Here is a 113,607-nt window from a genome sequence, read left to right on the forward strand (position 1 = left end):
ATGCGTGTCATGTTAGTTTCATTCGTCCGACTGCTGCTAATCGCCGGATTATGTCTCAGCCTGCCCACTCCCACCTTCGCGCTTCCAGAAGTTGTGTTCAGAGCTGTTGGCAAGATTGACAACCCCGAATCAGTCAAACGAGCCAACGGCTTTTACGCGCGAGGCATAGACGGTTCGAGACCTCGACAACCTCCGCCTAATATCAGCTTGTACAACCACGCGCGCGGCACCGCAACGGGAACTTCCACCGTGGATTCAGGTTATATATCCACAACCGAAGTACGGAGTTTCACGCTTCAGTTTATTAGGCTTTATCTGGGAAATAACGGTTACATCTACCATATTCGCCCCAGCGCAAACTTCTACGACGTCAATGGCACGCTGGGCAGACATTCACCCCATTCTCCAGAACACGAGTTTGCCGCTATGGGCCGTATTCATTTCAGCCAGATAATTGGCTGGGAAGCGGTAAACAACGGCGTCTCAGCCGGCTTTGTTCGTAACCCGGACTATCGCCACTCACTCTTTACCCCGGTACCCACAACGTCCGGTATCGAATACAGCCTGGCCGGCTTCCCACCCCATCATGCGGCTTGGAGCCAAGAGCCATGGAGGTCGGCCATGGAGTGCTCACACCAAAGCCCCTCTAAACGAAGCATCGGCGCTTGTTCCAATAATTTTGATCAAGACATTGGCGAAAAGGCGTTCTACCAACACTATAAAAAAGAGATATCCCGGCGATTGCCGCAGTACCAAACATTAGGTTTGAACTGAACTCACAGGCGCATTCCACTGCTTGAAATGCGCCCCCATCATCACCCCCACCTCTGCCCCGCCATTCGCCCCAGCCAGCAAGCTTTCGCTTCATGCTGGCCGGCACCTAAGCTCTACGCCCTGAACGAATGCCAATAAAAACCAGGGAGCATCCATGCCCATTCGTAACCTGCTGATCGCCAACCGTGGCGAGATCGCCATTCGCATTGCCCGCGCCGCCGCCGAGTTGGATATCCGCAGCGTGGCGATTTATGCCGAGGACGAAGCGGCGGCGCTGCATACGCGCAAGGCCGATGTGGCGGTGAGTCTTAGCGGCCGGGGCGTGAGCGCTTATCTGGACATTCAGCAGATCATCGCCATCGCTCAGGCTCAAGGCTGCGATGCGGTGCACCCCGGTTATGGCTTTCTCGCTGAGAACCCTGAGTTCGCGCGGCTGTGCAAAGCGGCCGGGCTTATTTTCGTCGGCCCGGAGGCTGCGGTACTGGAGCAATTCGGCGACAAAACCCAAGCCCGTACCTTGGCCATTCGCTGCGGCGTGCCATTGGCCAGCGGCACCAATCAGCCCACCAGTCTGGCGCGCGCCCAGTCGTTTATGGCCGAGCTGAACGGCGGCGCGATGATGATCAAAGCCCTGGCCGGTGGCGGCGGACGGGGCATGCGCGCGGTGCACAGCGCCGATGAGGTAGCCGAGGCCTATGCTCGCTGCCAGTCCGAAGCAAAGGCAGCGTTTGGCAATGGCGACTTGTATGTAGAGCGGCTGATTCGCAATGCGCGGCATATCGAAGTGCAAGTGCTGGGCGACGGCGAAGAGGTGGTGCATCTGTGGGAGCGCGACTGCACGTTGCAGCGGCGCAATCAGAAGCTGGTGGAAATCGCCCCCAGCCCAACCCTTGACTCCGCCGTGCGCGAGGCGATGCTCGAAGCCGCGCTTAAACTCGCCCGCGCCGTGAATTACAAAACCCTCGGCACCTTTGAATTTCTGCTCGACGCCGACAACGGCGACTTCGTGTTCATGGAAGCCAACCCGCGCTTGCAGGTGGAGCACACCGTCACCGAAGCAGTCACCGGCATCGACCTGGTGCAAGCGCAACTGCGCGTGGCCGGCGGCGCGAGCCTGGCTGAGCTGGGCTTGCAACAAGCGCACATTCCCGCGCCGCGCGGGTTCGCCGTGCAGGTGCGGATCAATCTGGAAAGCATGAACGCCGATGGCAGCGTGCAACCCGCCGCCGGGCTGTTGAGCGCCTACGAGCCGCCAAGCGGCGCCGGGGTTCGTGTCGACGGTTGCGGTTACAGCGGTTACGCCACCAGCAGTAGCTACGACTCGCTGCTGGCCAAGCTCATCGTGCACGCCAACGACTCTTATCCCGCCGTGCTGCGCCGCGCCTACCGGGCGTTGTGCGAATTCCGCCTGGAAGGCGTGGCGAGCAATATCCACTTCCTGCAAAACCTGCTGCGCCACCCGCACGTGCAGCGCAACGAGGTGACCACCCGTTTTGTGGAAACGCAGATCAGCGACTTGCTGGCGCCGCAGGAACAGGCGCACCGCCACCTGTTTTTCCCCCAAGCCTCTGGCACCGCTCAGCACCTGCAAGCGGCGGATACGCCCATTGGCTGCATCGCCCTCGACGCGCCAAGCGCTGGTGTGGTGGTCAGCCTGGATGTGCAGGTCGGCGATGAAGTCGCCGTGGGCCAGAGCATCGCCGTGCTGGAGGCGATGAAGATGGAGTTTGTGGTGAAGGCGGCCCACAGCGGCATCGTCCACAGCCTGGCCGTCGCGCCGGGCGACAACCTGTTCGCCAATCAGCCGTTGCTGTTCATTCAGCCGGCCGACGTCGCGCAACAGCAGCACCACACCGAGCAAAGCATCGACCTCGACCACATCCGCGCCGACCTTGCCGAAGTGCTCGAACGCAACGCCCTGACCCGCGACGAGCGCCGCCCGCAGGCCGTGGCCAAGCGCCGCAAAACCGGGCAACGCACCACTCGCGAGAACCTTGATGACCTGCTCGATGCCGACAGCTTTATCGAATACGGCGCCCTCGCTTTGGCCGCACGGCGCCGCCGCAACTCGGTGGACGACCTGATCGCACAAAGTCCGGCTGACGGCTTGGTCAGCGGCATCGGCACCGTCAACGCCGCGCAGTTCGGCGCCGAGCACAGCCGCTGCATGGCCATCGCCTACGACTACACCGTGTTCGCCGGCACCCAGGGCGTGATGAACCACAAGAAAACCGACCGCATGTTGCAGCTCGCCGAGCAGTGGCGCCTGCCCGTGGTGCTGTTTGCCGAAGGCGGCGGCGGACGGCCCGGCGATACCGATTTCGTCGGCGTGGCGGGCCTGGACTGCCACACCTTTATCGGCATGGCCAAACTGTCCGGCCTGGTGCCGCTGGTGGGCGTGGTGTCGGGCCGTTGCTTCGCCGGCAACGCGGCACTGCTCGGCTGCTGCGACGTCATCATCGCCACCGCCAACGCCAGCATCGGCATGGCCGGGCCGGCGATGATCGAGGGCGGCGGGCTGGGCAGGTTTACGCCGGAGCAGGTCGGGCCGGTCAGCGTGCAAGGGCCGAACGGCGTGGTCGACATTGAGGTGACCGACGAAGCTGACGCGGTGCGCGCCGCCAAGCAATACCTGTCGTATTTCCAGGGCCCGCTCAGTGACTGGCAGTGCGCTGACCAGCGCGAGCTGCGCCAGGTGATTCCCGAAAATCGCCTGCGGATTTATGACATTCGCCAGGTGATTTCCACCCTCGCCGACCACGACTCGGTACTGGAACTGCGCCGCCAATTCGCGCCCGGTTTGATCACCGCGTTTATTCGCATCGAGGGCCAGCCGTTCGGCCTGATCGCCAACAACCCCGCGCACCTGGGCGGCGCCATCGACGCGGTGGCGGGCGACAAGGCCGCGCGCTTTATGCAGCTGTGCGATGCGTTTGATATTCCGCTGGTGTCGCTGTGCGACACGCCCGGTTTTATGGTCGGCCCGGACGCCGAGAAGCAGGCAACCGTGCGCCATGTGTCGCGCATGTTCGTCACCGCCGCCAGCCTCAGCGTGCCGTTCTTCACCGTGGTATTGCGCAAAGGCTACGGCCTTGGCGCGCAGGCGATGGCCGCCGGCAGTTTCCATTCGCCGCTGTTCACCATCGCCTGGCCCAGCGCTGAATTTGGCGCCATGGGGCTTGAGGGCGCCGTGCGGCTTGGCTTCTCCAAAGAGCTGGCGGCGCTGGAAGATCCGGCGCAACGGCAAAAACTCTTCGACAAATTAGTGGCCAAGGCCTACCAGGCCGGCAAAGGCATCAACATGGCCAGCTACCTGGAAATCGACGCCGTGATCGACCCTGTCGAAACCCGCAGCTGGCTAGTACGTGGCCTCAACGCCGCGCCGCGCTCGGCCAAACGTGACGGCAAAAAACGCTCCTTCGTGGACACCTGGTGACCGCTATGAATCAGTTCGAACAGCAACGCCTCGACGTAAACGGCATCACCCTTAGCGTGTACAGCGCCGGTCCGGAAAATGGGCGCCCGGTGTGGCTGCTGCACGGTTTCCCCGAATGCTGGTACTCGTGGCGCAGCCAGATGACGGCACTGGCCGAAGCCGGTTACCGCGTATATGCCCCGGAAATGCGCGGCTACGGCGACAGCAGCGCCCCTGAGGAAATCGAGGCGTATCAGATTCTGACCCTATGCGCCGACATCCAGGGCGCCATGGACCTGCTCGGCCACACCGACGCCTGCGTCATCGGCCACGACTGGGGCGCACCGGTGGCCTGGCACCTAGGCCTGCTGGAACCGCAGCGCGTCAGTGTGCTGGGCGCCATGTCCGTGCCCTTCGGCGGCCGCCCCAAACGCCCCGCCATCGACATCATGCGCGAGGCCAACGCCGGGCGATTCAACTACATCGTCTACTTTCAGGAACCGGGCGTGGCCGAAGCCGAACTGAACGCCGACATCGAACGCAGCATGCGCCTGCTGATCGGCGGCACCGGCGAGGTGTTCCTGCAACCCAAACCCGCCGACGCCCGATTACTGGAAGGCGTACCCACGCCGACCACCTTTCCCGACTGGTGCAACGAAACCGACTTCGCCGTGTACCGCGACACCCTGAGCAAACACGGCTTCCATGGCCCGCTGAACTGGTACCGCAACTTCCGCACCAACTGGGAAAGCACCGAATTCCTCGCCGGGCGGCAGGTGCTGCAACCGACCGTGTTTCTGCTGGGCGAAGACGACCCGGTCGGCAAGCTGGAGGCGTACACCATCAAGAAAATGGGCGAGCTGGTGCCGCGTCTGGAACAGCACGTGCTCAAAGACTGCGGGCACTGGATACAGAACGAACAGGCAGAGCGGGTGAACGGGATTTTGCTGGAGTTTTTGCGGCGGCATTACGCGGCGTGATGGGGCGCTGGCGAAGGAAAAAAAATCAAAAACTCGCGGCTGAAGCCGCTCCCACAGATTCAGAGATGCGTCGAAAATGAGCTTTCTGTGGGAGCGGCTTTAGCCGCGAGTTTTTGATCCACCGCTTGTGATCTGGCTTGTGATCTACCCCGCCCCGTTCATCGCAGGCCGAGTGGAGTCGACGTGGAGGGGGTTGAGCGGCCGGGAGCCGCGAAAGGCGTGTCGGGCCATGGATGGCCTTTATCGCGGGGACGCCTAGTCCGGCCCCCGGAGTGGCGACGGAGGGAGGGGACCTGGAGCGCAGCGGAAGGCCAAGGTAGGGGCAAGCGTTTTTGCTTACTTTTTCCGCGACTGGAAAAAGTGAGTCGCGCGTAAGGCGCGAAACAAAACGTTCGGCACTCGCGGTAATGAATACCTCCACGCCATCTACCGCGCTCGACCCGAGACTCTGGATCCCGAATTGTCGGACCACCGCCTGCGCGAGGATGACGGTGGGTTGCCAACGGCCAGGGACATCCCCGGAACTCCCCGGACATCGGTATTTCCTTCCCCCCTTCACACCCACCCTACGAAAAGCCCTACCGCATCAGGTAAACTGCGCCATCTTTTATACCTATAACGATTTGCCTGATGCCGACGACGTTTCACGAGTTCCCCCGCGAACGCCCCGCTACGCCGCTGCTTGACCGTGCAGAGACGCCTGTTGGTCTGCGTCGCCTGGGCGAAGCCGAGCTGGAAATCCTCGCTGATGAGCTGCGCCAGGAGCTGCTGTATACCGTTGGCAAAACCGGCGGACACTTCGGTGCCGGCCTGGGTGTCATCGAGCTCACCATCGCGCTGCACTATGTGTTCGACACCCCGGACGACCGGCTGGTGTGGGACGTAGGCCATCAGGCGTATCCGCATAAAATCCTCACCGGGCGCCGCGAGCTGATGCACACGCTGCGGCAGAAAGACGGCATCGCCGCCTTCCCGCGTCGCAGCGAGAGCGAGTACGACACCTTTGGCGTCGGCCATTCCAGCACCTCCATCAGCGCCGCGCTGGGCATGGCCATTGCCGCTCAGTTGCAGGGCAGCAAGCGTAAGTCGGTGGCGGTAATCGGTGATGGCGCGCTGACGGCGGGCATGGCGTTCGAGGCGTTGAACCACGCCTCCGACGTGAAGGCCAATATGCTCGTGGTGCTTAACGACAACGACATGTCGATTTCGAAAAACGTCGGCGGTCTGTCCAATCACCTGGCAAAAATTCTCTCAAGCCGCACCTACGCCAACATGCGCGAGGGCAGCAAAAAGGTGCTGTCGCGCCTGCCTGGCGCCTGGGAAATTGCGCGCAAAACCGAAGAGCACGCCAAGGGCATGTTGGTGTCCGGCACCTTGTTCGAAGAGCTGGGCTGGAACTATATCGGCCCTATCGACGGCCATGACCTGCCGACACTGATCACCACCCTGCGCAATATGCGCGAGCTGGAAGGCCCGCAGTTCTTGCATGTGATCACCAAAAAAGGCAAAGGCTTCGCCCCGGCCGAGCTGGACCCGATTGGTTACCACGCCATCACCAAGCTGGAGCCGGTTAACGCGCCAGCCGTGCCGAAAAAGCCCAGCGGGCCGAAGTACTCGGCGGTGTTTGGGCAATGGCTGTGTGACATGGCTGAAGCCGATGCGCGCCTAACGGGCATTACCCCGGCCATGAAGGAAGGTTCGGATCTGGTCGCCTTTAGCGAGCGTTTTCCGCAGCGCTATTTCGACGTGGCGATTGCCGAACAACACGCCGTGACCCTTGCCGCCGGTATGGCCTGCGAAGGCGCCAAGCCGGTGGTGGCGATTTATTCGACGTTTTTGCAGCGTGGTTACGACCAGCTGATTCACGACGTGGCGGTGCAGCATCTGGATGTGCTGTTCGCCATTGACCGCGCGGGCCTGGTGGGCGAAGACGGCCCAACTCACGCCGGCAGTTTCGATTTGTCTTACCTGCGCTGCATCCCCGGCATTCTGGTGATGACGCCGAGCGACGAGAACGAGCTGCGCCGTATGCTGACCACCGGCTACCTGTTCAACGGCCCGGCGGCTGTGCGGTATCCGCGCGGCTCGGGCCCCAATGCGGCGATCGACCCCGCGTTAGTGCCATTGGAAATCGGCAAAGGCGTGGTCCGCCGCAAGGGCCAGGGCGTCGCGCTGTTGGTGTTCGGCGTGCAACTGGCCGATGCGCTGCTGGTGGGCGATAAGCTGGATGCCACGGTGGTGGACATGCGCTTCGTCAAACCCTTGGACGAAGCCCTGGTTCGCCAATTGGCAGCTGAGCACAGCTTGCTGGTGACGGTGGAGGAAAACGCCATCATGGGTGGCGCGGGCGCTGCGGTCAGTGAGTTCCTGGCGCGCGAGAATCTGCTCAAGCCCGTGCTGCATTTGGGCTTGCCAGACATCTACGTGGAACATGCCAAGCCGCAAACCATGCTGGCTGAATGTGGGCTGGACGCTGCCGGCATCGAGGCGGCGGTTCGCGAGCGCCTGGCGCTGCTCGAACCGGCGGGCTTGCCGCCCACCCTCACCGCGTAAACGCTTCGCCATGAAAAAGGCCGGTCCATTGACCGGCCTTTTTGTTTAGATCACCCGCGAGAATCGCTGGCTGTTCTGCTCGCTTAAATAGTGGTCAAACAACATGCACACCGAGCGCACCAGCAAGCGCCCGGCGGGCAGCACCTGAATGGCGTTGTCGCTCAAGGCGATCAGACCGTCTCGCGCGAACTGCTGAAGCTGCGGCCACACCTCGTTGAAGTAACCGCGAAACTCGATGTTGAACGCACTTTCGATCAGGCTGAAATCGAGTTTAAAAGCGCAGATCAGTTGCTGGATGACGGCACGGCGAATGCGGTCGTCATCGTTGCACAACAGCCCACGCACCACGGCCGAATGGCCTTCGTCGATGGCGGCCATATAACGCGGCAGGTCGCTGCTGTTCTGGCAGTACAAATCGCCCAACTGGCTGATGGCCGACACGCCCAGCCCCACCAGGTCGCAATGCCCATGGGTGGTGTAGCCCTGGAAGTTGCGCCGCAACATGCCATCTTCCTGCGCCACCGCCAGTTCGTCGTCCGGCAGGGCGAAGTGATCCATGCCGATGTACACATAGCCCGCCGCTGTCAGTTGTTCGATGCTGCGCTGAAGCATTTCCAGCTTGGCCGCCGGACTTGGCAGGTCATCCGCGCTGATGCGCCGTTGCGGCATAAAACGCTCAGGCAAGTGGGCGTAGTTGAACAGCGACAAACGATCGGGTTGCAGCTCGATCACCTTGTCCACCGTGCAGGCAAAACGATCGGGCGTTTGCTTGGGCAGGCCGTAGATCAGGTCGATATTCACCGAGCGAAATTGTAAGGTCCACGCCGCTTCAACAATGGCGCGGGTCTGCTCGAAGCTTTGCAGGCGGTTGACGGCTTGCTGTACCTGAGGATCGAGGTCTTGAACGCCCAGGCTCACGCGGTTGAAGCCCAGCTCGCGGAGCAGGCCCATGGTCGACCAGTCGGCTTCGCGCGGGTCGATCTCGATGCCGTAGTCGCCGCTGTCGCCGTCGAGCAGGGTGAAGTTTTCGCGCAGGTGCTGCATCAATTCGCGCAGCTCGGTGTGGCCAAGAAAGGTTGGCGTGCCGCCGCCAAAATGCAGTTGCTCAACCACCTGGCGGCGGTCGAGTTGACTGGCGACGCGGCTGATTTCTTCATGCAGGCGCTGCAAATACGGCACCGCGCGGCCACGGTCTTTGGTGATCACCTTGTTACAGCCGCAGTAGTAGCAAATGTTGGCGCAGAACGGCACGTGCACATACACCGACAACGGCCGCAACGCCGCGCGGCTTTCGCTCAGGGCATGCACCAAGGCGTTGCCGGCGACGTTCTCGTTGAATTGCAGGGCGGTGGGGTATGAGGTGTAGCGAGGACCGGGGCGGTCGTAACGGCGAATCAGGTCAGCATCCCAATGAATGGCGTCGAGCATGGCGGCGGTCCGGTGCAGTGCGTGGGCGGCCAGTCTAGGAAGCTGCGACAAAGCGGATCTTGACTTGACGCAACCCGACGGAAAATCCCTACAGGAGAGCCGACGTCTGACATGCACCAATACGGCGCATCCTCAGCGCTGCGGCCGGCTCGACGCAGCACCTTTCGGAGGAAAGTACGTACGTCCCATCTAGAAAAGCGACATTCATCTGGCGGAATGCGTCATTGCGCCATCAATCGGCCAGTAGCGGCGCCTTTCGGTCCTGTTATTGCAATAAGCGCACGCTAGACAAAGCACTGCCCTTTGTCATTTGCGAGCACCGACATGCACCTTAAAAGTCACGAGATGGCCCTCAGCGGCCGCGAAAAGCGTTGGCTGCCCTGGTGGGGCACGCACAACAAATGGGCCTTGCGCTGGGCCAGCCTGATCAACCGCAACCAGGCGGCGCGACTGGAAAAAACCTTCACGGGCATGGCCAACACGCGCGCGCAATTGTTGCTCGGCTGGACGCAGCAACATTGGCAGCAACTGCATCAGGTAGCAGCAACGTTGGGCGAGCAATGGCCACGCGTGGATGCCGCCCAGTTGCAGCGAATTGCCGAGCCGATGCGTGAAGTGTCGGAGTTGTTTGTGGTGGGCGCCGACGGCACGGTGCTCGCCTCCACCCATGCGCCGCGAATGGGGCAACGCCACGACGCCAAGGCGCTGGCCGCCGGTCTTCGCGCGCCGTTTCTGCTCGGGCCTTACAAAGATCAAGTCACCGCCACGCTCGGCGCCACCACGTCGCGCTTCCATGACTCCGTGACGCTGATGTTTCACCAGCCGCTGATCGTCGCCGGCAAAACCGTCGCCTGCCTGTGCGCGCGCATTCCCAACGATGTGATGAGCGACCTGATCCAACGCGAAGCCGGCCACGTGTACCGCGACTCCGGCGACAACTACCTATTTATGATCAAGTCGGTGTATGACCCGGCCATCGCGCCCGGCACCGCGCTGTCCCGCTCACGCTTTGAAGACAGCACGTTCAGCGCCGGCGAGAACCTCAAGGATGGCGTGCACACGCCCTTCGGCACCGTGCGCGTTACCCAACACACCGAATTCGAATTGCGCTTTACCGACCCCGCCACCCAGGAGTTGCACCCCGGCGTACGCGAAACCATGCGCTGCGGCAGCAACCTGTTCGTCCTCTATCCCGGCTACCCGGACTACCGCCGCGTGCCGGTAGTCGGCGCCGGTCTGACCCTCAACCTGCCGGGCTCGCCCGATACGTGGGGGATGATGTGCGAGGGCGACTTGGAAGAGGTGTATCGCCCGCGCAGCCTGAGTTACACCTTGCTCAAAGCGCTGCTGCTGAATGTCGGGGTCGCCGCCGCGTTGCTGTACGGCGCCCACGCCGGCCTGGGCTGGCAAGGTGAACATTTGCCTTGGGCGCTGTTTGGCGTGAGCGCGCTGGTGTTGTTCAATTTCTGGTACTTCAGCCTGCGTCCGCGCAGCCAGAAATTGCAGGCGCTGTGCGACTTCTTTCTGGACACCGCCGAGTGTGGCGCGCCGCTGAGCAACCGCTTCAGCGCAAACCAGTTGCAAGCCGATGAAACCGGCTCGCTGGCGGGCTGGGTCAATAGCTTCGTCGACAAAATGGACGACACCATGCAGAGCATCGTTTCTGCCGGTAGCGCGTTGCACCACACCAGCGCCGCGCTCAACCAGACCTCCAGCACCGTCAGCCTGTGCGCGAACCAGCAGAACAGCGCCGCCCAAGCGACCGCCGAAGCTACCCAAGGGGTTAGTCACAGCATCAGCGCCATGACTGAGCACATCCTGGGCAGCGAACATGCTTCGCAACAAGCGCTGCAACTGGCCAAGGAAGGCGCCAGCGTGGTGCAGCAAACCACCGAACAAATCAGCCGCCTGGCCAGCCTGGTCAGCGATGCCACCCGCACCATCGAAGGCCTGAGCCAACACACGGTGGCGGTGCAGAGCATCAGCGAAACCATTCGCGGCATCGCCGAGCAGACCAACCTGCTGGCGCTCAACGCCGCCATTGAAGCCGCGCGGGCCGGCGAGTCGGGACGTGGCTTTGCCGTGGTCGCCGAGGAAGTGCGCAACCTCGCCCAGCGCACCGCCGAGGCCACGCACGCCATCGCCCAGAGCCTGCACAGCATGCGTCAGCAAGCCGTGCAGGCCGTCGGCTCGATGCAGCAATGCCAAACCAGCGTTGGCACCAGCGTTGACCAAGCCACGCAGGCGAACCATGCGTTGCAGCGCATTCACCAGGAAGTAGCCGGCATGCAGACGCAGATCGGCGAAATCAGCCGCGCCATGCAATCGCAGCGCGACCAGGCGCAAGCCGCCAATCTGCAAGCGCAAACCATCAGCTCGGGCGCCGGCCAAAGCGCCGAGGCCGCGAACCAAACCCAGCTCGCCGCCCGTGCTCTGGAGCGGTTGGTGCTCGACCTGCACAAAGCCGCCAGCCGGCTTGGCCAGGCAGAGCCGAGCGCATAACCGGTACGTCGCAAGCAAGACTGAAGCCTCTCCCACCGATCCCCCGCCGCTTGACCCACCCCGCCGCCACCGCTACGGTGCGCGGCGTTTGTCCACGCAGGTGCGTCCGGCTCACACGAGCCCGGCGTTAAACGGGAAGCCGGTGCGCTCCATAGGAGCCATCCCGGCGCTGCCCCCGCAACGGTAATCGACCGCAGCCACGCTGCATGCCCGATCGACACACCACTGGGTTTGTACCTGGGAAGGTGATCGCGGCAGGAAAGGATGCCCTTTCAGTCGAGAGCCCGGAGACCGGCCTGCATGGAATCGACTGGTGTTGCGGAGGGCAGCACCATCAAGCGCAGGCGCCTTCACGCGCCACGCTTGCCATGCCCTCCTCAAAAATCTTTTGAGGAATACTCCATGAAGTACCGACATCTCGCCCTGCCCGCGTTGCTGCTGCCCGTTGTAGTGCAGGCGCAAAGCAACGACCAGGCGCTGAAGCTGCAAGATACCGTCATCACCTCCGGCCGCAGCGCCGAGCCGTTAGACCAGGCCACCGCGGCGGCCACGGTGTTCACCCGCACCGATATCGAACGCTTGCAGCCCCGCTCCATTACCGACCTGCTCACCCGCGTGCCCGGCATGCAGCTGGTGCAAAACGGCGGGCGCGGCAGCAACACCTCACTGTTTATTCGCGGCAGCAGCAACACTCAAAGCCTGATTCTGGTGGACGGCCAACGCATCGGTTCGGCCTCCGATGGCGGCGCCAGTTTGCAGTTTCTAAGCCTTGAACAAATCGAACGCATCGAGGTGGTGCGCGGCTCGCGCTCGGCCTTGTATGGCAGCGATGCCATTGGCGGCGTGGTGCAGATTTTTACCCGTCGTGGCGACAGCGGCCTGCAACCGCGCCTGGCCGTCAGCGCTGGAAGTCAGCAAAGCTGGCAGCGCAGCCTGGGCCTCAGTGGCGGCGATGAACAGACGCGTTTCAGCCTCAACGGCAGCCTCGACGAAACGGTCGGCAGCGACCGCACCGGCCAGTCGTACGATGCCGACAGCGACCACGACGCCTACCGCAACAAAGCCCTGAGCTTCAACCTTAGTCACCAATTCAACGAGCGCGTCGAAGGCGGCGTCAGCCTGCTCGACCAGCGCGGCCGCAACGAGTACGACAACCCCTTCGGCCGCTTCGACATGAGCACCTTTCTCAGCTATCCACAGCAGCCCTACACCGACTTCACCCTCAGCAGCGGCAGCGGTTTTGTCGACGCGCAGTTCAATGACCTCTGGAGCAGCCGCTGGGAAGCCGGCCACAGCGAAAGCCGGCAGAAAAGCCAGGACAAACTCAGCGACGAAGTCAGCGTGTTCAACACCTACCGCGATTCGGTTTCGTGGCTGAACACCCTGCAACTGGGCGATCAAAACACTGTGCTCGCCGGGGTGGATTTTTATCAGGACGAGTTGCACAGCAGCACCGAATACAACCAGCAAACCCGCTGGAACCAGGCGGCGTTCGTACAGCATCGCTTTCAAGGCAACGGGTTCGCCACCGAGCTGGGCGTGCGCCACGACAAGAATGAACAGTTCGGCAGCGAGAACACCTGGAACGGCGCGCTGACCGTGCCGGTGGGCGACAGCACCTCGGTGATCGCCTCGTACAGCGAAGGCTTTCGCGCGCCGACTTACAACGAGCTGTACTGGCCGGATGACGGCAACGGCTATGTCGGCAATCCGGGCCTGTCACCCGAGCACTCGAAAACCTACGAACTGCAACTGCGCGGCGAGCACCTGGCCACGCGCTGGAGCCTGGCCGCTTACCGTAACGACGTGCGTGACCTGATCAGCACCGAGCTCTGCGACCCGGCGACGTTTTTGTACTGCGCGGTGAACCTCAACACCGCGCGCTTACAAGGCGTGGAGTTGACGCTGGAGCGAGACGTGGTCGGCTGGCAAGCCTCCGCCAACGCCACCTGGCTCGACGCCCGCGACCGCGAAACCGGCCACGCCCTGCCGCGCCGGGCCAAACGCACGCTGAACCTGGACCTCGACCGCCGCTTCGGCGCGCTGAGCGTGGGCGCCAATTGGCAAGCCGTGAGCGGCAGCTACGACGATGTGGGTAATACGCGGGAATTGCCCGGATACGGGCTGCTGGGACTGCGCAGCAGTTGGCAGGCGACCGGCGAGCTGGCGCTGAATTTCAGTGTCGATAACGTGCTGGATAACGACTACAGCCGGGCGCTGTACAACCATGACGGCGAATACCACGGGTATCGCGAGGATGGGCGTACGGCGACAGTTGGGTTTGTGTGGACGCCGGCGATTTAGGTGGTTGCAGGAATCGCGGCTGAAGCCGCTCCCACAGTTTTATAAACCGCGCGCGCGTCCCCTGTGGGAGCGGCTTTAGCCGCGATGCTTTTTTGCATAAGCGGCCAAAGAGTTGCGTAAAGACCACAATTCTGGATCCCCGCATGCGCGAGGATGACGGGGGAAATGACATAAACCTTCGTCATCCTCGCGCAGGCGGCGGTCCGACGATTCGGGATCCAGAATTTCGAGCCGAGCGCGTTATAAAATCGGTTGCTGTAAGAGCGGCTGGGCAGCATTTCCGCTCAGCCACAACGCTCAACGCATCCCCGCCAACGCCTCACAAAGCCGCTCAGTCGCCACAAGCATCTGCAAACTCGGCCGTTCAATGCCTTTATCGGGCAGCACCAGCAACTGCTGACGCTGCACCGCCTTGAGCTGTGGCCAGCGCGCCCAGCTTTCTAATTGCGCCTGATCGCCGCCGACAATCACATGGGGATCACGCTGCAGCACCGCTTCGACGCTCACCTGCGGCGCTGGCAGCGCCACGTCGGCAAATACGTTTTTCGCCCCGCATACGCCCAGCGCATCACTGATGATCTGCGCCCCCACCGTGTACAGCGGCGAATTCCACACCTGATAGAACACCGGCAGCGGCTCACCACGCCGGTAGCGCTGTTGCAGCGATGCCAGGCGCTGGCGAAATGCATCGGCGCGCTCGCGGCCGTTTTCAGCGAGCCCTACCCGCTCGCCAATCGCCTGAAACTGCTCGGCCAGTTGCGACAAGGTGTGGGGCTGGGCCTCGAACAGCGGAATGCCGAAGCCGATCAGTTGTTGGCGTTGCGCGGCGCTGATGCTGTCGGGCCAGAGCAGTAGCAAGTCAGGCTTCAGCGTCAGCAGCCTTTCCATTTCCAGTTGGCCGTAGCGGCCCACCGAGGGCAGCGCGGCCAGAGCCGCCGGGCGTTCACCACCGTCGAGTACGCCAACCAGCAAATCGGCGGCATCCAGTTCGAGCATGATTTCGCTAAGCGATGGCGCCAGGCTCACCACCCGCGGTTGCGCCGCTGCCGACCAGGTCAGCGCGCACAGCAGGCAGGCGAGCAGGAGGCGCATCAGCTGAGTTGGCGAGGGATACGGTAGAGCGCCAGCAGTACCACGCTGGCCAGCGCGAGAAGGATCAGCGGAATGGCTTCCAGGCCGGTAAACACGGCGATGGCGGCAATCCAGGCGGGCAGGCCTGCGCCGAGAAAGGCCAGACGACGGCGAGCGGCGAGGTCCAGCCAGGCGGCGGGTTCTTGCGGGGTGTCGAGGGCTTGTTCGGTGGCGATCAGGCCGCGTTTGTAGGCGCTGAATAACGGCAGGCTGACGAACAGGGAAGCCAGGCCACCGATAAACAGCGGCATGGCCAGCACCGACACGGTTTTATCGGCGCCGAACAGCAGGTTGACGATAAACACCGGCGCCAAGGTGAGCGCCAGTTGCCGCCACCACAGCAGGTCGAGCCGCTTGCGCACCTCGTTGCGGGTCACAGGCTTTCCTCGGCCTCGCCTTGGTGTTGGTTGCCCAACAGGTGCCCCAGTTTGCCGGCCTTGGTCGCGAGGTAGTACTTGTTGTGCGGGTTGTGTTCGATTTGCAGCGGTTTGCGCTCAGCCACCGGGATGCCCATGTCGGCCAGCGCTTTGAGTTTGCGCGGGTTGTTGGTCATCAGTTTCAGCGAGGTGATGCCTAAGTGATTGAGCATCGGCAGGCAAATCGAATAGTCGCGCTGGTCAGCGCCAAAACCCAGACGCTCGTTGGCTTCGACGGTATCTGCGCCGCCATCTTGCAATTCGTAGGCGCGGATTTTGTTCATCAGGCCAATGCCACGGCCTTCCTGGCGTAGGTACAGGAGCACGCCACGGCCTTCTTTGGCGATGGCGGCCAATGCCGCTTCCAGTTGAAAACCGCAGTCGCAGCGCAGGCTGAACAGGGCATCACCGGTCAAGCATTCGGAGTGCAGACGGCCCAGCACGGGCGCGCCGTCAGCGACATCGCCGAGGGTCAGCGCGACGTGTTCACGGCCGGTGCCTTCTTCAAGAAAGCCATGCATGGTGAAGACAGCAAATGGCGTGGGCAGTTGGGAGGCGGCGACGAAGACGACAGACACCGTATGCTCCTAATAAGGAAATGGCGGAAATTTCGCACGGGGGCGGCATTGTAGCAGCAGGCTTTGCGCGTCGGTCAGCCTGAATTGCTGGCTATAAAGATCAAAGTGGTTGATCGATATAGCCTCATTGCAACCAATCGACCACCACGCGCGTGGCCGCCGCCAGCGTTTCGTTACGCGGGCTTGCGTCCTTGGTGTTTTGCGTCAGGTACAGCGTCAGCACAACCGGTGCTTTGCCGGGTGGCCACAGCACAGCCACATCGTTGGTGGTGCCGTAGTCGCCGGTGCCGGTTTTATCGCCAACCTGCCAATTCGCCGGTACGCCAGCGCGGATACGCGTGGCCCCCGTGGTGTTGCCCCGCAGCCAGGTTTGCAGTTGCTGGCGCTGCGAATCCGGCAAGGCGTCACCGACCACCAGACGTTGCAGGCTGTGGGCCATGGCCAGCGGCGTAGTGGTGTCGCGCAGATCGCCGGGAATGGCGCTGTTCAATTCGGTTTCCCAGCGTTCCAGGCGGAAGTGGTGATCGCCAATGGAGCGAGCAAAGGTGGTCAGCCCTTCCGGGCCGTCGAGCAATTTCATCAGCAGGTTGGCGGCGCTGTTGTCGCTGTACTGCACGGTAGCGGCGCACAGTTCGGCGACGGTCATGCCGTCTTGCACGTGCTTTTCGCTGACCGGCGAGTACGAGACCAAGTCGCTTTTGCGGTAGGTGATTCGCTGGTCCAACAGCCCTGGCGTTAACACGCTGCGCTGCAAAATGGCGCCCGCGAGCATGGCCTTGAAGGTGCTGCACAAGGGGAATAGTTCGTCGCCCCGGTAACTGAGCACCTCGCCGTTGCCGGTGTTCAGCGCCACCACACCCAGGCGGCCAGCGAAGGTGGTTTCCAGCTGTTTGAGGCGTTGCACCGCATCGCTCGACTCAGCGGCCCAGGCGGGCAATAGCGGCAATGCAGCGGCGGCGAGGAGAAAAGTGCGGCGTTTCAAGAGAAGCGTCATAGGCCTAGTTTTTCGATTCCAGAATCAACACGCCCTGCTCTTCGCGCCAGCGCACGCGGTTGAGAAAGCTCATACCGAGCAGCGCTTCGGTGGGGGCTGGGCCGTCCAGTACGGTGGCTTCGACGCCGAGCAATTCCAGGGCGCCGACTTTCACTCGGTCCAGCGAAACGCGCCAGGCGTTGGCGGTGCCGCTGGCGGTGCTGACAACTGTGGGCTTGCCTACGGCGCGGTAGTCGATGCCCAACTGCCGCGCTTGCGAGTCGTTCATGGCAACGGTAGTAGCGCCGGTGTCGACCAGAAACTGCACGGGCTGGCCGTTGGCCGAACCGGCGATCCAGTAATGCCCGCCGAGCCCTTTGGCGATGCTCACCTGGGTTTTGATGGGAATGGCAAAGCCCTGGCTGTATTCGCGTTCCAGCGGATACAGGCGTTCCACGCCATCCACGCGCAGGACCGCGCCTTTGCCGTCCGCGCTGACCACCACCACGCCGCCGGGGCCGGTTTTGCCGACCTTCACCAGCTTGCGCTCGCCATCGACGTTAATCACCGCCGCGCCCGGAAACAGGCCGACCACCATGACCTGTTCGGCCGCCATGGCCACGCCGAATGAAAGCAGGCTCATCAGCCCGGCAGCCAGCGCGTACTTCCTGTGCTTTGTCATAGCGTCGATGCCTGTTGCGTGGTGGTTATTCAAAAGGGATAGGGTTGCTGCCAGCGCTCGAAAATCGGCCGCAGGCTGCCGTCTCTCACCAGCAACTCCATGCGCGCGTCGTATACCTGGGCCAGCGCGTGACCATCGGCGGTGTCGGCAAAGCCCAGGTACAGCGGCAATTGCGTCAGCTCGGTTGCGCGAAAGCGTGTGGCGTCGTCGGCCTCGTTGAGCACTTCTTGCACTTCGGTGCGGGCGTCGAGGTAGAAGTCGATGTGCTTGAGTTCCAGCATCGAGAGGATACCGTCGCGCCGATAAACTTCTTGGTAGTGGTTCAAATGCGGCAGATATTTTTCGTAGGCATAACCGCGCACCCAGGCCAGGCGAAAGGTGCCGACGTTTTGCAGGTTGATGGCAGGCGCATCGGCCAGGCCCAGGGCGCTGATGCGGTCGGCATCGTAGTGCCAGCGGGGGTAAAACACGCCGTCCTGGATCTCGCTCATGTACGAGCCCACGAACGCGTCGGCGCCGCCGCGCTGCACCAGGCCGACCGAGCGGGTATAGGGAACGCTGTGAATGTTCAGGCGAATGCCGGCGGGCTCGAATACGGCGCGAAGAATGTCCCAGGCCATGCCGCTGCCATCGGCGTTGGTGTGGTCAACCCACACCTCACTGGCCAGGCGGATTTGCGTGGGCGTGGCGGCTTGCGCCATCGGTCCGCCAGCCGCCACAAGCAGCGCCACCGCCAGCAGCCGAGCGAACCACTTGCCTGATAACCACTTGCCACGCATAGCTCGTTCCCTTAAACGCCGCCGTGCCACTTAGCTTGCCACTGAGTGCACCCAGTATTGGGCCCAACCCCACACCACCAGCTGCATGGCCAGCCAGGCGAATACGCCGGCCAGCAGGTCGTCGAGCATGATGCCGACGCCGCCGTGCACATGCCGGTCGATCCAGCGGATCGGCCACGGCTTGAGGATGTCGAAAATACGGAACATGACAAAGCCTAGCAGCAACCAGCCCCAGCCTTCCGGCACCAGCCAGAGGGTGATCCACATGCCGACCATTTCGTCCCAGACGATGCCTTCGTGGTCATGCACACGCAAATCATCGGCCACTTTGCCGCACAGCCAGAAGCCGAACAGCATGGTCACGCCGAGCATCAGCCAATAGCCCCAGTCGGGCAGCATTTGCCACAGTGGAATAAAGGGCAGCGCCACCAACGAACCCCAGGTACCGGGCGCTTTAGGCAATGTGCCCGAGCCAAACCCGAAGGCCAGGAAGTGCCACGGATTGCGCCACACCGAAGGCGGAGCGTCAGGAACCGTTTTCTTGCTAGGTTGAGTCACCCGAGCCCCCAAAATGTAAAAAGCCGCGCGAAGAAGGCGCAAGGCTATGACCGGATGAATCCAGGAAGTGCACCCCTTTTCCGCTTTCCACTCGACCGATGACCGTCACCGGCCAGCCGTCTTGCTGAAGCTGTGCAAGGTGCTCGGGCGGCAGGGTAAAGGCCAATACGTAGTCATCGCCACCGCTGGCAGCACATTGCGAGGCGGCGTCGCGATCCAGCCAGGCCGATACGGCCGGCGACAACGGTAAGCGATCCCGCTCGATGTGCAAGGCCACGCCCGAGGCCAAGGCGATATGGCCGCAATCGGCAAGCAAGCCATCGGAAATATCCAGGGCTGCCGTGGCCTTGCCGCGCAGCGCCTGACCCAGCGCCAATTGCGGCTGCGGTGACCAATAGCGCGCCAGCAGCGGCTCGGCAATCTGCGCGGCGGCCGTGCACTGCCCAAGCACCAGCGGCAGCGCCGCCGCCGCATCGCCCAATGCACCGCCAACACAGAGCAAATCGCCCACCTGGGCGCCCGCGCGGGTCAGCGCCTGGCCGGCCGGCAGGCGGCCAAATACGGTGAGGGTCAGGGTCAGCGGCCCGCGCGTGGTGTCGCCGCCAATCAGGCGCATCGAACAGGCTTGCGCCATTTCGTTGAGGCCGGCGGCGAAGGCTTGCAGCCAATCGGCATCGGCCTGCGGCAGCGTGAGTGCGAGGGTAAAACCAATGGGCGCAGCACCCATGGCAGCGAGGTCGCTGGTGGACACCGCCAGCGCGCGCTGCCCGAGCAGGAATGCATCGCAGGATTCAGGAAAATGCACTCCGACCACGAGCGTGTCGGTGGAAATCGCCAGCTGTTCGCCAGCGTTCAGGGCCAGCAGCGCGCAATCGTCGCCAATGCCCTGCACCACGGCCTCGCCAGGCTGCGCACAGGGCGCAGCGGCGAAGTAGCGGCGGATCAGTTCGAACTCACCCACGGCTCCGGTCAACGCTTGTTGGCGTTGACTTCAGCAGCGCGTAAACGCGGTGCCAATTTGTCCAACACACCGTTGACGAACTTGTGTCCGTCGGTGGCGCCGAACACTTTGGCCAGCTCGATACCTTCGTTGATCACCACGCGGTATGGCACGTCGATACGCTTGAGCATTTCGAACGTGGACAAGCGCAGGATGGCCAGCTCAACCGGGTCGAGCTCGTCCTGAGCGCGGTCCAGGCAAGGCGCGAACGCCTCATCGATTTCAGTTTTGTGCGCCGGTACGCCGTGCAGAATTTCACGGAAGTAGGCGCCGTCGACGCTGCTGAAATCGTTGTCTACGCGAAACTGCGCTTCGATTTCATTCACCGACTGGCCTGCCAGGTGCCACTGATACAACGCCTGCATGGCCAGGCTGCGAGCCTGACGGCGGGCCGCGATCTTGCCGGTGGGCGCGTTCGGGCCTTTCTCTGCCGGGGGGTTGAAGCTGTCGTCTTCGTCGTTAATCACTTGGCCTCCAACTGCGCCAGCAGGCTGACCATTTCCAGGGCAGAAAGGGCCGCTTCAGCGCCTTTGTTACCGGCCTTGGTGCCGGAACGTTCGATGGCTTGTTCGATGGAATCAACGGTCAGCACGCCGAAAGCAACCGGTACGCCGAACTCCATGGACACCTGGGCCAGGCCTTTGGTGCATTCGCCGGCGACGTATTCGAAGTGCGGGGTGCCGCCACGAATCACTGCGCCCAGGGCGATGATGGCCGAGTACTCGCTGCGCTGAGCAACTTTCTGGGCAACCAACGGAATTTCAAACGCACCCGGCGCGCGGATGATGGTGATGTCGCTTTCGCTCACGCCGTGACGCACCAGGGCGTCTACGGCACCGCTCACCAGGCTTTCGACCACGAAGCTGTTGAAGCGGCCTACCACCAGCGCATAGCTGCCTTTGGGGGCGATGAAAGTACCTTCGATGGTCTTCAGGGTCATGGCGTTCTCGTCTTGAAAGAGCAATTTAGAGTTAAGAGCCTGGGCGGGCGTTTGCCCAATCCCCCGGCTATTTAAAAATTCGGGACCGTCGCGAGCGAAGGTCAGGCATGGCAAAAACGGCTGTCGAACACGTTTTTAACGCCGCATGACCCAGCGCAGCAGGTACCTCGGGTTATTCGGAGGGCAGGTATTCTACAACTTCCAGGTCAAAGCCCGATATCGCGTTGAACTTCACCGGTGAACTCAGCAAGCGCATTTTGCGCACGCCCAAGTCACGCAGAATCTGCGAGCCGGCGCCCACGGTGCTGTAGGTGGTGGCGCTGGCTTTTTGTTCGCCGCCCAACTGTTGCTCCAGGTGCGCGAGCAAGTCGGAACCGGTCAGTTGGTTGCCCAACAGCAGCACCACGCCGCTGCCGGCCTCGGCCACTTTGGTCATGGCGGCGCGCAGGCTCCAGCGGCCGGGTTGTTTCACCATCAGCAAGTCGCGCAGCGGTTCCATGCTGTGCACGCGCACCAGCGTGGGTTCTTCGGGGCAGATTTTGCCGAGGGTCAGCGCCATGTGAATGTCGCCTTCGACCGAGTCGCGGTAGGTCACCAGGTTGAAGTGGCCCAGCTCGCTGTCCAGCGATTGCTCGGAAATACGCTCCACGGTGTGTTCGTGAATCAGGCGGTAGTGGATCAAGTCGGCGATGGTGCCGATCTTGATGTCATGCAGCTCAGCAAACGCTTCCAGCTCGGCGCGGCGCGACATGGTGCCGTCGTCGTTCATGATTTCGCAGATCACCCCGCTCGGCTCGAAACCGCCCAGGCGGGCCAGGTCGCAGGCCGCTTCGGTGTGGCCAGCGCGGGCCAGCACGCCGCCCGGTTGGGCCATCAGCGGAAAAATGTGGCCGGGGCTGACGATGTCGTCCGCCTTGGCGTCTTTCGCGGCAGCGGCTTGCACGGTGCGGGCGCGGTCGGCAGCGGATATGCCGGTGGTCACGCCGGTGGCCGCCTCAATGGAGACGGTGAACTTGGTGCCAAAGCCCGAACCATTGCGCGGCGCCATCAACGGCAGCTTGAGGGTTTCGCAGCGCTCACGGCTCATGGGCATGCAGATCAGCCCGCGGGCGTGCTTGGCCATGAAGTTGATGTGTTCAGCGGTGACGCATTCGGAGGCGATGATGAGGTCGCCTTCGTTCTCGCGGTCTTCGTCATCCATGAGGATGACCATTTTGCCGGCGCGAATATCGGCAACCAATTCTTCGATGCTGTTAAGAGCCATGGGGCGTGCCTTACGTCGTAATTAGCGGTAGCCGTGTTCGGCCAGGAAAGTTTCGGTCAGGCCGGACGAACCGTGCGCTGCCGCAGTGGCCTCGGCGGCTTTGTCACCGAGCAGCAAACGCTCCAGGTAACGCGCCAGCAGGTCGACCTCAAGGTTCACGCGGCGACCCGGCCGGTAGTCGGCCATGATGGTTTCGCCCAGGGTGTGCGGCACGATGGTCAGCTCGAACTCGGCGCCATTGACGCCGTTTACCGTCAGGCTGGTGCCGTCGACGGTGATCGAGCCTTTCAGGGCGATGTACTTGGCCAACTCACGCGGGGCGCGGATGCGAAATTGCACAGCGCGGGCGTTGTCTTCGCGGGCGATCACCTCGCCGACGCCATCCACATGGCCACTGACCAAGTGGCCACCGAGGCGGCTGCTGGGTGTCAGGGCTTTTTCCAGGTTGACCTTGCTGCCCGCTTTCAAGTCGTTGAAGGCGCTGCAGGCCAGGGTTTCGCGGCTGACGTCAGCCCAGAAACCATCACCCGGCAACTGCACGGCAGTCAGGCATACGCCGTTTACCGCAATGCTGTCGCCGAGCTTGACGTCGGCCAGGTCGAGCTTGCCGGTTTCCACGTACACGCGTACGTCGCCGCCTTTGGGGGTCAGGGCGCGAATGGTGCCGAGGGCTTCGATTATTCCGGTAAACATGCGGCCTCCTCAGTAAGAGGTGCCGACAAAACAGCACGATTAAGCATGGATCGAACTCCTGTTTAATAAAAAACAGGGCGTGTTGGATCGAAAGGGATGTCTCAAACGGGCGCACGCACGCGTGGGCCCTGGCAGGCAATCCCGTTCTCTCTTTATCCGGACTATGACCGTCGGCCTCGGAATCACACCGAGTCTGCTGACCTTGCCGCTGCCGTTGTCGGCTGCCGCAAGCGCTCGCGGGCTAAGCGCATTGCGCGCCATTACCGCCGGTGGGGAATCGCACCCCGCCCTGAGAACGTTCAGCCATCTGCATGGCTGGGCTGCGTTTTTACCACAACTCGCCGTTTGATTGCATCTATGTAGGGGTATTCAGAAGGTTGCGTGGTCGCTAGCTGGGCTTATCCGGCACGGCGATGATTCGCCAATCGTCGCCCACCGCGCGCATGTCGGTGATCTTCAGCGGCGCGGCCTCGGCCATGCGCGCCAGCGGCATGTCCAACAACGGGCGAGCGCTGGACCCGAGGAACTTGGCGGCCACGAACAACTGGTATTCATCCACCAAGCCCAAGCGCGCAAACGCCCCGGCCAGTCGCGGACCGGCTTCCACCAGCACTTCATTAACGCCGCGGCCAGCCAGCTCGGCGAGCAGCTTACGCAAGTCGACATGGCCGTTGCTGCCGGGAATGGCCAGCAGTGTGTGGCCGTCATCCAGGAAACGGTCGCGGGCAGACGCTGCCGCGCAGGTGGCGACCAACGCGGCGCCCGCCTGGTAGAACGGCGAGCTCAGCGGCACGCGCAAACGGCCGTCAACCAGCACACGCAGTGGCGGGCGGGTCATGGCCAGCGCGGTGAGTTCTGCGTTCAGGCCCAGTTCATCGGGGCGCACGGTCAGCCGCGCGCCGTCGGCCAACACCGTGTCGGCGCCGGTTAGCACCACGCTGGCCTGGGCGCGCAAGCGCTGCACGGCGGCACGCGCTGCCGGGCCGGTAATCCATTGGCTTTCGCCGCTGGCCATGGCGGTGCGACCGTCCAGGCTCATGGCCAACTTCACCCGCACAAACGGCAGGCCTTTTTCCATGCGTTTGATAAAGCCGGCGTTCAAGGCGCGGGCTTCGGCTTCCATCACGCCGCTGTGCACGGTGATGCCGGCTTGCATCAACCGCAGCAAACCGCGCCCGGACACCTCGGGATTGGGGTCTTGCATGGCCGCCACCACGCGGCCCACGCCGGCATTGACCAACGCATCGGCACACGGCGGCGTGCGCCCATGGTGGCTGCACGGTTCAAGGGTGACGTAGGCCGTGGCGCCCTGGGCTTTGGCGCCGGCTTGGCGCAGGGCGTGCACTTCGGCGTGGGGCTCACCGGCGCGGGCATGCCAGCCTTCGCCGACAATTTTGCCGTTGGCGACGATGACGCAGCCGACACGCGGATTGGGATGGGTGGAGTAGATGCCTTTGCGCGCCAGTTCCAGCGCGCGGGCCATGAATTGCGGGTCGGCCACGGCCTGTTCGGGAATCGGCATTCAGTCTTGCGCCGGTTCGCGAGAGAGGCGGTCGATTTCCTCGCGGAATTCGTTGAGATCCTGGAAGCGGCGGTACACAGAAGCGAAGCGGATATAAGCGACTTCGTCGAGCTTTTGCAGCTCGGTCATCACCAACTCCCCCAGCACCCGCGACTTGATTTCGCGCTCACCCGTGGCGCGCATCTTGTGCTTGATGTGGGCGATGGCGGCTTCGAGTCGTTCGATGCTGACGGGGCGTTTTTCCAACGCGCGTTGCATGCCGGCGCGCAGCTTTTCTTCATCGAACGGTTGGCGGCTGCCGTCTTGCTTGATCAGGCGCGGCATCACCAGTTCGGCGGTTTCAAAAGTGGTGAAACGCTCTTCGCAGGCCAGGCATTCCCGGCGGCGGCGAACCTGCTCGCCCTCGGCGACCAATCGCGAATCGATAACCTTGGTGTCGTTGGCGCCGCAGAAGGGACAGTGCATAAAATAAATGGCAACAAAATGAAGGAGGGGCCATGGTAGCGCATCCCACTGGCAAGACAACCCAGCTACTTTGCGGTATACAAGCGCCCGCCTCACACTCGCGCCACGGCTGATGGAATTCTCTATGTTTCGCCCATTCGTTCTGCTTTGTGCCTTCTCGCTGCTCGCCGCCTGCGCCAGCGAAACCCCGACGCCCGTCGTTGCGCCCGTCGCTAGCAAACCCGCCGCCGCGCCGGCGCCGGAGCCTGCGCCGCTGCCCGCTAACCTGCGCGAGCTGACCGGCAATCTGGTGGACGTTCCCGCCGGCGCCAACGTTGAACTGGCCTTGCTGGTAATCGACGAACGCGACCGCCCGCAGCAACTGCTGGGCAACATCAGCGTTCAGGGTACCGGGCGTTTGTTGCCGTTTCACCTGCCCTTCAACCCCGACTCTTTCCCCGCCGATGCCCGCGTTGAACTGCATGGCCGCGTGACCCAGTCGGCGCAGTTGATCCTGCGTCTGAACCCGCTGCGCATCACTTCGCCCAGCACACAACAGGTCGGCAATCTGCGCTTCGAAACCGCGCCATGACGCCACCGCTTGACCTGCAAGCAACGCTGAACGAACTGCTTGGCGATGCGCAGTTGGTGGCCGAAACCTTGCCCGGCACGGACCTGCGTTTATGGCTGATCGACGCCAACAACATGGACCGCGCCTTCAGCCCCGAAGAAACCCGGCGCATTCTCGAAGACCCACCCTATTGGTGTTTTTGCTGGGCCAGCGGCTTGGTGCTGGCGCGCTATTTCGCCGAGCACCCCGAGTGGGTGGCCGGTAAACGTGTGTTGGATTTCGGTGCCGGGTCTGGCGTTGCCGCCATCGCGGCAGCCAAGGCCGGCGCGATGGAAGTGGTGGCGTGCGATCTTGATCCTCTGGCCCTGGCCGCGTGCCGCGCCAACGCCGAACTCAATGGCGTATCGCTCAGCTATTCGACTGATTTCTTCGCCGAAGCGGACCGCTTCGATTTGATCATCGTCGCCGACGTGCTGTACGACCGCGCCAACCTGCCCTTGCTTGATCACTTTCTCAGTCGCGGCCGCCAGGCGTTGGTCGCCGACTCACGCGTGCGCGACTTCAATCACCCGTTGTACCAGCGCCTGGATATGCTCGAAGCCTGCACCTGGCCTGACCTGGCCGAGCCCGAAGAGTTTCGCTACGTAAGCCTTTACCACGCGGCCCGTTAGCGGGCGTGGCTGGCAAACTGCGGCGCCAGGCTGTCGGCCCCGTGCGCCGGCAGCCACAACCAACCGCTCACACCCAGCACCAGCAGCACCAACAGCGCCGCGAGAAACGGTGTGCTGTTGAGCGCGGCGCGGTAACGGGTTGGCACCACGGTGGACATGTGCCGTTGTCGCAGCGTGAGCCAAATAGCCGGAGCGATACACAAGGTAGAAACCGTGGCGGTGAGCAAGCCCGCAACCAAGGCGCCGGCTTCGGCAGGACTCAGCGACCCCGCCCCCAAAGTGCCGGCGACCAACAACGCCGCTAGCGCGCCGTAGCGCCCGCGCTGCAGCAGTTCGACAGCGCTGCAATTAGCCAAGCGTGACAACGACAGCGGGCTGTCGGCCTGGCGGCGGTTGACCGCCGCTACGACCAGCGTGAACAGGCGCTGCTTGGCGAACCAGGAACTGCCCATGACAGCGAGCGCCACGGCAAACGCCGGCGCGCCCGCATTCACTTCAAACAGTGCGAAGAAACTCAGCAGCGCCAGTGCATCCAGCGCCAACGAAAAGCCCACCGCCATGGCCTGCGCCGCCGACGCTCGCCGCGCCAGCAGGACGGCGACGCCCAGCAACCCAGCCAGTAAACAGGCCAGCCAGCCATCAGCGATGGCGTAGTTGCGCCAGAAGAGCCCGGCGGCATAGGCGTAGAGCGCGCCCGCGACGACCACACCGGTCGCCAGCAGCACCGCTGCCTTTCCCAGCCCAACAAAATTGAAAACGCGTGGTGTAGTGGCAAGCATGCCCGGAAGTCCAAAACAAGGCGCCTGGATGCCGGAAAAACCGAGCGTCTGCGCAGATGACGCGCAGTCTAAGAAGCGGAATGTGAAGAACGTGTTAAGGCGTCATCAAGGCGTGCGGCGTATCGACGTCACGCAGGATGCCGGCATCCTCCACGGCAACCCGACGCAGCGCTTGCACATTGGCCTGCACCACGACTTTCGCACCGTTGTCGCCCGTTAGCTGCAAGAGCTGTGGCCAGAAGTTGCGACCGAAAATAACCGGGTGGCCGGGCTCCCCGTTAAACGTCGGCACGATGATCCGTTGCGGATCGGCCTGCGCCAGCAGGTGACGGAACGTGCCGGGCTGAATCCATGGCATGTCGCCCAGCAGAATGGCGACAGCATCGGCATCGCTCGTTTGCATCAAGGCCGCAATGCCATCGGCCAAGCTGTGGCCCATGCCGTTGGCCGCCGACGCGCTGAATACGGTCTTGATAGCCGGCGGCAGTTGAAGCCGCGACACGTCGTCATCGCCGCGCAGCACCAGCCACAGCTCGCTTAGGTGCTTAGCGGCGGCATTGATGCTGGCGGTTAATAGCGGCTGCCCCGAGGGCAACACGGCCTGGCGCTTGTCGGCACCGAAGCGTTTCGACTGGCCGGCAGCGAGCATCAGCCCGACAACGTTCGACGGTTTCATGCGAGTGACACCACGATTGCGATGGCGCCGAGCATATAGCAGCTCGCGGCGATTGGCCGCTGGCGGCGAGCGTTTAGATCGAACGGATCCGGCCCACACCGCTCATAACTTCGAGAGCACTTTCAAGGGCGCGAGCATGCAATCGCTGGACATTCAGGTATGCCGCCAGGCGCGCGAGTGGTTGGCCCAAGGGCGCGGTGTGTGGCTATGCACGGTGTTAAATACCTTCGGCTCGGCGCCACGTGGGCCCGGCGCGATGTTGGTCGCGCTGAGTTCCGGCGAGCTGAAAGGCTCGCTCTCCGGCGGCTGTGTAGAGGAAGACTTTCTCGCCCGATTGTGCGCGGGCGGCTTCGATGCCCTGAACCAAGTGGTGCGCTATGGCGACGGCGGCCTGGCGCCGACACGCGCCCTGCCCTGCGGCGGCGTGCTGGATATTCTGCTCGAACACCTGCCCGCCGATGCCCAGTCCGATGAGCACCTGGCGGCGCTGGAAGGCGCGTTGGAGGGCGGCGAACTGCTCACCCGAGTGGTCACGCTGGGCGGCCAGCAGCGCTATTTGGCCTCGGGCAACATGGGCCAGCCACGGGTGCAACAACTCGGGGTTCAGGTGCATATCCGAGTGGGTGCGGTGCAGCGTTTGCTGCTTGCGGGTTGGTCGCCGGTGGCGGAGTACTGCGCCAGTTTTGCCCTGGCCTTGGGCTTTGAAGTAGTGCTGTGCGAGCCGCGCGCCGAGGTGTTGGAAGGTGTGTCGCTGCCGGGCGTTGAGGTGGTAGAGATGCTGCCCGCGCTGTATATCGCCAACGGCGGCTGCCACCGCGCGACGGCGGTGGTGGCCCTTACGCACGACCCGCGCCTGGACGACCTCAGCCTAATGGAAGCGGTGCGCACCGAGGCGTTTTATATTGGCGCCATGGGCTCACAGCGCACCAGCGGCAAGCGTCGCGAGCGGCTGGCGCGCGTCGGCGGATTGACCGACCCGGCGCTGGAGCGGGTGCATGCGCCTATTGGCCTGCATCTGGGCAGCAAGACGCCTGCGGAAATCGCCCTCGCCGTCATGGCCGACATTCTGCGCGTAGCCAACGGCGTGACGGCCGCTCAACTGGCGGCCAGCCTGACGCCGCGCGGGATTGGGTGTGAGGCGGTGAACGCCTGACGCGCTGACTGCCACGAATCGACCTGACTGCCCCTGGTTTTCAGCGAGGGGCGTCCCCACCTATAGTTGACGCCCAGTGCTGAAAGCGATTCCAGCACTCCCCACTTTCGCGTTTCGAGACTAAGCATGAGCCAGGACACGCCCTATATTTTCGACGTCAGCACGGCCAACTTCGACCAGCTGGTGATCCAGAATTCGTTCCACAAGCCAGTGTTGGTGGACTTCTGGGCCGAGTGGTGCGCGCCGTGCAAAGCCTTGATGCCAATGCTGGCGCAGATTGCCGAAGGCTATCGCGGCGAGCTGCTGCTGGCCAAGGTGAACTGCGACCTGGAGCCCGACGTGGTCGCCCGCTTCGGCATCCGCAGCCTGCCGACCGTGGTGCTGTTCAAGAATGGTCAGCCGGTCGATGGCTTTCAGGGTGCACAGCCGGAATCGGCGATTCGCGCCATTCTCCAGCCCCACGTGGCGGAGCCGGCGCCATTGGCGGCTGACCCGTTTGAAAGCGCACAGGCGCTGTTCGCCGAAGGGCGCATTGGCGATGCGGAAAATCTGCTGCGCGAAATTCTTGCCGCTGACAGCGAAAAGCCAGCCGCGCTGATTCTGTATGCCCGCTGCCTGGCGGAGCGCGGTGAATTGGACGAAGCGCAAACCGTGCTGGATGCGGTCAAGGGCGACAGCCACAAGCAAGACCTGGCCAGCGCCCGTGCGCAGCTGACTTTCTTGCGACAGGCTGCCGACCTGCCCGACGCCGCCGCGCTGAAAGCACGGTTGGCGCAGAACGCCGAAGACGATGAAGCGATTTATCAGCTGGCGATTCAGCAACTGGCGCGCCAGCAATACGAGCCGGCACTCGAGGCGCTGATGAAGCTGTTCGTGCGTAATCGCAACTATGGCGATGGCGTGCCGCACAAGACGTTGTTGCAAGTGTTCGACTTGCTCGGCAACGACAACGCGTTGGTTACGCTGTTTCGCCGCAAGCTGTATCAGGCGCTGTATTAACCGTCGCGCCTTATTAGCCCACCCAGCGATACACCGGCGCGTCTGCGCCGGCTTCCACCGCTACCAGCGCCGAATGCCGCAAGCGCACCAGCAAACGCTTGGCGGCGCTGGCATTGCCGGTTAACGCCTGCAGCTCGCCCAGCAATGTGGGGCCATCGATGCTGCCGGCGCTGCGCACCAACTCCTGCACCACAATCCATTGTTTGTCGTCTGGCGAGTGGCCCGCTGCCGTGGCGGCTGGCTTCACTTGCTCGGCCGCCGGCTGAACGGGCAAATGGGCGGCCAGTTGCGCCCAGTCCTGCGGATCCAACTCCAGGGTCAGATCGACCGGCCACGCGCCGATGGTTCCTTTGATACGCACCATTGCGCGCCCTCCGATAAAAGTACGGCCATGCTCCCACGGCTGAGATTGTTCTCCAAGCAGGCTAGGCAACGCCGAATTTGAGTTATAACATAACATCTCAAATCAGCCGTTTTGCCGGAGTTTCCCTTCATGCGCCGTTTGCTGCTCGCTCTGCCGTTTGCCCTGTTGCCGCTGGCCATCGCTCAGGCCGCTGACAGTCATGATGACCATGTTGAAGAGCACGCCAGCCTCGGCACCCACGAACACGGCGTGGGTCGTTTGAACGCGGCATTGGATGGCAACACGCTGGAGCTGGAGCTGGAAAATCCGTCGATGAATCTCGTGGGGTTTGAGCACGTCGCCAAAGTGGCGGTGGACCAAGCCACCGTCGCTGGCGCCCGGGCGGATCTGGAAAAACCGCTAAGCCTGTTCACGCTGCCGGCTGCGGCGAAGTGCAGCGTCAGCAAAGTGACCCTGCACAGCCCGCTATTCGGCGACAAGCCAGACGCCGATGACGACCATGACGAAGACCACGACCACGACGAACATGCCACCGGTGATGGCCATGAACATGAGCACGAACACCACCACAGCGAGATCCACGCCAGCTACCAACTGAACTGCGCCGCCCCTGAGGCCCTGACCAGCCTCGACCTCGCGCCGCTGTTCAAACGCTTCCCCTCGCTGCATCAGGTTCAAGCACAATTGATCGGCCCGAACGGCCAGCAAGGCGCGGAGCTCAACGAAAAGAGCCCACGCCTGAACTTCTGATTCGGCCGCGCTCTAACAGCCAGCGGTAGCCGCCCGCCCCTTGCAAATGGGGACTGGCGGCTTCGATTTCGCCCCATCTCCCTTGAAAGATGCCCGCCCATGACAGCGCCTCTTCTGCTCCTTCGTGACCTCGGTTTCGCCTGGCCTGGCCAAGCAGAATTACTGGATATTCCGGCCTTTCACCTCGCCCCCGGTGAAACCTTGTTTCTCAAAGGCCCGAGCGGCAGCGGCAAAACCACGCTGCTGGGTTTGCTGGGCGGTGTGCAGAAACCCAGTCGCGGCAGCATCACGTTATTGGGGCAAGAACTGACCGAACTCTCGGCCGGCGCCCGCGATCATTTCCGCGTCGACCACACCGGCTACATCTTTCAGCAATTCAACCTGCTGCCGTTTCTCTCGGTGCGTGAAAACGTTGAATTGCCGTGCCACTTTTCCAAGCTGCGCACTCAGCGTGCCAAGCAGCGCCACGGCAGCGTGCACCAGGCCGCCGGCGCGCTGTTGGCACATTTGGGGTTGAAGGATGACTTGCTTGAACGCCGCGCCGATTCGCTGTCCATCGGGCAGCAGCAACGAGTGGCGGCAGCACGTGCCTTGATCGGCCAACCGGAACTGGTAATTGCCGACGAACCGACTTCGGCACTGGACGCCGACGCCCGCGAGGCGTTCTTGCAATTGCTGTTCGCCGAATGCCGCGCAGCCGGCTCCAGCCTGCTTTTTGTTAGCCACGACCAAAGCCTGGCGCCGTTGTTTGACCGCCACTTGTCCCTGGCTGAACTCAATCGCGCGGCCTCGCCCGCTGCGGAGGTTTGAGATGTATTTGTTCCGCCTCGCCATGGCCAGCCTGGCCAACCGCCGCTTTACCGCCCTGCTCACCGTATTCGCCATCGCCCTGTCGGTGTGCTTGCTGCTAGCCGTTGAGCGCGTGCGCACCGAAGCGCGCGCCAGTTTCGCCAGCACCATCAGCGGCACCGATCTGGTCGTGGGCGCCCGCTCCGGCTCAATCAACTTGCTGCTGTATTCGGTGTTTCGCATCGGCAACGCCACCAACAACATTCGCTGGGACAGCTTCGAACACTTCGCCAACAGCAAACAGGTGAAGTGGGCCATTCCCATGTCGCTCGGCGACTCGCACCGCGGCTACCGCGTGATGGGGACCACCGGCGCGTACTTTGAGCATTACCACTATGGCCGCGGCCAGGCGCTGCAGCTGGCCAGCGGCCGCGCGTTCGACACCGACCCGTTCGAGGTGGTGCTCGGCGCCGAAGTGGCAGATGCGCTGAAGTACAAACTCGGTGAAAAAATCGTGCTGGCCCATGGCGTGGCCAGCATCAGCCTGGTCAAACACGACGACAAACCCTTCACTGTGGTCGGCATTTTGCAGCGCACCGGCACGCCCGTAGACCGCACCCTGCACATCAGCCTCGGCGGCATGGAAGCGCTGCACATCGATTGGAAAAATGGCGTGCCGGCGCGCGGTGCCGGGCGCATCAGCGCCGACCAGGCGCGCAACATGGACCTCACGCCGCAAGCGATTACGGCGTTTATGCTCGGTCTGAACAACAAAATCGCCACGTTCAGCGTGCAGCGTGAAATCAATGAATTTCGCGGCGAACCGCTGCTGGCGATACTGCCGGGCGTGGCGCTGCAAGAGTTGTGGAGCTTGATGGGCACGGCCGAAAAAGCGTTATTTGTGGTGTCGCTGTTCGTGGTGATTACCGGCCTGATCGGCATGCTCACAGCCATTCTTACCAGCCTGAACGAGCGCCGTCGGGAGATGGCGATTCTCCGTTCAGTCGGCGCACGGCCTTGGCATATCGCCAGTTTGCTGGTGCTCGAAGCGTTCGCTCTGGCATGCTCCGGCGTCCTGCTCGGCACGCTGTTGCTGTACGTTGGCATCGGCGCCGCGCAAGGCTACGTGCAGGCCAACTACGGCATCTTTCTGCCGCTGGCGCTGCCAAGTGCTTATGAATGGACGCTGCTGGGTGGCATCCTGGGCGCCGCGCTGCTGATGGGCGCGATTCCCGCCTGGCGCGCCTACCGACAATCGCTGGCAGACGGCTTGTCTATCCGCGTGTAGCTCAACCCTTGTAACCGTTTAAGGATTCCGACCATGTTGCGCCCGTTCTTCACCGCCCTGCTGTTGGCGCCGCTGCTGACGCTCAGCGCCTGGGCCGCCGATGTGCGCGAACTCACCTGGTCGGAAATGGTGCCGCCCGACGCCCCGGTTGCCACCCAGCCGGCCGCGCCCATGCATGATTTGTCTCAGCTCGCCGATGCGCTGGCCGCCGAGCAAGCACCAGCGGCCAAGCAGCAATCGCCCGCCGCCCCGGTGGTGCAAGCGCTGGATGGTCAACAGGTGAAATTGCCGGGCTATATCGTGCCGCTGGAAGTGAGTGAAGAAGGCCGCGTGACCGAGTTTTTGCTGGTGCCGTATTTCGGCGCCTGCATTCACGTGCCGCCACCGCCTTCGAACCAGATCGTGCACGTGACCAGCGAGCTCGGTGTGCTGATGGACGCGCTCTACCAGCCGTTTTGGGTCGAGGGCCCCTTGCAAGTCAAAAGCAGCACCAGCGAGCTGGCCGACGCGGGGTATCAGATGGACGCGAGTAAAATCTATCCGTATGAAACACCCGATAGCTGAGTAGGCCTCGTCTCTAAATGCACCCGACAAGGCGTGCATCAATTCATTGTCCCAAATCAAGATAGCCAGCTACGCATCCTTCGATACTGACGCCATTCAAACGTTAGTCACGAAGGAGTACTCCCCATGTCCAAGGCCCTGTTCGCCGCTTCTCTACTGGCGGTCGCGCTGGTCTCCCCGGTAGCTCATGCCTACGAGGCCGGCGACATCATTCTGCGCGCTGGCGCCATTACCGTTGACCCGCACGAAAACAGCGGCCGCATTGATCACTCGGTGCTCGGCAAGGTCGACGGCAGCAAGGCCACCCTCGATAGCAACACGCAGCTGGGCCTGAACTTCGCGTACATGGTTACCCCTCAGCTCGGCATCGAATTGCTCGCCGCTACCCCGTTCAGCCACGACGTCGGCGTGAAAGGCATGCCAGGCGCCTACTCCGGCCTGAACGGCAAGCTCGGCAGCCTGAAACATCTGCCGCCCACCTTGAGCCTTGTGTACTACCCGATGGACAGCAGATCAGCATTCCAACCCTACGTTGGCGCTGGCATCAACTACACCTGGTTCTTCGACGACAAACTCAGCAGCGAAGCCGAAAGCAAAGGTTTCAGTGGCCTGGACATGAAAGATTCGTGGGGCCTGGCAGGCCAAGTCGGTATGGACTACATGCTCACCGACAAAATCATGCTCAACGCCCAAGTACGCTACATCGACATCGACACCACCGGCACTACTCACCTGGCCGGCGACAAAGTGAAAGTCGATGTAAACGTCGACCCATGGGTTTACATGGTTGGTCTTGGCTACAAGTTCTGATCACCGCAATACGAAAAAAGGCGCCTCAAGAGGCGCCTTTTTCTTTGGGCAAATCCGCCGCGACTATTCCCGGTTAAGGCTGGCGTGGGTTCAGATATGACTTACCAACACGCCACCCGCGTCTGGGATGCGTTGGCTGATACCCCAGAAGAAGCCGAGAACCTGAGGCTTCGCTCCCAACTGATGAGAGCCATCTCTAGCGTTGTGAAAGGATGGCAGGTGTCTCAAACGGAAGCGGCTGCTCGGCTGAACGTAACGCAGCCAAGACTGAAAGATCTGCTGAAAGGAAAAATCGATAAATATTCGTTGGATGCCTTAGTGAACATGTTGGCAGGCGCCGACTTGGAACTTGAGGTCAGCATCAGCAACAAGGCCGCTTAGTAGACCGAACGCCAGCCATTTTTAGCGGGCTGCCCTGTCGATGGGCCGCCCCTTTTTCCTTCGCCGGAACAGGCAAAAAAAAAGCGGCACCGCCAAGGCGATGCCGCTGCTCTTACGGGGAAGAGAATCACGGAGTTGCTACATCCTGCCCGCGCGCTGAATTGCGCGAGCAGGGGTTAGATCACTTCTCGATGATTGCAGTCACACCCTGCCCGCCCGCCGCACAAATCGAAATCAAACCGCGCCCGCTTTCAGCCACCGAAAGCAGCTTCGCCAGGTTCGCGACAATACGCCCGCCCGTGGCCGCGAACGGATGCCCGGCCGCCAACGAGCTGCCCTTCACATTCATTTTGCTGCGATCAATCGAGCCCAACGGCGCGTCCAGGCCGAGGCGGGTTTTGCAGTATTCGGCGTCTTCCCAGGCTTTGAGCGTGCACAGCACCTGCGCGGCAAAGGCTTCGTGAATTTCGTAGTAATCGAAGTCCTGCAAGGTCAGGCCGTTGCGTTTGAGCAGGCGTGGCACGGCGTACACCGGCGCCATCAGCAGCCCTTCTTTGCCGTCGACGAAATCCACCGCAGCCGCTTCGCCGTCACGGAAATAGGCAAGAATCGGCAACCCTCGCGCCTTGGCCCACTCCTCGCTGGCCAGCAGCACCACCGAGGCGCCATCGGTGAGTGGCGTGGAGTTAGCAGCGGTCAGGGTGCCGCGCGGGCCTTTCTCGAATACCGGTTTCAGAGTCGAGAGTTTTTCCAGACTGATGTCGGCGCGCAGATTCTGATCGCGGGTCAGGCCCAGGTACGGCGTAAGCAAATCGTCTTGCCAGCCTTCGGCGTAAGCGGCGGCCAATTTTTGGTGACTGGCGACGGCGAGTTGGTCTTGCTCGTCGCGTGGAATCGACCAGGTTTGCGCCATCAGTTCGCAATGCTCGCCCATCGACAACCCCGTGCGCGGCTCACCATTGCGTGGAATATGCGGCGCCAGGTGATGCGGGCGAATCTGCAGCAGCGCTTTGACTTTATCGCCCGTGCTCTTGGCGCGGTTGGCTTGCAACAGAATTTTGCGCAGGCCTTCGTTGACGCCGATCGGCGCATCGGAGGTGGTGTCCACGCCGCCGGCAATCGCGCTATCGATCTGCCCCAAGGCAATTTTGTTGGCCACCAGAATCGCCGCTTCCAGTCCGGTGCCGCAGGCTTGCTGAATGTCGTAGGCCGGGGTTTCAGGCGCCAGGCGCGAGCCCAGCACGCATTCGCGGGTCAGGTTGAAGTCGCGCGAATGCTTGAGCACCGCGCCGGCCACCACCTCACCGATAATTTCGCCGTGCAGTTTGTAACGCTCGATCAAACCTTCCAGGGCAGCGGTGAGCATTTCCTGGTTGCTGGTGGTGGCGTACACGGTATTGGAACGGGCGAAGGGAATACGGTTGCCGCCGACAATGGCGACCCGGCGCAGCTGGGTCATGTGAGACTCCTCGGGAGATACGTGGTCACAGACTAGCTTGCCATGGCCCGCTCGCATTGGCCGCCTTGCCAGTGCCGCAAGCGGCGCGGTCAATTGCGCGCGCTGTCGGTCTGCGTAGAGTGAGCCTACATTTGATTCTCCTGCTGGAGCCTTCTGCCATGTCTGATCGTTACCTGAACTTCGCCAATTCCCCCACCGGTCGCCGCCTGGTCGGTGCCCTCGGGCTGCCCTCGCCGGTGCGGCTGGAGCGCTGGACGGCCGGGCGCATGCGGCCGGTCGACGGGGCGCTGCTGATCAGTGGCGGCGTGTTGGCCGAAGCCACCAGCACCTTTCTCAACCGCCTCACCGATCAGGCTTTTGCCAGCGAAGACGGCCTGTTCGGCCTGAGCCGCTGGACCGCCGAACACGGCCCCAAGCTCAAGGCCCTGGTGTTCGACGCCAGCGCCATTACCTCGGCCGATGAACTGAAACAGCTGCGTGCGTTTTTCCAGCCGGCGCTCAAAGGGCTTGATATGTGCCCGCGCGTGGTCGTGCTGGGGCGTGCGCCGGAGTCGCTGAAAGATCCGTTCGCCGCCAGCGCCCAGCGTTCACTCGAAGGTTTCACCCGCTCGCTCGGCAAGGAAATCCGCCGGGGCGGCAGCGTGCAATTGCTCTATGTGAGCAAGGGCGCCGAAGACCAACTAGAAGGCGCGCTGCGTTTTTTCCTGTCGCCAAAAATCGCGTACGTCTCCGGGCAAGTGGTGCGCCTGAACGCCAACGGCGCTCAGGTGAACGACTGGAGCCGCCCGCTCGGCGGCAAAACGGCTTTGGTGACCGGCGCCAGCCGTGGCATTGGCGCCTCCATCGCAGAAACCTTGGCCCGCGACGGCGCCAGCGTGGTGCTGCTGGATGTGCCGGCCATGAAAGACGCCCTGGACGCCCTCGCGGCCCGCCTCGGTGGGCGCAGCGTGGCGCTGGATATCTGCGCGCCGGACGCCCCCGAACACTTGCTCGCGGCCTTGCCCGATGGTGTCGATATCGTGGTGCACAACGCCGGCATTACCCGCGATAAAACCCTGGCAAAAATGAGCGACGCGTTCTGGGATTCGGTCATCGACGTCAACTTGCGCGCCCCGGAAATTCTCACCAAAGCGCTGCTCGATGGCGGCAAGCTCAACGAAAACGGCCGCGTCGTGCTGCTCGCCTCCATCAGCGGCATCGCCGGCAATATGGGCCAAAGCAACTATGCGGTGAGCAAGGCTGGGCTAATCGGTTTGGCGGCGGCCTGGGCGCCGGCCCTGGCCAAGCGCGGCATCAGCATCAACGCCGTGGCGCCGGGCTTTATCGAAACGCAGATGACGGCGGCCATTCCGCTGACCATCCGCGAAGCCGGGCGCCGCATGAACTCAATGGGGCAAGGCGGCCTGCCGCAGGATGTCGCCGAGGCCGTGGCTTGGTTTGCCCAGCCCACCAGCGGCGGCGTAAGTGGGCAGGTGCTGCGCGTGTGCGGACAGAGTTTGCTCGGCGCCTAACCCGCTGAGTCAGGGCTTGCCGCGCTTTCTGAACTCGACCGGCGTTTCGCCGACCCAGCGTTTGAAGGCGCGGTAGAACGTGCTGGGTTCGGAGAAACCGGTGCGCTCGACGATCACTTCAATGCGCTCGTCAGTCTTGAGCAGCAGCTCTTTTGCCAGCCGGCAGCGGTAGTCGGTCACCAAGTCGTTAAAGCGCACGCCGGCCATGGCCAGGCGTTCGCGCAGGCGGCGCGGCGGCATATTCAGGCGGCCGGCCACTTGCTCAAGCGTGGCGCCGCTCTCGACCAGCAATTCGCCGATCAGCTCGCGCACCTGGCGAACCAGGTCCAGCCGTTCCACTTCAGCCAGCTGCCGTCGCGCCAGGGATTCATGCATGCGCAGCAGCTCAGGCGCAGCGTGGCGGGAAGCGTGATTAAGTACATCGGCGTCGAATTGCAGCGCGTAGCGGTCGGCGCCCAATTGCGCCGGGCAACCGTACACCTCGAGGTAACGGCTGGGCGCGGCGCCTTCGCTGTGAATAAGTTGCACCAGGCGCGGCTTGAACTGGCCTTCGGTGAGCGCGGCAAACAAGCGGATCACCGCGCCGGCGAGCATTTCGGGAAAGTGCCGGGGCACGCCGGCCGGCATCCCCAGCTCCAGCGTCGCGAGGTCACCTTCCACATCAAGGCGGGCATTCAGGGTGTCGGAGAGTAAGCGCACGTAGCGCAAGGCGTGGCGCAGGCCGTCGCCGAAGGTTTCGCTGGAGAGAAACAGGTACTCCAGCAGCAAACCATGGAAGGCCGGCAGGTGCTGAGCCAGATACAGGCCGACATCGTCTTCGCCACATTCTTCGCTGGCGGCCTTCCAGAACAACGCCTGCGCCGAATGGGGAAAGCGCCCGGCAGGCAAACCACCAGGCGGCAACCCAACCCGCGCCAGCACCCGATCAGGATCGGTTCCGCTGGCCCGCAGGGCGTCGATCACCGGGCGCATCAGCGCCACATCGTCGGTCAGATCACGCGTCATTTTAGGATTCTTATAGGTTCGTGAGGCGCGGCCATCTTAGGCAGTTTTGCCCCGCAGGCTCAAGGCCGCACATGTGCCCATTGGCTGGCCTGCCGGCTGCCTGGGCCGGGCGGCCAATGTGGCACGGCGCTGGCAGTCTAAGCTGCTGGCATTCGCGGTTTTAATAAAATCAGGAGGATGCTTATGACCACCACGTGGCTCGACCTGCCCGCCATCCCTGCCCTGCCGGGCTTGTTCGCGCGTGCCGCCGTGCGCCGGGGCGTGCGTGGGCAGACCCTGCCAGACCTGGGGTTGCGCTGCGCCGTAACGGTGGACGCAAAGAAGCTTGAGCGTTATCGCCAGCTTTGCGGCTTCAGCGACGACGGCCATTTGCCGCCGACCTACCCGCACATTCTCGCGTTCCCCTTGCAGATGCAGTTGCTCACCGACGCCACCTTTCCGTTCCCCTTGCTCGGCCTGGTGCATCTGGAAAATCGCATTCGCGGCGTGCGTCCGCTGGGCGGCATGGGGCCGTTTATTGCCAGCGTGCATGTGGAAAATCTTCAGCCGCACGAAAAAGGCGCCGTATTCAGCCTGATCACACGCCTGGAAGACCAGCTCGGTCTGCTGTGGGAAGGCGACAGCCGCATCCTCTGCCGCGCGGTAAAACTGTCGGGGCAACCGGCTGAACGCAGCGAAGAAATTACCTTGCCGCTGGAAGACATTGCCCACTGGCAAGCGCCCGCCGACATCGGCCGCCGCTACGCCGCCGTGGCGGGCGATTACAACCCGATTCACCTGTCAGCCCTGAGCGCCAAGCTGTTCGGTTTCCCGCGCGCCATCGCACATGGTTTATGGAACAAGGGGCGGGCCCTGGCCGCGCTCGGCGAGCGTTTGCCGGCCTCCGGCTATGTGGTGGATGTGCGTTTTCAAAAACCAGTGCTGTTGCCCAGCGCCGTCACCCTGCAAGCAAGCAACCCGGCCAGCAGCGGCCAGTTCAAGCTGGTCGGCAACCACGACGTGCCGCACATGAGCGGTAGCTGGCGAGTGATCTAGCCCCATGAAACAATGCGGCCCTTCTGCCCGGAGCGCCGCATGAACCTCACCGAACTCACCACCCGCCTGCACGCCATTCGTGACGCCAACGATTGGCGCGGTTTCCACAGCCCAAAAAATCTGGCCATGGCCGCCAGCGTGGAAATGGCCGAACTGGTGGAGATTTTTCAGTGGTTGAGCGAAGACCAATCGCGCCAGCTTCCTCCTGAAACCCTCGCCCACGCGGGTCAGGAAATCGGCGACGTCGTGCTGTATCTGTTGCTGATGTGCAGCGAACTGGGCCTCGACATGGATGAGGTGGTGCGCGCCAAGCTTGCCGACAACGAACGGCGGTTCGCCAAATGAGTGATCGCCACTTCGACGAACTGGCCACCCGCTTCGCCGAGAAAATTTATGGCGGCGCCAAAGGCGCCATTCGCCTGGCCGTGCTCCAGGCTGACCTCGCCGAAGCGCTGCCCGACCGCCCGTTGCGTGTTCTGGATATCGGCGCCGGGCTTGGCCATATGTCGTTGTGGCTGGCTGAACGGGGCCACCACGTCACCGTGACCGAACCGGCAGAACCGATGCTGCAAGGTGCCCGCGAACGCTTTGCCGCTGCGGGCCAGAGCGCCGAGTTCATCCAGGCGCCGTGGCAAGATTTGCTCGGCCAACTCACCGACCGCTATGACCTGGTGGTGTGCCACGCCGTGCTGGAGTGGCTCGCCGAGCCCCATGCCATTCTGCCGGTGCTGCACCAGCTCACCGCGCCGGGCGGCTGGCTGTCGCTGGCGTTCTACAACAAAGACGCGCTGATCTACCGCAACCTGCTCAAAGGCCATTTCCGCAAATTGCGCAAAGAAGAATTCGCCGGCGAGAAGCAAAGCCTCACCCCGCAAATGCCGCTGGACCCGCGCGAACTGGCGACGCAACTCGCCACGGCTTGGCGAGTCGAAAGCCAGAGCGGCGTGCGGGTTTTTCACGACTACATGCCCAGCGACTTTCAGCACAAAGCGCAGCTGCTCGATTTGCTGGAAATGGAACTGGCGCACCGTCGCCACCCGAGCTTTATGGGCCTGGGCCGCTACCTGCATTGGATTTGCCGCCCGCTGTAACGAGGCGGCGCTGCCGTAAAAATGAGGAGCGCATGATGAACTGCCGTTTGCTTCTACTGACCTGCTACCTGGGCCTGGCCGCCTGCCAGAGCCAGAACCCTTACACCGCCAGTTCGAATCCACTGCCGCCAGCGCCAGCCGCCGCGGCGCAGACCCTCGACCTCAGTGCTTATCCGGCAGCGCCGCGCGACTACGGCCGCTATCAAACCTGGGCCTGGGAAAACGGGCACCTGCCCGGCGGCACCGCCGGCGCCACGCCGGAGCAAATGGCCGATATTCTCAGCAATAGTCTCGACCAACGCGGCCTGCGTCCGGCTCGCCAAGGCGCCGTGGCCGATGTGCAAGTGCGCGCCGATGTGCGTGTCGAGCGTCGTCTGCGCCAGGAGCGCGACGACTACGGCTCGTATTACGGGCGCGGGCCCTATGGCAACAATTACGGCGGTGTGTACGGCAGCGTCCCCGTCATGCGCACTTACGAGGAAGAGGTGCAAGTGGTGCGCATCGAGCTGATTGATGCGCGCAACCACCAAAGCATCTGGAATGGCAGTGCCGAAACCGCCCACCGTGGCAGCCAGAGCGAGCGCGTAGACGCGTTGCGCTCAGCCGTTAACAAAGCCCTCAGCGCTTATCCGCCGCGCTGAGCCACCACTACACTTCAGCGCACACCCCGCGCATGAAGGGAGATTTGCCATGAAACGACTGCTGGTCATTCCCCTGCTTCTGCTGTTGGCCGCTTGCCAGAACGCCCAGCTCAATCAGGATTTCGACAAGAACCGCGACTTCGCCGCGTACCGCACCTTCACTTGGAAAGAGCCGGCGTTGCAGTACAGCCCGGATGATCCGCGGATTAAAAGCGACCTGACTGAACAACGCATTCGTGCGGCAGTCAGCGAGCAACTCGATCAGCGCGGCGTGCGCCTGGCCCCGGCCGGAGGCAAGGGCGACGTGACCGTGCAAGCGTGGTTGATTGTCGAAAACCGTACCGACCAGGTGAGCACCAGCTATGGCGGCGCCTGGGGCGGTTATTGGAATGGCTACTGGGGCGGCCCGGGCTACACCGAAACCCGCAACGTCGACTACAAAGTCGGTACCGTGCAGGTCGACTTATTCGACGCCAAAGATAGCAAGTTGGTCTGGCGCGGCAGCGCCGAGCAGATCGTGCGCAACAACCAAACCACACCGGTTGAGCGCGAGGCGGCGATTCGGGACACCGTGGCGAAAATTCTTAGCCAGTATCCGCCGCACTGATTTCGACTACCGAGAACGGGCGTTCTTGAGCTAAAGGCATCGCGGCTGAAGCCGCTCCTACAGGAATTTGCGCTGCGATGTTCGAGCTACTGCAAAACCACTGTGGGAGCGGCTTCAGCCGCGATGCTCTTGATCTAAAAGCATCGCGGCTGATCGGAAAGCCGCCTAGCCGCTCCTACAGGACCGAGTCGCAATCGAAACAAAACTGCGCTAGCCGTTACTGCTCGCCAGTACGCTCACGCTCCATCGCTTCACCACTGGCCCGACGCTGATCTTCCAGCGTGCCGCCCGTGTTGGTTCCGCTGCCCGTGCCGGTGCCAATGCTGCCCGAGCCTTTGTTATTCATCTGGCCGCCATTCATGTTGCCGCCGTTGTTATTGGTGCCATTGGTATTGGTGTCGGCGCCATTGTTGATGGTGCCGCTGCTGTTGGTGTTGTTGTTGTAGCCGTTGCTGTTGAAGCCATTGGTGTTCGAGCCGTTAGTGGTGGCGCCGCCGCTGTTCACGCCGTTGCCTGTGGTACCGGCGCCGGCTCCTCCCTGACTCGACGAGCCGCCTGGGCTCGCCCCTTGAACGGCGCGGCCCGGAGCACCAGCGTCGACGGCGAAGCTAGAAGCGCTGGCACCCAGGGCCAGCACGAACGCCGCGCCCAACAGGGCCGGCTTGCGATTGAATCGGTTCATCTGTCACTCCCTGAGCCTCAGGCTCATTGCTTGATGTACCCACGTTGGGCCGCTGCGCTACGTAAGAGTGCAAGGAGTTTGACGAATGGTCTGGCGACCACCGGTAGCAGTGATAGCGTTTTGATATTTTTTTCTCAATCAAAGCACTATGCTCCGGGAATGCAGACTCCTGTGATCACAAAAAATGACCGACGCCGAATTACCGCGTTCACCGCAAACCTTTGCCCTCTGGCGTGAAGTTCAAGACACCCGCGTCCGCACGCGCCTTGGCGGCATCTATTACTTGCTGGCCTGGCTCCTGACGTGGCTGTTCAGCGCCGCGCCAGGTTCTCTGCTGATCACCGGCATCGCTGGCAGCCTGCTGTTCGCCGGGCTGATGACCGCACGCTTACTGCATACGCCGCCGCACGCTCAGAGTCAGGAACAGCTGCAACGCTGGCTCGACCGCCACTGGGGTTTGGTGCTGTTGACCGCGTTGTGCTGGGGCCAAGCCCATGCCTGGGCGCTGTACAGCGATGCGTTTGCCGAGTCCGCGATGATCGCCACCCTCAGCACCGTGGCCTTCAGCACGGCGATGACCTTCAATTTCGCCATGCGCAAGAAGCGCGCGTTCATCGCCATTCTGCTGCTGTATGTGCCCGGCCTCGCCGTGATGGCCCTGGACTGGCGCGACGGCCACACCCAGCTTGTTACCCTCGTGTTCTACCTCAGCTACTTGCTGCTGGCCCTGAACCGCAGCCATCGCGAATACCTCGGCACGCTGAGTTTGGAGCTGCGCCTGCTGCAGCAACAGGCCACGCTCGACCAACTGAGCCGCACCGATACGCTGACGCAGCTGGGCAACCGCTACCAATTCAACAGCCTGTTCCAGAACATGGTCGCCACCGCCAAGCGCACCGGTGAGCCTCTGGCGCTGGTGCTGCTGGATATCGACTTCTTCAAGAAAGTGAACGACCAGCGCGGCCATTCCGGCGGCGATGCCTGCCTCAGTGAATTCGCCCAGCGCATGCGCCAGGTGTTTCGCCGTGACAGCGACGCGCTGTTGCGTTTGGGCGGTGAAGAGTTCGGCGTGCTGATGCCCAACACCTCGCTGGAACAGGCGCAAGCATTGGCCGAGCAGTTCCGCCAAGACCTGGCCAGCAACGGCATAGACCTACAGGGTGAGCACCTGCCGCTGACCACCAGCGTTGGCGTCGGCCGCTTCGATGCGAAGCGCGACCACGACGCCGAGCATTTCTTCCAGCGCGTCGACCGCGCGCTCTACCAAGCCAAAGCCAATGGCCGCGACCGCCTGGAAGTGGCGGCTACGGCTTAAGGCCGCTCAATCCCATGCTTGTGCAACTTGCGGTACAGCGTGTTGCGGCTGATGCCCAGTTGCTCCGCCGTGCGGCTCATGTGCCAGTGCTGCTGATTGAGCGTCGCCAGCAAGGTGCTGCGCTCGGCCGCGTTTAGCGGCGCCTCGCTCTGTGCGGCAGCCGGCCGCTGGCGCTGGCGCAGCTCAGCCGGTAATTCGCCGAGGCTGATGCGCTCGCCCTCACACAAGGCCACCAAGGTGCGCAGCACATTGCGCAGCTGCCGCACATTGCCGGGCCAGGCGTAATCGAGCAGCGCCTGGCGCGCCTCGGCGTCCAAGCGCAGCGCTTGGCCCTGGCTTTCCTCAGCGAGCAAATGCGCCAGCAACTGCTCGCGGTCGCTGCGTTCGCGTAATGGCGGCAGGGTCAGCACCAGGCCGTTGAGGCGGTAAAACAAGTCTTCGCGAAAACTGCCAGCGGCCACGTGTTCGCCCAGCTCGCGGTGGGTGGCGCTGATAACGCGCACATTCACCGCCTGCGCCGTGCCGCCGATGGGCACCACTTCGCGCTCTTCCAACACCCGCAACAAGCGGGTTTGCATGGCCAATGGCATGTCGCCAATTTCATCGAGAAACAGCGTGCCGCCGTCGGCCTGTTGCAGCTTGCCGCTCATGCCTTCCTTACGGGCGCCGGTAAAACTGCCGCCGCGATAACCGAACAGCTCGCTTTCAATCAGGCTTTCGGGAATGGCCGCGCAATTGAGCGCGACAAAGGCCTTGCCGGCGCGTGAACTGGCCTGGTGAATGGCCTTGGCGAACGCCTCTTTGCCGGTGCCGGTTTCGCCATTGATAAGCAGCGGCACGTCGCGTTCGTACACGCGCAAGGCGCGACGAAACTCGCGCTGCAACGCCACATCGGCCACGCACAAGCTGGCAGGAATGTCGGCCGGCACTTGTTTGCTGGCCAAGCGGCCAATCGACGGGCTCAGGGCGCTCGGCTGGCTGCGCGCCACACCACGCAATTGGGCGAACAAGGCGCGGCCGCTGTGGGTGCGCAGCGGCCAACTACTGGCAAGGTTGGAGCGGCCCAAGAGCTCGTCCAGCCGGCAATCGAAAAAGCTTTCCAGCGGTTTGCCTATCAGGTTGCCGCGCGTGTCGCCGAGCAGGTTCATGGCGCTCTGGTTAACCGCGCTGATGCGCCCATCCCCCTCGAACGCCAGCAGCCCTTCGCTGAACAAGCCGACGTACTCGGCCTGCACATGAAAGCGCAGCAAATACTGGCCCTCGAAACGCCGCAGGAAGTAGCAGCTTTCGATCATTTTTGCCGACAGGTTAACCAGCGCCATGGTGTGAAACTGGCTCTGGCGCGAAACGTCTGCGCGCGCCGACGACACGTCGAGCACGGCGAGCAGATCGCCCTGGCAGTCGAACACCGGACTGGCCGAGCAGGTGAGCCCGGTGTGTTGCCCGCGAAAGTGTTCGTCCTGGTGAATGGTCAGTGCCTGGCGTTCGATCAGGCAGGTGCCGATGCCGTTGGTGCCCTCGCAGGCTTCGCTCCAATCCGCGCCCAGCCACAGGCCGGCGCGCTCGAAACTTTTGCGCTCGGAATTGCCGGTCACGCTGTTGAGGATCACGCCGCGCGCATCGGTGAGCAGCACCGCATGGCCGGCACCGGCCAGTTGCTGATACAGGCTGGTCATCTCGCCGCTGGCAATCTCCAGCACCTGCTGCAAACGCTCGCGACGCTCCAACACGCGCGCATGTTCAAGCACGGTGGGCGCCATGGTTTGGCTGGGGTCCAGGTGATAGTCCTGCAAGCAGCGCAGCCACGAGCGGGCGATGGACGGGTCGGCGGCAGGCCCGTCGAATTGGGCTTTGCCTTGGGCGAGCGTCATCACCTGTTGGGTGTGACGGTTGAATTGACTCTGCATTGTTATTGTTCTCCGCAGTGTGCGCTTGGCTTGCTATCGAGGGGGTTGCCGTATCGAGCGCCAAGGCCGCGCTGAGCATAGCTTGCCCGCCGCGCGGCGGCTGTACCAAGAATGGGACAAACTGTCACCGCTGCTGTTGCATATCCGCCCGCTCATTAACCAATCGCGCCAAAGCCCCGGCGCAGAGCGGCCGCCAATTCGCTGTCAGCGGCCATTCGGGCGTATTCAATGAGGCCTGGCTCAGGGCTTGCTCTACGCTTAACCCAGCGCAATCGAACGCGCTCCCTAAAAGCATAAAAAGCCAGGAGAACTTCACCATGCAATACGCACATCCGGGCACCAGCGGCGCCATCGTTTCCTTCAAAAGCCGCTACGGCAACTACATCAACGGTGAGTTCGTGGCCCCGGTAAAAGGCCAGTACTTCACCAACACCTCGCCGGTTAACGGCAAGCCTATCGCCGAATTCCCCCGTTCCACTGCCGAAGACATCGACAAGGCCCTCGACGCCGCCCACGCCGCCGCAGACGCCTGGGGCAAAACCTCGGCGCAAGACCGCGCGCTGGTGCTGCTGAAAATCGCCGACCGCATCGAAGCCAACCTCGAAGTGCTGGCTGTCACCGAAACCTGGGACAACGGCAAAGCCGTACGCGAAACCCTGAACGCCGACATTCCCCTGGCAGCCGACCACTTCCGCTACTTCGCCGGCTGCCTGCGGGCGCAGGAAGGTTCGGCGGCAGAAATCACCGAACACACCGTGGCGTACCACATTCACGAACCGCTGGGCGTGGTCGGGCAGATCATTCCGTGGAACTTCCCACTGCTGATGGCCGCCTGGAAACTCGCCCCGGCACTGGCCGCCGGCAATTGCGTGGTACTCAAGCCTGCCGAGCAAACTCCGCTGGGCATTTGCGTGCTGCTGGAACTGGTTGGCGACTTGCTGCCACCGGGCGTACTCAACGTGGTGCAAGGCTTCGGTAAGGAAGCGGGCGAGGCGCTGGCCACCAGCAAACGCATCGCCAAAATCGCCTTTACCGGCTCGACGCCCGTGGGCTCGCACATCATGAAATGCGCGGCGGAAAACATTATTCCGAGCACCGTGGAGCTGGGCGGCAAGAGCCCGAATATCTTCTTCGAAGACATCATGCAGGCCGAGCAGAGCTTTATCGAAAAGGCCGCCGAAGGCTTGGTGCTGGCGTTCTTCAACCAGGGCGAAGTGTGCACCTGCCCGTCGCGCGCATTGGTGCAGGAGTCGATCTATCCGGCCTTCATGCAGGAAGTGATGAAGAAGATCAGCCAGATCAAACGTGGCGACCCGCTGGACACCGACACCATGGTCGGCGCCCAGGCCTCGGAGCAGCAATTCGACAAGATTCTTTCGTACCTGGAAATCGCCAAAACCGAAGGCGCCGAGCTGCTGACCGGCGGCAAGGTGGAGCAACTGTCGGGCGACCTGTCGTCGGGCTATTACATCCAGCCGACCCTGCTCAAGGGCAACAACAAAATGCGCGTATTCCAGGAAGAAATCTTTGGCCCGGTGGTGAGCGTTACCACCTTCAAAGATGAAGCCGAAGCGCTGGCGATTGCCAACGACACCGAGTTTGGCCTGGGTGCGGGTTTGTGGACGCGTGACATCAACCGCGCGTACCGCATGGGTCGGGCCATCAAGGCGGGGCGCGTGTGGACCAACTGCTACCACCTGTATCCGGCGCATGCGGCGTTTGGCGGCTACAAGAAATCCGGCGTTGGCCGCGAGACGCACAAGATGATGTTGGACCACTACCAGCAAACCAAGAATTTGCTGGTGAGCTACGACATTAATCCGTTGGGGTTTTTCTAAAGCGTAAAACCCTCTCCCCAGCCCTCTCCCGCAAGCGGGCAGAGGGGGCTTGATAGGCGCTCCAAGCGAGCTCGCGGTTTAACTCCCCTCTCCCGCTCGCGGGAGAGGGGCTGGGGGAGAGGGCTGCTTTACCCTGCACCATTTGCGCGCCCCGCCACCCCTGCCTAAAACACCGACCCACCAGTCACTTCCACGCAAAAACCAAAAACGACCCTCACCCTTTCCAATCGCGACCTTTTCCCACTGCGCTGCAACATTTTGTTGCGCCTGGCATGGCCGTTGCGTGATGGCCCCTGTCTTTCTGAACGGTTCACCACTCAGGGCGGGTCCATACATGACTACAACAACACAACTAAAACCCACGCTTGGCACCCTGCATTTATGGGGCATTGCCGTAGGCCTGGTGATTTCCGGCGAGTACTTTGGCTGGAGCTATGGCTGGGGCACCGCTGGCACGTTGGGCTTTCTCGTCACCGCATTGATGGTGGCGGCGATGTACACCTGTTTTATCTTCAGCTTCACCGAACTGACCACCGCCATTCCCCACGCCGGCGGCCCGTTCGCGTACAGCCGTCGTGCCTTCGGCGAGAAGGCAGGCTTGATTGCCGGCCTGGCCACGCTGATCGAGTTCGTGTTCGCGCCACCCGCCATTGCCATGGCCATCGGTGCTTACCTGAACGTGCAGTTCCCGGCACTGGACCCCAAGCACGCTGCCGTCGGCGCGTACTTCGTGTTTATGACCTTGAACATTCTCGGCGTGCGCATCGCCGCCACCTTCGAGCTGGTGGTCACCGTGCTCGCCGTGGCTGAACTGCTGGTGTTTATGGGCGTTGTGGCGCCGGGTTTCAGCTTCAGTAACTTCGTGCTCAACGGCTGGTCTGGCCAGAACGAGTTCAGCGCGGCGTCGATTTCCGGCATCTTCGCGGCCATTCCGTTTGCCATCTGGTTCTTCCTGGCCATCGAAGGCGCGGCCATGGCGGCCGAGGAAGCGAAAGACCCGAAACGCACCATCCCTAAAGCCTATATCAGCGGCATTCTGACCCTGGTTTTCCTCGCCGTGGGCGTGATGATCATGGCCGGTGGCGTGGGCGACTGGACCAAGCTCTCAGGCATCAACGACCCGCTGCCTCAAGCGATGAAAGCCGTGGTCGGGGAAAACTCCGGCTGGATGCACATGCTGGTGTGGATCGGTCTGTTCGGCCTGGTGGCCAGCTTCCACGGCATCATCCTCGGTTACTCCCGTCAGTTCTTCGCCTTGGCCCGCGCCGGCTACTTGCCTAAAGGCCTGGCGAAACTGTCGCGCTTCCAGACGCCGCACCGCGCCATCATCGTCGGCGGCCTGGTGGGCATCGCCGCCATCTACAGCGACGGCCTGATTAACTTGCAGGGCATGAGCCTGACTGCGGCGATGATCACCATGTCGGTGTTCGGCGCCATCGTCATGTACATCATCAGCATGCTCAGCCTGTTCAAGCTGCGTAAATCCGAGCCGAACCTGGAGCGCACTTTCCGCGCGCCGGGCTACCCGATTGTCCCGGGCATTGCCCTGGCGCTGGCGGTGGTGTGCCTGGTGGCGATGGCGTACTTCAACGCCACCATCGGCCTGATCTTCCTGGGCTTTATGGCGGTGGGCTTCGTCTACTTCCAACTCACCGCGACCCAGCGCGCCAACGCGCCCGCCGACGCCATGCTCAACGGCGTCTGATCGCGGTTGTTCACCCTCGTTCGACCTGGGCCCGCATTGCGGGCCCATTCTTTGCAGCGCTCTTTGCAGCAGGAAAAGTGAATCAAGACTCCATCTGCGATGCTCTGACCGACTATGGTTTCAGAACAAAGAACATGGCAAATGGGCTTTTGCAGCCACCAGAAGGAGTGCCTATGGCCAGTTTTTCCCACGCAGTGGGCAACGAAACTTATCGGTTCGACAGCCTCAAGGAAGTGATGGCCAAGGCCAGCCCGGCGCGCTCGGGCGACTACCTGGCCGAAGTCGCTGCCAGCAACGACGGCGAGCGCGTCGCGGCGCAAATGGCGTTGGCCGATATCCCGCTCAAGCACTTTCTCGATGAAGCGCTGATTCCCTATGAACAGGACGAAGTCACCCGCCTGATCATCGACACCCATGACGCCCTGGCCTTCGCGCCTGTCAGCCACTTGACCGTGGGCGGCTTTCGCGACTGGTTGCTGAGCGACCACGCCAACGAGAACAGCCTGCGCGCGCTGGCGCCGGGGCTGACGCCGGAGATGGCAGCGGCGGTGTCTAAAATAATGCGGGTGCAGGATCTGGTGCTGGTGGCGCAGAAGATCCGCGTAGTCACGCAATTTCGCGGCACGCTGGGTTTGCAGGGGCGGTTGTCCACCCGCTTGCAGCCCAACCACCCCACCGACGAGCCCGCCGGTATTGCCGCGAGCATTCTCGACGGCCTGCTGTACGGCAATGGCGACGCCATGATCGGCATCAACCCGGCCACCGACAGCATCGCCTCGATCTGCGCCATGTTGGAAATGCTCGACGCCATCATTCAGCGCTACGAAATTCCCACCCAGGCCTGCGTGCTCACCCACGTCACCACCTCGATCGCCGCCATCGAACGCGGCGTGCCGCTGGACCTGGTGTTCCAGTCCATCGCCGGCACCGAAGCGGCCAACGCCAGTTTCGGCATCAGCCTGAACGTGCTGCAAGAAGGTTACGAAGCGGGGCTGAGCCTCAAGCGCGGCACGCTGGGCAACAACCTGATGTATTTCGAAACCGGCCAGGGCAGCGCGCTGTCGGCCAACGCGCACCACGGCGTCGACCAGCAAACCTGCGAAGCCCGCGCCTACGCGGTGGCGCGGCATTTCAAACCGTTTCTGGTCAACACCGTGGTCGGCTTTATCGGCCCGGAGTATCTGTACAACGGCAAGCAGATCATTCGCGCCGGCCTGGAAGACCACTTCTGCGGCAAGCTGCTGGGCGTGCCGATGGGTTGCGACATTTGCTACACCAACCACGCCGAAGCCGATCAGGACGACATGGACACGCTGCTGACCTTGCTGGGCGTGGCCGGCATCAACTTCATCATGGGCATTCCGGGCTCGGACGACATCATGCTCAATTACCAAACCACCTCGTTTCACGACGCGCTCTACGCCCGGCAAACCCTGGGCCTGCGCCCGGCGCCGGAGTTCGAGGCCTGGCTGCAACGCATGGGCATCTTCACCCAGGCCGATGGCCGCGTGCGCTTCGGCGAACAGCTGCCGCCAGCGTTTCGCCAAGCGTTGGCGCAATTGAATTAATTTCCGCCCCACCTGTAGGAGAGGCTTCAGCGTCGATGCTTGTGCTTTAACAGCATCAAGGCTGAAGCCTCTCCCACAGGTCGCGTAAGGACGAACGATGGAAAACGAAATCACCGGCAGCATCGACAACCCCTGGCAGGAGCTACGCCGCCTCACGCCCGCGCGCATCGCCTTGGGCCGCGCCGGCACCAGCTTGCCAACCACCGCGCAGCTTGATTTCCAATACGCCCACGCCCAGGCCCGCGATGCCGTGCACCTGCCGTTCGACCACGCGGCACTCAGCGCCCAACTGGCCGAGCGCGGGCGCGACACGCTGCTGCTGCACAGCGCCGCCGCCGACCGTCACAGTTACCTCCAACGGCCAGACCTGGGCCGCAAGCTCAACGAAGCGTCTGCGCAGACCTTGCGCGACTATGCCCAGGCCAACCCCGGCGGCGTTGACCTGGGCATAGTCATCGCCGATGGCCTCTCCGCCTTGGCGGTACATCGCCACAGCCTGCCGTTTTTGCAGCGTTTTGAAGAACAGGCGGCGGCCGATAACTGGAGCCTGTCGCCGGTGGTGCTGGTGGAACAGGGACGCGTGGCGGTGGCCGACGAAGTGGGGCAGCTGTTGGGCGCCAAAATGGTGGTGATTCTGATCGGCGAACGTCCGGGTTTGAGCTCGCCCGACAGCCTGGGCCTGTATTTCACCTATGCGCCCAAGGTCGGCTTAACCGACGCGTACCGCAATTGCATTTCCAATGTGCGCCTCGAAGGCCTGAGTTATGGCATGGCGGCCCATCGCCTGCTGTACTTGATGCGTGAGGCGTGTCGGCGGCAGTTGTCTGGCGTGCACCTTAAGGACGAAGCCGAAGTGCACAGCCTGGATTCGGAAAACCCTCAAGACATGCGCCACAACTTCTTACTCGACGCACCGAAGTCATAACCGCCACCGTCAGATTCAAACGCTTGCTTGGATTGCGCTTTCTAGCCACCACAGGCAGCATCTCGGCAACCCTGGCCGTGCCCCGCGCCGCCAGCGCAGCCCTTATTCATTGCAGTCGAGGCCACCATGCGCATTGTCCAAGCCACTCTGGAACACCTGGATCTGTTGACGCCGTTGTTCGTCAAATACCGCGAGTTCTATGGTGAGCTGCCGTTCCCGGACTCCTCGCGCAAATTTCTGGAAGTGCGCCTGCGCCGCAAGGAGTCGGTGATTTACCTGGCCCTGGCGGACGACGAAGACAAGCTGATGGGCTTCTGCCAGCTGTACCCGAGTTACTCGTCGTTGTCGCTCAAGCGCGTGTGGATTCTCAACGACATCTATGTGGCCGAAGACGCGCGCCGGCAGTTGGTGGCGGATCGCCTGCTGCAAACCGCGAAAAAAATGGCCAAAGAAACCAACGCCGTGCGCATGCGTGTGTCCACCAGCAGCAACAACGAGGTGGCGCAGAAGGTGTACGAGTCCATCGGTTTTCGCGAAGACAGCCAATTCAAAAACTACGTGCTGCCGATCAACAGCGACTGACTTAAACCGTTCACACGGCCGCGCTAGGCTCATGCGCGGCGTCAAGCGTGGGGCGCTGCAGCGTCGGGCGCACCAACGCAGGGCAGTGAATTAGGCGGGTTGGCCATCGGTCGTTTCGACAGACATCTGTTGCAACAAACTGCAGCGCGACCCCCAGACCTTGCTCTTATAATGCCGACCGACCTACCGGCTATCGAACGCCAGTGCTCTTTTCCCTCAGCGCAATAGGCGTCATATGGAATTCAACCCGATTGATCTGATTCTGCACCTGGACAATTACTTGGCCGTGCTGGTGGCGAACTATGGCGTGTGGATTTACGCCATTTTGTTCCTGGTTATTTTTTGCGAAACCGGCCTGGTAGTGATGCCGTTTTTGCCAGGCGACTCGCTGCTGTTTATTGCCGGCGCCATGTGCGCCACCGGCAGCATGGACCCGGTGCTACTCGCCGGCCTGCTGATGTTTGCCGCCGTGCTCGGCGACAGCACCAACTATGTGATCGGGCGAAACGTGGGGGAACGACTGTTCAGCAACCCCAAATCGAAAATCTTCCGCCGCGACTACCTGCAACGCACCCACGACTTCTACGACCGCCACGGCGGCAAAACCGTAACGCTGGCGCGCTTCCTGCCCATCGTGCGCACCTTCGCGCCGTTCGTTGCGGGCATCGGCCGTATGCCGTATCTGCGCTTTCTCGGCTTCAGCGCCCTTGGCACCGTGGCGTGGGTCGGCGGTTTGGTGACGCTGGGCTACTTCTTCGGCAACGCGCCGTTTGTGAAAGACAACCTGTCACTGATGATTCTGGTGGTGATCGGCTTGAGCTTGCTGCCCATGGTGATTGGCTGGCTGCACCATCGCCTGCGCCCGGAAACCGCGCCCGACTCGGCCAACTGATCGGCTCGCGCCATGTGGTTTCTTCGCGGCTGGCGTCAGCGCCGCATTCTGCAAAAGCACCCGATCGCGCCCGAAAGCTGGGCGCGGGTGCTGCGGCGGTTGCCGATTCTCGACGGCCTGAGTGACGAAGACATTCAGCGCCTGAAACGTCGCTGCGTATTGTTCATTCACGACAAGCACCTGACCGCGCTGCCCGGCGTCGAGCTTCACGGTGAAGACCGCCTGCACCTCGCCGCCCTCGCCCAATTGCCGTTGCTGCACCTGCCGGACCTCGACTGGTATCAGGGCTTCCATGAAATCGTGTTGTACCCCGGCGACTTCGTCAGCCCGCAGCGCCACCGCGACCCCAACGGCATCGAGCACGAGTGGGACGGCGAGCACAGCGGTGAAGCCTGGCTGCAAGGCCCGGTGATTCTGGCCTGGCCCGGCGTGCTCAGCAGCGGCAACTGGGACGGCTACAACCTGGTGATTCACGAACTGGCGCACAAGCTCGACATGCTCAACGGCGATGCCAACGGCCTGCCGCCACTGCATCGCTCGATGCGCCTGGAAGAATGGTCGAGCGCCATGCAAAGCGCGTACGACGACCTGAACCGGCAACTGGATGACAATCCCGACGCCGAAACCGCCATCGACCCCTACGCGGCCGAAAACCCGGCAGAGTTCTTTGCCGTCACCAGCGAATACTTCTTTAGCGCCCCGGATCTGCTCGTGCAGGCCTACCCGAAGGTGTACGTGCAACTGCAAGCGTTCTACCGGCAAGACCCGCTGGAACGTCTGCGCCGCCTCGAACAGCGCGCCGTTACAGGGCAAAACGAGACCAACGGCTGAGCGGCCAAGCATGGTAACGGCTGGCGAATATGCCTATAATCGCGCCCACTTTTTGGCCGCCACGGCCAAGTTTGATTGGCCAACCAAGGGAAGCGAACCCATGAGCTACAGCAAGATCCCGGCCGGCAAAGACCTGCCGAACGACATCTACGTCGCCATCGAGATTCCGGCCAACCACGCGCCGATCAAATACGAAATCGACAAAGACAGCGACTGCCTGTTCGTCGACCGTTTCATGGCCACCCCCATGTTCTACCCAGCCAACTACGGCTACATCCCCAACACCCTGGCGGATGACGGCGACCCCCTCGACGTATTGGTCGTTACCCCGTACCCAGTTTCCCCAGGCGCAGTGATTCGCGCGCGCCCAGTCGGCGTTCTGCACATGACCGACGAAGCCGGCGGCGACGCCAAACTGATCGCCGTACCGCACGACAAGCTGTCGCAGCTGTATGTCGACATCAAGGAATACACCGACCTGCCCCCGCTGCTGCTTGAGCAAATCAAGCACTTCTTCGAGAACTACAAAGATCTCGAGAAAGGCAAATGGGTCAAGGTTGAAGGCTGGGGCAACGCGGAAGCGGCCCGTGCCGAGATTTTGAAGGCGGTTGCGGCTTACCAAAAATAAGCCAAAGCTTCCACCAAAAAGCCGGCCACAAGCCGGCTTTTTCGTTATTAAGCGATTGGCTGCGCGTCGGCGGGGCTGCGTTGAATAAAACTTTTGAATGCTCATGGGCACCAGCCCACTGCGCTTCAAAAGCTTTATTCGCCTTGCCCCGCTCTAGCTCGCTCAATCTTGAGATGCGTTGCGGCCGCGATTTTTTAAAAGCCAGGGCTCCTTTCTGTAGGAGCGGCTTCAGCCGCGATGCTCTAAGCCGCGCCCCATTCCCTTAAGCAAACACCCCCACTCGCTCCGCATTTTCCTGCGTAGCCGCAAACATGCTCACCGCTTCCACCGCCCCGCTGGCGCCATCGCGGATTTGTACGATTACGGCGCCGGCCTGGTCGGCGAGGGTGACGCCGTGGTTTGCTACTTCCTGGGTCAGGTTCATGCTGGTTACGGCTTCGCGGGTTTCTTTGAGAATCTGCCCGATCAGTTCGGCGATCTCGGCGGTAGAGCCGCTGGTGCGCCCGGCCAGTTGCCGCACTTCGTCGGCCACCACGGCAAAACCTCGGCCCTGATCGCCCGCCCGTGCCGCTTCAATAGCGGCGTTGAGCGCCAGCAGGTTGGTTTGGTCAGCGATGCCGCGAATGGTGTTAACGATGGCGGTGATTTGCTCGGAACGTGCGCCCAGCTGGGTGATGAGTTTGGCCGAAGCGCCGATGTTTTCGGCGATCTGACGCATTTCCCGTGCGGTTTCCTGAATCACTTGCGTGCCGTGTTCGGCGGTTTTTTCTGTCTCGGTGGAGATGTGATAAGCACGCGAGGCGCTGCGGGCGTCGTTCTGTTGTTTTTCCACACGCTCGGTAATGTCGCTGGCGAACTTCACGATTTTGCACAACTTGCCTTCGGCGTCGTACACCGGGTTGTAGGTCGCTTCCAGCCAAACCACACGGCCATGTTTGGCCAATCGTTTGAATTGCCCGCCGCGAATTTCACCGCGATTCAGGCCACGCCACAGCTCGGCATATTCCGCGCTATTGACCAGCGCCGCGTCGCAAAACATTTTGTGCGGCTTGCCGACAATCTCGCCAAGGCCGTAGCCCAGGGTGTGCACGAAGTTTTCGTTGGCGGTCAGAATGTTGCTTTGAAGATCGAACTCTACAATCGCCATTGCCCGGTCAATCGCCACCAACTTGGCGCGCGCATCACGCTCGCGGGTGAGTTTCTCGGTGACGTCCATGGCGTACTTCACCACTTTCAACACACGCCCATCGGCATCCAACACGGGGTTGTAGCTGGCCTCCAACCACACGTTCTGGCCTTTGCTATCAAGGCGCTGAAAGGTGCCTGAAACAAATTCGCCCTTACGCAGCGCGGCCCAGAAATCGGTGTATTGCTTGCTGCCGACATGGGCAGGCGTGCAGAACTCGCGATGCGCTTTGCCCACGACTTGTTCAGCGCGATAACCCATTACGTTAAGAAAGTTCTGATTGGCCCGAATGACCCGGCCGTCCAGATCAAATTCAATCACCGCCATCGAGCGCTCCAGCGCAGCCATCAGTCCTTTGAATCCCTCCACTTCAGCCGTCCTGGCTGTCAGCTCAAGCTTCAAATTCTTGGAAAACATCACATGACCTCATTCATGGAGTCGGACGGCGGCGTAGGGAAAGGATGGCCGGCTGACATCAGCACGACATTATCAAAATACTTGTACAAACCGAATGCCTTCGTACAAGTATTTTGATTGGGGTAGACGAGCGGCATTGAGCGCCTATTGAGGAGCGCTAGAGAAATGCGCGCCGACCTGTGCGAAAACATTACGCACGAAAAGTAGACAGATCGACCGCTCAACGTCGCCGGCTTAGGGTTTAGCCACACCGTTTCGTTGGAGTTCTGATCGTGTGGTTGCTCAACGCAGTCCTAAACAACGCACACATTCTGCTGGCCGTTGCCGCCTTCTTTTGGCTGACGGCGCATTTGGCCTACGGCCCGGCTGAGTAAGTGGGCCCGTTAGTAAAGCCAAGGCTGCAAGGCATCGATATTGGCCACCACAATTTGCTGGGCGCTGGCTTTGCTTTGCACTTTGTTGGCGTCGAGCTGGAAACGCTGAAGCACGTACTGCACCAGCGCGCCACGACTGGCGACACGAAGCTGGCCCTCGTGCATGCCGTAGTCGATTTCGATGATCGCTTTCTGCTCGGCGCTCAGGCGTGAATCCGGTTCGATAATCACGTCGACCTGCGCCGCCCACCCGGCGTCGGACTCAATGCGGTGCTCGGACTCATCCAGCACATCAGGCACGCCGCGCAGGCGGCTCAATACAAAATCGCGGTAGTCGCGGTTCTTCTCGCAATAGGCGCGCACGTGCCAGCGCATTCCGGTGTACACCAAGGTGTGCGGCGCGATCAGGCGCGTCTCGGCGAGCGGATTGGCCAGCGACACGTACTCGCATTCCAAACGCAGCCCCTCACGGCAGGCGCGCAACAGCGGGCGCAGCACCTGCGGGCGTACCGAGCGGTCGGGCACCGTCAGCACTTCGGTATGGGCGTAAGCCAATGCCAGGCCTTCAATGTGAGGCGCGCGTTCGTGGTTCTGGTTGAGCAGGTGCAAGTACGCGCTAGCACTGTCATCAATAAACAGTGGCTTGAACGTTGCGCTGGGCACATAGCCCTTTAGGTGCTTGTCGTAGTCGAGGTTATTCGGCGCGTATTCGCTGAGGTAACTGTTGATATCTTTCGATGCCTGCTGCCGGCTGATGCCAAAGCTTTGCATCAGATGCCCCGTGGTCAGCCGCCCCTCCCACCACGCCACGGTTTCGATCAGGCGATAACGCAGGGCCAGGTCCCAACGGACCTGCTCGATCGATTGCTTGCGTTTCATAGCAGCCTCACAGCGTTGAGCGACGCTGAGTAATTAACATGGATATGTCTTAAATGACTACACATGTGCGCTTGGGTGAAGAAAAGCGAAGCCAAACCTTGGACTTCACCACCTGTTTCCCACAGCCTCTTACGAAATGCCGCCTCGTTTTGCATCCTCGCGCCAGCCAATTGCGCCGATGCGACACCATTTCGGCAGGCAGCCAAATAGCCTCTTAGGCAGTCTTGGCTGCTCTTCCGACGCTATGCTAGGTTGCAGCCTCGCCAGGAAAGTCGCCGCATTCAGCGCACCCTAAGAACAAGAGGACACCCCATGGCCGAGGCAACGCCCGCGCTCGAAATCCGTAATCTGCACAAACGCTACGGCGACCTCGAGGTGCTCAAGGGCATCTCGCTTACCGCCCGTGACGGCGACGTAATCTCGATCCTCGGCTCTTCCGGTTCTGGCAAATCCACTTTTCTGCGCTGCATCAACCTCCTGGAAAACCCACACAAGGGCGAAATTCTGGTGGCCGGCGAAGCGCTTAAGCTCAAAGCGGGTAAGCACGGCGAGCTGGTCGCGGCGGACAACAAGCAGATCAACCGCCTGCGTAGCGAAATTGGCTTTGTGTTCCAGAACTTCAACCTGTGGCCGCACATGACGGTGCTCGACAACATCATCGAGGCGCCACGTCGCGTACTGGGCTTGAGCAAAGCCGAAGCCACCGAAAGAGCCGAAGCGCTGCTGGCCAAAGTGGGCATCGGCGACAAACGCCACGTGTACCCGGCGCAACTGTCCGGCGGCCAACAGCAGCGCGCCGCCATCGCCCGCACCCTGGCCATGCAACCTAAAGTGATTCTGTTCGACGAGCCCACCTCGGCACTCGACCCGGAAATGGTCCAGGAAGTGCTTAACGTTATTCGCGCGCTCGCCGAGGAAGGCCGGACCATGCTGCTGGTCACCCACGAAATGAATTTCGCCCGCCAGGTGTCCAGTGAAGTGGTGTTTCTGCACCAGGGCCTGGTGGAAGAACAAGGATCGCCCGAGCAGGTGTTCAGCAACCCGAACTCGGCGCGCTGCAAGCAATTCATGTCCAGCAATCGCTAACACGGAGCAACAACCCCATGCAGAACTACAAAAAGATACTGCTGGCCGCGGCCGCTACCCTGGCGTTCGGCACTGGTGCCGTCGCCGCTGACAAACTGAAAATAGGCACCGAAGGCGCCTACCCGCCGTTCAACCTGATCGACGCGAGCGGCCAGGTTGGCGGTTTCGACGTAGAAATCGCCCAGGCCTTGTGCGCAAAAATGAAGGCCGAGTGCGAAGTGGTCACCTCCGACTGGGACGGCATCATTCCCGCCCTGAACGCCAAGAAGTTCGACTTCCTGGCCGCCTCCATGTCGATCACCGAAGAGCGTAAAAACGCCGTCGACTTCACCGACGCGTACTACACCAACAAGCTGCAATTCATTGCCGCCAAAGACAAACCGTTCAAAACCGACAAAGCCAGCCTCAAAGGCAAAGTGATCGGTGCCCAGCGCGCCACCATCGCCGGCACCTGGCTGGAAGACAACATGGCTGACGTCGTCGACATTAAACTCTACGACACCCAGGAAAACGCCTACCTTGACCTGGCCTCCGGCCGTGTGGATGGCGTGCTCGCCGACAAATTCGTGAACTGGGAATGGCTGAAAAGCGAAACCGGCAAAGGCTTCGAATTCAAAGGTGACCCAGTCTTCGACAACGACAAAATCGCCATCGCCGTGCGCAAAAAAGACCCGCTGCGCGAGAAGTTGAATGCTGCGCTGAAGGAGATCATTGCGGACGGGACCTATAAGAAGATCAACGACAAATACTTCCCCTTTAGCATCTACTAAGCGGCCTCCTGGCCGTCGGCCATGCTGCGTTGAAACCGCGCCGGGCGTGCTCACGTACCAAAGTAGTTGAAGTGCTTAGGTACGCTGCGCTGCCCGGCGCGATTTCGCCTTGCCTGGCTCTAGTCCAGAAGCCCTCGAATGTTGGGCTCCCTCGCCTCTTCAAAGCAGTAAAAATCGATGATCTTTGATCTTCATGGATTCGGCCCCGCGCTGCTCGCCGGGACACTGATGACCGTCAAGCTGGCACTTAGCGCGCTGTGTTTGGGGCTGGTGCTCGGCCTGCTGGGCGCGCTGGCCAAAACATCCCCGCACAAGCCTTTGCAGTGGCTCGGCGGCACGTATTCGACCCTGGTGCGCGGCATTCCCGAGCTGCTGTGGGTGCTGCTGATTTATTTCGGCACGGTCAATTTAATGCGCAGCATTGGCGAAGCCATTGGCATGGAAAGCCTGGAGCTGAGCGCCTTCGCCGCCGGCACCATTGCCTTGGGCTTGTGCTTCGGTTCGTACGCCACGGAAGTGTTCCGCGGCGCCATTCTGGCGATCCCGCGCGGCCACCGTGAGGCCGGGCAGGCATTGGGCTTGTCCAAGGGCCGCACGTTCTGGCGGATTATCCTTCCGCAGATGTGGCGCATCGCCCTGCCGGGTCTGGGCAACCTCTTCATGATTTTGATGAAAGACACCGCGCTGGTTTCGGTCATCGGCCTGGAAGAGCTGATGCGCCGCTCGCAGATCGCGGTCACGTCCAGCAAAGAACCGTTCACCTTCTTTCTGGTGGCGGCATTCATCTACCTCGGCCTGACGGTGGTCGCCATGACCGCCCTGTATTTCATCGAAAGACGCGCCAGCCGCGGCTTCGCTCGGAGCGCGTGATGGACTGGAACGTAATCATCAAGTACCTGCCGCGCCTGTTCGACGGCGCCATCCTGACGCTGGAGCTGGTCGCCTTTGCCGTGATCGCCGGCCTGATACTCGCGCTGCCCATGGGTATCGCTCGCGCTTCCCGACACTGGTACGTACGCGCCCTGCCCTACGGCTACATTTTCTTCTTTCGCGGTACGCCGCTCTTGGTGCAGTTGTTCCTGGTGTATTACGGCGCCGCGCAATTCGACGTGGTGCGCCAGGGTCCGCTGTGGCCTTACCTGCGCGATCCGTACTGGTGCGCGGTGCTGACCATGACCCTGCATACCGCCGCCTATATTGCCGAGATTCTGCGCGGCGCCATTCAAGCCGTACCGCCGGGCGAAGTGGAAGCGGCGCGGGCGCTGGGCATGTCGCGGGCGCAGGCCATGCTGCACATTATTCTTCCCCGTGCCGCGCGTATCGGCTTGCCGGCCTACAGCAACGAAGTGATCCTGATGCTCAAAGCCAGCGCCCTGGCGAGCACCATCACCCTGCTGGAACTCACCGGGATGGCGCGCACGATCATCGCCCGCACTTACTTGCCGGTAGAGATTTTCTTCGCCGCCGGCCTGTTCTACCTCGCCATCGCCTTCGTGCTGGTGAAGGGTTTCAAACTGCTTGAACACTGGCTGCGCGTCGACGCCACGCAAGGCCGCTAGAATAGGCGCCCGCCCATGCGCCACCTCGGCCATGGGCAATCGCCACCCTCAAGCTGTTCGCCATGACCGACTCCGCCGTACTCACAGGCTCCGCCTTGCTGCAGCGCTTTCAAGCGCTGGACGATTTTCTGCTGCGCCATCAACCGTTCTGGCGACCACGACCGTTTACCCACCTGCAACTGCCGTGGGAGGCGGATCACCCCGAGCTTGCGGCCTGGCTGCGCGGACGTTCACTGGCTGAGGCCGAGGCAGCGCACAACCATCCGCAGCAGCTGCAAGCACCCGCGCCATTCCGCGACTTGGCCGAGCAATCCGCCGCGTTGGCCAGCATCGGCGCGTTACCCACAACGAATCGCGCCGCACTGCCGACACATTTCTCGGTGGATATTCCGGGCCGCAAATGGGAGCAGATTCAAGCCTTCGCCAGTTGCCTGAACTTCGCCGAACCACCGCAGCACTGGCTGGACTGGTGCGCCGGCAAAGGACACCTGGGCCATTTGCTGGCCCTCGACGGCCAGCCTCTTACCTGCCTCGAATACGACGCGGCGCTGGTAGAAGCGGGCGTTCAACTGGCACGTCGCCGCGGCATAAACAGCCAGCACATCGAACAGGACGTGCTCGCCGAAACCGCCGACCGGCACGTTCACCCAGAGCAAACCCCGGTTGCCCTGCATGCTTGCGGCGACCTGCACGTGCGTCTGCTTCGCCTGGCGAGCGACGCCGGCTGCCGGCAACTGGCCGTCGCGCCGTGCTGCTACAACCGCATCGCGGCCACGCACTACCAGGCGTTATCCACAGCGGGCCAGGCTTCGGCATTGCAACTCTCCATCGACGACCTCGGCCTGCCGCTAAGCGAAACCGTCACCGCAGGTGCGCGCGTGCGCCGCCAACGCGACACCTCCATGGCCCGCCGCCTGGCCTTCGACCTGTTGCAACGCGAACTGCGCGCAGCAAACGACTACCTGCCGACACCGTCGCTGCCAGTTGCCTGGCTACACAAAGACTTTGCCGACTACTGCCGCGACCTTGCCCAACTCAAAGCACTGCCCGCTCCCGCCCAGCGCGACTGGAAAGCCCTCGAACAGAAAGGCTGGGCGCGCCTGGCCGAGGTGCGGAATTTGGAACTGGTGCGCGGCCTGTTTCGACGACCGCTCGAGATCTGGCTATTGCTGGACCGCGCCCTGATTTTGCAAGAGCGCGGCTACAGCGTTCACCTCGGACAGTTCTGCGTAGGGCATGTCAGCCCGCGCAACCTGATGCTTCTGGCAGAACGCTAAAAGTTGCCCACACAATCTGTGGATAACTTTGTTGATAGTTTCTGGGCAACCTCGGCAAAGCCCGGTACTACTAGGGCTCGCAAAACGTGATTATTTTTTAATCAGAACTAAAACATCAACAAAACCAGTAAGTTAGCAGCGCTTGTCAAGTACTCACATTAAATTGATCCGCTTGCCCCGCGTCTCATCGCAATTGTGCATAAGCCTATGCTGACACGTTCAAATTCAAGGAAAAAATCACCGTAGATCAGGCCTTTACTCGCCGCTTCTAATGGATATAATGGCGGCCCTGAAATGCCGGTATAGCTCAGCTGGTAGAGCAACTGACTTGTAATCAGTAGGTCCCGGGTTCGATTCCTGGTGCCGGCACCATATAAAAGAAAGGCCTTCGAGAAATCGAAGGCCTTTTTTGTTGCCTGGCGTTTGGCTAACCACGCTGGACGGATACACGCGACAAATCAGTTCCCACTGCTGCGTGTTCAAAAGCCGACAACTGTCCCCTGCGCAATTCCACCGCCTGAATTGCGCTGACCTATGCTCTCGGTGCGCGGCTGTTCAAGCCGCAAATCAGGGAGAAGCCATGCAGATCCTCGCCCTCTTGCTAATCGCGATGTGCGCGCTGAGCGGCTGCGGTGTGGTTAAGGTCGATCGCGAAATGAAGCAGGCCAGGGCGGACATGGTGTTGGTGGCAGGCCATCTGAGTGTTAACGAGTCTGGCCGTAGCGCGCTGGTGGCGCTGCTGGATAGCCAGGGCAAGCTGCTCACTTACCGAATCGCCGCCCCTGGCGAAGATTTCTATTTCACCCAGCCGGTCGGCAGTTATCAGTTGCTCGCTTTTGACGACCGCAATGGCAACTTGGTGCTTGATGCCGACGAGCCCCGTCAATGGCTAACCACCGCCCGCACTTCGCCGCTGCACGTGCAACCGGACGCTGACACGCGTAAGCGGCTGAGCCAGGGCAACGTCGTTCGGCTTACGGCTGGCAGCCTGAGCCAGGCGCCATCGGTGGATTTGAATTTGCAGGTGCTGCACCGCGAGCGCCCGCAGATGCAGCGCAACTACCTGCAGCCGGTGGGTTTTGCTGATCCGCGATTCAGTGCCCAGAGTACGCAGCTGGGCATGTGGCAACCGCTGACGTTTTTACGCGATATCGGTTACGGGCTTTATTTGTTGGCGCCGTGGGATGAGCGTAAGGAGCCGGTGTTTCTGGTACATGGCATTAACTCATCGCCACAGGTCTGGCAGCAGGTCGCCGCCAGCATCGATCAAAATCGCTTTCAGATCGTGCTGTATCACTACCCCGGCGGCCTGCCGCTGAATAACAGCGCCTATCTGCTGAGTGTCGGCATCCGGGATATTCAGCGGCGCTACACCCCATCGCGCATGCACCTAATGGCTCACAGCATGGGCGGTCTGGTGGCTCGGCGGGCGCTGCAAATGCTGGATGAACAGGCCAGCCAATCGGTTTGCCTATTCGTTACGCTGTCGACGCCCTGGGATGGCCATCCCTCTGCGGCCAAGGGCCTTGAAAACGTGCCGTTGGAAGTTCCGGTGTGGAAAGACATGGCGCCCGGCAGCCCGTATTTGCAGCAGCTATTCGCCACCCCGTTGCCCGCTCACATTCGCCAGTGGCTGTTGGTCAGCTACGGCGGTAATCGCCGCCTGCTGCCAGAGCCCAATGACGGCGTGGTGCCGCTCGCGAGCGAGTTGCGCAACGCGGCTCAGGACGAAGCGACCCATGTGTATTTATTGAATGAAGATCACGTCAGCATTTTGCACAGCCGACGCACCCGCGAGCTGCTCGGCCGTGCCTGGCAGCAGTTGCCCAAGCGGGGGTGCGCGCCGCCCGGGCAGCGATGACGAAGATTTGCAACTAAGCTCCTGCCGTCGGAGCGACATCGCGCGTGGTCGCTCCCCTGTGGACGAGGAAGCCGTGCAATGGACAGTTCGCCTAAACCGTTCCAACCGGCCACCGTTCTGGTGGTCGACGATACGCCCGACAACCTGATGCTGATGACCGAGCTGCTTAAAGACCATTACCGGGTTAAAGCGGCCAACAGCGGCGAAAAAGCGTTGCGAATCTTGCAGGCTGACCCGCTGCCCGATCTGATTCTGCTCGACATCATGATGCCCGGGCTATCGGGTCATCAGGTCGCGCACCAGCTGCAACAGACGCCGCGCACCCGCGACATTCCGATCATCTTCCTCACGGCCTTGGCCTCTCTGGCCGATGAGATTCAGGGCCTGGAACTGGGGGCGGTGGACTACATCACCAAGCCGATCAGCCCACCGCTGGTAATGGCCCGCGTTGAAGCCCAACTCAAGATCAAGGCGGCGGCGGATTTCCTGCGCGATCAGAACGACTTTCTGGAGCAAGAAGTTCAGCGCCGCACCCGCGAAGTGGCGGCCATTCAAGACGTCACCATTCAGGCCATGGCCTCGCTGGCGGAAACCCGCGACAACGAAACCGGCAACCATATTCGCCGTACCCAGCACTACATCAAGCTGCTGGCTGGGCTGTTGCGAGACCACGTGCGCTTTCGCCACTTCCTCACCGACGAAACCATCGAACTGCTGTTCAAATCGGCACCGCTGCATGACATCGGCAAGATCGGCATTCCCGACCATATTCTGCTCAAGCCAGGGCGGTTTACCGAACAAGAGTTCGAGATCATGAAAACCCACACCACCTTGGGACGTGACGCGATTCAGCACGCGGAGGATCAGTTGGGCATCTCGGTGGACTTCCTCAAGCTGGCCAAAGAGATTGCCTATGGTCATCAGGAGAAATGGGACGGCAGTGGTTATCCCGAAGGCCTGGCGGCCGACGACATTCCTATCAGCGCGCGGATGATGGCGGTCGCCGATGTCTACGACGCGTTGATCAGCCGGCGCGTGTACAAACCCGGCATGCCCCACGAGCAAGCCGTGGAACTCATTCGCCAGGGACGCGGCTCGCATTTCGACCCGGACATCTGCGATGCCTTTTTAGGTTGCCCCGAGCGGTTTCGCGCGATCGCCGAGCGTTTCTCCGACACCGAATTGGATATGGCCAAGCAACGCGCTGCGATGGAGCACATTGCCGAGGAACCGTAAGCCCGAGTGCTCGCTGTGGGTTGCGCATGGATCACTAAGGAAGCGTCATGGCCAAATTGTTCGCGTTGCTGGAGCGTCAGCCCCTACTGCACAAGCTGGTGCTCAGCTTTGCGGCGTTGCTCCTACTGGTGTTGGTGCTGGGGGTACAGAGCCTGCGTACCCAGGAGTCGCTCAAGCGCGAAATGCAGAAGTTGTATCGCCAGGATCTGGTGGGCTTCCAGCAACTGCTCGAGGCGCGCGTGCAACTGCCCCACCAGATCCATGCCTTGCAGCGAGCGGTGGCGACCAACAGCGGTGAGGTGCGCATCGCGGCGGTCGCGCAGTTGAATTCTTCCCAGCAGCGTATGCAACAAGCTCTGGCCCAGGCGCGCCCCACCCTGCGCGTGCAAAACAGCCTGGTACGTCTGGCCGAATTCGAAGTGCTGTTCGGACGCCTCAAGCGCGACGGCGACCAAGCGCTGGACCTGGCCGGCCGAGGCTACCAGGGCCAAGCCCTGACGCTGATCAGCAGCGGCGAATTTCAGGCCATGGTGCAGAACGCCGACGCGCTGCTCCATGACCTTGCCGATACCAAAGAAACTTTTATCCATGACACCGCCATGGACATCGCCGACTTCGCCCAGCGCAGCACTGTGAACACCTATGTGCTGCTGGTGGGCGGGCTGACCCTGGCGCTGCTGCTGTCATGGTTAGCCAGCCGCTCGATTCGCCAGCCGCTGAACCGCGTGCGCACGGCGGTAGATGAGTTGGCCGAAGGACGGCTGGATCGTTATATCCCTCACACCGACTTCCAAAACGAGACCGGCGACCTGGCGCGGGCGATTGCTAAGCTGCAGACCGAATCGCAGCAACTCGAACGCCAGCGTTGGGTGAAAGCCCACACCTCGGCCCTGCAAGTGGACCTGCAACAGGCCGAAACCCCTGAACAGCTGGCGCAGGCTTTTTTTGCCCACATCGCGCCGCAACTCGACATGTGCCAGGGCGCGTTGTACGCCTTGTACGAAGGCTCGCCGCGCCTGCATTTGCTTGGCGGTTACGCAGTGGACAGCGCCCACCCGCTGCCCGCTGAATTGGCCCTTGGCGAAGGACTGCTAGGTCAGTGCGCGCTGGATCAGCAACCGCGTCAGCTCAGTGACTTGCCCGAAGCGTTCTGGCATGTGCGCGCACAACTGGGCGCCACGCCGGCGAGCCATTTGCTGGTGCAGCCGGTGCTGCGCGGCGAGCGTTTGCTGGGGGTGTTGGAGATGGCCGGATTTCGCCCGTTGCAAGAACACCAGACACTGCTGCTGCACGAAGTGCTGCCACGACTGGCCGGCGCCATCGCCATTATTGAGCGCAGCGAAGCGGCCAAAACGCTGCTGCAAGAAACCCGGCGCCAGGCTGATGAAATGGGCGCCCAGGCCCTGCAACTGGAGCGTCAGGCACAGGCGCTGGAGGCCCAGCAGGTGGCCCTGCGTGCCACCGAAGCCTGGTACCGCGGCATTATCGAAGCCGCGCCCGATGGCATGCTGATCGTCGGCGCAGACGGCTGCATCTTGATGAGCAATCCGCAACTGGACGCCCTGTTCGGTTATCTGCCGGGCGAACTGATTGGCTCGAGTATCGAGCGCTTGGTGCCGCCCGGTATCCGCGAACGGCACGTGAGCCTGCGCGATGGCTTTATCGCCGGCGGCGGAACCCGGCAGATGGGCGGCGAGGCAGAAGACCTGCGAGGTGTGCGCAAAGACGGAAGTCTGTTCTCGGTGGAGATCGGCCTGTCGCATTTGCCACGGCTGGAGGGCCGCGGCGTTTGCGTGTGCGCCTCGGTGCGCGACGTTAGCGAACGGCGGGCCATGGAAAGCAAACTGCGCATTGCCAGCGAACGTCTCAACCTGGCGCAGGAGGCCGGCGACATCGGCCTGTTCGACGTCGACCTTATCAGCGGCAGCAACTACTGGACGCCGCAGCTGGAAAAAATGTTCGGCCTCGAACCCGGCGAATTCGGCGGTTCGCTGGAGCACTGGCGGGCGCTGGTCCACCCCGATGACGTGGCCTACGCCAGCAGCGTGTTCGACAGCGCCGTGCAAAGCGGCAGCGACCGCGCCGAGTTTGATTTCCGCATCGTGCGCAAAAACGATGGCGCGGTGTGCACCTTCAGGTCGCTCAGCCGCTTCACCCGCGCCGCGGACGGCACACCGGTGCGCGCCACCGGCGTCAATATCGATGTCACGGCACTCGTCCAGGCGCGCGCCGTAGCCGAAGAAGCCACGCAGGCCAAGAGCGAATTCCTGGCCAACATGAGCCACGAAATCCGCACGCCGATGAACGCCATTATCGGCATGAGCCACCTGGCCCTACGGACCGAACTGGACAACCGCCAGCGCAACTACATCGAGAAAGTCCATCGCTCGGCGCAAAACCTGCTGGGCATCATTAACGACATCCTCGACTTTTCCAAAATCGAGGCCGGCAAGATGGGCCTCGAGTTGATTCCCTTCCGACTGGAGGACGTGCTCGACAGCTTCGCCAGCATGGTCGGCCTCAAAGCGGAGGACAAAGGGTTGGAATTGCTTTTCCGCACGCCACCCGACCTGCCCACGGCGCTGGTGGGCGACCCTCTGCGCCTGGGACAGGTGCTGCTTAACCTGGGCAACAACGCGAGCAAATTTACCGAGCAGGGTGAAATCGTGGTCAGTGTCGAGCGGGTCGGCGGCGACCAGCAGCACGCACAGTTGCTGTTCTCGGTACGCGACAGCGGTATCGGCATGAGCGAGGAACAGTGCGCGCGCCTGTTCCAGTCGTTCAGCCAGGCCGACAGCTCGATCACCCGCAAATACGGCGGCACGGGCTTGGGGCTGGCCATTTCCAAAAGCCTCGTGGAATTGATGGACGGTGAAATCTGGGTAGAAAGCGAGCTGGGCAGCGGCTCGACTTTCTATTTCCGTGTCACCCTGGGCCTCGGCGATGTACAGCCGCGGCGAATGTTCACCGTCGACGAACTGCTGGGCGTGCGCGTGCTGGTGGTAGATGACAACGCCAGCGCGCGCGAAATCCTGTCCGGCATGGCCAGCGGTTTCGGCGTCGAGGTGGACGTGGCGGAAAGCGGCCGCGCAGCGCTGCGCTTGCTGACCGACAACCAGCAAAAACACCTGAGCTACGACTTGGTGCTAATGGACTGGCGCATGCCCGGCATGGACGGCGTCGAAACCGTGCGGCAGATGCACGAGGCCAATCTGCCGCACACGCCGTCGGTAATCATGGTCACCGCCTTTGGCCGCGAAGAGGTGCGCGAACAGGCCGAACGCCGCGGCGTGGAATTGCCGCAAGTGCTGACCAAACCGGTCACCCCCTCGACCTTGCTAGAGGCCATCGGGATTGCGCTTGGACGCGGCGTGCCGAGCGACAGCCGCGCTGGCGAGCGCGTCGAGGAAAGCACCCAGGCCATCACCAGTCTGCGTGGTGCCCGGGTGTTGTTGGTGGAAGACAACGAACTGAACCGCGAGCTGGCCATCGAGCTTCTGGAGGACGCCGGTATAGAAGTGTGTCTGGCGTTTGACGGCCAGCAGGCCCTGGATTGGCTGGCCGAGCATGACGATGTCGACGGTGTGTTGATGGACTGCCAGATGCCGGTGATGGACGGGTACACCGCGACGCAGCGAATACGCGAGCAAACCCGGTTTGCCGATTTGCCGGTATTGGCAATGACCGCCAACGCCATGGACGGCGACCGCGAGCAGGCGCTGGCCAGTGGCATGAACGATCACATTTCCAAGCCACTCAATGTCGCGGCCATGTTCGCGACCTTGGCCAAATGGATTCGCCCGGCAGCCCAACGCGCGGTGCCGGCGGTGAACCTTGCCCCGCCCTCGACCCAGAGCTTGCCAGCGCAGTTGCCCGGCATCGACATGGCCGCCGGTTTGGCCACCTGCGTCGGCAAGACAGAGCTGTACCTGCGCCTGCTGCGTAAATTCCGCACCAGCCAGGCAGATTTTCACGGCGATTTCCTGGCCGCCTGCGCCAGTGCAGATGCCACCGCGCCGGCGCGGGTTGCGCACACCTTGCGCGGCACCGCCGGCAACATCGGCGCCAAACACGTCGCCAATGCGGCGGCAGCGCTGGAGCGCGCCAGCTTAAGCGGGGCGATGGAACAACTGCCGAAACTGCTGGAGGACGTGGACCACCACTTGGCCCCAGTGCTGGCCGGCCTGGCTGTTCTGGGAGAGGCGCAAACAGTCCAGCTGTCGACCGTGGCCGAGACACTGAGCGATGAGTTGCTCGCGCAACTGGCGACCGTGCGCCGCTTGCTAGCCGAAAGCGACACCGCCGTGCTGGCCGCCCTACGCCGCCTGCAAAGCCAGACCACCGACACCGCTGTAGCCAACCACCTGCTGCGCATCGCCCGGTACACCGAACAATTCGAATTCGACGAAGCGCTGCAGGTAATGCAAGAGCTGGAGGCCAGCGTGAATGCCAGGCTTGCTCAGGCATGACCTGAAGACGTCACGCGCTCGCCGCGCTCATTCGTACGTCAGCGCATCCCAAGTTCCGGACAGTGTGTTTAGCTACGTCAACCGTTTGTGGCTTGAAGATCGTGGAGGGTTGCGAATGGAAGTTAACGGCCAGGAGCGGTCGTTTAGAGTAGAAAAATAAGTCTGTCCCCTTTTCGCTCCACTTTTCGCTCCCATCACCTACTTAGGAAGTTTGGTTCGCATGATCCCCGTTGCACTGCCCTCGGTACAACTACTGCTTTACGTTGCCCTTTTCTTCGCCGCGACGCTTTTCTGGTTCGGTTGGACGATACGGCTGGTGGTGCGTTATGCCACAGGTCGCTGGCGCCGCCCCGTCCTCCTGCCCTACACGCTCATCACCGCGTGTGCACTTTTTACCCTGTGGCAGTCGGCGGCTTTTTATCTCCAGATGCGTAGCTATGAACGGGAGAGAGAAGCAAGCTATCGCCCGGAACTGCCACAGCCGATGCGCCTTGGCCAGATCGACATGCCCAAAGGCACGAAGCTCGAATTGGCCGTTGCGGATCAACGGGAATCCTTCAAACGAGCCGTTTTTCCGAGCCCTGTGCGTATGGTCGATATCGATGCCGTCGAAGTAGCCCGCTACATCGCGATTCAAACCAACGAAAAATACGAATTTGTGGGCTTCACGCCAGAGAGCATGCGAATAACCGGCCCCGGCACGACGGTGCAGAACGGCTGGCGATGCAATGCTATGCAAACGGTGGAGTTTGAGCTCAAGCCAGATGGAGGTGTATCGGCGTTCAGCAGCTGTACGCTTGCCGATGGCAATGTAGTCGATGGCATTCCCTTGCCCGAAGGCACGTCGCTCCGTGCTTCGACCGGGAATGTCTATGCCGATGGGTTTGTAGATTCCGACCGTTGGGTTCTCGATATGCCAGACGGCGTGCCCGTGCGTATCGATAATTTCGAGCTGGCGAATGCCAGTATTGCGCTCGACGCAGAGCGAAAGCTCTACGAAGTTAGAAGTGCGGTGCTTTCAAACGTTGCGACACTCGCAGAGCGCCGTTATATGGCGGCAGGTGCTGTCCGCTTCAATCCGCGGCATGTCCGGAAAGACTATCACGGTGCCTGGCTGATAACCCCACCTGCGGCCGCCGACGGGTCACGGCCGATAGCCCCGAAAACCATCGTGCAGCGCAGGGACGGAAAGGTGTTGGCCACACTTACTGACTAAGCGCGTGATCCATGAGAACCCCGTGCGCCAGCTCCTTTCCGCGCACTAGAACAAAGGGGACAATCTCTCCTTTTCGCGCTTCCCGTCCCCTTCACCGCGCCACTTACCAACGCGCTACAAAATCAGCGTCTATGCTGCCTCCATGCGACGAACAGCAAGGAGCTAAGCGATGTTAGATACAAAATTTCCGCAAGGGCGCTATCGGGTGGTTTGCTCGATGTGTTGATCCGCGCCGGACTGATTACGGTGCTGGTGCTGTTCTGCTTCGAGATCTTTCATCCGTTCCTCAATCTGATGCTCTGGGCCGTGATTCTGGCCATCACTATTTACCCGCTGCACACGCTCTTAAAGCGCAAGTTGGGCGATAAGGATGGGCTCACCGCGACGCTGATCATCGTGGTCGCCCTCGGTTTGTTGATGGTGCCTATCTACTTGCTGGGCACCTCGATCAGTGAGTCGGTCAACGGCGCGCTGGCAATTCTCAAGGCCGACAATGTGGCCATTCCCCTGCCAAACGAAAAAATCGCCTCCTTGCCCCTCATTGGCAAACCGCTCTATTCGTTTTGGTTGGAGTCGGCGTCCGACATGAGCAGCGTGCTGATGAAGTTGATGCCGCATCTCAAAACACTCGGCTTGGCGTTGCTGAGCAAAATGGCGGGGGTGGGGGGGGCTTTTTATTGTTTATCGGTGCTCTGATCGTTGCCGGCGTGCTCATGGCCTACGGCGCCAGCGGTGAACGCAGCGCCACCGCCATCGCTAGCCGCCTCTCCGGTCCTGAGCGTGGCCCGCGCATTACTACACTGTGCACGGCCACCATCCGAGCGGTCGCCCAGGGCGTTGTGGGCATCGCGTTTATCCAGATGCTGTTGGTGGGCGTCGGCTTCGTGCTCATGGGGGTGCCCGGTGCCGGGCTGCTGGCGCTGATCGCGCTGTTGATGGGGATCATGCAGTTGCCGGTGATACTCGTGACGCTGCCGGTAATCGCCTATGTCTTTGCCACCGACGGCACCACATTCGGCACTGTCGTGTTTTGCATTTACAGCCTGATTGCCGGTATGTCCGACAACATCCTCAAGCCATTGATGCTCGGGCGTGGCGTCGATGTACCGATGCCGGTCATCCTGATTGGCGCCTTGGGCGGCATGGTCAGTGGCGGTTTCATCGGGCTTTTCATTGGCCCGGTAATGCTGGCAGTCGCCTATCAATTGTTCTGGCAATGGGTCGACGACCAGCCGCACATTGAAGTCTTCGATGAACAACTGAACGAAGGCAAAAGGTAGAGCGAGAAAAGCGGTCGATTCATTTGTTGCTCCGTTTCCATATGGGCAGAGATATGGAGTAAGGACCATAAAACCGACCGCCTATCTTGCCTACAGTGGCTGCACCTCATAAGCGAAACGCCTTGAAAAATCAGTGGCGTTGTAGGTTTTGCGATGGGGCCGGGTGGCAATCGACCCGTACCCTGTAGACCCACATCAATACCCGTTCTACCCACCCTTTTTAGAATCGCGCGCCCTAACTCTGTCAGGCGATTCTTTATGCACTCTTCTCATTCTCCTGAACTGCTTTGCCCTGCCGGTACGTTAAAGGCGATGCGCTACGCCTTCGCGTATGGCGCCGACGCTGTGTACGCCGGCCAGCCGCGTTACAGCTTGCGGGTTCGCAATAACGAGTTCGATCACGCCAACCTGGCCCTCGGTATTGCCGAGGCCCACGCCCAGGGCAAGCGCTTTTATGTGGTGGTGAACATTGCTCCGCATAACGCCAAATTGCGCACCTTTCTCAAAGATCTGGCGCCCGTGGTGGCGATGGGGCCAGATGCGCTGATCATGTCCGACCCCGGTCTGATAATGCTGGCGCGCGGTCACTTCCCGGAAATTCCCATTCATTTGTCTGTGCAGGCCAACGCGGTGAATTGGGCCAGCGTGAAGTTCTGGCAGCAGCAGGGGCTTAGCCGGGTGATTCTGTCGCGCGAGTTGTCGCTGGATGAAATCGAAGAAATCCGTCGTCAGGTACCGACCATGGAGCTTGAGGTGTTCGTGCACGGTGCGCTGTGCATGGCGTATTCGGGACGCTGTTTGCTGTCGGGCTATATCAATCATCGCGACCCAAATCAGGGCACCTGCACCAACGCGTGTCGTTGGAAGTACCAAGCGCATGAAGGCCAGGCGAATGAGCTGGGACAAACCGTGCGAACCTGCACGCCCACCTTGGGCGAAGGCGCGAGCACCGACCGGCTGTTTTTGCTCGAGGACGATAGCCGCCCCGGGGAGTTGATGGAGGCGTCTGAAGATGAGCACGGAACCTACATCATGAATTCCAAAGACCTGCGCGCCGTGCAGCATGTGCCGCGTCTTGTGCAGATGGGTGTGCACTCACTGAAGATCGAGGGCCGCACCAAAAGCCACTTCTATGTGGCCCGCACCTCCCAAGTGTATCGCCGCGCAATTGACGACGCAGTGGCGGGCAAGCCGTTCGATGCGCAGCTGTTTACCGAGCTGGAGTCGCTGGCAAACCGCGGTTACACCGAAGGCTTCCTGCGCCGCCATGTGCATGATCACTATCAGAATTATCAGAATGGCAACTCGCGCGCCGAGCGCCAACAGTTCGTCGGCGAGCTCACCGGAGAATGGCGCGGGGAGCTGGCTGAGGTGCGGGTCAAGAATCGCTTCGCCGTAGGCGATCAATTGGAACTGATGACGCCGCGCGGCAACCAACACTTCACTCTGACCGCGCTGCAGACGCAGCTCGGCGAACAGGCGAGCGTCGCGCCGGGCGATGGTCATGTGATGTACCTTGCCGTGCCGCCGGCAGCGGATGTGCGCTTCGGTTTGCTTATGCGCACGCTGACGCCGGATGCGTGACGATGCGCAGCTCGTCTGAGCGTGGCGGCCGGAACGGGGTGTTGGCCGCTTCATTGCAAGTGAGTGCTACCAGGTTGGCGGTCCGGGCGCGTCAGCGAAACAGTCATCGAGTTCCGGTATTTTTTGGCAATAAACTTTATTGCCAAAGGCGTCTAAAACCAGCCGTTCAGCGGATACCTTACGGCTTTTGGTACGACGGTTTCGACAGCGCCCGACGGGCCAACTAGCGTTTTTCTAACCATCGCTGAATTTCATTGAAAGGGGGTAGCTCATGAAAACGACTGTTCGCTCTACAACCCTGCTGCTCCTGCTCAGCGCAGGTGCATGCTCGATGCAAGCGACACAGGCGGCAACGCTAATGCGTGCCGCAGATTTCATCGCCACGCAGGGCGTCAATCTGCATGTGAGCCAAGGCTCATCCAATTATTCGAAGATGCCAATGGTCATTGCTGACATGAATTACCTGGGCATCGTCAACGCGCGGGACAGCCTGAACAGTTTCTGGGGCAACCCGCCCTATCAGTACTACACCGTGCTGGCCAAAGCCGGCATCAAGTGGAACTACATCAGTGCCGTTGGCAGCACCCGCTCACCTCAGACCATCTCTACGTTTTTGAGTAACGTGGCGAAAGTCGAAACAGCCGTACCGGGCTCAACCCTCGCGGTGGAAGGTCCAAATGAGATCAACAACTTCCCGCTGACGTGGGCGCCGGATGGCACCAAAGGCCTGCCGGCAGCGCTGTCGTATCAGGCTGAGCTGTATAAGCAGACCAAGGCGAACCCGCTGTTTCAGAACGTCAAAGTGTTTTACTTCACCGGCTATAACGCCGGCGGCATTCCGAAGGGACCGGACCCGGCCACCACCCCCGGCCTGGCCGACTTCAATAACCAACACCCCTACCCTGGCGCCGCAAAACCGCCCACTCGCTGGATGAAGCGCAGCGTGGCGTTAGGCAACACCGTCGGCGGCAAAGGCCCAGCGGTGTACACCGAAACCGGGTACCAGGCGCCGAGTACCAACTCGCAGCAGAGCTCGGCGTGGCTGCTGAATATTTTCGTCAGCGGTGCGTTCAACGATATCTACCGCACCTATGTGTATCAGCTGATGGATGAAGGCGACGGCTACGGTTTGTTTTCCAAAGCCGACAATGCGCCGATGCCTGCGGCCACTGCACTGCGAAACATGAACCTGATTTTGGCCGACAACTCGCCAGATGCCGCCACCTTCGAGCCGCTGAAAATTTTGCAGTACTCAACGGTCGGCATTCCCAGCACGGGCAACAGCATGGCGATTATCAAGGCCAACACCGAGACCAACATCATCGTGTGGGCTGAGCCAGAAGGCGTACCCGGCGCGCCGACGTTGGTTGGGGTGAACCTTGGCGAGGTGCAGACCACCGTCAATATTTACGACCCGATCATTGGCAGTGAGCCGATTCAAACCTTGCGCAACGTGAACTCCGTGCGAGTCAGCGTTACCGACCACCCGATCATCATCCAGGTGCCGGCGTCGAACGTAACCGCACGTGCGGCAGCGAAAGCCACCGCCACGGCGGCCGCGAAAAAAGCGCAAGCCAAGTAAGCAGCCCCACCGAAACGCCGCCGCAGTGCTTGCGGCGGCGTTTTGCTGCCTGCCCTGCAAGGCCTGTCAGGCTTGCTTCTTCCACAACGTGCCGACAAGCTATGCGCCTGCGAACCTACTGGGCCACTTGGCATGCGAATTCTGATCACTGGCGGCGCGGGCTTTATCGGCTCTGCGTTGATTCGCCATCTTGTACAACACACCGAGCACCACGTGCTCAATCTCGACAAGCTGACCTACGCCGGCAACCTCGAATCTCTCGCCAGCGTTGCCAATAACCCGCGCTATCGCTTCGCCCAGTTGGACATCGCAGACCAAAGCGGCGTGCGCGCCCTGCTCGATGATTTCCTGCCAGACGCGATCATGCACTTGGCGGCGGAGTCGCACGTCGACCGCTCCATCGACGGTCCATCGGCCTTTATTCAAACCAACATCGTCGGCACCTACGCCCTGCTCGAAGCCACTCGCAGCTATTGGCAAGGTCTGCCTGACGAGGCGAAACAGGCGTTTCGCTTCCACCATATTTCCACGGACGAGGTGTTTGGCGATCTGCATGGCGTCGACGACCTGTTTACCGAAACCACGCCTTACGCGCCCAGCTCGCCGTACTCGGCCAGCAAGGCGGCGTCCGATCACTTGGTCCGTGCCTGGCAACGCACCTACAACTTGCCGGTATTGATCACCAACTGCTCAAACAATTACGGGCCGTATCACTTCCCGGAAAAACTCATTCCACTGGTGATTCTCAACGCGCTGGATGGCAAACCGCTGCCTGTGTACGGCAATGGTGCGCAAATTCGCGACTGGCTGTTTGTGGAAGACCACGCCCGTGCGCTGCTTAAAGTGGTGAGCGAAGGCAAGGTCGGCGAGACCTACAATATCGGAGGACACAACGAGCAGAAAAATATCGATGTGGTGCGCGCGATTTGCGCGTTGCTCGAAGAACTGGCCCCGGAAAAACCGAGCGGCATCGAGCGCTATGATCAACTGATCACCTTTGTGAAAGATCGCCCCGGTCATGACCTTCGCTACGCCATCGACGCCAGCAAAATCGAGCGCGAGCTGGGTTGGGTGCCGCAAGAAACATTCGCCACTGGCCTGCGCAAAACCGTGCAGTGGTACCTGAATAACCTCGACTGGTGCCGCCACGTGCAAGACGGCAGTTATCAGCGCGAGCGCCTCGGCGCCACTGCGGAGTAATTACCATGCGGAGCATTGCTCAATGAAAGGAATCATTCTGGCCGGCGGCTCGGGCACGCGCTTGCACCCCATCACGCTTGGCGTTTCCAAGCAGCTGTTGCCGATTTACGACAAGCCGATGGTGTACTACCCGATCTCCGTGCTGATGCTCGCTGGCATCAAAGACATCCTGCTGATTTCCACGCCCCATGACCTGCCCCAGTTCGAGAAAATGCTCGGCGACGGCAGTCAGTTCGGCGTCAACTTCAGCTACGCCGTGCAGCCCTCGCCCGATGGCTTGGCTCAGGCGTTTTTGATTGGCGAAGACTTTATCGGCGACGACTCGGTGTGTTTGATTCTGGGCGACAACATATTCCATGGTCAGCACTTCACCGAGCAGTTGCAGCGCGCGGCCAGCCACCCCAGCGGCGCAACCGTGTTCGGCTATTGGGTCAAAGACCCGGAGCGCTTTGGCGTTGTTGAATTCAATGCTCAAGGCACAGCCATTTCCATCGAAGAGAAACCGGCCAAGCCAAAATCCAGCTATGCAGTGACAGGGCTGTATTTCTACGACAACGACGTGATTGAGGTGGCCAAAGCGGTAAAGCCCTCGCACCGCGGCGAGCTGGAGATCACCGACGTTAACAACGCCTATTTGCACCGCGGCGATTTGCGCGTAGAGCGTTTCGGCCGCGGCTTCGCGTGGCTGGACACCGGCACCCACGACAGCCTGCTCGACGCCTCGCAATACGTGCAAACCATTGAGCATCGTCAAGGCCTGAAGGTGGCATGCCTGGAAGAGATCGCCTTCCAAAATGGCTGGATCGACCGCGAGCAATTACTTGTGCAAGCCAAGGCGTTTGGCAAGACCGGCTATGGTCAGTATCTCTATCGTTTGGCAGGAGAGCAGGTGTGAAAGTCATCCCCACCCAACTGCCGGATGTGCTGATTATCGAGCCGAAAGTGTTCGGCGATGAGCGCGGTTTTTTTTACGAGAGTTTCAACGCCCAAGCCTTCAAAGCAGCCACGGGAGTCGAATGCCAGTTCGTGCAAGACAACCACTCGCGCTCCCAGCGCGGTGTACTGCGCGGCCTGCATTATCAAATTGAGCAGGCGCAGGGAAAACTGGTTCGCGCCAGCGCCGGCGAGGTGCTCGATATTGCCGTCGACATTCGCCGCAGTTCACCCACCTTTGGTCAATGGGTCGCCGTGCTGCTGTCGGCTGAAAACAAACGCCAGTTGTGGATTCCCGCCGGCTACGCCCATGGCTTCGTAGTGCTCAGCGAGTCGGCAGAATTCTTGTACAAAACCACCGACTACTATGCGCCGGCCCACGAGCGCTGCATTCGCTGGGACGACCCAACGCTGGCCATCGACTGGCAGCTGAGTGAAACGCCCCAACTCTCTGGCAAAGACCAGGCTGGCACGCTGTTCAAGGACGCGGAACTGTTCCCATGAAGGTATTGATCACCGGACGCAACGGTCAGGTTGCACAAGCATTGCTTGGCAGCCTGCATGGCCTGGGCGAGCTCACGTGCCTGGGGCGCGCCGAGCTGGACCTTGCCAATGACCAAGCGGTGCGCGCCAAGGTGCGGGGCCTGCGTCCGGACCTGATTATCAACGCGGCGGCTTATACCGCCGTCGACCAGGCCGAGACGGACGCCGAGCAGGCCTTTGCCATTAACGCCACCGCGCCAGGTGTGCTGGCCGAAGAAGCCAAAGCTTTGGGCGTGCCGTTGATTCACTTCTCCACCGACTATGTGTTTGACGGCAGCAAAAGTACGCCCTACACCGAAGACGATTCGCCGTGCCCACTGGGCGTGTACGGCCAGAGCAAACTGGCCGGTGAGCACGCGGTTATGGCTGCCGGTGGCGACTACCTGATTCTGCGCACCAGCTGGGTGTATTCCCTGTATGGGCGCAATTTTCTGCTGACCATGCAGCGCCTGTTGCAAGAGCGCGAAGAACTGCGCGTGGTCAGTGATCAAATCGGTGCGCCGACGTGGGCCGGCACCATCGCCAGCACCACGCGTGCTTTGATCGACCACTGGCAACGCGGCGCGCCGGGGCCATGGGGCACCTATCACCTGACAGGGCTGGGCGAAACCTCATGGTTCGGTTTTGCCAGCGCCATTGGCGAACACTTGCAGAGCGCCGGCAAGCCGTGCGCACGCCTGGTGCCCATCGCCAGCAGCGAATACCCAACCCCGGCGCAGCGTCCGCTTAATTCCAGGCTAGATTGCTCGCGCCTGCAAACGGCCTGGGCAGTGCGCCTGCCGGACTGGCAAAGCGCACTTGCCGACTGCCTGCACAGTGCCGACTAGTTCGCCCTTGCGGCGCCCGCGCTGGCGCAGCCTGCTGTTGCTGGCCGCCCTGCTGGCGCCACTGCTATGGCCGCTGCAACAACTGGCCGAGCGTTACTACAGCAGCGAATTGGTTGAGCAGAATCGTCAGACCTTAGACCTGTATGTGGCGAACCTGCTGGGCAGTCTGCGGCGTTATGAAGTGCTGCCTCCAATTCTCGGCGACCTACCGGCGCTGCGCGGCGTGTTATCGCACCCGCAGAATCTGGACGCGCAAGTGCACGCCAATCAGTTGCTCGAAGAGGTGCGCGGACAGACCGGTGCAGATTCCATTTATTTGATGGACGCCGAAGGCACCACGCTGGCCGCGTCCAACTGGCGGCAAAGCGACAGTTTCGTCGGCCGTAACTTTGCGTTTCGTCCGTACTTTCGCGAGGCGGTCACCGGCCACCTGGGCCGCTTCTTCGGCCTCGGCACCACCTCCGGCAAACGCGGTTACTACTTCGCGGCGGCGGTAAGAGAAGGCGATAACGTCATTGGCGCGCTGGTGGTGAAGGTGGACCTGGACACCACCGAAACCCTCTGGGGCAATACGCCCGAGCAGTTGCTGGTCACCGACAGCAATGGCGTGGTGATCCTGACCTCTCGAGCCGATTGGCGCTTTCGCGCCAGCCGCGATTTGTCCGAGCAGGAACGGCGTGAAATCGCAGCCAACAAACCGTATCCGACGCTCGAACCCCAAGCGCTCAAACTCAACGGCAACGCCTGGATTATTCAGAGCCGCAGCTTGGAAGAGACCGGCTGGACGGTGAGTATTCTGGCGCCTGCCGAACAGATTTCACGGCCGGTTCAAACCGCTGTGGCCGTGGGCGGCGCGACCTTGCTGGTGCTGATTCTGCTGCTGGGGCTGATGATGCAGCGCCGCCGTCATTATCTGGAGCGCATCGCCATCGACGCGCGTGCTCGTCGAGAACTGGAGATTCGCGTGCTCGACCGCACGCGTGATTTGGAAACCTTGAACACGCGCCTGAAAAACGAAGTGCTGGAGCGCGAACACGCGCAACAGGAACTGCTGCGCGCCCAGGATGAACTGGTGCAAGCGGGCAAGCTGTCGGCGTTGGGCACTATGTCCGCCAGCATCAGCCACGAACTCAACCAGCCGCTGGCCGCTATCCGCAGTTACGCCGAGAACGCCTCGGTGTTACTCGACCACCAACGCACCGACGATGCGCGCGGCAATCTGAAACTGATCGGCGAGCTGACGGGGCGGATGTCCTCGATCATTGCCCACCTACGCGCATTCGCCCGACGCGACCGCCACGCCCCGGAAAGCGTTGCCTTACAACCGGCTTTAGACGATGCCTTGGCCCTGCTGGCCAAGCGCCGACGCGCCATGGATGTGGAGCTGATTCGCGACTTGCCGGATGCGACGTTGTGGGTTCAAGCCGGCGAAACGCGGTTGCGCCAAGTGCTTGGCAATGTGCTCGCCAATGCCCTGGATGCGCTGGTTGAGAAAGCGCCGCCACGTCGTATCTGGCTCAGCGCGGTGAGCGACGAACAGGGCGTGCACCTGAGCATTCGCGACAATGGACCGGGGTTTTCCGCGGACGCCCTCACGCATGCACGAGAACCTTTTTTCACCACCAAAACCAGTGCGCAAGGCTTGGGGTTGGGCTTGGCGATTTGCGAGACATTGATGCGCGCGCTCGACGGCGAACTGCACTTGGCCAACCATCCACAAGGCGGCGCCGACATTGTGCTGCACCTGAAAACCGCCGCGCCTGGCGTAACCCAGCAACCTTCCGAGGATCCCACCGTATGATCGACAGCGCCTTCGATAGCCGTGCTCAGGTTCTGTTGATTGACGACGACCCACACCTGCGCCAAGCGCTCAGCCAAACATTGGATTTGGCCGGCTTGAAGGTATGCAGCCTGGCGAGTGCCAAAGGGCTAGCCGGAAATATTTCGCGCGACTGGCCCGGGGTGGTGGTGAGCGATATTCGGATGCCGGGCGTTGATGGACTCGAATTGCTCGCGCAGCTGCACGAACAGGACAGTGAGCTGCCCGTGCTGCTGATCACCGGTCACGGCGACGTGCCGCTGGCGGTGCAAGCCATGCGCGCAGGCGCTTACGACTTTCTGGAAAAACCGTTTGCCAGTGACGACTTGCTCGACAGCGTACGCCGCGCGCTGGCGGTGCGCCGCCTGGTGCTGGAAAATCGCAGCTTGCGGCTGGCATTGGCTGATCGCAGCGAATTGTCTGCGCGGTTGGTGGGCCAGTCGCCCAGCATCCAGCGCTTGCGCGAGCAAATCGGCGCCCTGGCAGCCATCAATGCCGACGTACTGATTCTTGGCGAAACCGGCACGGGTAAAGAAGTCGTTGCCCGCGCGCTGCACGATTTATCGCACCGCCGTAACGGTCCATTTGTTGCCATAAACGCCGGTGCCCTGGCGGAATCGGTGGTCGAAAGCGAGCTGTTTGGCCATGAACCGGGCGCCTTTACCGGCGCGCAAAAGCGGCGCATCGGCAAGTTTGAATTCGCTAACGGCGGCACGTTGTTTCTTGATGAAATCGAAAGCATGAGTTTGGACGTCCAGGTGAAATTGCTGCGCTTGCTGCAAGAGCGTGTCGTTGAGCGGCTGGGCGCAAACCAATTGATACCATTGGATATCCGCGTAATCGCCGCCAGCAAGGAAGACCTGCGCCAAAGCGCAGACCAAGGCCGTTTCCGCGCCGACCTTTACTACCGTCTGAACGTGGCACCCTTGCGCATTCCACCCTTGCGCGAACGCGGCGAAGACGCGCTACTCCTCTTTCAACACTTCGCCGAAGCAGCCAGCTCTCGGCACCAGTTGCCGGTTCGCGACTTGCAACCCAGCCAACGCGCCACGCTGATGTGCCATACCTGGCCGGGCAATGTGCGTGAGTTGCAGAACGCGGCTGAGCGCTTTGCCTTAGGCCTCGAGCTATCGCTTGAAAGCGCCATGCCAGCGCCTGCCGTGACAGCCAGCGGAGGGCTCAGCGAACAGGTGGAAGCATTCGAGCGGGCGTTGATTGCTGCCGAACTGGCGCGTCCGCACAACTCTTTACGCAGCCTGGCCGAAGCCCTTGGCCTTCCCCGCAAAACCTTGCACGACAAGCTGCGCAAACACGGGTTGAGCGCCAGTCAGGACGACCTCGAGTAAACCCCAGACTTCGTTGCTTCAGCGCGCCTTTGGCCCATGCAGCCAAGGGTGCCCGCATGCTTTCATTACACCGCTATGGCCGTTTTAGACTCATTCGAAATCAGCGTTTCGCTTGCTATTTCGTTCCCTCGCAGTGGCGCTTCGCCACCTTGAAAGCATCGCCATTCCACGCCCTTGCGCATTCTCGATTCCCGTCTAGCGTTTGCTTTTGACAGTGGCACTGACGTGCTTGTCGCCCTCGAACGGGCCGCGTCTTGACACCACTGGAGTGTGTCAGCCCGTCCAACTCAGAAGTCAGGAATGCCAACATGGAAAGTTAGCTAACTATTGATTCAGGTCAGCCCCCTACCCGTTCGACCACGAGTAGATTCCCGGTAACCCTTCTGAATGGATGATCGTCATGTCTGACTCAGCCCACAAACTTCGACTCGGCGCGTTGGTCGCCCTGGTCGTCGGTTCAATGATCGGCGGCGGAATTTTCTCACTGCCGCAAAATATGGCCGCTAGCGCCGACGTCGGAGCCGTTTTGATCGGCTGGGCGATCACCGCAGTCGGCATGCTCACCCTAGCCTTCGTCTTCCAAACCCTCGCCAACCGAAAACCCAACCTGGACGGCGGCGTTTACGCGTACGCCAAAGCAGGTTTCGGCGACTACATGGGCTTTTCTTCAGCCTGGGGTTACTGGATTAGTGCCTGGCTCGGAAACGTTGGTTATTTCGTTTTGCTGTTCAGCACCCTGGGTTACTTCTTTCCCGTCTTCGGAGAAGGCAATACACCCGCTGCAATCATCGGTGCTTCCGCCCTGCTCTGGGCTGTTCACTTCTTGGTGCTACGCGGCGTGAAAGAGGCGGCCTTTATCAATCTGGTAACTACCGTCGCCAAGATCGTGCCCCTTGTTCTCTTCATTCTTATCGCCTTCTTCGCATTCAAGCTCGACATCTTCACCGCTGATATTTGGGGCTTGAAAAACCCAGACCTCGGCAGCGTGATGGATCAAGTACGCAACATGATGTTGGTCACTGTCTGGGTATTCATCGGCATTGAAGGCGCGAGCATTTTTTCAGCCCGCGCAGAGAAACGCTCAGATGTCGGCAAGGCGACCATCATCGGTTTTATTAGCGTGCTGCTGATTCTGGTGCTGGTGAACGTTCTCTCCCTTGGCATCATGACTCAACCGGAATTGGCCAAACTGCAGAACCCTTCGATGGCTGCTGTGCTTGAGCACGTGGTCGGACATTGGGGCGCAGTGCTGATCAGCGTCGGACTGATTATCTCCTTGCTCGGTGCGCTGCTGTCCTGGGTGCTTCTGTGTGCAGAAATTCTTTTCGCCGCAGCAAACGACAACACCATGCCAGCCTTCCTGCGCAAAGAAAACGCGAACAAAGCGCCGATTAACGCGCTGTGGCTGACCAACGCCATGGTGCAGATATTCCTGATCATCACGCTGTTCTCGGCTAGCACCTACCTGTCGCTCATCTACCTCGCCACCTCAATGATTCTGGTGCCGTACCTGTGGTCGGCCGCGTATGCATTGCTGTTGGCCGTTCGTGGTGAAACCTACGAGCAAGCTGCCAAAGAGCGCCGCAAAGATTTCGCAATCGCCATCGTCGCAGTGATCTACGCCGTATGGCTGGTGTACGCCGGTGGCACCAAGTACCTCCTGCTTTCTGCACTTCTTTACGCCCCGGGGGCAATTCTGTTCGCCAAGGCCAAGCGCGAAGTAGGCCAACCCGTTTTTACCCAGATCGAGAAAGCCATTTTCGCTCTGGTGGTAATCGGCGCCCTTGTAGCGGCCTACGGTCTCTACGACGGCTTCCTGACTTTGTAATTACGAAAATCGAAGGAACCTGCCATGTCTCAAGTAAAACTCGGCGTTCATTCCGAAGCCGGCAAATTGCACAAAGTGATGGTTTGCTCTCCCGGCCTGGCGCATCAACGCCTGACACCTACCAATTGCGATGAGCTGCTGTTCGATGACGTGCTCTGGGTAAGCCAGGCCAAGCGCGACCATTTCGACTTCGTCACCAAGATGCGCGAGCGCGGCGTCGAAGTGGTGGAGATGCACAATTTGCTCACCGAAACCGTCTCGATCCCCGAGGCTCGCAACTGGATCCTGGACCGCAAGGTCACCGCCAATCACGTCGGTTTAGGCCTGGTCAACGAGCTACGCTCGTGGTTAGAAAGCCTCGAGCCCCGCGCCCTGGCCCAATACCTCATCGGCGGCGTCGCCGGCAGTGATCTTCCCGGTAGCTTCGGTGGTAAAGCCATCGAGATGTTCCGCGATTACCTCGGCAGCTCGAGCTTCATTCTGCCGCCGCTGCCCAATACTCAGTTCACCCGCGACAACAGCTGCTGGATCTACGGCGGCGTCAGCCTGAACCCTATGTATTGGCCAGCTCGCCGCCAGGAAACACTGCTGGTCACAGCGATCTACAAATTCCATCCAGACTTTGCCAACGCAGACTTCAAGGTCTGGTACGGCGACCCTGATAAAGACCACGGCGCAGCCTCGCTGGAAGGCGGCGACGTAATGCCAATTGGTAATGGCGTTGTGTTGGTTGGCATGGGCGAACGCACCACTCACCAAGCCGTAGCGCAACTCGCGCAATCGCTGTTTGCAAACAAAGCGGCTGAGCGCGTGATCGTGGCTGGCCTGCCGAAGTCTCGTGCAGCCATGCACCTGGACACTGTGTTCAGCTTCTGCGACCGCGACCTGGTCACCGTATTCGCCGAGGCGGTAGACGCCATCGTTCCATTCAGCATTCGCCCTGACGAAAGCCGCTCCGACGGCCTGGATGCGCGACGAGAAGACAAACATTTCATTGAAGTTGTAGGCGAAGCGCTGAATCTGAAAAAACTGCGTGTGGTGCCTACTGGCGGCAACTCGTTCGAAGCCGAACGCGAGCAGTGGGATGACGGCAACAACGTCGTCGCGCTCGAACCGGGTGTGGTGGTCGGCTATGACCGCAATACCTACACCAATACGTTGCTGCGCAAAGCAGGCGTTGAAGTCATCACCATCAGTGCCGGTGAACTTGGCCGCGGCCGCGGCGGTGGTCACTGCATGACCTGCCCAATCATTCGCGACCCTATCGATTACTAAGTGCCCTGATTGAAAAGGTGCTGCCAGCCAGGCAGCACCGATACCGAATCCAATTTAGTAGGAGTATGAAAAATGGCGTTTAACATGCACAACCGCAGCCTGCTCAGCTTGATGCACCACACTCAACGCGAGCTGCGCTTCCTGCTGGACTTGTCCCGCGACCTTAAACGAGCCAAGTACACCGGCACCGAGCAGCAACACCTGAAGCGCAAAAATATCGCGCTGATCTTCGAAAAAACCTCTACCCGCACCCGTTGCGCATTCGAAGTGGCCGCCTACGACCAAGGCGCCAACGTTACTTACATTGATCCGCAGTCTTCGCAAATCGGCCACAAAGAAAGCATGAAGGACACTGCCCGCGTTTTGGGCCGTATGTTCGATGCGATCGAATACCGTGGCTATGGTCAGGAAATCGTCGAAGAACTGGCTGAATACGCCGGGGTTCCAGTGTTCAACGGCTTGACCGCCGAGTTCCACCCGACCCAAATGATCGCCGACGTGCTCACCATGCGCGAAAACAGCGATAAGCCGCTGCATGACATCAGCTACGCGTACTTGGGCGATGCCCGCAACAACATGGGTAACTCGTTGCTGCTGATCGGCGCCAAGCTGGGCATGGATGTACGCATCGGCGCGCCAAAAGCCCTGTGGCCAACCGATGAGCTGGTTGCAGAATGCCAAGGTTTCGCCAAAGAAAGCGGCGCCCGCATTACCCTCACTGAAGACCCACAGGAAGCGGTTAAAGGCGTGGATTTCATTCACACCGACGTGTGGGTATCCATGGGTGAACCGCTGGAAGCTTGGGACGAACGCATCAAGCAATTGCTGCCTTACCAGGTAAACGCCGAACTGATGAAGGCCGCTGGCAATCCCCGCGTGAAGTTCATGCACTGCCTGCCTGCTTTCCACAACAGCGAAACCAAAGTGGGCAAGGACATCGCCAGCCGTTATCCGCATTTGGCCAATGGCGTTGAGGTAACCGAAGACGTCTTCGAGTCGCCGTACAACATTGCCTTCGAGCAAGCCGAAAACCGCATGCACACCATCAAAGCAATTCTCGTCGCGGCTATGGCCGACATCTGACCCTCAGCGGCGTGGCATCCGTTGCCACGCTGCCCCCTTTTTTATTTTTCAGGAGAACGCTCATGCGCATTGTCGTCGCTTTGGGTGGGAACGCCCTATTGCGTCGTGGTGAACCCATGACCGCTGATAATCAACGTGAAAACGTCCGTATTGCTGTTGAGCAAATTGCCAAAATTGCTCCCGGCAACCAACTCGTGATCGCCCACGGCAATGGCCCGCAAGTAGGTTTGCTGGCGCTGCAGGCCGCGGCGTACACCTCGGTGAATCCTTACCCGCTGGACGTGCTCGGCGCAGAAACCGAGGGCATGATCGGCTACATGATTGAACAGGAGCTGGGCAACCTGCTGCCGTTTGAAGTGCCGTTTGCCACGCTGCTTACCCAAGTGGAAGTCGATTCCAACGATCCCGCTTTCAGCAACCCGACCAAGCCAATCGGCCCGGTTTATTCGAAAGAAGATGCCGAACGCCTTGCCGCCGAAAAAGGCTGGAACATCGCGCCAGACGGCGATAAGTTCCGTCGCGTAGTGGCCAGCCCTCGCCCCAAGCAAATTTTTGAAATCCGCCCCGTTAAGTGGCTGCTGGACCACGGCACCATCGTTATCTGCGCTGGCGGCGGCGGTATTCCCACTCGTTACAACGCCGAAGGCAAACTTGAAGGCGTGGAAGCGGTAATCGACAAAGATTTGTGCTCGGCATTGCTGGCTGAGCAACTGACTTCCGACCTGCTGGTAATTGCCACCGACGTCGATGCCACTTACATCGACTGGGGCAAACCCACCCAAAAAGCCATTGCTGAGGCGCATCCCGATGAGCTTGAGCGCTTGGGTTTTGCCGCTGGTTCGATGGGGCCGAAAGTGCAGGCCGCTTGCGAGTTCGCGCGCAACACCGGCAAGGTCGCGGTGATCGGTTCGCTCGCCGACATCGAAGCCATCGTTCAAGGCAAAGCAGGTACGCGCGTTTCCACTGCCAGTACCGAAGTGACTTACCGCTAACAACGTGCTGGATGGGCCGCGCCTCAGGCAAGGCCCATCCCACCGTCACGAGCTTTACAACGACCGCTCGTAACAAGCTCCGCAACACGCCCCTCCTACGCCCGATGCTTCAAACCCAGCAAACGCCCCCGCACCTATTAGCGCTTCCAGCTGTTTCCCCGCAACTAATCAGCCCTTCCTTACAGCCAGACGAGCAGCCTTGACGGCCAACAACCTTGCCGTTGACAGTGACTCATTAGTCACAGCTCGCGTCAGCATAGTCTCTCGATCAAGCGTGCCCACTTAACGGGGCCGTCATCATCATTTCAATTGATCGACTATCGGCAAGCCTTTTTCAGCCTAGCCGGCTTGCCCTGGTACTTTTTAAGGAGTTTGCGCTAGATGTCTCGACTTCCAGTCATCGTAGGGTTTGGTGGGTATAACGCCGCAGGCCGTAGCTCCTTCCACCACGGTTTTCGTCGCACCGTGCTGGAGTCGATGGACGCCGCCGCACGCCTCGAAACCCTGGTCGGCCTGGCGGTGATGATGAAGTTGGTCGGCTATGTAGACGGCGCGTATCAGGACGCTGCTGGCAACAGCTTGGCTGCAGCTGATATCGAAGCACGTTTCGGCCCGCAGATTTTGCAATCCACGTTGGTTCGCCGGATCGAAAAGCAGCACCTGAACCCCGACGCCGTGCACTGGCAAAAAAACCTTGAGGTCGACACCAGCCCCACTCAGCCGCTGACCTTTATTGCCCAACGCAAACAATTGCCCGAACCGCTGCCCGCCAACTGGGCGGTGGAAACTCTCGAAGGCAATCAGGTGCAAGTCACCCTGCACGGCAGCTGCGAATTCAAAGTCGACAGCTATCGGGCGCTGAGCGTGAAGTCCGCCGGGCAGTTGCCGACCGGCTTCGAGCCGAGCGAGTTGTATAACTCCCGCTTCCACCCGCGCGGTCTGCAAATGTCGGTTGTCGCCGCTACGGATGCCCTGCGTTCTACCGGCTTGGACTGGCAAACCATTGTCAGCCACGTTCAGCCCGATGAAGTCGCGGTGTTCTCAGGCAGCATCATGAGCCAGCTCGACGAAAACGGCTTTGGCGGCCTGATGCAGTCGCGCCTCAAGGGCCAACGCGTGTCGGCTAAGCAGTTGCCGCTGGGCTTCAACAGCATGCCGACTGACTTTATCAACGCGTACGTACTCGGCAGCGTAGGCACGACGGGCAGCGTGACCGGCGCCTGCGCCACCTTCCTCTACAACCTGCAAAAAGCCATTGATGTGATTGCCGCCGGCCAGGTTCGCGTGGCCATCGTTGGCAACAGCGAAGCGCCGATTTTGTCGGAGTGCATCGAGGGTTATAGCGCCATGGGCGCCCTGGCTACCGAAGAAGGGTTGCGCCTGATTGAAGGCCGTGACGACGTCAACTTCCGCCGCGCCAGCCGTCCGTTCGGCGAAAACTGCGGCTTTACCTTGGCCGAATCCGCGCAATACGTGGTGCTGATGGACGACGCTCTGGCGCTGGAGTTGGGCGCCGATATTCACGGTGCGGTTGCCGATGTGTTCATCAACGCCGACGGCTTCAAGAAATCCATTTCTGCACCCGGCCCGGGCAACTACCTCACCGTCGCCAAGGCTGTCGCCAGCGCCGTACAGATTGTCGGTTTGGAAAGCGTACAAAAACGCAGCTTTATTCACGCCCACGGCTCCAGCACACCGGCCAACCGCGTGACTGAATCCGAGTTGCTGGACCGCGTAGCCGCCGCCTTCGATATCAAGAGCTGGCCGGTCACGGCGGTGAAAGCGTTTGTCGGTCACTCGCTCGCAACGGCCAGCGGCGACCAACTGATCTCGGCATTGGGCTCGTTCAAATACGGCATCATCCCCGGCATCAAAACCATCGACGCCGTTGCCCCGGACGTACACCAGCAGCACCTGGCGATAGCCACGCAGGACCGCGCCGTGGGCGCCGAGCAGTTGGAGGTGTGCTTTATCAATTCCAAGGGCTTTGGCGGCAACAACGCCAGCGGCGTGATCCTCGCGCCCCATGTCGCGGAGCGCATGCTGAAAAAGCGCCATGGCGAAACGGCTTTTGCCGATTATGTGGCCCGTCGCGAGCAAACCCGCGCCAACGCCAAAGCCTACGACCAGCGTGCGCTGCATGGCCAACTCGACATCATCTACAACTTTGGCCAGGACATGATCGAAGACCAGGCCATCGAGATTACCGCCGAGCAGATGCGCATTCCGGGCTTCAGCCAGCCGTTGGTATTCAAGAAAGATGAGCGTTTCAAGGACATGCTTTAACGGCAATCGAGGCTAAAGCCTCTCCTACATTGACTGCGTGTTGATGGAAGAGGCTTTCACTTCAAAGGGTTCAAGCGCTCAAGCCCTTCGCCAAGCGCAACAAATCCCCGCGCCACGCCGCACCCGCCGGCAAGGCCAAAAAGAACGGATTGAGGAACGATTCACGGGCTTCGTACGTGAGCACCTCGCCGTGAATATCCAGCACCTCGCCGCCAGCACCTTCCAGCACGCCTTGCGCGGCGGCGGTGTCCCATTGCGAAGTTGGCGCCAGCCGTGGATAGCAATCCGCCGCGCCCTCGGCGAGCAAGCAGAACTTCAGCGAGCTGCCCACATTGGCCAGCTGCAAGTCGCCGAACAGCAGGCTCAACCCGGCCAGCAACTGCTCTTGCTCAGGGCTGGAATGGCGCCGGCTGGCCACAACGGTAAACCCCTGTTCCGGCGCGTTACGCACATGCACCGCTTGCGGCTGACCATGGGCATCGCACCGCCAGGCACCCAACCCGGCGCCGCCGTAGAAGTAACGGCCGGTGGTGGGCATGCCGACTACGCCGAATAGCACCTTGCCGTTTTCCACCAGCGCGACGTTGACGGTGAACTCGTCGCTGCCGCTGATAAATTCTTTGGTGCCGTCCAGCGGATCGACCACCCACCAGCGCGTCCAGCCGGCGCGTTCGCTAAGGGGAATGTCAGCGGCTTCTTCAGATAACACCGGAATGCTCGCATCCAGCGCCGTGAGGCCGGCCGCCAGAATGTGGTGCGCGGCCAGGTCGGCGGCAGTCACGGGCGAGTCATCGGCCTTGGCGGTTACCGCCACGCCACTGCGCCAATACGGAAGAATCGCCGCGCCCGCTTCACGGGCCAGGGCCACCACTTGTTCCATCAGTGGCAGAAGACTCACGAGCGCGCCGCCGGGGTGAATTCGCCGCGCTGGGTCAGCACGTCACGCGCCAAGTACAGCGCAGCCAGCGCGCGGCCTTCACTGAATTGTGGATGCTGCGCCAGGCTCGACAATTCGTGCAGGCTGAAGCGCTCAACCCCCATCGGCTCTGGCTCATCGCCGGGCAGCGTTTCGGGGTAAAGATCACGCGCCAGCACCACCTGAATCACCTGGCTCATATAACCGGGCGACAGCGACAGCTCAGTCAGCCGCTCCAATTTATGGGCGCCAAAACCGGCCTCCTCCTTGAGCTCACGGTTGGCAGCGTCCAGCACGTCCTCACCCGGCTCGATCAGCCCTTTAGGGCATGAGAGCTGGTAATCGTCCGTACCGGCGCAGAACTCTTCCACCAGCAGTACGTGCTCGGCGTCAGCCATTGCCACGATCATTACCGCACCGTAGCCAACGCCTTTGCCCACCAGCCGTTCATAGGTGCGCTCCACGCCGTTGCTGAAACGCAGCTGCAGTTCCTCGACGCGAAACAGGCGGCTACTGGCCACTATTTCGCGGTTGAGGACGGTGGGTTTCTGACGCATGGGACGGCTCCTTGGCGTGACCTGGCGGGTTATCATAACGCGGCTTTTCGGATTGTCGCCGCGCCGGATTGCGCTTGCTGACTCAATCACGCCTCTTTTCCTTACAGCGTGTGTGAAAAACGCCACTTCCTCTGCAGAGCTCTCTCCATGCCTCAGTTGCCCTGGTCTTCCATCGATACCGTTCTGCTCGACATGGACGGCACCCTGCTGGATCTGCACTTCGACAACCACTTCTGGCTTGAGCACTTGCCGCAGCGCTACGCCGACGTGCACGGCCTCAGCCGCGAGCAGGCGAATGCCCATATGCTGCCGCTTTTTCGCGATCACGCCGGCCAGCTCAACTGGTACTGCACCGACTTCTGGACCGCTCAGCTCAACCTGCCGATTCGCGAGTTGAAGCGCGAAGTGGCGCACCTGATTTCCCTGCGCCCCGATGCCGACACCTTTCTCGTCGCCCTGCGCCAGGCCGGCAAGCGTGTGGTGCTAATTACCAATGCGCACCGCGACTCGCTGTCGCTGAAAATGGAGCGCATCGAATTAGCGCCCTATTTCGACCGGCTGATCAGCTCCCACGACTACGGTTTTCCGAAAGAAGACCAACGCTTTTGGGCCGCCCTGCAAAACGACTATGCCTTCGAGCCCGAGCGCAGCCTGTTTATCGACGACAGCCTGCCGATTTTGCGCAGCGCCGGGCACTACGGCGTGGCGCACCTGCTGGCCGTACGCGAACCGGATAGCCGCAAAGGTCCGAAAGACACCGAAGAGTTCAGCGCCGTGGAAGACTACCGCCTGCTGATCGACGGCCTGCTTTAAGCCATACGCCCGCCAGTAGAGGTACCGATGGACATCAAGCAGCTGAAATTCCTCATCGCCCTCGATGAAACCCGGCACTTCGGCCAGGCGGCGGCGCGCTGTCACGTCACTCAACCGACCCTGTCGATGCGTTTGCGCAGCCTCGAAGAAGAACTGCAGCTGCCACTGGTGATTCGCGGTCAGCGCTTCGAAGGGTTCACCGAATCGGGCGAGCGCGTGCTGGCCTGGGCGCGAACCGTGCTGGCGGCGTTTGACGGGCTGAATGCCGAGGCGGCGGCCTGTCGCGGCAGCTTGATCGGCACCTTGCGCCTGGGCGTGGTGCCGCTGTCCAGCTACGACCCCGTGCCGCTGTTGCAGCGCCTGCACACGCAGCACCCCAGCTTGCGCTTCGAACTCTCGGCGCTCAGCTCCGAGCAGATTCTCGAGCACTTGGCGAGCAACCGGCTCGACCTCGGCGTGTCGTACCTCGACCGCCTGAACGCCGAACATTTCGACAGCCTCAACTTGATGCAAACGCGCATGGGCCTGCTGTATGACCAGCGTTTCTTCCGTTTCGACGCGGCTGAACTGACCTGGGAAGCGCTGATCAATCTGCCACTGGGGCTGCTATCCAGCGGCATGCACTTTCGCCAATCGATCAACCACAACTTCCGCAGCCGCGGCCTGACGCCCACGCCGTTGCTGGAAACCGACGTGGTGCATCAACTGGTGCAAGCCGTACATGGCGGCCTGTGCTGCGCGATCATGCCGCTCTATGGCGGCGTCGACATGCTCACGAAACACCTGCGCATTCAGCCCATCGAAAACGCGCAAACCCTGGCGCCGCTAGGCCTGATCATGCGCAAAAGCGCCCCCCGCTCCGCACTCGCCGAAGCCTGCTTCCAAGAAGCCGGAGCCATGCTGCTGGAATCGTAGCCACCACGCCTCGACCTGTAGGAGCGGCTTTAGCCGCGATTCCTGAAAACCTCGGCGCTTAAAAATCGCGGCTAATCGGAATGCCGCCCCAGCCGCTCCTACAAAAGCTCCTACGAAAGTGCCGACTCCAGCGCCCATCGACGCCGTCTATCACCGCATCAGAACTAGCGATTAGACGCCGACCGACGGGCGGCCTAGGCTGTTCAAATAACGATCAACCGAACCTCGTGCAACTCGGTGACGACAATGAACAGCAAACGCCAGCCTCTAGCGTCGGCCTCCGCCTGCGTTCCCCCATCCCCTTCAGAACAAGCCAGTCATGGCTACCGCTTTTCCGAGCTGGAGCACGGCGCTGCTGCGTCTGTGGAATTGGCGGAGGAAGTGGCGCTGGCCATTTCGTTCAATGGCATCAACCAGGCGGTGATGCTGGTCTCGCCCACCGACCTGGAAGACTTCGTTGTAGGGTTTAGCCTAGCGAACGGTATCGTTGCGTCGATTGACGAGATTTATGACGTGGCCCTCAGCGGCACCGGTTCAGCCCGCCAGGCCGATGTGCAAATCAGCAGCCGCGCCTTTTGGGAACTCAAGCAGCAACGCCGGCAGCTCACCGGCACCAGCGGCTGCGGCCTGTGTGGCGTCGAAGCGGTTGAACAAGCGCTGCCATCGCTCACTCCTTTAAAGCCTGCCCCCTTGCCGCCCGCTGCCTGGCTGGTCGACTTACGCCAGCGCATCACTGTTTTCCAACCGCTGGGCCAGCACTGCGGCGCGGTCCACGCGGCGGTGTTTATGAACGGTCAGGGCGAGCTGCTGTTGGGCCGCGAAGATATCGGCCGGCATAACGCGTTGGACAAACTGATCGGCGCACTCGTCCGCCAGCAAATTTCCACCACCGGCGGCCTGGCCCTGGTGACCAGCCGTTGCAGCCTGGAGCTCATCCAGAAAGTGCTGCGCGCCGGCATTACCACCCTCGTCAGCCTTTCGGCGCCCACCGGCCTGGCCGTGCAATGGGCGCGTCGGCATCACCTCAATTTGATCCACCTGCCGCACAAGAATGCGCCGCGGGTGTACAGCCCGGAGTTCGCGCAATGACCCATCAAGTCGACACCCACCCCACCCAGCGCTACAAGCCCTACAAAGGCGCCGCCGGCGGTTGGGGCGCGCTGAAAAGCGTGGCGCACTTCTGGCTGGACAGTGACAACGCGCTAAAAAACATCCGCACTCTGCTAAAAACCAACCAGCACGGCGGCTTCGACTGCCCCGGCTGCGCCTGGGGCGAGTCGGCGGAAAGCGGCATGGTCAAGTTCTGCGAGAACGGCGCCAAGGCGGTGAACTGGGAAGCCACCAAGCGCCGGGTTGATGCCGCGTTTTTCGCCAAACACAGCGTCACTACGCTGCGTGAGCAAAGCGATTACTGGCTCGAATACCAAGGCCGCCTGACCGAGCCGATGATCTACGACCCGGCCAGCGATCACTACAAGCCGATTGCCTGGGACGCCGCGTTCGAGCTAATCGCGCAGCACCTCAACAAGCTGGCCAGCCCCAATCAGGCCGAGTTTTACACCTCGGGCCGCGCCAGCAACGAGGCGGCGTTTCTCTATCAATTGTTCGTGCGCGCCTACGGCACCAACAACTTCCCCGACTGCTCGAACATGTGCCACGAAGCCAGTGGCGTAGCGCTGGGACAAAGCGTCGGCGTGGGCAAAGGCACCGTGACCTTCGACGACTTCGAACATGCCGACGCCATTTTCGTCATCGGGCAAAACCCCGGCACCAACCACCCGCGCATGCTTGAACCGCTGCGCGAAGCGGTAAAGCGCGGCGCCCAGGTGGTGTGTTTGAATCCACTGAAAGAGCGTGGCCTGGAGCGTTTCCAGAACCCGCAGCACGCTCTGGAAATGCTCAGCAACGGCGATCGTCCGACCAACACGGCGTTCTATCGCCCCGCATTGGGCGGCGATATGGCGGCGCTTCGCGGCATGGCGAAATTTCTGCTCAAGTGGGAGCGCGAGGCGCAAGCCAAGGGCACTTCTACGGTGTTCGATCAGGCGTTTATTGCCCAGCACACCACACAGGTTGAAGCGTATTTAGAGGTGGTCGAAGCCACTAGCTGGGAGCACATCATTGCCCAGTCCGGCTTGAGCAAAGCCGACATCGAGGCCATGGCGCACACCTATCGCCAGGCCGACCGCGTGATCATGTGCTGGGCCATGGGCATTACCCAGCATCGCCATTCGGTGCCGACCATTCAGGAAATCGCCAACCTGATGCTGCTGCGCGGCAACGTCGGCAAACCAGGCGCCGGCCTGTGTCCGGTGCGCGGCCACAGCAACGTGCAGGGCGACCGCACCATGGGCATCAATGATCGCCCGCCGGCGTTTTTCCTCGACGCCCTGGAGCGGCGCTTCGACTTCAAAGTGCCGCGTGAATTCGGCCACAACACCGTGGAAGCCATTCACGCCATGCTCGACGGCGACGCCAAGGTGTTTATCGGCCTGGGCGGCAACTTCGCTCAAGCCACGCCCGACACGCCGCGCGCTCACCAGGCGCTGCAGAACTGCGACCTCACCGTGCAGATCAGCACCAAGCTCAACCGCAGCCACCTGACCATCGGCAAGCAGGCGCTAATCCTGCCGTGCCTGGGCCGTACCGATATCGACCAGCAAGCCGGAGGCCCACAAGCCGTTACCGTGGAAGACTCGTTCAGCATGGTGCACGCCTCCAACGGCCAGTTGCAGCCGCTGAGCAAGCAGATGCGCTCCGAACCGGCGATCGTCGCCGGCATTGCTGCCGCCACGCTGGGCAACAAGCCAGTGAATTGGAACTGGCTTATCGAAGACTACGACCGCATCCGCGAGCTGATCGCCGACGTGGTGCCGGGCTTCCAGGGCTTCAACCAACGCGCCCGCGACCCAGGCGGTTTCTACTTGGGCAACGCCGCCGGTCAGCGGCGCTGGAACACGGCGTCTGGCCTGGCCGTGTTCAAGGCCAACCTGCTGCCGGAAGACCTGATTCACGAAGGCATTCGCGCCCGCGGCGAAGTGCCGGACCTGATCCTGCAAACCCTGCGCTCGCACGACCAGTACAACACCACTATTTACGGCCTCGACGACCGCTATCGTGGCGTCAAAGGTCAGCGCGACGTGGTGTTTGCCAACGAGGCGGACATCATTCGGCTGGGCTACAAACCGGGGCAGAAAGTCGACGTGCTCTCGCTGTGGGGCGACGGCCGCGAGCGGCGTATCAGCGGCTTTACCTTGCTGGCATTCGATATTCCGGCCGGCCAGGCGGCCGCTTATTACCCCGAGACCAATCCGCTGGTGCCGCTGGAAAGCGTCGGCGAGGGCAGCTTTACGCCGACCTCGAAATTCGTCGCCATCCGCCTGGAGCCGGCGCGCGATAACGGGCGGATTGTCTGACCGCTGCTATTGCGCTTTGGCGCTGGTAATCCACGGCTCGAAGCGCTTGCCGAAGGTCACGTCCACGCTGACCTTGTTGCGCTCTTCAGCCGTCCGGTCGTACGGATTCCAGGCACTGAACACCGTGCGCCAGCGACTCGGTACGCTGACTTCAGCCAGCTCGAAATACAGTGTGTAGTCGTCTGGCGTCGGCACACCGGCACTCCATTTGAAGCCTGCGCGCACGCTGGCGCGGGCCAGGCTGTAGCGACTGCGGTCCGGATAACGCTGGCGCAAGCTGTCGGCGTCCAGGCCGGCGTCGACTACATACAGCCGCGTGTTATTGGCCTTGAAGCGACTCAATTGGTAGTCGGCGTTGTCCAGCGCCTGTTTTGCCTCCGGGCTGTCTGGCGCAGCGGCAAACTGGATCTGCGCCTGTTTCAGCTCGGCTTCGGCGGCTGTCAGTTCGGTCTGGTATTGCTCGCCGTTCAGCTCCAGCACCACCAGCGCCTCGCGCTCCCAACGGTCGCGCCTGTACGTTTCGCCGTGCTCGCCGATCTCAAAACCCAGCTCGCGCAGTTTGTCGCGGTTTACCCAGCCGTCCGCCAGGCGTGCATCCAGCTGCAGCATCTGGCCAGCGGCGTCGTTGTTGTTCATCACGCTGTTGTAGGCCACCGACAACTCACGCTCCGACAAGCGCAACATGCTGTCTGGCTCGCCACTGCGGTTGTAATACACGCCGCCAAGCGCCACGGCGTTGCTCAGCAGAATCAGCCCGGCGCCGAGCCAGAAGGTTCGTTTCAACGGGCTCATAGCGCACCTCCGCGCGTTTTCACGCCGTAAAGTCGCAGCCGCTGCAACAGCACCAGCAGCAACACCGCAATCACGCCGATGGCGAGGAAGAACAGGTATTTGGGCAGCGTTTCCCACCACCAGTCGAACAGCTTGGTGTACAGAAACAGCACGCCAAACACCACGCTGGTGGTGCTCACCTCGCGCCAACCGGCGCGAATACCCAGCCATACGCCGAGGCCTGCGAGAACAAAGCCCAGGTATTGATACAGCGACTCCACCGCGCTGGCTTCCCACGGCAGGTAACTGCCCTCGCCCCAGAACGACAGCACCAGCACCGGCAGAAACACGAACAGCAGCGCAAACACGCGGTACAACGCGGCAAAGCCATGGAAGCGCGCGTGATTGATCGCCAGCGGCAAGCAGAACAGCACCAGCGCCGAGGGGAAGAAATTCTCCGGACGCCGCCCCACCGACAACCAATAGCCGCCGCCAAACGCGCCGACCCGCGCAGCGATATAACCGCCCACGCAGATCAGTCCCGCCGCCAGCAACAAGCGCAGGTTGAATTGATAGGCCAACAGAAACGCGAGCGCGGCCCAGGGGATCAGGGCTTTGTCTGAGGGTGTGATATTGAAAATCTGCCCGGCCAGGGACAGGTTCAGCACAAACGCCACGAAGCAGATCAGCGCCGCCAACTTGGTGTAATAGCCGCTACGGTCGTGGCCGTGCAGCCATACCGTGAGGGCAAAGGTGCCGAGCGTGGTGCCCAGCAACATGGCCACCTGTTGGCCTTCGCTGAACACGCCCCAGAACTGGTGGAAGAGGAAAAACAAACTGGCCGCCAGCGCCAACGCCCCGAACAGCGAGGCGACGCGCATGCCAAGCGACAGCTGACGCGAACGCTCGTCGGCATCGATATTCAGCGTGGCGGAGAAGTGGTTCAGCAACTGCCGATGGTGGTCATCGACTCGCTGGCGCTGTTCGGCGTCGAGGGTTAACACCTGCTCGGCGTGCAGCTGCTTGAGTTCCTGGCGAAACGCCTCGATCTGACCGAGCCGTTGCTGTGCCTGTTCGGCGTTCATGCCTGCTCCTTGGCGAGGGAAAGTGCAGGCGATTCTGGCAGAAAGGCGGGAAACGTAATACAGCCCCGGCCGTGAAGGCGTTGGCAGAAACTGTGGCGAAAGCCTTGGCTACAAGAGCACTCAGACTCAGCTGAAAATACAAAAGTTTCCGAGGGAAAACATATATTTATGAAACGTGACAAACCCCCTACCGCACGTCGTTTGCCGCTTGTTTGTGTACCCAAGCGCATACACGATCGGCGCGTCTTTCCTACATAGGCTCGTTCCTGCATGAAGTACTCGCGCATGTTCCTGTTGTCCCTTGGCTTGCTTGGCAGCCAGGCGTTTGCAGCCGAAGGCAATACCGAAGCCGGTATTGGCGGCGCATTGGGCGGTGTGTTGGGGTCGGTGGTGGGCGAACAGGTGGGCGGTTCCACCGGTGCCGCGATTGGTGCCGGCGTTGGCGGTGCTGCTGGCGGCGCTGTGGGCGCGCGCAAAGGCAACAAGACCGAAGCAGCCATTGGCGGCGGTTTGGGCGCTGCCGGCGGTAACGTGATCGGCAACAAGATTGGCGGCAGCACCGGCGGCATCGTCGGCGCTGGTTTGGGCGGCGCGGCAGGTGGCGCGCTGGGTAACAACTACGGCAGTGCCAGCCGGGCCGACGATGAACGTGAGAGCCACGGCAAGCGTCGTAATTATCGGCACGACAATGGCCATCACTACGGCCATAAAAAACACAAACATCGTCGCCACGACTGAACAAAAAACCGCCCGGATGGGCGGTTTTTTTTCGAGGATTGCGGGGCGGCCTATCGCGGCTAAAGCCGCTCCCACAGTAACCGCCAACCTGTAGGAGCGGCTGGGCGGCACTCCGATTAGCCGCGATTCCTGCAAACGCCGAACCCAACCCCTACAAAGCCACCACCAACTCCCCCATCGCCTTGCGCAGCCCATCCGGAATACTCACCGGCCGATTGCTTTCGCGATCGACAAACACATGCACAAAGCGCCCCGCCGCGCAGGCTTCCTGTTCGCCCGCCTTGAACACCGCCAGCTCGTATTGCACCGAACTGTTGCCCAGTTTCCCTACCCGCAAACCAATGTCGATGCGGTCGGGAAAGGCGATGGAAGCGAAGTAGTCGCACGAGGAGCTGACCACAAAGCCCACCACCGGCCCGCTGTGAATATCCAGGCCGCCGACTTCGATCAGGTAGGTATTCACCGCGCTGTCGAAGAAGCTGTAGTAGGTCACGTTGTTGACGTGACCATACACGTCGTTGTCGTGCCAGCGCGTGGTAATCGGCTGGAAATGGGCGTAGTCGCTGCGCAGGTGTTGGCGGTCGGTCATGGGCGTGCTCGCATCAAGGTAATCAGTAGGCGGCGTGGTAGATCGCCAGAGCGTCGGCTTCGGTGATTTCGCGCGGGTTATTCACCAGCAAACGCTGTTGCAGCATGGCGTCGCTGGCCAGCTGAGCGAGCATTTCCTGCGGCACGCCGGCATCGCGCAGGCGGCTTGGCAGGCCGTGACGCTCGTTTAGCGCCGACAGTTCGGTGATGAATTGTTCGGTCAGGCTGGCGGCATCGCCGGCTTGCAGCTTGTCGCCCAGCAGCAGCGGCGCCAGTTCGGCGTACAGCGCGCTGGCCGCCGAGGCGTTGAAGCGCAGCACGTGCGGCAGCACCAGCGCGTTGCTCAGGCCGTGGGGAATATGGAAGTGCCCACCCAGCGGATAGGCCAGCGCATGCACGGCCGCAACCGGTGCATTGGCAAACGCCTGACCGGCCAGCAACGCCCCCAGCAGCATGGCTTGGCGGGCGCTGCGGTTTTGGCCGTTGTGCACGGCTTCATGCAGGTTGGCGGCGAGCAGGCGCAGGGCTTCCCGCGCCAGCAAATCGGAGAGCGGGTTTTTCTTCAGGGCGCTGGTGTACGACTCAATGGCATGCACCATGGCGTCGATGCCGGTAGCGGCGGTGACTGCGGGCGGCAGGCCGAGGGTCAGGTCGGCGTCCAGCAGCGCGAGATCAGGCAACAGCAGCGGCGAGACAACGCCCATCTTGGTGGTTTCGCCCGTGGTGATAATGGCGATCTGCGTCACTTCAGAGCCGGTGCCGGCGGTGGTCGGCACCTGAATCAACGGCAAGCGCTGACCGCGCGCGTTGCCCACGCCGTAGATGTCTTTCAACGTCTGGTTGCATGCCGGGTGGGCCAGCAGCGCGACGAGCTTGGCCACGTCCATGGAGCTGCCGCCGCCAAAGCCGATGATCAGCTCTGCGCCCAGTTCGCGGGCTTGCTGAACGGCTTGCAGCACGATGGCTTCGGGCGGGTCGGCGACCACTTGGTCGAACACCGCCACGCTCAGGCCTTCGTCGGCAAAGCCCGGGAGAACTTCGTTGAGCAAACCGAACTTGGTGATGCCAGGGTCAGTCACGACCAGCACCGACTGGGCGCCGCGCTCGCGGCACAAGGCGGCCAGGCGGCGTGCCGAGCCGGATTCGCAGATGATCTGCGCGGTGGTCGCAAAGCTGAAAGGATGCATGGCGTTCTCCTCAGGTTAATGGCGCGCTCACGGTTGAGCGGACGTTGTCGTTGTGGCGCCGCCAGGCTGCACGGAGGGCTGGCGGGCGAAGAAATTCCAGATGGCCTCGGGGGCATTGAAGCCCTCGGTGTTGCAGCCGAGCAAACGGGGGGCGCGGTACATGGATTGCGGCACCAGATGACCGCCGCCAGCCAGCGCGTAAAGCGCCACTTCGTGTTTACCCGCCGCTTGCCATTGCTGCAAACGCACAGCGTCGCTCGGGTGTTGTTCTTGCGTGGCCTTCGCAGGGTAACCGTTCAAGCCGGCGAAGTAGGCGGCGGTGTCGCCCGCCGACCGCACCGTGCCTCGGTTGCCCAGCCCAAACAGCGTGACCTGGCCGCCGTTGAACGGGTTGATCGGGTCGTCTGTGCCGTTGATCACCAGCACCGATGCCGGCTGCCCGCTGGTTTCGCACGCCAGGTTATCGCCCGTCGGCAAGTTCGCCGCCACTGCCGCCACGCCCGCGAGCAGATTCGGCTGCTCCAGGGCAAAGCGGAAACCCAGGTGCCCGCCGCTGGAGTAGCCAGTGAGAAAGGCCCGTGAGCGGTCGATTTGGTGTTGCTGGGCGAAGCGTTGAATCAGGGCGGCGATAAAGCCTTTGTCGTCGATGTTTTGCTGGCGCGCGGCGTAGTCGGCGACTAGGCGGCAGTCGTTCCAGTTTTTCTCGAATCCTTGCGGATAAACCACCACGAAACCGTGGGCATCGGCCAGGCGTTCAAATTCGTAGCCGGTGTACACGCGGATGTCGTCGCTGGTTTGCAGCGAGCCGTGCAGTACGAACAGCAACGGTGCGTTGGCTTTGAGGTTTTTGGGGACGTAGTAGCTGAACTGTCGGTCCAGCGTACCGACCTGGATGTGGTCGTGTTGCAAAGTGGCGCTGAGGGACGGCGGGTTGGGCCGCGGGGCGTAGGCGAAGTAGGCGTATAGGCAGGCCAGCAGGCCTAGCAGCACGATTAGTAGACGGAAGCGCTTTTTCAATCGGCACCCTCTTTTTTATTGTTATGGATGATCGACTGAAGATTCTGGATTCCCGCTTTCGCGGGAATGACGGTGGTGTTGGTTAATTCACCGTCGTCCCCGCGAAGCGGGAAATTCAGAATCCAGAGCCGTACGCTTAGAACGCGAAATGCGCCTCCGGCAACGCCATCAGGCAATCCGCGCCGCCCAGTACCATTTCGCGGTGGCTGCTCACGCGCGGCAATACGCGACGCATGTAGAAGCGGGCGCTGTGCAGTTTGGCTTGGTAGAACTCGGCCTCGCCGGCACCAGCGTCCAATGCATCTTGGGCGCGGGCGGCGGCTTGTAGCCACAGGCCGGCCAGCAGCAAATATGAGCTGTATTGCAGGAAATCGACCGAGCAGGCGCCGATTTCTTGCGGGTCGCGGTTGCTGGCGGCGAGCACTTGTGCGGTCAGGTCGCGCCATTCGTGCAGACGCTCTTGCAGCGGTTGCACCAGGTCAGCGAGTTGGCTGCGGCTGGCTTGCGCATCACACAGGGCAGCGAATTCGTCTTGCAGGGCGTTCAGTTCCGCACCGCCGTCGCCCATCAGTTTGCGGCGAATAAAGTCCAGCGCCTGAATGCCGTTGGTGCCTTCGTAGATCTGCGTGATGCGGCTGTCGCGCATCAGCTGTTCCATGCCCCATTCGCGGATATAGCCGTGGCCGCCGTAAATCTGCACGCCGAGGCTGGCCACTTCCTGGCCCATGTCGGTGAAGAACGATTTAACGATAGGAATCAGCAGCGCCACGCGTTTGCTCGCCACTTTGCGTTCGGCCGGATCAGGATGGCCGTGCTCAAGGTCGAGCTGGCGCGCGGTGTAGGCGGCGAGCATGCGGCTGCCTTCCACCAGGGTTTTCTGCGTCAGCAACATGCGGCGCACGTCGGGGTGCACGATGATCGGGTCGGCGGCTTTGTCCGGTGCCGCCGCGCCGGTAAGGGCGCGCGATTGCAGGCGTTCACGGGCATACGCCAGGGCGCCCTGATAGGAGCGTTCAGCCACGCCGAGGCCTTGCAGGCCGACCTGGAAACGGGCGTCGTTCATCATGGTGAACATGCACGCCAGGCCTTGGTTGGCCGAGCCCACCAGCCAGCCTTTGGCGCCGTCGAAGTTCATCACGCAGGTGGCAGCGCCTTTGATGCCCATCTTGTGTTCGATGGCGCCGCAGCTCAGGGTGTTTTTCTCACCCGGCGCGCCGTTGGATTTGGCGATGTACTTGGGCACCAGGAACAGGCTGATGCCTTTCACGCCTGCCGGTGCATCGGGCAGACGGGCGAGCACCAGATGGACAATGTTTTCCGACATGTCCTGCTCGCCACCGCTGATAAAAATCTTGCTGCCGGTGATCGCGTAGCTGCCATCGGCCTGCGGCTCGGCTTTGGTGCGCAGCAAGGCGAGGTCGGTGCCGGCTTGCGGTTCGGTGAGGCACATGGTGCCGGTCCAGCTGCCGTTGACCATCTTGCCCAGGTACGCGCTTTTCAGTTCTTCGCTGCCGTGTTTGTACAGCGCCAGCACCGCGCCTTCGGTAAGGCCCGAGTACACGCGAAACGACAGGCTCGCGGCCATCAGCATTTCGTGGAAGCTGGCCGCCACCATTTGCGGGAAGCCTTGGCCGCCGTATTGGGTGGGGCCGGTCATGCTGGCCCAGCCGTTGTCGACGTATTGCTGGTAGGCATCACGGAAACCGGTGGGCGTGGTGACCGCGCCGTTAATCAGGGTGACGCCTTCTTCATCGCTGCTGCGGTTGAGCGGCGCGATCACTTCGCCGGTGTAGCGCGCGGCTTCTTCCAGCACGCCATCGACCAGTTCGCGGTCCAGGCCGTTGTCGAGCAGTTCGCAGTGGGCGCCGACGTCGAACATTTCATGCAGTACAAAGCGCATGTCGCGCAGGGGGGCTTGGTAGCTCATAGCGAACCCTCTTTAACATCGGAGAAACGTTTGCCGCTGGTGGCCAGTTTTTCAATCAGGGCGGCTGGCTGCCAGTGGTTGCCGAAGTGGCTTTGCAGGGCGTGCAGGCGCGCAAGAATGTCGTCCACGCCCTGGCTGTCGGCCCAGGTCATGGGGCCGCCTTTGTCTTGCGGGAAGCCGTAGCCGTTGAGGTAGACCAAGTCGACGTCATGGCTGTTGGCGGCAATGTTTTCTTCAAGAATTTTCGCGCCTTCGTTCACCAGCGCCAGCAGGCAGCGCTCGAGGATTTCTTCCTGGCCGATGGAGCGGCGTTTAAAGCCCAGTCCTTCGGAAACCTGCAGCACCAGCGCGTCCACTTCCGGGTCGTGTTCGGCTTGGCGGCTGCCTTCGGCGTAGCGGTAGTAGCCCATGCGCGACTTCTGGCCGAAGCGGCCCAATTCGCACAGGTGGTTGTCCACTTGCACGGCCGGATCATCCTGGCCCTTGCCGGCCAAGCCACGGGCGCGCCATTCCAGGTCGATGCCGACCACGTCGTACATGCGGAACGGGCCCATGGCGAAACCGAAGCCTTGCAGTGCGGCGTCCACCTGATGCGGGTACGCGCCTTCAAGCAGCAACATGCGCGCTTCACGCACGTAGGTGGCGAGCATGCGGTTGCCGATAAAGCCGTCGCAGTTGCCGGCCACCACGCTGACTTTGCCGATGCGTTTGCCGAGGTCGACGGCGGCATCGAGCACGGCCTTGGCGGTTTTCTCGCCACGCACGATTTCCAGCAATTTCATGATGTGCGCGGGGCTGAAGAAGTGCAGGCCCAGCACGTGGTCGGGACGCTGGGTGACGGCGGCGATGGCGTCGATGTCGAGCGCCGAGGTGTTGCTCGCCAGAATCGCGCCCTGCTTAACGGTTTCGTCCAGGGTGCGGAAAATCTGCTGCTTGAGTTCGAGGTTTTCGTAAACCGCTTCAATCACCAGATCGGCTTCGGCCAGCGCGGCGTAGTCGCCCACGGGCGTCACGCAGGCCAAGCGAGCGGCGGATTGTTCAGCGGTGATGCGACCGAGTTTGACGTTGTGCGCGTTGGTGTCGGCAACCACACCCATGGCTTGTTCGAGCATCTGCGCATTGTTGTCCAGCCACAGCACGCGAATGCCGGCGTTGGCCAGGCTCATAACAATGCCACGGCCCATGGTGCCCGCGCCGATCACGGCGGCGCGCTGAATATCGAAGGTGCTCTGGGTCATTTTGGACTCCTTATTGTTCAGGTGCGGGCAGGTAGCGGGCGCCGCTCACGCAAATACAAAACGCCCAACACCATAAGGAAAGCGCTACTATTTTTGAAATTTAGTCTTGTGATATTTGGCATTCACCCAATGAATATCTCCACTTTCGACCTCAACTTGCTGCGCGTGCTGGATGCGTTGCTGCGTGAATGCAATGTCTCCCGCGCGGCGGAACGCTTGTCCCTGAGCCAACCGGCGGTGAGTAATGCGCTCAATCGCCTGCGCGTCCTGCTCGACGATCCGCTGCTGGTGCGCGTGGGTCGCGCCATGCAGCCAACGCCCCGGGCGCAGGCGCTGGCGGGGCCGATTCGGGCGGCGTTGCAGCAAATTGAACAGAGCCTAAGCGCCGGCGAAATCTTTGACCCGGCGCGCAGCAAACAGCGGTTCAATATTGCGGTCACCGACTACGTCGAGCTGATTTGCATGCCGCGTCTGATCGAGCAGCTTAGTCGGCTGGCGCCGGGCATTCGTATCGAAATCCATCACCTGAGCCCGACCTTGCCCAGCGAGGCGCTCGACAAAGGCGAGCTGGACTTGGTGCTCGGCCGCTTCGAAGAGATTCCCCCGCGCTTCGCTCGCCGCCATTGGATGAGCGAAACGCTGCAACTGGCCGTGCGTACCGGGCACCCGCTTTTTGTCGATGACGCACCGCTTGATCTAGAGCGCTTCCTGACGCTGCGCCACCTCTGGGTACACGGCGGGCAAACGCGCGGCATGGTCGACCAGTGGCTGGGCGAACAGGGCCTGAGCCGCACCATCACCTACACCACGCCCAACTACTTGCAAGCGGCGCATATCGTGGCAACGAGCGAACTGGCGGCGGTGCTGCCCAGCCAACTGGCGCGACATTTCGCCGAGCTGCTGCCGTTAATGCTGTGGGATTTACCGATGCCGCTGGGGCCGTTTCACCTGGAAATCGTTCATCTCGGGCAGCGTCTGCGCGACCCGGCGTTGCAGTGGTTGGTGGAGCAAATCATGCAAATTGGTGGGCCAGCGCGATGAATCGAGGCGGCGCACCGGTGACGTTCGTCGGGTTCTCACGCCAGCAATGCGTTTGGGGAAATCGTCAGGTCGACTCGGACACCCCTCCAGCCCTTTTTCTGCTGTTCGGCTACAGGCCGCAGAGGATGGGCGATCAAGCGTAACGGCATGCCAGCGCCATAAAACCCGGTCAGCGATACGGCGAAAAAGTTCTAGAACATCTGCTTTGGCGCCATATGCCACATCCGCCTAAAGGCACACGCCAGCCGCACTTACACTGATATTCCCAGGCCATGAAACCAGGGAGAACGTCATGCCCTTAGCCATCGACAGCGTGAACAACGCCTACTACACCAGCACCCCGTTAGTGCGAAGTCCGTTCCAGACCAGCGCAACCGACGGGGCGACAGCCACCTCATTGGCGGAACGGTTGGCAGCGAACAACGAAGCCGCACTGGCCCGTCAGCAAGAACTGCAAGAGCAGCGTGACCTGCGTGCGCAGGAGCAGCGGGAGCTGCAACAACAGCGTCAGGCTGAACTGCGAGATGCGCGTCAGCAGCAGATTGAAGAGTTGCAGGACCAGCTAGCGCAGGCACGTCAGGCAGCGTTTGACGCCCTGCAGGACGACATTAATAACCCTTTCTCGCCCGAAAACCTGGCACGTCAGCAGTTGGAGGTGGACAACAATCCACAATCCTTCGGGCTTGACCCCAATCAGGTCACGACGCGAGTGGCGACCCAGGCGATTTCGGTTTATCAGGAAACGCAGAATGGGCCGGATCTGCTTAATCGTGGATTGGTGGCTTAAACCCCATCGAGGCTAAAGCCTCTCCTACAGGAGGCCGCTTTTTTTGTGGAGAGGTTTTAGCGTTGATGAATGCGCGCAGAAAAACATGGACCCTTTAGCGCAGCGCCCGGTCAATGGTTGTAGACCTACCTAAAGGAGTACTAACCATGAAAAAGTGGATCTTTGCCGCCTGCTGCCTGCTGACCCTCGTGGGCTGCTCCAGCGATTACATCATCAACACCACCGACGGCCAGATGATCAATGCTCAGGGCAAGCCGGAGCTGGATGAAGAAACCGGCCTGCTGGAATACGAAGATGCCGAAGGCAATTCGCAACAGATTCCGCAGACCCAAGTGCGCCAACTGATCGAGCGTTAATGCCGATTCGTTGAGCAAAAAAAACCGCCCCTTGAGGCGGTTTTTTTTTGGCCGGCTTACTACGGCCGGTGATGATCAATCTTTGCCAAGGGCGTCTTGCTTGGCGAGGAATTCTTCCTGCAACAGCGCGTCGGGATCTTCGCCGGTGTCTTCGTTGAGCTCGGTGGGCATGTGGCCCGTCGACACGGTTTTCGCGTCCAGGCGGCCCATCAGGTGTTCGAGCGCGTGGCGCATTTTTTCGGCGGCGCCTTCAACGGCCAGGTCCAGCGATTCAGCTTTGTGGGTTACCGAGATCGGCTGATGGCCTTTGGGGCGAGCCTCAATTTGGCAGCGTTTGTCTTCGGAACCGGACTTGGCGCCGTTTTCATCGCTGAGGTGAATTTCCAACCGAGTGAGAAAGTCATCGTACCGTTCCAGCCGATCCGTTACCGCTGCACCCACCCATTCCTGGAGACGGGCACTGCCTTGCATATCGTTACTGTTGACTTGAACTTGCATAGCTACCTCGTTTACGACGGTTGTAGGTGTTGGAGGCCAGATATACAGGCAAGGTTCAGGCAAAGCACTGATGTAAGTCGCGCGGGATGTTTCTGATGGAGGGCGTGCTCTTACAAGGGTTGCCGCGCCCATAAAAAAACCGCCCGAAGGCGGCTTTTTAAAACACCGGGCTCTTACAGCTGAGGACCGGCGTTTTTGATGGCGTCGGAAACGTCAAACTTCTTGAAGTTCTCGATGAACTGCTGCGCCAGACCTTTGGCCGCTTCGTCGTAAGCGTTGCCATTGGTCCAGGTGTTGCGTGGGTTCAGCAGCTTGGTTTCAACGCCTGGTACCGATTTCGGCACGTTGAGGTTGATGATCGGCAGATGTTCGGTTTCGGTGCCAATCAACGCGCCGCTTTGAATCGCTGCAATCACGCCACGGGTGGTGGGGATGTTGAAGCGGTTACCCACACCGTAGCCGCCGCCAGTCCAGCCGGTGTTAACCAGGTAAACCTTGGAGCCGAAGCCACGGATACGTTTGATCAGCAGCTCAGCGTATTCGCCAGCCGGACGCGGGAAGAACGGTGCGCCGAAGCAGGTGGAGAAGGTCGACTTGATGCCGCCGCCCGAGCCCATTTCAGTGGAACCGACCAGTGCGGTGTAGCCCGACAGGAAGTGATACGCCGCTTGTTCTTCGTTGAGGATCGACACCGGTGGCAGCACGCCAGTCAGGTCGCAGGTCAAGAAGATCACAGCGTTCGGCTCGCCGCCGAGGTTCTTCTCGGAGCGCTTGTCGACCAGTTCGATCGGGTAAGCAGCACGGCTGTTTTGAGTCAGGCTGTCGTCAGCGTAGTTCGGCAGACGGGTAACCGGGTCGAGAACAACGTTTTCCAGTACGGCGCCGAACTGAATAGCTTTCCAGATTACCGGCTCGTTCTTCTGCGACAGGTCGATGCACTTGGCGTAGCAGCCGCCTTCGATGTTGAACACGCTGCCAACGCCCCAGCCGTGTTCGTCGTCACCGATCAGGTAACGGCTTTCATCAGCCGACAGAGTGGTTTTACCGGTGCCCGACAGACCGAAGAACAAGGTCACGTCGCCTTCTTCGCCGATGTTGGCGGCGCAGTGCATTGGCAGCACGTCAACGGCCGGCAGCAGGAAGTTCTGCACGGAGAACATTGCTTTCTTCATTTCGCCGGCGTAGCGCATGCCAGCGATCAGCACTTTCTTAGCGGCGAAATTGAGGATCACGCAACCGTCGGAGTTGGTGCCGTCACGCTCAGGCACGCATTCGAAGCCTGGAACGTTGAGCACTTGCCACTCGGTTTTGCTGCTCGGGTTGTAGGCAGCCGGTTCAATGAACAGGCAGCGGCCGAACAGGTTGTGCCAAGCGGTGGTGGTGGTCATTTTCACGGGCAGGTAGTGGGCTGGATCAGCGCCTACATGCACGTGCGAGACAAAACGGTCGGTCGCGCCGGCGAACGCTTCAACGCGCTCCCACAGGGCGTCGAACTTGTCAGCCGGGAACTTGCGGTTGATCGGGCCCCAGGCAATAGCCGAAGAAGTGCTGGGTTCGTCAACGATGAAACGGTCGACCGGCGAGCGGCCAGTGCGGTGGCCAGTACGAACAACCAGCGAGCCGTTGGCGGCAAGTTCGCCTTCGCCACGACGGATGGCTTCTTCGACCAGTTGTGCGGCGGAAATGTCGGTATAAACGGCGTTATTGGCTTGCGTCATATGGGGTCCCCGTCGGCCTGAAGCCGAGCCTCCAAACGTTTTGTAGTAACGATCAAAAAACTACTACATCTAAAAAAGTGGCCGGATTATGCCAGAAAGCACAATTGAGGTGCAGCCTCTATCATTTCACTGGGCGTTAAACGCCCTGCATTATCAGTGCCGAGTATCGGAGGGGGATTTCACCCCGCCACCGGCGAACAGTTGCGCCACATCTGCCGCATCGAACGCGTAACGCTCATTGCAGAACTGGCAGTCGATGACGATGCTGCCGCCACTTTCCACCAGCAATGCTTCAGCATCCGCCTCGCCCAGGCTGACCAATGCGTTGGCTGAACGGTCCCGCGAGCAGCTGCATTTGAATTGCAGCGGTTGCGGGTCGAACAGGCGCAGGGTTTCCTCGTGGTAGAGACGGTGCAGCAAGGTTGGGTTGTCCAACCCCAGCTGCTCCTCGGCACTCAAGGTATCGGCCAGCACGGTGACGTGCTGCCAACTGGCGGCGCGGTCTTCCGGATCGGTGAGGCGTTCGGCCGGCAGTTGCTGCAAAAGCAGGCCCCGGGCACGACGTCCATCAGCGTTGAGCCAGAAGCGTGTCGGCAGTTGCTCAGATGTCGCGAAGTAGTCAGACAGGCATTCCGACAAATTGATTCCGTCGAGACCAACAATCCCTTGATAACGCTGCCCTTTGCTGGGATCGACGATCAGGGTGAGCACGCCTTCGGGCATTAGCTCACGCAGGCCGGCGTCTGCTGTGATCTGCTCTTCGTGGTACCGGGCGATGCCGCGCAGCTCGCGGTTGCTCGAACATTCCACCATCAGCAACGGCACGGCGCCGGAGCTGCGCGCCTGCAATACCAGCAGGCCGTCGAACTTCATGGTGCCGACCAGCAGTGCGGCCGCGGCCAGCAGCTCGCCGAGCAATTGCGCGACCGGTTCCGGGTAGGGATGTTTGGCTAGCACGTGGGCGTAGCTCTCACCGAGGGACACCAGTTCGCCGCGCACATCGCTGTCGTCGAACATAAAGCGTTGGGAAAAATCAGACATAGCGGATTCGCAACCTTTGCCAGGGCCGGCGATTTTATGCGCAAAGCCCAACGGCGACCAAGCGCGTCTTCTCTATCAGGGGTGCGGGTCGCGTCTATGACTGGCAGGCGCCGATTGGCGGTGGGCTACAGGCCGCGATCACCCCGGAACTGGAATAGCTGACGGCGCTGTTTCTTGCTCGGCCGGCCATCGGTTTCCACGCCGATGTTGCCCGCTTTGCGCTGCGCGGCGGCTTCTTCGCGACGGGCGACGCTCTCAGGCGTTTCGCTATATAAGAGCTGCGCTTCGGGTGCACCACGGCGCACGGCAGACAATGCCTGCACCACCACCGTGCGTTCGTCGAAGCCGATGCGGATCTGAATTTCGTCACCCACTTTCGGTTCCTTGCCGGGCTTGCAGCGCTCGCCCCGGCAATGCACCTTGCCGCCCTCAATCGCTTCTTTGGCTTGCGCGCGGGTTTTGAAAAAGCGCGCGGCCCACAGCCATTTGTCCAGGCGTAATTTGTTGTCGTCGTCGCTGTCTTTCATGAATCGCCTTATGGTTTCGTGACGCTCTTACGGTAACCCGCATCGGCAGATGCGGTTGTCATACTGCCCGGCTAGAATCCGATCACCTCTTGGGGAATGCCGCCTTTGAAGACGTTCGACCAACTCACGGTAATCGGTCTGCGGGAATGGATTGCCTTGCCCGACCTCGGCGTTGCCGGCTTGCGCGCCAAGGTCGACACCGGCGCCAGCACCTCCAGCCTGCACGCCACCGACATTCTGCCATTTGAACGCGATGGCCAGCCCTGGGTTCGGTTTACCGCGCACCTGGGAACCTTGGTGCAGCTGCGTCATCGACGCTGCGAAGCGCCGCTTGTAGCAGTTAAAACCATTAAGAGCTCCAACGGTCAGACCCAAAGCCGCTACGTGATCCGCACCAGCCTGGCACTGGGCGATCGGGTGTGGCAGGTGGAATTCACCCTGGCCTGTCGCAAGGCCATGCGCTATCGCTTGCTACTCGGTTCCAAAGCCTTGATTGACGGCCAACTGGTGGTCAATCCGGGCCTTAGTTACATCCAAGACAAACCGGCGTTCCCGGCCTCCTCTACTTCCACAGGTGCTGCATGAAGATCGCTGTGCTGTCGCGTAACCCGCGTCTGTATTCCACCCGACGCCTGGTTGAAGCCGGAGAGGCGCGCGGTCATGAAATGGTGGTCATCGACACCCTGCGCGCCTATATGAACATCGCCAGCCACAAGCCGCAGATTCACTACCGCGGCAAACCGCTGGAAGGCTTCGACGCGGTGATCCCGCGCATCGGCGCCTCGGTCACCTTTTATGGCTGCGCGGTGCTGCGCCAGTTTGAAATGATGGGCGTGTTCCCGCTTAACGAGTCGGTGGCCATCGCCCGCTCGCGCGACAAATTGCGCTCGCTGCAATTGCTTTCACGCCGAGGCATCGGCCTGCCAGTGACCGGTTTTGCCCACTCCCCCGATGACATTCCCGACCTGATCCGCATGGTCAACGGTGCGCCGCTGGTGATCAAAGTGCTCGAAGGCACGCAAGGCATCGGCGTGGTGCTGTGTGAAACCGAGAAGGCGGCGGAGTCGGTGATCGAGGCCTTTATGGGGCTGAAGCAGAACATCATGGTGCAGGAATATATAAAGGAAGCCGGCGGCGCCGATATTCGCTGCTTTGTGGTTGGCGACAAGGTTATCGCCTCCATGAAGCGCCAGGCCAAGCCCGGCGAATTCCGCTCCAACCTGCACCGAGGCGGCACGGCCAGCCTGATCAAAATAACCCCGGAAGAACGCATGACCGCCATCCGCGCGGCCAAGGTGATGGGGTTGTCAGTGGCGGGTGTAGATATTTTGCGTTCCAACCATGGCCCGCTGGTGATGGAAGTGAACTCCTCACCCGGGCTCGAAGGCATTGAAGTGACCACCGGCAAAGACGTCGGCAGCATCATCATTCAACACCTCGAAAATGGCGGGCCGAACATGGTGCGCACTAAAGGCAAGGGCTAACGCGACATAACCTTCTGTGGGAGCGGCTTTAGCCGCGATGCTCTTGAAGTACAAGCATCGCCGTTCCTACAGAACCGCCAATCCCTCAAAACACATACGGCACAAACATCTTCGTGCGCTGCATGTACTCGCGGTACGCCTCACCAAAAAACGCGGTGCATTCGGCCTCATCGCGCCGGGCCGCCAGGTACAAAAACACACTGGCGCCCAGCGCCAGCAGCACGGTGAGCACCGTCACCTGTTTAAAGCAGATGCCCCACGCCAGTAGCAGCAGCGAGCAAAAAAGCGGATGGCGGATCAGCGCGTAAATGCCGCCGGTGACCAACTGCGAGGTGCGTTCGAAGGTGAACAGCTCTTCATCGGTGCGTTTTTCCGTACTCGGGCGGCCATCGCGGCGCAGCTGATATACGCCGAGCCCAAGCGCCCACAGCGATAAGAACAGCAGCACCCACGACACGTCCTGATTCCACGAGAAGCGGTCGACAAACCACACCGGCGCATTCAGCACCAGCAGCGCCAGCATCAGCTCCCAGGCCCAGAAACGGTAAAACCCGTGTGACTGCGGATGGCGCATAGAGCGCCAGGAAATTCCCACCAGCACGCCCGACCCCAGGGCGAACGCCAGCCATTGTTGCCACATATCCCTCTCCTTTTATCGTGCCCCGGCGCCACGCTGATCGCAGGCGCTGCGCCGCTTGCAGGCCCTCTGTTACACTGCCGGCCCACCAAATTTCGACTCCGGCAGGCAATGGATCGCACCGCACTGCACACGCTGCTGCCCCACCAGGGCAACGCCCTCTGGCTGGATTGCCTGCTCGCCCATGACGCTCAGCGCATCCAGGGTTTGAGCGCATGGAAGTACCTGGCCGCGTTCGGTGCCGATGCTTCACCGTGCTTGTTATTCGAAGCCGCCGCCCAATTGTGCGGCGCGCATGGTGCCTTATACGGCGACGACAGCGCCATCGAAATGGCCTTGGTCGGCAAGCTCTCACACCTCCAGCTGCACCATGAACCCGGCGCTCGCGACGGCCAGCTGTTGGTCGAAGCCACTCAAGAAGCGCTCAGCCCGGCGGGCGCCCTTTACGGCTTTAGCATTCACGCCGACAACCACCTGCTTCTGGACGGC

The 113,607-nt window shown here is 61.4% G+C and carries 102 protein-coding genes, 1 tRNA gene, 2 pseudogenes and 2 riboswitches (1 of these 107 running past the window's edge); of the genes and pseudogenes, 66 read left to right on the forward strand and 39 right to left on the reverse strand.

Annotation, left to right across the window (positions count from 1 at the left end):
* Window positions 1-9 precede the first annotated feature (9 nt).
* From ACZZ0Q_RS20255 to dxs, 4 genes are all read left to right on the forward strand, one after another.
* The gene (locus tag ACZZ0Q_RS20255) at window positions 10-774 is read left to right on the forward strand and encodes an enterotoxin A family protein (RefSeq protein ID WP_463541012.1); all 765 of its coding nucleotides are present in this window, start codon (window positions 10-12) and stop codon (window positions 772-774) included.
* Window positions 775-928: 154 nt separating this feature from the next.
* Window positions 929-4,210: a carboxyl transferase domain-containing protein gene (locus tag ACZZ0Q_RS20260; RefSeq protein WP_463541011.1), complete on the forward strand. Its 3,282-nt coding sequence runs from the start codon at window positions 929-931 to the stop codon at window positions 4,208-4,210.
* Window positions 4,211-4,215: 5 nt separating this feature from the next.
* Window positions 4,216-5,169, forward strand: a complete 954-nt coding sequence (locus ACZZ0Q_RS20265) for an alpha/beta fold hydrolase (protein WP_463560883.1) — start codon at window positions 4,216-4,218, stop codon at window positions 5,167-5,169.
* Between the two features lie 630 nt (window positions 5,170-5,799).
* Window positions 5,800-7,722 carry a 1-deoxy-D-xylulose-5-phosphate synthase gene (dxs, locus tag ACZZ0Q_RS20270; RefSeq protein ID WP_463541009.1) on the forward strand — a complete coding sequence of 641 codons (1,923 nt, stop codon included), beginning with the start codon at window positions 5,800-5,802 and terminating at the stop codon, window positions 7,720-7,722.
* A 45-nt stretch (window positions 7,723-7,767) separates the two neighbouring features.
* Here dxs and hemN read toward each other — a convergent pair whose 3' ends face one another.
* Complete coding sequence (gene hemN, locus ACZZ0Q_RS20275) at window positions 7,768-9,150, reverse strand: oxygen-independent coproporphyrinogen III oxidase (RefSeq protein ID WP_463541008.1); 1,383 nt, start codon at window positions 9,148-9,150, stop codon at window positions 7,768-7,770.
* Between the two features lie 1,803 nt (window positions 9,151-10,953).
* On the opposite strand from hemN, the gene ACZZ0Q_RS20280 reads away from it, so the two are divergent.
* Window positions 10,954-11,652, forward strand: a complete 699-nt coding sequence (locus ACZZ0Q_RS20280) for a methyl-accepting chemotaxis protein (protein WP_463561040.1) — start codon at window positions 10,954-10,956, stop codon at window positions 11,650-11,652.
* Between the two features lie 81 nt (window positions 11,653-11,733).
* A riboswitch (cobalamin riboswitch) is annotated at window positions 11,734-11,966 on the forward strand.
* A gap of 88 nt (window positions 11,967-12,054) precedes the next feature.
* Window positions 12,055-13,956, forward strand: a complete 1,902-nt coding sequence (locus ACZZ0Q_RS20285) for a TonB-dependent receptor domain-containing protein (RefSeq protein WP_463541006.1) — start codon at window positions 12,055-12,057, stop codon at window positions 13,954-13,956.
* A 297-nt stretch (window positions 13,957-14,253) separates the two neighbouring features.
* Here the strand turns inward: ACZZ0Q_RS20285 and ACZZ0Q_RS20290 are convergent, their stop codons facing one another.
* From ACZZ0Q_RS20290 to nrdR, 14 genes are all read right to left on the reverse strand, one after another.
* A complete protein-coding gene (locus tag ACZZ0Q_RS20290; RefSeq protein WP_463542282.1) occupies window positions 14,254-15,051 on the reverse strand; it encodes a cobalamin-binding protein in 798 nt (265 codons plus the stop codon).
* Window positions 15,048-15,464 carry an MFS transporter gene (locus ACZZ0Q_RS20295; protein WP_463541005.1) on the reverse strand — a complete coding sequence of 139 codons (417 nt, stop codon included), beginning with the start codon at window positions 15,462-15,464 and terminating at the stop codon, window positions 15,048-15,050. The genes ACZZ0Q_RS20290 and ACZZ0Q_RS20295 overlap by 4 nt, the downstream gene beginning before the upstream one ends.
* A complete protein-coding gene (gene ribA / locus ACZZ0Q_RS20300; protein ID WP_122493436.1) occupies window positions 15,461-16,081 on the reverse strand; it encodes a GTP cyclohydrolase II in 621 nt (206 codons plus the stop codon). Before ribA ends, ACZZ0Q_RS20295 begins: the two co-directional genes overlap by 4 nt.
* 124 nt (window positions 16,082-16,205) lie before the next feature.
* Entirely contained in the window at window positions 16,206-17,075 is an 870-nt protein-coding gene (gene bla / locus ACZZ0Q_RS20305) for a class A beta-lactamase (protein WP_463541004.1), read from the reverse strand.
* Between the two features lie 4 nt (window positions 17,076-17,079).
* The gene (locus ACZZ0Q_RS20310; protein ID WP_463542281.1) at window positions 17,080-17,697 is read right to left on the reverse strand and encodes a retropepsin-like aspartic protease family protein; all 618 of its coding nucleotides are present in this window, start codon (window positions 17,695-17,697) and stop codon (window positions 17,080-17,082) included.
* Window positions 17,698-17,765: 68 nt separating this feature from the next.
* Window positions 17,766-18,515, reverse strand: coding sequence for a substrate-binding periplasmic protein (locus ACZZ0Q_RS20315; protein WP_463541003.1), 750 nt, complete (start codon window positions 18,513-18,515; stop codon window positions 17,766-17,768).
* 30 nt (window positions 18,516-18,545) lie between these two features.
* A complete protein-coding gene (locus ACZZ0Q_RS20320; protein WP_122493439.1) occupies window positions 18,546-19,073 on the reverse strand; it encodes a phosphatidylglycerophosphatase A family protein in 528 nt (175 codons plus the stop codon).
* Window positions 19,060-20,034: a thiamine-phosphate kinase gene (gene thiL / locus ACZZ0Q_RS20325; RefSeq protein WP_463541002.1), complete on the reverse strand. Its 975-nt coding sequence runs from the start codon at window positions 20,032-20,034 to the stop codon at window positions 19,060-19,062. The genes ACZZ0Q_RS20320 and thiL overlap by 14 nt, the downstream gene beginning before the upstream one ends.
* Window positions 20,035-20,042: 8 nt before the next feature.
* Complete coding sequence (gene nusB / locus ACZZ0Q_RS20330; protein ID WP_463381622.1) at window positions 20,043-20,540, reverse strand: transcription antitermination factor NusB; 498 nt, start codon at window positions 20,538-20,540, stop codon at window positions 20,043-20,045.
* Complete coding sequence (gene ribH / locus ACZZ0Q_RS20335) at window positions 20,537-21,013, reverse strand: 6,7-dimethyl-8-ribityllumazine synthase (RefSeq protein WP_110617310.1); 477 nt, start codon at window positions 21,011-21,013, stop codon at window positions 20,537-20,539. Before ribH ends, nusB begins: the two co-directional genes overlap by 4 nt.
* 172 nt (window positions 21,014-21,185) lie before the next feature.
* Window positions 21,186-22,277: a bifunctional 3,4-dihydroxy-2-butanone-4-phosphate synthase/GTP cyclohydrolase II gene (gene ribBA / locus ACZZ0Q_RS20340; protein ID WP_122453958.1), complete on the reverse strand. Its 1,092-nt coding sequence runs from the start codon at window positions 22,275-22,277 to the stop codon at window positions 21,186-21,188.
* Between the two features lie 21 nt (window positions 22,278-22,298).
* The gene (locus ACZZ0Q_RS20345; protein WP_122493442.1) at window positions 22,299-22,970 is read right to left on the reverse strand and encodes a riboflavin synthase; all 672 of its coding nucleotides are present in this window, start codon (window positions 22,968-22,970) and stop codon (window positions 22,299-22,301) included.
* Between the two features lie 139 nt (window positions 22,971-23,109).
* Window positions 23,110-23,271, reverse strand: a riboswitch (FMN riboswitch).
* A gap of 87 nt (window positions 23,272-23,358) precedes the next feature.
* Window positions 23,359-24,492, reverse strand: a complete 1,134-nt coding sequence (gene ribD, locus ACZZ0Q_RS20350; protein ID WP_463541001.1) for a bifunctional diaminohydroxyphosphoribosylaminopyrimidine deaminase/5-amino-6-(5-phosphoribosylamino)uracil reductase RibD — start codon at window positions 24,490-24,492, stop codon at window positions 23,359-23,361.
* Window positions 24,493-24,957 (reverse strand): transcriptional regulator NrdR, encoded by a 465-nt coding sequence (gene nrdR / locus ACZZ0Q_RS20355; protein WP_162998791.1) that lies wholly within the window; start codon window positions 24,955-24,957, stop codon window positions 24,493-24,495.
* 124 nt (window positions 24,958-25,081) lie between these two features.
* Here nrdR and ACZZ0Q_RS20360 point away from each other — a divergent pair, with 124 nt between their 5' ends.
* Window positions 25,082-25,528 (forward strand): YbaY family lipoprotein, encoded by a 447-nt coding sequence (locus tag ACZZ0Q_RS20360; RefSeq protein ID WP_463381621.1) that lies wholly within the window; start codon window positions 25,082-25,084, stop codon window positions 25,526-25,528.
* Window positions 25,525-26,178 (forward strand): class I SAM-dependent methyltransferase, encoded by a 654-nt coding sequence (locus ACZZ0Q_RS20365; RefSeq protein ID WP_463541000.1) that lies wholly within the window; start codon window positions 25,525-25,527, stop codon window positions 26,176-26,178. The genes ACZZ0Q_RS20360 and ACZZ0Q_RS20365 overlap by 4 nt, the downstream gene beginning before the upstream one ends.
* Here ACZZ0Q_RS20365 and ACZZ0Q_RS20370 read toward each other — a convergent pair.
* Window positions 26,175-26,957 (reverse strand): hypothetical protein, encoded by a 783-nt coding sequence (locus ACZZ0Q_RS20370; RefSeq protein ID WP_463540999.1) that lies wholly within the window; start codon window positions 26,955-26,957, stop codon window positions 26,175-26,177. The two genes, ACZZ0Q_RS20365 and ACZZ0Q_RS20370, sit on opposite strands and share 4 nt — an antisense overlap.
* A 94-nt stretch (window positions 26,958-27,051) precedes the next feature.
* Window positions 27,052-27,633 (reverse strand): nucleotidyltransferase family protein, encoded by a 582-nt coding sequence (locus ACZZ0Q_RS20375; protein ID WP_463540998.1) that lies wholly within the window; start codon window positions 27,631-27,633, stop codon window positions 27,052-27,054.
* A 136-nt stretch (window positions 27,634-27,769) separates the two neighbouring features.
* On the opposite strand from ACZZ0Q_RS20375, the gene ACZZ0Q_RS20380 reads away from it, so the two are divergent.
* Both ACZZ0Q_RS20380 and trxA read left to right on the forward strand, forming a co-directional pair.
* Window positions 27,770-28,786, forward strand: coding sequence for an XdhC family protein (locus tag ACZZ0Q_RS20380; protein ID WP_463540997.1), 1,017 nt, complete (start codon window positions 27,770-27,772; stop codon window positions 28,784-28,786).
* 126 nt (window positions 28,787-28,912) lie between these two features.
* Complete coding sequence (gene trxA, locus ACZZ0Q_RS20385) at window positions 28,913-29,785, forward strand: thioredoxin (protein ID WP_463540996.1); 873 nt, start codon at window positions 28,913-28,915, stop codon at window positions 29,783-29,785.
* Between the two features lie 13 nt (window positions 29,786-29,798).
* On the opposite strand, the gene ACZZ0Q_RS20390 is transcribed toward trxA, so the two are convergent.
* On the reverse strand, window positions 29,799-30,149 hold the full coding sequence (locus tag ACZZ0Q_RS20390) for a hypothetical protein (RefSeq protein ID WP_463540995.1): 351 nt from the start codon (window positions 30,147-30,149) through the stop codon (window positions 29,799-29,801).
* Window positions 30,150-30,278: 129 nt separating this feature from the next.
* Between ACZZ0Q_RS20390 and ACZZ0Q_RS20395 the strand changes: the two genes are divergently transcribed.
* From ACZZ0Q_RS20395 to ACZZ0Q_RS20420, 6 genes are all read left to right on the forward strand, one after another.
* Entirely contained in the window at window positions 30,279-30,899 is a 621-nt protein-coding gene (locus ACZZ0Q_RS20395) for a DUF2796 domain-containing protein (protein ID WP_463540994.1), read from the forward strand.
* Between the two features lie 99 nt (window positions 30,900-30,998).
* The gene (locus tag ACZZ0Q_RS20400; protein ID WP_463540993.1) at window positions 30,999-31,709 is read left to right on the forward strand and encodes an ABC transporter ATP-binding protein; all 711 of its coding nucleotides are present in this window, start codon (window positions 30,999-31,001) and stop codon (window positions 31,707-31,709) included.
* 1 nt (window position 31,710) lies between these two features.
* On the forward strand, window positions 31,711-32,976 hold the full coding sequence (locus tag ACZZ0Q_RS20405; RefSeq protein WP_463540992.1) for an ABC transporter permease: 1,266 nt from the start codon (window positions 31,711-31,713) through the stop codon (window positions 32,974-32,976).
* 33 nt (window positions 32,977-33,009) lie between these two features.
* Window positions 33,010-33,540, forward strand: coding sequence for a DUF3299 domain-containing protein (locus ACZZ0Q_RS20410; RefSeq protein WP_463540991.1), 531 nt, complete (start codon window positions 33,010-33,012; stop codon window positions 33,538-33,540).
* Between the two features lie 126 nt (window positions 33,541-33,666).
* The gene (locus ACZZ0Q_RS20415; RefSeq protein ID WP_463540990.1) at window positions 33,667-34,350 is read left to right on the forward strand and encodes an OmpW/AlkL family protein; all 684 of its coding nucleotides are present in this window, start codon (window positions 33,667-33,669) and stop codon (window positions 34,348-34,350) included.
* 96 nt (window positions 34,351-34,446) lie between these two features.
* Window positions 34,447-34,731: a helix-turn-helix domain-containing protein gene (locus ACZZ0Q_RS20420; protein WP_463540989.1), complete on the forward strand. Its 285-nt coding sequence runs from the start codon at window positions 34,447-34,449 to the stop codon at window positions 34,729-34,731.
* 181 nt (window positions 34,732-34,912) lie between these two features.
* On the opposite strand, the gene ACZZ0Q_RS20425 is transcribed toward ACZZ0Q_RS20420, so the two are convergent.
* Complete coding sequence (locus tag ACZZ0Q_RS20425; protein WP_463540988.1) at window positions 34,913-36,190, reverse strand: acetyl-CoA C-acetyltransferase; 1,278 nt, start codon at window positions 36,188-36,190, stop codon at window positions 34,913-34,915.
* A gap of 158 nt (window positions 36,191-36,348) precedes the next feature.
* Between ACZZ0Q_RS20425 and ACZZ0Q_RS20430 the strand changes: the two genes are divergently transcribed.
* Entirely contained in the window at window positions 36,349-37,701 is a 1,353-nt protein-coding gene (locus ACZZ0Q_RS20430; RefSeq protein WP_463540987.1) for a 3-oxoacyl-ACP reductase, read from the forward strand.
* Window positions 37,702-37,710: 9 nt separating this feature from the next.
* Here the strand turns inward: ACZZ0Q_RS20430 and ACZZ0Q_RS20435 are convergent, their stop codons facing one another.
* Window positions 37,711-38,706, reverse strand: a complete 996-nt coding sequence (locus ACZZ0Q_RS20435; RefSeq protein ID WP_463540986.1) for an AraC family transcriptional regulator — start codon at window positions 38,704-38,706, stop codon at window positions 37,711-37,713.
* 183 nt (window positions 38,707-38,889) lie between these two features.
* On the opposite strand from ACZZ0Q_RS20435, the gene ACZZ0Q_RS20440 reads away from it, so the two are divergent.
* Genes ACZZ0Q_RS20440 through ACZZ0Q_RS20460 form a run of 5 tightly spaced genes read left to right on the forward strand, consistent with a single transcriptional unit; the run spans window position 38,890 to window position 42,080 of the window.
* The gene (locus ACZZ0Q_RS20440) at window positions 38,890-39,741 is read left to right on the forward strand and encodes a MaoC family dehydratase (protein ID WP_463540985.1); all 852 of its coding nucleotides are present in this window, start codon (window positions 38,890-38,892) and stop codon (window positions 39,739-39,741) included.
* Between the two features lie 39 nt (window positions 39,742-39,780).
* On the forward strand, window positions 39,781-40,086 hold the full coding sequence (locus ACZZ0Q_RS20445; protein ID WP_463540984.1) for a nucleotide pyrophosphohydrolase: 306 nt from the start codon (window positions 39,781-39,783) through the stop codon (window positions 40,084-40,086).
* Window positions 40,083-40,832, forward strand: coding sequence for a methyltransferase domain-containing protein (locus ACZZ0Q_RS20450; protein WP_463540983.1), 750 nt, complete (start codon window positions 40,083-40,085; stop codon window positions 40,830-40,832). The genes ACZZ0Q_RS20445 and ACZZ0Q_RS20450 overlap by 4 nt, the downstream gene beginning before the upstream one ends.
* Window positions 40,833-40,867: 35 nt before the next feature.
* The gene (locus tag ACZZ0Q_RS20455) at window positions 40,868-41,473 is read left to right on the forward strand and encodes a DUF4136 domain-containing protein (protein ID WP_463540982.1); all 606 of its coding nucleotides are present in this window, start codon (window positions 40,868-40,870) and stop codon (window positions 41,471-41,473) included.
* Between the two features lie 49 nt (window positions 41,474-41,522).
* Window positions 41,523-42,080: a DUF4136 domain-containing protein gene (locus ACZZ0Q_RS20460; protein WP_463540981.1), complete on the forward strand. Its 558-nt coding sequence runs from the start codon at window positions 41,523-41,525 to the stop codon at window positions 42,078-42,080.
* 217 nt (window positions 42,081-42,297) lie between these two features.
* Here ACZZ0Q_RS20460 and ACZZ0Q_RS20465 read toward each other — a convergent pair whose 3' ends face one another.
* Window positions 42,298-42,762 (reverse strand): hypothetical protein, encoded by a 465-nt coding sequence (locus ACZZ0Q_RS20465; RefSeq protein WP_463540980.1) that lies wholly within the window; start codon window positions 42,760-42,762, stop codon window positions 42,298-42,300.
* Between the two features lie 184 nt (window positions 42,763-42,946).
* On the opposite strand from ACZZ0Q_RS20465, the gene ACZZ0Q_RS20470 reads away from it, so the two are divergent.
* Window positions 42,947-44,077, forward strand: coding sequence for a GGDEF domain-containing protein (locus ACZZ0Q_RS20470; RefSeq protein WP_463540979.1), 1,131 nt, complete (start codon window positions 42,947-42,949; stop codon window positions 44,075-44,077).
* Here ACZZ0Q_RS20470 and ACZZ0Q_RS20475 read toward each other — a convergent pair.
* Window positions 44,074-45,984, reverse strand: a complete 1,911-nt coding sequence (locus ACZZ0Q_RS20475; RefSeq protein ID WP_463560884.1) for a sigma-54-dependent Fis family transcriptional regulator — start codon at window positions 45,982-45,984, stop codon at window positions 44,074-44,076. The two genes, ACZZ0Q_RS20470 and ACZZ0Q_RS20475, sit on opposite strands and share 4 nt — an antisense overlap.
* 317 nt (window positions 45,985-46,301) lie before the next feature.
* Here ACZZ0Q_RS20475 and exaC point away from each other — a divergent pair, with 317 nt between their 5' ends.
* The 8 genes from exaC (at window position 46,302) to ppa (ending at window position 54,953) form a co-directional block, all read left to right on the forward strand.
* The gene (exaC, locus tag ACZZ0Q_RS20480; protein ID WP_463540978.1) at window positions 46,302-47,822 is read left to right on the forward strand and encodes an acetaldehyde dehydrogenase ExaC; all 1,521 of its coding nucleotides are present in this window, start codon (window positions 46,302-46,304) and stop codon (window positions 47,820-47,822) included.
* A gap of 334 nt (window positions 47,823-48,156) precedes the next feature.
* Window positions 48,157-49,527, forward strand: coding sequence for an ethanolamine permease (gene eat / locus ACZZ0Q_RS20485; protein ID WP_463540977.1), 1,371 nt, complete (start codon window positions 48,157-48,159; stop codon window positions 49,525-49,527).
* Between the two features lie 173 nt (window positions 49,528-49,700).
* Window positions 49,701-51,095, forward strand: coding sequence for an ethanolamine ammonia-lyase subunit EutB (locus ACZZ0Q_RS20490; protein ID WP_463540976.1), 1,395 nt, complete (start codon window positions 49,701-49,703; stop codon window positions 51,093-51,095).
* A 97-nt stretch (window positions 51,096-51,192) separates the two neighbouring features.
* Window positions 51,193-52,020 carry an ethanolamine ammonia-lyase subunit EutC gene (gene eutC / locus ACZZ0Q_RS20495; protein WP_463540975.1) on the forward strand — a complete coding sequence of 276 codons (828 nt, stop codon included), beginning with the start codon at window positions 51,193-51,195 and terminating at the stop codon, window positions 52,018-52,020.
* A 126-nt stretch (window positions 52,021-52,146) separates the two neighbouring features.
* Window positions 52,147-52,602, forward strand: a complete 456-nt coding sequence (locus ACZZ0Q_RS20500) for a GNAT family N-acetyltransferase (RefSeq protein WP_122453926.1) — start codon at window positions 52,147-52,149, stop codon at window positions 52,600-52,602.
* Between the two features lie 235 nt (window positions 52,603-52,837).
* Window positions 52,838-53,494, forward strand: coding sequence for a DedA family protein (locus ACZZ0Q_RS20505; RefSeq protein ID WP_463381596.1), 657 nt, complete (start codon window positions 52,838-52,840; stop codon window positions 53,492-53,494).
* Window positions 53,495-53,506: 12 nt separating this feature from the next.
* Window positions 53,507-54,325, forward strand: a complete 819-nt coding sequence (locus tag ACZZ0Q_RS20510) for a M90 family metallopeptidase (RefSeq protein WP_463540974.1) — start codon at window positions 53,507-53,509, stop codon at window positions 54,323-54,325.
* 100 nt (window positions 54,326-54,425) lie between these two features.
* Entirely contained in the window at window positions 54,426-54,953 is a 528-nt protein-coding gene (gene ppa, locus ACZZ0Q_RS20515; RefSeq protein WP_122453923.1) for an inorganic diphosphatase, read from the forward strand.
* Between the two features lie 262 nt (window positions 54,954-55,215).
* On the opposite strand, the gene ACZZ0Q_RS20520 is transcribed toward ppa, so the two are convergent.
* From ACZZ0Q_RS20520 to ACZZ0Q_RS20530, 3 genes and pseudogenes are all read right to left on the reverse strand, one after another.
* Window positions 55,216-55,785 carry a methyl-accepting chemotaxis protein gene (locus ACZZ0Q_RS20520; protein WP_463561042.1) on the reverse strand — a complete coding sequence of 190 codons (570 nt, stop codon included), beginning with the start codon at window positions 55,783-55,785 and terminating at the stop codon, window positions 55,216-55,218.
* Window positions 55,783-56,556, reverse strand: a pseudogene (locus ACZZ0Q_RS20525) (PAS domain-containing protein); the annotation flags it as partial. The gene ACZZ0Q_RS20520 and the pseudogene ACZZ0Q_RS20525, both read right to left, overlap by 3 nt.
* Before the next feature lie 383 nt (window positions 56,557-56,939).
* Complete coding sequence (locus ACZZ0Q_RS20530; RefSeq protein ID WP_463540973.1) at window positions 56,940-57,809, reverse strand: helix-turn-helix transcriptional regulator; 870 nt, start codon at window positions 57,807-57,809, stop codon at window positions 56,940-56,942.
* Between the two features lie 312 nt (window positions 57,810-58,121).
* Here ACZZ0Q_RS20530 and ACZZ0Q_RS20535 point away from each other — a divergent pair, with 312 nt between their 5' ends.
* The 24 genes and pseudogenes from ACZZ0Q_RS20535 (at window position 58,122) to ACZZ0Q_RS20650 (ending at window position 89,861) form a co-directional block, all read left to right on the forward strand.
* Window positions 58,122-58,895, forward strand: a complete 774-nt coding sequence (locus ACZZ0Q_RS20535; protein ID WP_122493474.1) for an ABC transporter ATP-binding protein — start codon at window positions 58,122-58,124, stop codon at window positions 58,893-58,895.
* 17 nt (window positions 58,896-58,912) lie between these two features.
* The gene (locus ACZZ0Q_RS20540; RefSeq protein ID WP_463536209.1) at window positions 58,913-59,665 is read left to right on the forward strand and encodes an ABC transporter substrate-binding protein; all 753 of its coding nucleotides are present in this window, start codon (window positions 58,913-58,915) and stop codon (window positions 59,663-59,665) included.
* A 177-nt stretch (window positions 59,666-59,842) separates the two neighbouring features.
* Window positions 59,843-60,535: an ABC transporter permease gene (locus tag ACZZ0Q_RS20545; RefSeq protein WP_463540972.1), complete on the forward strand. Its 693-nt coding sequence runs from the start codon at window positions 59,843-59,845 to the stop codon at window positions 60,533-60,535.
* Window positions 60,535-61,224, forward strand: a complete 690-nt coding sequence (locus ACZZ0Q_RS20550; RefSeq protein WP_463384625.1) for an ABC transporter permease — start codon at window positions 60,535-60,537, stop codon at window positions 61,222-61,224. Before ACZZ0Q_RS20545 ends, ACZZ0Q_RS20550 begins: the two co-directional genes overlap by 1 nt.
* Window positions 61,225-61,286: 62 nt before the next feature.
* Complete coding sequence (locus ACZZ0Q_RS20555; RefSeq protein WP_463540971.1) at window positions 61,287-62,501, forward strand: methyltransferase; 1,215 nt, start codon at window positions 61,287-61,289, stop codon at window positions 62,499-62,501.
* Window positions 62,502-62,797: 296 nt separating this feature from the next.
* A tRNA-Thr gene (locus ACZZ0Q_RS20560) sits at window positions 62,798-62,873 on the forward strand.
* Window positions 62,874-63,081: 208 nt separating this feature from the next.
* Window positions 63,082-64,362: an esterase/lipase family protein gene (locus tag ACZZ0Q_RS20565; RefSeq protein WP_463560886.1), complete on the forward strand. Its 1,281-nt coding sequence runs from the start codon at window positions 63,082-63,084 to the stop codon at window positions 64,360-64,362.
* Window positions 64,363-64,440: 78 nt separating this feature from the next.
* Window positions 64,441-65,598, forward strand: a complete 1,158-nt coding sequence (locus ACZZ0Q_RS20570) for a response regulator (protein WP_463540969.1) — start codon at window positions 64,441-64,443, stop codon at window positions 65,596-65,598.
* A gap of 47 nt (window positions 65,599-65,645) precedes the next feature.
* Window positions 65,646-70,067, forward strand: coding sequence for a response regulator (locus ACZZ0Q_RS20575; RefSeq protein WP_463560887.1), 4,422 nt, complete (start codon window positions 65,646-65,648; stop codon window positions 70,065-70,067).
* A 220-nt stretch (window positions 70,068-70,287) separates the two neighbouring features.
* Complete coding sequence (locus ACZZ0Q_RS20580; RefSeq protein WP_463540968.1) at window positions 70,288-71,283, forward strand: hypothetical protein; 996 nt, start codon at window positions 70,288-70,290, stop codon at window positions 71,281-71,283.
* Between the two features lie 183 nt (window positions 71,284-71,466).
* Window positions 71,467-72,563 (forward strand): annotated as a pseudogene (locus ACZZ0Q_RS20585) (AI-2E family transporter).
* A gap of 258 nt (window positions 72,564-72,821) precedes the next feature.
* The gene (gene trhP / locus ACZZ0Q_RS20590; protein WP_463540967.1) at window positions 72,822-74,147 is read left to right on the forward strand and encodes a prephenate-dependent tRNA uridine(34) hydroxylase TrhP; all 1,326 of its coding nucleotides are present in this window, start codon (window positions 72,822-72,824) and stop codon (window positions 74,145-74,147) included.
* Between the two features lie 358 nt (window positions 74,148-74,505).
* The gene (locus tag ACZZ0Q_RS20595; RefSeq protein WP_463560888.1) at window positions 74,506-75,729 is read left to right on the forward strand and encodes a hypothetical protein; all 1,224 of its coding nucleotides are present in this window, start codon (window positions 74,506-74,508) and stop codon (window positions 75,727-75,729) included.
* Window positions 75,730-75,861: 132 nt separating this feature from the next.
* A complete protein-coding gene (gene rfbB / locus ACZZ0Q_RS20600; RefSeq protein WP_463540965.1) occupies window positions 75,862-76,929 on the forward strand; it encodes a dTDP-glucose 4,6-dehydratase in 1,068 nt (355 codons plus the stop codon).
* Window positions 76,930-76,951: 22 nt separating this feature from the next.
* Complete coding sequence (gene rfbA / locus ACZZ0Q_RS20605; RefSeq protein ID WP_463540964.1) at window positions 76,952-77,824, forward strand: glucose-1-phosphate thymidylyltransferase RfbA; 873 nt, start codon at window positions 76,952-76,954, stop codon at window positions 77,822-77,824.
* Window positions 77,821-78,366: a dTDP-4-dehydrorhamnose 3,5-epimerase gene (gene rfbC, locus ACZZ0Q_RS20610; RefSeq protein WP_463560890.1), complete on the forward strand. Its 546-nt coding sequence runs from the start codon at window positions 77,821-77,823 to the stop codon at window positions 78,364-78,366. The genes rfbA and rfbC overlap by 4 nt, the downstream gene beginning before the upstream one ends.
* Window positions 78,363-79,232 (forward strand): dTDP-4-dehydrorhamnose reductase, encoded by an 870-nt coding sequence (rfbD, locus tag ACZZ0Q_RS20615; protein ID WP_463540963.1) that lies wholly within the window; start codon window positions 78,363-78,365, stop codon window positions 79,230-79,232. Before rfbC ends, rfbD begins: the two co-directional genes overlap by 4 nt.
* A gap of 7 nt (window positions 79,233-79,239) precedes the next feature.
* Window positions 79,240-81,033 carry a sensor histidine kinase gene (locus ACZZ0Q_RS20620; RefSeq protein WP_463540962.1) on the forward strand — a complete coding sequence of 598 codons (1,794 nt, stop codon included), beginning with the start codon at window positions 79,240-79,242 and terminating at the stop codon, window positions 81,031-81,033.
* Complete coding sequence (locus ACZZ0Q_RS20625) at window positions 81,030-82,397, forward strand: sigma-54-dependent transcriptional regulator (RefSeq protein WP_463540961.1); 1,368 nt, start codon at window positions 81,030-81,032, stop codon at window positions 82,395-82,397. The genes ACZZ0Q_RS20620 and ACZZ0Q_RS20625 overlap by 4 nt, the downstream gene beginning before the upstream one ends.
* Before the next feature lie 400 nt (window positions 82,398-82,797).
* Window positions 82,798-84,225, forward strand: a complete 1,428-nt coding sequence (gene arcD, locus ACZZ0Q_RS20630; RefSeq protein WP_463560891.1) for an arginine-ornithine antiporter — start codon at window positions 82,798-82,800, stop codon at window positions 84,223-84,225.
* A gap of 24 nt (window positions 84,226-84,249) precedes the next feature.
* The gene (arcA, locus tag ACZZ0Q_RS20635; protein ID WP_463540960.1) at window positions 84,250-85,500 is read left to right on the forward strand and encodes an arginine deiminase; all 1,251 of its coding nucleotides are present in this window, start codon (window positions 84,250-84,252) and stop codon (window positions 85,498-85,500) included.
* Window positions 85,501-85,572: 72 nt separating this feature from the next.
* A complete protein-coding gene (locus tag ACZZ0Q_RS20640) occupies window positions 85,573-86,583 on the forward strand; it encodes an ornithine carbamoyltransferase (RefSeq protein ID WP_463540959.1) in 1,011 nt (336 codons plus the stop codon).
* Window positions 86,584-86,645: 62 nt separating this feature from the next.
* Entirely contained in the window at window positions 86,646-87,575 is a 930-nt protein-coding gene (gene arcC, locus ACZZ0Q_RS20645) for a carbamate kinase (RefSeq protein WP_463540958.1), read from the forward strand.
* Window positions 87,576-87,956: 381 nt separating this feature from the next.
* The gene (locus tag ACZZ0Q_RS20650) at window positions 87,957-89,861 is read left to right on the forward strand and encodes a beta-ketoacyl synthase (protein ID WP_463540957.1); all 1,905 of its coding nucleotides are present in this window, start codon (window positions 87,957-87,959) and stop codon (window positions 89,859-89,861) included.
* A 70-nt stretch (window positions 89,862-89,931) separates the two neighbouring features.
* Here ACZZ0Q_RS20650 and cysQ read toward each other — a convergent pair whose 3' ends face one another.
* Both cysQ and nudE read right to left on the reverse strand, forming a co-directional pair.
* Entirely contained in the window at window positions 89,932-90,741 is an 810-nt protein-coding gene (gene cysQ / locus ACZZ0Q_RS20655; RefSeq protein ID WP_463542279.1) for a 3'(2'),5'-bisphosphate nucleotidase CysQ, read from the reverse strand.
* Between the two features lie 14 nt (window positions 90,742-90,755).
* On the reverse strand, window positions 90,756-91,334 hold the full coding sequence (nudE, locus tag ACZZ0Q_RS20660; protein ID WP_463540956.1) for an ADP compounds hydrolase NudE: 579 nt from the start codon (window positions 91,332-91,334) through the stop codon (window positions 90,756-90,758).
* 147 nt (window positions 91,335-91,481) lie between these two features.
* On the opposite strand from nudE, the gene yrfG reads away from it, so the two are divergent.
* From yrfG to ACZZ0Q_RS20680, 4 genes are all read left to right on the forward strand, one after another.
* A complete protein-coding gene (gene yrfG, locus ACZZ0Q_RS20665; RefSeq protein WP_463540955.1) occupies window positions 91,482-92,147 on the forward strand; it encodes a GMP/IMP nucleotidase in 666 nt (221 codons plus the stop codon).
* Window positions 92,148-92,174: 27 nt separating this feature from the next.
* The gene (locus tag ACZZ0Q_RS20670) at window positions 92,175-93,062 is read left to right on the forward strand and encodes a LysR family transcriptional regulator (RefSeq protein ID WP_463560893.1); all 888 of its coding nucleotides are present in this window, start codon (window positions 92,175-92,177) and stop codon (window positions 93,060-93,062) included.
* 246 nt (window positions 93,063-93,308) lie between these two features.
* Window positions 93,309-94,151 (forward strand): formate dehydrogenase accessory sulfurtransferase FdhD, encoded by an 843-nt coding sequence (gene fdhD, locus ACZZ0Q_RS20675; protein WP_463540954.1) that lies wholly within the window; start codon window positions 93,309-93,311, stop codon window positions 94,149-94,151.
* Window positions 94,148-96,478 carry an FdhF/YdeP family oxidoreductase gene (locus ACZZ0Q_RS20680; RefSeq protein WP_463540953.1) on the forward strand — a complete coding sequence of 777 codons (2,331 nt, stop codon included), beginning with the start codon at window positions 94,148-94,150 and terminating at the stop codon, window positions 96,476-96,478. Before fdhD ends, ACZZ0Q_RS20680 begins: the two co-directional genes overlap by 4 nt.
* A 6-nt stretch (window positions 96,479-96,484) precedes the next feature.
* Here ACZZ0Q_RS20680 and ACZZ0Q_RS20685 read toward each other — a convergent pair whose 3' ends face one another.
* The gene (locus ACZZ0Q_RS20685; protein WP_463540952.1) at window positions 96,485-97,270 is read right to left on the reverse strand and encodes a DUF4824 family protein; all 786 of its coding nucleotides are present in this window, start codon (window positions 97,268-97,270) and stop codon (window positions 96,485-96,487) included.
* Window positions 97,267-98,334, reverse strand: a complete 1,068-nt coding sequence (locus ACZZ0Q_RS20690; protein WP_463540951.1) for a DUF2157 domain-containing protein — start codon at window positions 98,332-98,334, stop codon at window positions 97,267-97,269. The genes ACZZ0Q_RS20685 and ACZZ0Q_RS20690 overlap by 4 nt, the downstream gene beginning before the upstream one ends.
* 270 nt (window positions 98,335-98,604) lie before the next feature.
* Here ACZZ0Q_RS20690 and ACZZ0Q_RS20695 point away from each other — a divergent pair, with 270 nt between their 5' ends.
* The gene (locus tag ACZZ0Q_RS20695; RefSeq protein WP_122453895.1) at window positions 98,605-99,072 is read left to right on the forward strand and encodes a glycine zipper domain-containing protein; all 468 of its coding nucleotides are present in this window, start codon (window positions 98,605-98,607) and stop codon (window positions 99,070-99,072) included.
* 151 nt (window positions 99,073-99,223) lie between these two features.
* Here the strand turns inward: ACZZ0Q_RS20695 and ACZZ0Q_RS20700 are convergent, their stop codons facing one another.
* The 5 genes from ACZZ0Q_RS20700 to ACZZ0Q_RS20720 all read right to left on the reverse strand — a co-directional run bounded on the left by ACZZ0Q_RS20700 (window position 99,224) and on the right by ACZZ0Q_RS20720 (window position 105,029).
* The gene (locus ACZZ0Q_RS20700) at window positions 99,224-99,661 is read right to left on the reverse strand and encodes an acyl-CoA thioesterase (protein WP_463540950.1); all 438 of its coding nucleotides are present in this window, start codon (window positions 99,659-99,661) and stop codon (window positions 99,224-99,226) included.
* A gap of 22 nt (window positions 99,662-99,683) precedes the next feature.
* Window positions 99,684-100,847 carry an iron-containing alcohol dehydrogenase gene (locus ACZZ0Q_RS20705; RefSeq protein WP_463540949.1) on the reverse strand — a complete coding sequence of 388 codons (1,164 nt, stop codon included), beginning with the start codon at window positions 100,845-100,847 and terminating at the stop codon, window positions 99,684-99,686.
* A gap of 27 nt (window positions 100,848-100,874) precedes the next feature.
* Window positions 100,875-101,864, reverse strand: a complete 990-nt coding sequence (locus ACZZ0Q_RS20710; RefSeq protein ID WP_463540948.1) for a CE1 family esterase — start codon at window positions 101,862-101,864, stop codon at window positions 100,875-100,877.
* A 136-nt stretch (window positions 101,865-102,000) separates the two neighbouring features.
* Entirely contained in the window at window positions 102,001-103,791 is a 1,791-nt protein-coding gene (locus tag ACZZ0Q_RS20715; RefSeq protein ID WP_463560894.1) for an acyl-CoA dehydrogenase C-terminal domain-containing protein, read from the reverse strand.
* Window positions 103,788-105,029, reverse strand: coding sequence for a 3-hydroxyacyl-CoA dehydrogenase (locus tag ACZZ0Q_RS20720; RefSeq protein ID WP_463540946.1), 1,242 nt, complete (start codon window positions 105,027-105,029; stop codon window positions 103,788-103,790). Before ACZZ0Q_RS20720 ends, ACZZ0Q_RS20715 begins: the two co-directional genes overlap by 4 nt.
* Window positions 105,030-105,158: 129 nt before the next feature.
* On the opposite strand from ACZZ0Q_RS20720, the gene ACZZ0Q_RS20725 reads away from it, so the two are divergent.
* The 3 genes from ACZZ0Q_RS20725 (at window position 105,159) to ACZZ0Q_RS20735 (ending at window position 107,213) form a co-directional block, all read left to right on the forward strand.
* The gene (locus ACZZ0Q_RS20725) at window positions 105,159-106,070 is read left to right on the forward strand and encodes a LysR family transcriptional regulator (RefSeq protein ID WP_463560896.1); all 912 of its coding nucleotides are present in this window, start codon (window positions 105,159-105,161) and stop codon (window positions 106,068-106,070) included.
* A gap of 292 nt (window positions 106,071-106,362) precedes the next feature.
* The gene (locus tag ACZZ0Q_RS20730; protein WP_463540945.1) at window positions 106,363-106,857 is read left to right on the forward strand and encodes a hypothetical protein; all 495 of its coding nucleotides are present in this window, start codon (window positions 106,363-106,365) and stop codon (window positions 106,855-106,857) included.
* A 146-nt stretch (window positions 106,858-107,003) separates the two neighbouring features.
* Window positions 107,004-107,213: a YgdI/YgdR family lipoprotein gene (locus ACZZ0Q_RS20735; RefSeq protein ID WP_463540944.1), complete on the forward strand. Its 210-nt coding sequence runs from the start codon at window positions 107,004-107,006 to the stop codon at window positions 107,211-107,213.
* A 75-nt stretch (window positions 107,214-107,288) separates the two neighbouring features.
* Here the strand turns inward: ACZZ0Q_RS20735 and ACZZ0Q_RS20740 are convergent, their stop codons facing one another.
* From ACZZ0Q_RS20740 to ACZZ0Q_RS20755, 4 genes are all read right to left on the reverse strand, one after another.
* Window positions 107,289-107,711: an HPF/RaiA family ribosome-associated protein gene (locus ACZZ0Q_RS20740; RefSeq protein WP_463540943.1), complete on the reverse strand. Its 423-nt coding sequence runs from the start codon at window positions 107,709-107,711 to the stop codon at window positions 107,289-107,291.
* 173 nt (window positions 107,712-107,884) lie between these two features.
* Entirely contained in the window at window positions 107,885-109,429 is a 1,545-nt protein-coding gene (locus ACZZ0Q_RS20745) for a phosphoenolpyruvate carboxykinase (RefSeq protein ID WP_463540942.1), read from the reverse strand.
* Window positions 109,430-109,582: 153 nt separating this feature from the next.
* The gene (hslO, locus tag ACZZ0Q_RS20750; protein WP_122454127.1) at window positions 109,583-110,470 is read right to left on the reverse strand and encodes an Hsp33 family molecular chaperone HslO; all 888 of its coding nucleotides are present in this window, start codon (window positions 110,468-110,470) and stop codon (window positions 109,583-109,585) included.
* 125 nt (window positions 110,471-110,595) lie between these two features.
* Window positions 110,596-110,997 (reverse strand): RNA-binding S4 domain-containing protein, encoded by a 402-nt coding sequence (locus ACZZ0Q_RS20755; RefSeq protein ID WP_463540941.1) that lies wholly within the window; start codon window positions 110,995-110,997, stop codon window positions 110,596-110,598.
* A gap of 105 nt (window positions 110,998-111,102) precedes the next feature.
* Between ACZZ0Q_RS20755 and rimB the strand changes: the two genes are divergently transcribed.
* Together rimB and rimK are read left to right on the forward strand one after the other, a co-directional pair.
* Window positions 111,103-111,582, forward strand: a complete 480-nt coding sequence (gene rimB, locus ACZZ0Q_RS20760; protein WP_122454126.1) for a retropepsin-like aspartic endopeptidase RimB — start codon at window positions 111,103-111,105, stop codon at window positions 111,580-111,582.
* A complete protein-coding gene (gene rimK / locus ACZZ0Q_RS20765) occupies window positions 111,579-112,481 on the forward strand; it encodes a 30S ribosomal protein S6--L-glutamate ligase (RefSeq protein WP_122493507.1) in 903 nt (300 codons plus the stop codon). Before rimB ends, rimK begins: the two co-directional genes overlap by 4 nt.
* A gap of 85 nt (window positions 112,482-112,566) precedes the next feature.
* Here the strand turns inward: rimK and ACZZ0Q_RS20770 are convergent, their stop codons facing one another.
* A complete protein-coding gene (locus ACZZ0Q_RS20770) occupies window positions 112,567-113,121 on the reverse strand; it encodes a methyltransferase family protein (RefSeq protein ID WP_463540940.1) in 555 nt (184 codons plus the stop codon).
* A gap of 108 nt (window positions 113,122-113,229) precedes the next feature.
* On the opposite strand from ACZZ0Q_RS20770, the gene ACZZ0Q_RS20775 reads away from it, so the two are divergent.
* On the forward strand, window positions 113,230-113,607 hold the 5' portion of the coding sequence (locus tag ACZZ0Q_RS20775; RefSeq protein ID WP_463540939.1) for a beta-hydroxyacyl-ACP dehydratase. The gene runs 30 nt beyond the window's last position; only the first 378 of its 408 coding nucleotides appear in the window; it begins with the start codon at window positions 113,230-113,232; its stop codon lies beyond the right edge, outside the window.

The sequence above is a fragment of the Pseudomonas sp. AC070 genome, from assembly GCF_979258635.1.

Excerpts from the sequence above, each read along its gene's own strand:
- ACZZ0Q_RS20280 (WP_463561040.1), top strand. The coding sequence starts at position 10,954 with ATGACTGAGCACATCCTGGGCAGCGAACATGCTTCGCAACAAGCGCTG.
- hslO (WP_122454127.1), bottom strand. The coding sequence starts at position 110,470 with ATGTCTGATTTTTCCCAACGCTTTATGTTCGACGACAGCGATGTGCGC.
- ppa (WP_122453923.1), top strand. The coding sequence starts at position 54,426 with ATGAGCTACAGCAAGATCCCGGCCGGCAAAGACCTGCCGAACGACATC.
- rimK (WP_122493507.1), top strand. The coding sequence starts at position 111,579 with ATGAAGATCGCTGTGCTGTCGCGTAACCCGCGTCTGTATTCCACCCGA.
- ACZZ0Q_RS20550 (WP_463384625.1), top strand. The coding sequence starts at position 60,535 with ATGGACTGGAACGTAATCATCAAGTACCTGCCGCGCCTGTTCGACGGC.
- ACZZ0Q_RS20260 (WP_463541011.1), top strand. The coding sequence starts at position 929 with ATGCCCATTCGTAACCTGCTGATCGCCAACCGTGGCGAGATCGCCATT.
- ACZZ0Q_RS20490 (WP_463540976.1), top strand. The coding sequence starts at position 49,701 with ATGGCCAGTTTTTCCCACGCAGTGGGCAACGAAACTTATCGGTTCGAC.
- ACZZ0Q_RS20575 (WP_463560887.1), top strand. The coding sequence starts at position 65,646 with ATGGCCAAATTGTTCGCGTTGCTGGAGCGTCAGCCCCTACTGCACAAG.
- ACZZ0Q_RS20255 (WP_463541012.1), top strand. The coding sequence starts at position 10 with ATGTTAGTTTCATTCGTCCGACTGCTGCTAATCGCCGGATTATGTCTC.
- ACZZ0Q_RS20530 (WP_463540973.1), bottom strand. The coding sequence starts at position 57,809 with ATGAAACGCAAGCAATCGATCGAGCAGGTCCGTTGGGACCTGGCCCTG.
- ACZZ0Q_RS20770 (WP_463540940.1), bottom strand. The coding sequence starts at position 113,121 with ATGTGGCAACAATGGCTGGCGTTCGCCCTGGGGTCGGGCGTGCTGGTG.
- ACZZ0Q_RS20265 (WP_463560883.1), top strand. The coding sequence starts at position 4,216 with ATGAATCAGTTCGAACAGCAACGCCTCGACGTAAACGGCATCACCCTT.
- ACZZ0Q_RS20380 (WP_463540997.1), top strand. The coding sequence starts at position 27,770 with ATGCAATCGCTGGACATTCAGGTATGCCGCCAGGCGCGCGAGTGGTTG.
- ACZZ0Q_RS20345 (WP_122493442.1), bottom strand. The coding sequence starts at position 22,970 with ATGTTTACCGGAATAATCGAAGCCCTCGGCACCATTCGCGCCCTGACC.
- ACZZ0Q_RS20455 (WP_463540982.1), top strand. The coding sequence starts at position 40,868 with ATGAACTGCCGTTTGCTTCTACTGACCTGCTACCTGGGCCTGGCCGCC.
- ACZZ0Q_RS20570 (WP_463540969.1), top strand. The coding sequence starts at position 64,441 with ATGGACAGTTCGCCTAAACCGTTCCAACCGGCCACCGTTCTGGTGGTC.
- ribH (WP_110617310.1), bottom strand. The coding sequence starts at position 21,013 with ATGACCCTGAAGACCATCGAAGGTACTTTCATCGCCCCCAAAGGCAGC.
- ACZZ0Q_RS20670 (WP_463560893.1), top strand. The coding sequence starts at position 92,175 with ATGGACATCAAGCAGCTGAAATTCCTCATCGCCCTCGATGAAACCCGG.
- ACZZ0Q_RS20685 (WP_463540952.1), bottom strand. The coding sequence starts at position 97,270 with ATGAGCCCGTTGAAACGAACCTTCTGGCTCGGCGCCGGGCTGATTCTG.
- ACZZ0Q_RS20690 (WP_463540951.1), bottom strand. The coding sequence starts at position 98,334 with ATGAACGCCGAACAGGCACAGCAACGGCTCGGTCAGATCGAGGCGTTT.
- ACZZ0Q_RS20395 (WP_463540994.1), top strand. The coding sequence starts at position 30,279 with ATGCGCCGTTTGCTGCTCGCTCTGCCGTTTGCCCTGTTGCCGCTGGCC.
- ACZZ0Q_RS20545 (WP_463540972.1), top strand. The coding sequence starts at position 59,843 with ATGATCTTTGATCTTCATGGATTCGGCCCCGCGCTGCTCGCCGGGACA.
- ACZZ0Q_RS20430 (WP_463540987.1), top strand. The coding sequence starts at position 36,349 with ATGTCTGATCGTTACCTGAACTTCGCCAATTCCCCCACCGGTCGCCGC.
- ACZZ0Q_RS20415 (WP_463540990.1), top strand. The coding sequence starts at position 33,667 with ATGTCCAAGGCCCTGTTCGCCGCTTCTCTACTGGCGGTCGCGCTGGTC.
- ACZZ0Q_RS20450 (WP_463540983.1), top strand. The coding sequence starts at position 40,083 with ATGAGTGATCGCCACTTCGACGAACTGGCCACCCGCTTCGCCGAGAAA.
- dxs (WP_463541009.1), top strand. The coding sequence starts at position 5,800 with ATGCCGACGACGTTTCACGAGTTCCCCCGCGAACGCCCCGCTACGCCG.
- ACZZ0Q_RS20640 (WP_463540959.1), top strand. The coding sequence starts at position 85,573 with ATGGCGTTTAACATGCACAACCGCAGCCTGCTCAGCTTGATGCACCAC.
- ACZZ0Q_RS20725 (WP_463560896.1), top strand. The coding sequence starts at position 105,159 with ATGAATATCTCCACTTTCGACCTCAACTTGCTGCGCGTGCTGGATGCG.
- ACZZ0Q_RS20715 (WP_463560894.1), bottom strand. The coding sequence starts at position 103,791 with ATGAGCTACCAAGCCCCCCTGCGCGACATGCGCTTTGTACTGCATGAA.
- ACZZ0Q_RS20470 (WP_463540979.1), top strand. The coding sequence starts at position 42,947 with ATGACCGACGCCGAATTACCGCGTTCACCGCAAACCTTTGCCCTCTGG.
- ACZZ0Q_RS20650 (WP_463540957.1), top strand. The coding sequence starts at position 87,957 with ATGTCTCGACTTCCAGTCATCGTAGGGTTTGGTGGGTATAACGCCGCA.
- ACZZ0Q_RS20680 (WP_463540953.1), top strand. The coding sequence starts at position 94,148 with ATGACCCATCAAGTCGACACCCACCCCACCCAGCGCTACAAGCCCTAC.
- ACZZ0Q_RS20755 (WP_463540941.1), bottom strand. The coding sequence starts at position 110,997 with ATGAAAGACAGCGACGACGACAACAAATTACGCCTGGACAAATGGCTG.
- rfbB (WP_463540965.1), top strand. The coding sequence starts at position 75,862 with ATGCGAATTCTGATCACTGGCGGCGCGGGCTTTATCGGCTCTGCGTTG.
- ACZZ0Q_RS20460 (WP_463540981.1), top strand. The coding sequence starts at position 41,523 with ATGAAACGACTGCTGGTCATTCCCCTGCTTCTGCTGTTGGCCGCTTGC.
- ACZZ0Q_RS20315 (WP_463541003.1), bottom strand. The coding sequence starts at position 18,515 with ATGCGTGGCAAGTGGTTATCAGGCAAGTGGTTCGCTCGGCTGCTGGCG.
- rfbD (WP_463540963.1), top strand. The coding sequence starts at position 78,363 with ATGAAGGTATTGATCACCGGACGCAACGGTCAGGTTGCACAAGCATTG.
- ACZZ0Q_RS20375 (WP_463540998.1), bottom strand. The coding sequence starts at position 27,633 with ATGAAACCGTCGAACGTTGTCGGGCTGATGCTCGCTGCCGGCCAGTCG.
- exaC (WP_463540978.1), top strand. The coding sequence starts at position 46,302 with ATGCAATACGCACATCCGGGCACCAGCGGCGCCATCGTTTCCTTCAAA.
- ACZZ0Q_RS20565 (WP_463560886.1), top strand. The coding sequence starts at position 63,082 with ATGCAGATCCTCGCCCTCTTGCTAATCGCGATGTGCGCGCTGAGCGGC.
- ACZZ0Q_RS20625 (WP_463540961.1), top strand. The coding sequence starts at position 81,030 with ATGATCGACAGCGCCTTCGATAGCCGTGCTCAGGTTCTGTTGATTGAC.
- ACZZ0Q_RS20405 (WP_463540992.1), top strand. The coding sequence starts at position 31,711 with ATGTATTTGTTCCGCCTCGCCATGGCCAGCCTGGCCAACCGCCGCTTT.
- ACZZ0Q_RS20510 (WP_463540974.1), top strand. The coding sequence starts at position 53,507 with ATGTGGTTTCTTCGCGGCTGGCGTCAGCGCCGCATTCTGCAAAAGCAC.
- arcC (WP_463540958.1), top strand. The coding sequence starts at position 86,646 with ATGCGCATTGTCGTCGCTTTGGGTGGGAACGCCCTATTGCGTCGTGGT.
- trxA (WP_463540996.1), top strand. The coding sequence starts at position 28,913 with ATGAGCCAGGACACGCCCTATATTTTCGACGTCAGCACGGCCAACTTC.
- nrdR (WP_162998791.1), bottom strand. The coding sequence starts at position 24,957 with ATGCACTGTCCCTTCTGCGGCGCCAACGACACCAAGGTTATCGATTCG.
- trhP (WP_463540967.1), top strand. The coding sequence starts at position 72,822 with ATGCACTCTTCTCATTCTCCTGAACTGCTTTGCCCTGCCGGTACGTTA.
- ACZZ0Q_RS20595 (WP_463560888.1), top strand. The coding sequence starts at position 74,506 with ATGCGTGCCGCAGATTTCATCGCCACGCAGGGCGTCAATCTGCATGTG.
- hemN (WP_463541008.1), bottom strand. The coding sequence starts at position 9,150 with ATGCTCGACGCCATTCATTGGGATGCTGACCTGATTCGCCGTTACGAC.
- ACZZ0Q_RS20360 (WP_463381621.1), top strand. The coding sequence starts at position 25,082 with ATGTTTCGCCCATTCGTTCTGCTTTGTGCCTTCTCGCTGCTCGCCGCC.
- ACZZ0Q_RS20475 (WP_463560884.1), bottom strand. The coding sequence starts at position 45,984 with ATGCAGAGTCAATTCAACCGTCACACCCAACAGGTGATGACGCTCGCC.
- eutC (WP_463540975.1), top strand. The coding sequence starts at position 51,193 with ATGGAAAACGAAATCACCGGCAGCATCGACAACCCCTGGCAGGAGCTA.
- ACZZ0Q_RS20425 (WP_463540988.1), bottom strand. The coding sequence starts at position 36,190 with ATGACCCAGCTGCGCCGGGTCGCCATTGTCGGCGGCAACCGTATTCCC.
- ACZZ0Q_RS20735 (WP_463540944.1), top strand. The coding sequence starts at position 107,004 with ATGAAAAAGTGGATCTTTGCCGCCTGCTGCCTGCTGACCCTCGTGGGC.
- ACZZ0Q_RS20720 (WP_463540946.1), bottom strand. The coding sequence starts at position 105,029 with ATGACCCAGAGCACCTTCGATATTCAGCGCGCCGCCGTGATCGGCGCG.
- ACZZ0Q_RS20310 (WP_463542281.1), bottom strand. The coding sequence starts at position 17,697 with ATGAGCCTGCTTTCATTCGGCGTGGCCATGGCGGCCGAACAGGTCATG.
- ACZZ0Q_RS20370 (WP_463540999.1), bottom strand. The coding sequence starts at position 26,957 with ATGCTTGCCACTACACCACGCGTTTTCAATTTTGTTGGGCTGGGAAAG.
- ACZZ0Q_RS20730 (WP_463540945.1), top strand. The coding sequence starts at position 106,363 with ATGCCCTTAGCCATCGACAGCGTGAACAACGCCTACTACACCAGCACC.
- ACZZ0Q_RS20420 (WP_463540989.1), top strand. The coding sequence starts at position 34,447 with ATGACTTACCAACACGCCACCCGCGTCTGGGATGCGTTGGCTGATACC.
- yrfG (WP_463540955.1), top strand. The coding sequence starts at position 91,482 with ATGCCTCAGTTGCCCTGGTCTTCCATCGATACCGTTCTGCTCGACATG.
- ACZZ0Q_RS20700 (WP_463540950.1), bottom strand. The coding sequence starts at position 99,661 with ATGACCGACCGCCAACACCTGCGCAGCGACTACGCCCATTTCCAGCCG.
- ACZZ0Q_RS20740 (WP_463540943.1), bottom strand. The coding sequence starts at position 107,711 with ATGCAAGTTCAAGTCAACAGTAACGATATGCAAGGCAGTGCCCGTCTC.
- ACZZ0Q_RS20580 (WP_463540968.1), top strand. The coding sequence starts at position 70,288 with ATGATCCCCGTTGCACTGCCCTCGGTACAACTACTGCTTTACGTTGCC.
- fdhD (WP_463540954.1), top strand. The coding sequence starts at position 93,309 with ATGAACAGCAAACGCCAGCCTCTAGCGTCGGCCTCCGCCTGCGTTCCC.
- ACZZ0Q_RS20465 (WP_463540980.1), bottom strand. The coding sequence starts at position 42,762 with ATGAACCGATTCAATCGCAAGCCGGCCCTGTTGGGCGCGGCGTTCGTG.
- ACZZ0Q_RS20285 (WP_463541006.1), top strand. The coding sequence starts at position 12,055 with ATGAAGTACCGACATCTCGCCCTGCCCGCGTTGCTGCTGCCCGTTGTA.
- ACZZ0Q_RS20535 (WP_122493474.1), top strand. The coding sequence starts at position 58,122 with ATGGCCGAGGCAACGCCCGCGCTCGAAATCCGTAATCTGCACAAACGC.
- ACZZ0Q_RS20410 (WP_463540991.1), top strand. The coding sequence starts at position 33,010 with ATGTTGCGCCCGTTCTTCACCGCCCTGCTGTTGGCGCCGCTGCTGACG.
- arcA (WP_463540960.1), top strand. The coding sequence starts at position 84,250 with ATGTCTCAAGTAAAACTCGGCGTTCATTCCGAAGCCGGCAAATTGCAC.
- ACZZ0Q_RS20695 (WP_122453895.1), top strand. The coding sequence starts at position 98,605 with ATGAAGTACTCGCGCATGTTCCTGTTGTCCCTTGGCTTGCTTGGCAGC.
- rfbA (WP_463540964.1), top strand. The coding sequence starts at position 76,952 with ATGAAAGGAATCATTCTGGCCGGCGGCTCGGGCACGCGCTTGCACCCC.
- ACZZ0Q_RS20390 (WP_463540995.1), bottom strand. The coding sequence starts at position 30,149 with ATGGTGCGTATCAAAGGAACCATCGGCGCGTGGCCGGTCGATCTGACC.
- ACZZ0Q_RS20540 (WP_463536209.1), top strand. The coding sequence starts at position 58,913 with ATGCAGAACTACAAAAAGATACTGCTGGCCGCGGCCGCTACCCTGGCG.
- ACZZ0Q_RS20500 (WP_122453926.1), top strand. The coding sequence starts at position 52,147 with ATGCGCATTGTCCAAGCCACTCTGGAACACCTGGATCTGTTGACGCCG.
- ACZZ0Q_RS20705 (WP_463540949.1), bottom strand. The coding sequence starts at position 100,847 with ATGCATCCTTTCAGCTTTGCGACCACCGCGCAGATCATCTGCGAATCC.
- ribD (WP_463541001.1), bottom strand. The coding sequence starts at position 24,492 with ATGCCGATTCCCGAACAGGCCGTGGCCGACCCGCAATTCATGGCCCGC.
- arcD (WP_463560891.1), top strand. The coding sequence starts at position 82,798 with ATGTCTGACTCAGCCCACAAACTTCGACTCGGCGCGTTGGTCGCCCTG.
- ACZZ0Q_RS20440 (WP_463540985.1), top strand. The coding sequence starts at position 38,890 with ATGACCACCACGTGGCTCGACCTGCCCGCCATCCCTGCCCTGCCGGGC.
- nudE (WP_463540956.1), bottom strand. The coding sequence starts at position 91,334 with ATGCGTCAGAAACCCACCGTCCTCAACCGCGAAATAGTGGCCAGTAGC.
- cysQ (WP_463542279.1), bottom strand. The coding sequence starts at position 90,741 with ATGGAACAAGTGGTGGCCCTGGCCCGTGAAGCGGGCGCGGCGATTCTT.
- ribBA (WP_122453958.1), bottom strand. The coding sequence starts at position 22,277 with ATGGCTCTTAACAGCATCGAAGAATTGGTTGCCGATATTCGCGCCGGC.
- ACZZ0Q_RS20445 (WP_463540984.1), top strand. The coding sequence starts at position 39,781 with ATGAACCTCACCGAACTCACCACCCGCCTGCACGCCATTCGTGACGCC.
- ACZZ0Q_RS20555 (WP_463540971.1), top strand. The coding sequence starts at position 61,287 with ATGACCGACTCCGCCGTACTCACAGGCTCCGCCTTGCTGCAGCGCTTT.
- ACZZ0Q_RS20745 (WP_463540942.1), bottom strand. The coding sequence starts at position 109,429 with ATGACGCAAGCCAATAACGCCGTTTATACCGACATTTCCGCCGCACAA.
- ACZZ0Q_RS20435 (WP_463540986.1), bottom strand. The coding sequence starts at position 38,706 with ATGACGCGTGATCTGACCGACGATGTGGCGCTGATGCGCCCGGTGATC.
- ACZZ0Q_RS20400 (WP_463540993.1), top strand. The coding sequence starts at position 30,999 with ATGACAGCGCCTCTTCTGCTCCTTCGTGACCTCGGTTTCGCCTGGCCT.
- ACZZ0Q_RS20365 (WP_463541000.1), top strand. The coding sequence starts at position 25,525 with ATGACGCCACCGCTTGACCTGCAAGCAACGCTGAACGAACTGCTTGGC.
- ACZZ0Q_RS20505 (WP_463381596.1), top strand. The coding sequence starts at position 52,838 with ATGGAATTCAACCCGATTGATCTGATTCTGCACCTGGACAATTACTTG.
- eat (WP_463540977.1), top strand. The coding sequence starts at position 48,157 with ATGACTACAACAACACAACTAAAACCCACGCTTGGCACCCTGCATTTA.
- bla (WP_463541004.1), bottom strand. The coding sequence starts at position 17,075 with ATGACGCTTCTCTTGAAACGCCGCACTTTTCTCCTCGCCGCCGCTGCA.